The organism is Streptomyces sp. NPDC051320, from assembly GCF_040682175.1.
GTDB lineage: Bacteria > Actinomycetota > Actinomycetes > Streptomycetales > Streptomycetaceae > Streptomyces.
This window is the reverse complement of the sequence record NZ_JBFBAL010000002.1, coordinates 55,970-162,569: the sequence shown is the minus strand read 5'-3', so window position 1 is coordinate 162,569 and position 106,600 is coordinate 55,970. Positions and strand designations below refer to the sequence as shown.

The window sequence follows — 106,600 nt, the reverse complement described above, 5'->3', positions numbered from 1 at the left end:
CGCGGGTCCAGGACTGCTGGTACGACTGCGGCTCCGGGTGGAGCGCCTGCTGGTACTGCGGTGTCGGTTGGTACTGCGGTGTCGGCTGGAAAGACGGTGACTGTTCGTAGGACGGGGCCTGCTGGTAGGACGGTGTCTGCTGGTGGGGCGGCTGATCCGGTACCGGGGGAGCCACCGGGGCTTCCGGTGGCAGCGGGGCCCCGGTGGAGGAGCCCGCGCCCGGACCGGCCAGTTCGGTGATCCGGGCCGCGATCCGCCGTTTCACCGGCGGCGGCAGCATCCGCACCGCCAGCGCGCCGGCCACCAGGACCAGCGACAGGCTGTACAGCACCACCACGTAGGTCGCCGGTGCACGGCCCGCGTACAGCCCGTGCACCAGACCGGTGCACCAGGCCGGGTACGCCAGCATGTGCAGCGTCCGCCAGCGGCCGGCGATCCCGAGCGGGGTGCGGCCCGGCGTGGCGAACGCGCTGCGCAGCGCACCGGTGGCCGCAGCGGTGATCAGCAGATACGCGGCGAGCGAACCGAAACCGATCAGGCCGGCGCTGCCGCGGAAACCGAGTCCGAAGGGAACCAGGGCACCGAGCACCGCGACATGTCCGAGCGCGACCTTCACCGTGATGTGCAGCAGCAGGAAGAAGACCGACGCGACCGCGACCGTGCGGTGAACGCCCTGAGCGACCAGCCGCATCCGGGAGGAGAGCAGCAGCCGGTCGGTGGCTATCAGGCCCCAGACCACTGCGGCGGTCAGTGAGACCAGGGAGAGAACGCCTGCGATGAAATCGGTAGCGGACCGCAGGGCATTGCTTCCTGCAAACACAATGAGCGGGACGAGGAGCAGGAGAACGATTGATGCTGAGCGTTGAGCGTTGAGCGACGTGCGATGAGGGTTCATAGGGGCGACTCCGAATGGTTCGGCAATGCGATCCCGTTGCGGCATGCTAGGTCGCTCGATACCGAGCAGTACGGCGTTTGCACGGTTGCCCCAGTACAGGGCGGTACGCGGAGTAACCTCGCCCGTCGGGTATCTCCGTACAACGCGGGACGGCGCCTGCGGTACCCTGACGCCATGCGTGCCGTACGCCTTCTGCTTAGCGAGCCGCGCTGATCAGTTCCGACCGACGGAGTGTCCCGGTCGGCATCAGCGTGGCGTCCCCTCCTGTGCGAGGGGCTTTTTCGTTTGGTGCCACGGGCGCCACCAGATGGGTTCGCCGGCAGAGACGACCGATGGAGCTTTGAGGATCATGAGCGAGACGAATTCTGCGGCCGAGGTGGCTGCGGCGCACCGTTACACGGCTGCCATGGCCGCTGACATCGAGGCACGCTGGCAGGACTTCTGGGACGCCGACGGCACGTACGAGGCGCCGAATCCGAGTGGCGACCTGGCGGGCGATCCGGCGCTGGCGGCCCGGCCCAAGAAGTTCATCATGGACATGTTCCCGTACCCGTCCGGCACGGGGCTGCACGTGGGGCACCCGCTGGGTTACATCGCCACCGACGTGTACGCCCGCCATCAGCGGATGACCGGGCACAACGTGCTGCACACCCTGGGCTTCGACGCGTTCGGGCTGCCCGCCGAGCAGTTCGCCGTACAGACCGGGACACATCCGCGGGCCTCAACCGAGTCCAACATGGCGAACATGAAGTCCCAGCTGCGCAGGCTGGGCCTGGGACACGACCAGCGCCGGTCGTTCGCGACGATCGACCCCGAGTACTACAAGTGGACGCAGTGGATCTTCCTGCAGATCTTCAACTCCTGGTACGACGAGGAGGCGCAGCGGGCCCGCCCGATCGACGAACTGGTCGCCCGGTTCGAGAGCGGTGAGCGCCCGGTGCCCGGCCCGCGCTCCTGGAGCGAGCTGGACGCCACCGAGCGCGCGAACCTGCTGGGCGAGTACCGCCTGGCGTACGCCTCGGACGCGCCCGTCAACTGGTGCCCGGGGCTGGGCACCGTACTGGCGAACGAGGAGGTGACCGCGGACGGCCGTTCCGAGCGCGGCAACTTCCCGGTGTTCAAGGCCAAGCTGCGGCAGTGGAACATGCGCATCACCGCCTACGCGGACCGGCTGCTGTCCGACCTGGACGCGCTGGACTGGCCCGAGGCGATCAAGCTGCAGCAGCGCAACTGGATCGGCCGTTCGGAGGGCGCCCGCGCCGACTTCGCGGTCGGTTCCGGCGATGACCGCATCACCGTGTTCACCACCCGCCAGGACACCCTGTTCGGCGCGACGTACATGGTGCTGGCGCCCGAGCACGAGCTGATCTCGGGCGAGAAGTCGATCGTCCCGGACGCCTGGCCGGCCGGCACGCACGAGGTGTGGACCGGCGGCCACGCCACCCCGGCCGACGCGGTCGCGAAGTACCGCGCCTTCGCCGCTTCGAAGTCCGACGTGGAGCGGCAGGCCGACGCCAAGGAGAAGACCGGGGTCTTCACCGGCGCGTACGCCGTCAACCCGGTCAGCGGCGAACGGGTGCCCGTCTTCATCGCCGACTACGTACTGATGGGCTACGGCACCGGCGCGATCATGGCCGTGCCCGCGCACGACAGCCGTGACTTCGCCTTCGCGCGCGCCTTCGAACTGCCGATGCGCTGCGTCGTGGAGCCTTCCGACGGCCGCGGCACCGACCCCGCGGCCTGGGACGACGCCTTCGTCTCGCACGACGCGAAGCTGGTCAACTCGAGCAGCGACGGCATCTCCCTGGACGGCCTGGGCGTCGCCGAGGCCAAGGCGCGGATCACCGCCTGGCTGTCCGACCGGGGGATCGGCGAGGGAACGGTCAACTACCGGCTGCGCGACTGGCTGTTCAGCCGGCAGCGTTATTGGGGCGAGCCCTTCCCGATCGTCTACGACGAGGACGGCGTCGCCCACGCGCTGCCCGAGTCGATGCTGCCGCTGGAACTGCCCGAGGTCGACGACTACTCGCCGCGCACCTTCGACCCGGACGATGCCGACACCTCCCCGGAGACCCCGCTGTCCCGTAACGCGGACTGGGTCAACGTCGAGCTGGACCTGGGGCTGGGCGACGGCGTCAGGAAGTACCGGCGCGAGACCAACACCATGCCCAACTGGGCGGGTTCCTGCTGGTACGAGCTGCGCTATCTGGACCCGCACAACAGCGAGAAGCTGGTCGACCCGGCCATCGAGCAGTACTGGATGGGTCCGCGCGAAGACCGGCCGCACGGCGGCGTCGACCTGTACGTGGGCGGCGCCGAACACGCCGTACTGCACCTGCTGTACGCCCGGTTCTGGTCCAAGGTGCTGTTCGATCTGGGGCACATCTCCTCGGTCGAGCCCTTCCACAAGCTGTACAACCAGGGCATGATCCAGGCCTTCGTCTACCGCGACAGCCGGGGAATCGCCGTCCCCGCCACCGAGGTCGAGGAGCGTGACGGCGGCTACTGGTACCAGGGCGAGAAGGTCAGCCGGGTGCTGGGCAAGATGGGCAAGTCCCTGAAGAACGCGGTCACTCCGGACGAGATCTGCGCCGAGTTCGGCGCCGACACGCTGCGCCTGTACGAGATGGCGATGGGCCCGCTGGACGTCTCGCGGCCCTGGGACACCCGTGCGGTGGTCGGCCAGTACCGGCTGCTGCAGCGGCTGTGGCGCAACGTCGTCGACGAGCAGACCGGCAAGGTCACCGTCACGGACGCCGAGGCCGATGAGGACACCCTGCGCGCCCTGCACAAGGCGATCGACGGAGTCGGCCACGACATGGCCGGACTGCGTTTCAACACGGCCATCGCCAAGGTCACCGAGCTGAACAACTTCCTGACCAAGGCGGGCGGCCCGGTCCCGCGCACGGTCGCCGAGCAGCTGGTGCTGCTGATCGCGCCGCTGGCCCCGCACATCGCCGAGGAACTGTGGCGCAAGCTGGGGCACACCGCCTCGGTGGTGCACCAGGACTTCCCGGTCGCCGATCCGGCGTACGTGGTGGACGAGACCGTTACCTGCGTCGTCCAGATCAAGGGGAAGGTCAAGGCGCGCCTGGAGATCTCCCCGTCGATCGCGGACGAGGAACTGGAGAGGCTGGCGCTGGCGGACGAGGCAGTGGTCGCGGCGCTGGGGGGTGCGGGCATCCGGAAGGTGATCGTCCGGGCGCCGAAGCTGGTGAACATCGTTCCGGCGTAGCCGGGCGGAATCACGGCGGACGCGGGCGGACCGCGGCTGAACCGGGGCAGCCGCGCGAGGCATGCGGGCTTTCCCCTACGGGCAGGTTCGGGGTTCCCGTGGAACCCTGCGCCTGCCCGTTCCGTTTACGGTGGAGGGACACAGCCGACGACCGAGGGGCACCCATGGACTTCGTGATCCTGATCCTGGCGCTGCTCTTTCTGGCCTTCGTCGGGACCGGGGCCTACCTCACCGTCAAAGCGGTGGGCGCCGCCAAGCGTGGTGTGGACCGCACTATCTCGCAGGCCCGGCGCACCGTCGAGGACACCGCGCTGCGTGCGAAGAGTTACGGCCAGCCGGGCGTCCTGGGCGAGCTCGCACAGCTCCGTCTGACGCTGCGCACGTCCATGCGGGCCACCCAGGACGCGCTGCACGCGGGCGTGGACGAGGACGCGTCCCTGCAGGAGTCGCTGAGTCTTTTCGAGCGGCTCAGCGCACACGGGCTGGAGCTCGACGCGGAACTCAGGCGTCTGGAGCGGGAACCGGACCGGGCGGGATTGAGCGGTCGGCTGCCCGCCCTGCGCGAGCGCACTGAGCAGATCACGCATTCCGCCGACGCGCTCCGCTGGGCGGCGCGGGACCGGGCACGGCGGTTCGCCGACGACGACCTGGCCGCGCTGAACGAGCAGATCGGCGTGGAGGCCGGGGCTCTGCGGCACTGGACCGTGCCCGACGGCGGGCGGACCGGTGCGGCCACGCAGCCCGGTGCGGCCGCACAGACCTGGCCGGATCCAGCCGCCGACGCGAGTCCGGAGACCGGTCCTGAGGCAGTCGGCGAGCCGCAGGCGATCACCGGGCGGGACCGGGAGCAGCGGTCGGCCCGGTATCCGTGGCAGAAGGCCCCGCGTCCGAAGAGCACCAGCTGAATCGCCGTTCCTGAGTGGGGCCGCGCTCCCGGACCACGCCCCCTGCAGGTAATCTCCCGCTCATGTCCCGCATTGTCGCGATCGTCACCGATTCAACGGCCTACCTGCCCCGTCAGACGTTGGGGCGGCACGGCATCACCTCGGTGCCGCTCACCGTGGTCCTCGGTGACCGTGCCCTGGAGGACGGTACGGAGACCTCGGCCCGCGCCCTGGCACTGGCGCTGCAGAAGCGGCGTTCGGTGACCACTTCCCGGCCGAGTCCCGAGGTGTTCGCCGCTACCTACCGCGCCGCCGCCGAGGCCGGTGCCACCGGGATCGTCTCACTGCATCTTTCAGCCGAATTCTCCGGCACCTACGACGCCGCCCTCCTGGCGGCCGAGGACTCGCCCGTGCCGGTACGGGTCGTGGACACCGGCATGGTCGCGATGGCGCTCGGGTTCTGCGCGGTGTCGGCGGCGGAGACCGCAGAGGCGGGCGGCACCCTCGACGATGCGGTCGCCGCCGCCGAGAAGCGCGCCGGGAGCACCTCCGCCTACTTCTACGTGGACACCCTGGACTACCTGCGGCGCGGCGGCCGGATCGGGGCCGCCCAGGCCCTGCTCGGCTCGGCGCTGGCCGTGAAGCCGCTGCTGGAGCTGAACGGCGGGCGTATCGAACTGCTGGAGAAGGTGCGCACGGCATCGAAAGCGATCGCCCGGCTCGAGGAGATCGTCGCGGAGCGCGCCGGGACCAGCCGGGTGGACATCGCGGTGCACCACCTGGCCGCGCCCGAGCGGGCCGCCGCACTGGCCGAGCGGCTGCGGGATCGGGTGCCGGGGCTGGTCGAGCTGGACGTCAGTGAGGTGGGGGCGGTGATCGGGGCGCATACCGGGCCGGGGCTACTGGGGGCCGTGGTCTCGCCACGTTGATCCGCCCGTTCGGGTGGCCCGCTTATCCACAACGAGTGGGTTTTCCACCATAATTGACCTTGATCAGCAAGGTTTTCGTGTGGTGCCTACCGTCTCGTGGCATGACATCCCGAACTCTTGCGTCACGCTCAGCCACCAGCGGCCCCGGCCGCGCCCCGGCATCGGACGGCCGCGCCCGGCATGGCAGACACCGGGTGCGCGGGGGGCGGCCGAGTGCGTCCGTGCCGGCCTCCCGCCTCCGTGCGGAAGCCCTTTTCCCGGCTGCTTCCCCGGCCGGGGGCAGCGAGGGCGGGGCGGTGCTGGAGGCCGAGCGGGGCCCTCTTGCCGCGCGGGCGGTACCGGCGCCCCCACCGGCCGCACCGGCGGATCCACCGGCAGTACCGGCCTCTCCACCCCCGGCCGCATCGTTCGGCCCCGAGGCAGGCGCGCCCCCGCCCACGCGGGCCGGCACGGTGCTCACCGGTGCCGGGGCGGCGTTGCGGGAGCGGCTTCCGGTGTGGGTCCAGTCCCGATGCGGACTCGCTCCCAGGACGCTTGCCGCGCTGGCTGTCGTCCTGGTCGTGGCCGCGGTCCTCGCCGCCCAGCACTTCTGGACCGGCCGGCCACACTCCGTACCGGCCCCCCAACTCGTCAGCGAGGGCCGGCCGAGCGGCGCGGGTACGCGGTCGCCCGCCGTGCCGCTCGCGTCACCGGGGGCGGCCCCCTCCGCGTCGGCCACCCGGGCCGCCGCGCGCATCGTGGTCGACGTGAGCGGCAAGGTCCGGCAGCCGGGAATCCGGCAACTGCCGGCGGGATCGCGGGTCGCCGACGCACTACGTGCCGCTGGCGGCGTCAAGGACGGTGAAGACACCGCCGGGCTGAACCGGGCGCGGGTGCTCACGGACGGCGAGCAGGTCGTCGTCGGCGGGCCTCCGGCGCAGCAGGGAACCGCCGCCCAGGGCGCCGGCAACGGCGCACCCGCCGGCGGGGCCGCCGCGCCGGTCGGACCGGTGAGCCTGAACACCGCCACCGTCGACCAGCTCGACACCCTGCCGGGCGTCGGACCGGTGCTGGCCCAGCACATCATCGACTACCGCACCCAGCACGGCGGCTTTTCCTCCGTCGACGAACTCCGCGAGGTCAACGGGATCGGCGACCGACGCTTCTCCGACCTGCAGCCACTCGTGCAGCCATGACCCGCGCAGCCGTGACCCGCGCAGCCGTGACCCGCGCAGCGGCAACTCCTGGAGCCATGACTCGTGCAGCCGTGACCCGCGCGGCAGTTCATGCGGCATCGGGCCATCGGCTGGGTGCGGCCGACCCGCACCAGGAAGGACCCGCTGATCTGCGGCTGGTGTTCCCCGCGCTGGCAGCCTGGGCTGCTGCGGCCCTGACCGTGGTCGCACCGGGCGGATGGACCGTCGTCACCGTGCTGGTCCTGCTCTGCGCGGTGGTGGCGCTGCTGAGGGGCGGAGCCGTCCGGCCGGGGAGCCGGCTCCGTACGACCGCCGTGGCCGCGACCCTGCTGTGCGCAGCCGCAGGCGCCACATCGGCCGGGCTGCACGGGGCGGACACCCGGCGCGGCCCGCTGCCCGCGCTGGCCCGCCAGTCCGCCCGGGTCACCGCCGAGTTGACCGTCACATCCGACCCGCACCCGACGCGCCCACGGGTCAGGGGTGACCATGCGATGCCGGGATCGGTCGTGCTTGACGCCGAAGTGACCTGGGTGCGGGCTCCGGACGGCACGGCAGCCAGGGTCCGCACCCCTGTCCTGGTGATCGCGCACTCCGACCGATGGCAGCGACTGCTGCCCACCACCCGATTGCGGTTGACCGCCCGGCTGGAACCGCCGCTGGCCGACGGGGACCGCATTGCGGCGGTATTCAGCGTGCCGGGGAAGCAGCCGCCGCGGATCACCGGGTCGCCGACCGGCGTCCAGCGACTGGCGGGCAGGCTGCGCGGCGGTCTGCGCAAGGCCAGCGAAGGGCTTCCCCCGGACGCGCGCGCCCTGCTTCCCGGACTGGTGGTGGGTGACACCGCCCGGGTTCCGCCCGATCTGCAGGACGACTTCGAGGCCACCGATCTCACTCATCTGCTGGCGGTATCGGGCAGCAACCTCACGCTCGTCCTCGCGCTGCTCATCGGGCCGCCCGGTACCGCGCTGCGCGCGGAGCGCGGCGGCCTCGCGCCACGGCTGGGCATTCCGCTGCGTGGCACGGCTGTGCTCGGCGGCGTCCTGACCGCCGCCTTCGTGATCGTCTGCCGACCGGACCCGAGCGTGCTGCGGGCCGCCGCCTGCGGACTCGTCACCCTGTTGGCGATCGGCACGGGCCGACGCAGATCGCTCGTTCCCGCACTGGCTGCCGCGGTCCTGCTGCTGGTTCTGTATGACCCATGGCTGGCCCGCAGTTACGGCTTTCTGCTCTCCGTGCTGGCCACCGGTTCGCTGCTGACCATCGGCCCGCGCTGGAGCACCGCGCTGCAGGAGCGCGGGGTGCCGCCCCGGCTCGCGGAAGTGCTGGCGGCCGCGTCCGCCGCGCAGGCCGTCTGCGCCCCCGTCATCGTGGTGCTGGCCTCCCGGGTCGGGTTGGTGGCAGTCCCCTGCAACCTCCTCGCCGAGCTCGCGGTAGGCCCGGCGACCGTCCTCGGCTTCGCGGCCCTCGCGACGGCGCCGGTGGCCATGCCGGCCGCCGAGGTGCTCGCCCGGTGTGCCGGATGGCCGGCCGGCTGGATCGCCGCTGTGGCTCGCGGCGGGGCCTCGCTGCCCGGCGCGCAGATCGACTGGCCCGGTGGCTGGACCGGCGCACTGCTGCTCGTCGTGGTGATGGCCGCGCTGGTGCCGGTCGCCCGCCGACTGCGCCGACACCCCTGGGCCTGCGCCGCCTGCGCGCTTCTGCTGCTGCTCGCGGTCCTGCGCCCCGCCCCACTCACCCGGATCGTCACCGGCTGGCCTCCGCCGCGCTGGGAGTACGCCATGTGCGATGTCGGCCAGGGGGACGCCACGGTGCTGGCCGTGGGCACCGGCTCGGCCGTCGTCATCGACGCGGGCCCCGACCCGCGCCTCGTCGACCACTGTCTCCGCGCCCTCGGAGTCACCCGGATCCCGCTGCTGCTGCTCACCCACTTCCACGCCGACCACGTCGCGGGCCTGCCCGGTGTACTGCACGGCAGAGCGGTCGGCGCGATCGAGACGACGACCCTCCAGGACCCCCCGGAGCAGAGTGCGTTCGTCCGCCGGACCGCGGCCGCCGCCCATGTCCCGCTCACCCCGGCCGGACCCGACGAACAGCGCAGCATCGGAAGTCTGCACTGGCAGGTGCTGTGGCCACCGGGCACGCCACCGAACGCGCCACCGGGTACGCCCGCGATCTTCCCGGACGGCCCGAACGATGCCAGCGTCACCCTGCTGGTCCGTACCGCCGGACTGACCCTGCTGCTCCCCGGTGACCTCGAACCACCGGCCCAGGAGGCGCTGTTGCGCACCTACCCGACCCTCCCACCGGTGGATGTGCTCAAGGTCCCCCATCATGGATCTGCTTTACTCTTAACGACACTCTGCTGAGGGCGTCAGTAGGAGGGGCAAGCATGGCTGTGCTGACGGCAGTTGAAGCCACACTGGACCAAGAGGTCGCCAGGGCTGCGCGCGAGTACCTGCGCGTCTCCAAGGGTAGAGGGCGTACGGCGCGTAGCATCCGGGACCAGCACAGCGACAACCTGGAAACGGAGAAGGACTTCGGGCCGTGGGCTTGGGGCGAGCCATACAAGGACACGGGGTCGGCGTCGAAGTACGCCCGCAGGGCGCGCGACGACTTCGAGCAGCTGCTCGCGGACCTGCATTCCGGTGAGTTCGGCAACCCCGGCGATGTCCTGGTGCTGTGGGAGATCTCGCGTCTGTCGCGGGAAACGGGCCGCGGCGTGGAGATCGTCGACGCATGCGAGGCGCGGGGCTACCTGATCCACATCACGAGCCATGAGCGGCCTTCGTACAACCCGCGCAACTACAACGACCGACACGAACTGATCTCCGGCATCGCCGATGCGGAGAAGGAGGCCCGCCGGCTGTCGGCCCGCACGCTGCGCGGACTGAACTCTGCCGCTCGCGAGGGGCGCCCGCAGGGCCAGGTGTCCTTCGGATACGTCCGCGACTACGAGGTCATCGACAGCCGTCCCCGGCCGGTCGCGCAGTACCCGCACGAGACAGAAGCACCGCTGATCGCCGAACTGTTCGTCCGGGTCGCCGGTGTCGACGACAACCAGTTCGGCGTGCGGGAAGACGAGACGGTCCCGCTGCTGTACACCAACGGAGCCGCGGGCGGCGGCGGTTGCCTGCCTGAGCCGATGTATGCCCTCTCCAAGGAGTGGGAAGAGCGCGGCATCGTCGGCCGGGACAAAGTGATCGATGGCGAGCTGGTGCCTGGCACGCCGTTCAGCCCGCAGAACTTGCGTTCGATGCTGCTGCGGCCGGCCTACGCGGGGCTGCGCAAGCACAACGGCGCGATCGTCCCCGTGCAGTGGGAGGGCTGGACACCGCTCATCTCCCGGGCCCTGTTCGAGCGGGTGCAGCAGATCCTTGCGGACCCCGCCCGCCGCACGTACACCGGTGAGCACATCAGGCACGTGCTGTCCATGACCATGAGGTGTGGTGTCGGCCGCTGCCCGGTGGCAGTTATGTCCCGCCGCAAGAACGGCAAGAAGGCGCGGCTTGGGTACCAGTGCCACCCCAAGGGCCATGTGTGGATCGCGAAGGACGAGGTGGATCATCTCGTCATCGGTGAGCTCGACCGCTTCGACCCGGAGACCGGCGAGCGGCTACCGCCGAAGCTGGGGGTAATCCTGAGGTGGCTGGCGAACCCCGACCGTCACGCCGCGCTGCGCCACCGCCCTGATGAGCAGGGGAAGCAGAAGGCCGGTCGCGCCGAACTGGAAGAGCTCACCAGGGAATTGCGGCTGCTGAGGGACGCGCCGAAGCCGGCGACGGCGCTGGCCAGGATCGAACGCACCAAGGACATCGAGGAATACGAGACGCTCGTCAGTCAGGCAGAGGGGAGGCTGAGCAAGCTCACTACGCCGGCCCCGCTCGCCGGGCTGCTGCCGGAAGAGCCCATCACCGACGTGGTGCGCTGGTGGCAGCAGGCGGGTGTCGAGAAGCAGCGGGCCATCGCCGCGGCACTTCTGACGCCCGGCATGCTGGGTGAGGTGCGCATCATGCCCTCACCCAGCAAGGGGATCGCTGCGCCTGCGGTCCAGCGGATCGCCTGGCACCGTGATGCCCCGTCAGGAGCACCCCACGCAGACGCTGACGCCGACCAGCGGTGAGGCTGTGACGCCTAAGGAGACGGGGCCCCTGACCGGCGGCGTGCCCGATGGTCGCGGCCTGCGGGTGCGCCCCGGAGGAGCCGAACGGTCCGTCCGCACAGGAGGAGTCGAACGGCCGCCGCGGCCGTGCTGGCGGCCGCGCCCGGCCACAACCGCACTGCTGTCGGCATCGGCCACATCGGAGGCCAGCACAGTCGGCGAGGGGCTCGCGTACGGGCTGGGGGACCCGTAGGCGGACGGTGCAGCCGGAGAGGCGCCGGGGGCGGGCGTGCCGGTGTCGGGCGTACCCGTGCTGGGTGCAGAGCGGTGGAGGCCGGGCGGCGGCGAGTAGGGGGCGGTCGGCGCAGAAGCCGGCGGGTGCTGGCTGGTGTCACTGCTCCATGGCTGAAGGGTGACCAGGGCGACAGTTGCCGTGCTGAGTGTCGCTGCCGTCACGGTGGCCGCGACCTGGGCTCCGTGGTTCTTCAGACCGCCGCGGACTGCTGTGGTGAGGGCCGCCGCCGCTGCGACGGCGCCACCGATGTGGAGCCCCAGGTGCCCCTTACGCCGGACGGGCGTCAGCTCGCCCGGCGGCCCGGACGGTAGTTCGGGAATGTGGCCATTGGCGACGGCCACCTGCGCCGGTGGTACGTCTTCATCATCTCCCCTGTCTTCATCTTCTTCGGCGATCAGTTGTCTCAGAAATGTCACTCGGGCTCGCTGGGCGCGCATCTGCCTGTCGACCCATGTGATCTGCCGCCTCAGCTCGTTCAACTGACCGAGCAGGCGCCGCAAGAACAGACCCCCACAGATGGTGATGACGCCGAGCACACCCGCGACAATGACCAGAGCCATGTCGTCCCCTGTCGGTGCGCGTCGGACTTCGTACATATGGGCGCATGTACGAGACATGAATCGTGCCCCTGGAGTCCCGCTGCGTCACCGGCATATGCCGGGAACGTGACTGGACCGTTATAAACGTTCCGCAGTGCGAACTATCCGGTGCGGCGCGGGGGTTGCTGCCCAGCCCTGCGGGCGCGCCCCGCCGTGATCGCCTCGTAGTCCGCAGCCATCTCCCGCAGGACATCTGCCCGGTCCTGGGGGTCCACGTCCTCGAGCGCTGCGTCAATCATGCGGCGCACGTGCGGTGGAGACGATCGGAGGACCTCCGGAATGGCCGGCGCCTGCTCCGCCTCCTGGCGCTCCATCTCCCTGAGGATCGCGGCTGCATCCGGATAGTGCTCCTGGAGGCGGCCGGCCGTGATGGCGACGGTGCGCGCCATGGCGGCCACGGTGGACGGTTTGCCCGGCACCCGCTTGCGGTTGGCGCCGCGTCCCCGGTAGCCGGCCTCGATCTGCCGCCAGCTCGAGCCCGAGAACTTGTACGGCATGCGGGCCGCTGCGGTTTCGGGGCTGATGCCCTGCGCTTCACGGGCGAGACGGATGAGCGCGCCGTAGCCCGGAGGGCTGAGGTCCTGATCGTCCATGGTCGTTCCCCCTCGTGGTCGCTCGTACTTTCTCGCACTTTATTGAAGGGCGGCAGGTCACGCGAGGGGATGCACGACTCCTTCACAAGGAACAGGCGTTTTCAGGACTGGCCACTTGTGGTCAGTGGTACAAAGTCGTACTGTCGAGACATGAACGAAGACCCAAGAGCCTTCCGCCATCGGCGGATTGAGGGCGGCCTGAGCCAGGCAGCCCTCGCCAGGCGGCTGGGCATCGGCAGGAGCCGCATCTGCGATGTCGAGAAGGGACGCCCCGGACGCGGCCTCGCCCCCAAGCACCTCAAGGCGGCCGCCGACATCTTCGGCTGCACGGTCCACGACCTCCTGCTCCCCGAGGACGACGGGTCCGACGGCACCGGCGTAAGGAGCGTGGCCTGATGCGCGCCCTCATCGACACCGTCTGCCGCTGGGTGTGCGACTGCGGCCACCGCAACCCGCTCTGGCGTGCCCAGTGCCGCGCCTGCGGCTCGGACAGGCAGTTCGGAGCGAGCGCGTCATGAGCCGGGAGATCGTCCTGACGATCCAGCCGGGCGAGTCCATCGACGACTTCGTCAGCCGAATCGCGGACACCGCACCGGAGCCGACACCGCGCCTCATGAACCGTGTCCGCGCGCTGCTCGCCGTCGACAGCCCGGCCGTCACGCCGCTGCACACAGCACCACAGCGCACCATCCGCACCGCTGCCTGAAACGCACTGAGGGCCCGCCGGACGCACCCGACGAGCCCTCTGACCCCACCAGCCGATCACCTTGAGAGAACTGAGGTGGGACCCGATGCCTTCCAGCATCGCACAGCCCCCTGCCGGGCCCCCGGGCCCGACGGCACCACAGAGCCCGGTCCTGCACTGGACGGGTCTCGTCACCCACACCGACGCCACCGGCGACGCCGCCATCTCCTGCACCGACCAGGCCGGCCGCACCGTCGAACTCCACCTGGACGACGACCAGCGCGAAGCCCTCGGACTCAGCCTGGTCGCCCCCGGCGCGGACGGCATGATCTGCACGCCCGCCGACGGCGTTCACGTCCACCCGGCCAACCCGACGGCCGCCGAAGCCGACCGGGACGCCCTCCTCGACTTCCTGCGCGTCGTACACGAGGCGCTGGCCATTCCGTTCGCGGCCACCATCGGCGAGGGCTGGAAGCGTGCGGCGATCCTCGAGGCCCGCCTGCCGCACATCGTCGTGGAGCTGGAGAACCAGCTCGACGACGCCCGGCGCCACACCGCGTACCTGCGGAAGCGGATCGCAGCACACCCGGCGACCGGCTACATCACCGACGCGCAGGCCCGCGCGGCAGTCGCCGACGGCAAGACCTGGCACGAGGCCGTCAACCAGCCTTCAGCCGGGGGTGCGTGATGCCCGAGCCCCTGAACGATGACTACCTGCTCGAGGTGCAGGGCCGCGTCACCGACGCCCGGCCCGGCAAGTGGGACATCACGCTGGACAACGACGGAATGCCGCAGGGCTTCGGCCCATTCGCCTCCGTCGAACCGTGGGCCCTCGGTGAGGCCGTCCCGAACATGCAGTTCTGCGCACACGCACGCAAGGACATCCCCGCGCTGCTCGGAGAAGTCGCCCGGCTGCGCACCCGCATCACCGAGCTGGAGCAGCAGTCGTACGGGCCCGCGCTGCCGTGGGCCGCCCGGATGGACGCCGACGACCTCGAAGGGTTCTTCGCGGACCTCGAGCACGCGGCGGCCGGCGACGACGACCTGACCACCCTCCAGAACATCGAGAAGACCATCACGACCTGGCGGCTGATCGGCGAAGCAACGTACGCGCAGCGCACGGCGCCAGGACCTGGAGGCACCGATGCCCACTGAGCCCATGACCGCCTCCCGCCTCGCCGTGATCCACAGCGCGGTCGCCCGCGATACGCCGACCCCGCAGACCCGCGCGATTCAGGAGCTGCTTCAGGAGGTTGGCCGGCTCACCCCCGCCACCCCGACGAAGTGCCCGCTGACGAGATCAGAACTCCCGATCCTCCTCGACGTGGCGCACGGACACACGGCCCGCAGATCCGCGGAGCACCGGGGGCTCAGCCCGCACACCGTCAAGCAGCACCGACGCAACATCTACCGGCGCCTGGGCGTCGTCACCGCCGCGCAGGCCGTCGCCGTCGCCATGAAACACGGCTGGATCACCCACCAAGACATCCGACAGCCCGGAGAGGAGCAGCGATGAGCACCGAATTGCTCGGCTACAAGGGGACCGTGGTCGACACCGACGACATGCGCACCCAACAGGCCGTACTGGAAGGCATGTTCCCGCTGGGCACCCGCGTACGGCACGCCTGCGGCCGGCTCGGAACGGTCTCCATCGACGAGCCTGCACACGTCCCCGGCGCGTTCGACGGCAAGCCCACCGCCTGGGCCTTCGCCAGGATCGACGACTGCCCGTGCGCCACAGGCGGAGCCACCGCCAAGTGCTCGCCGAGAGCGTGCTTCCCCGCCATGGGCGAGGCCATGATCTGCGTGAACTGGGACAACAACCGCGGCTTCGACAAGTGGCTCGTGTGGGCGCCGCTCTCCCTGGTCCAGGCCGTCAAGGTCACCCGGCACGAGAACCGCCCCGCCAACGCGAACGGCACCGGGCGGGGGCGGCGATGAAGTACATCGTCATCTCCAACGAAGGCGACCTCACCGAGCACGACGGGCATCTGGACTTCCGTACGCTGCTCGGGCCCGAGGGCAAGGCCCGCGTGCTGCTGCATTCGGCTTACGCCGCCGCTGGCTGGGTCAACGACTGCGGGCTGCTCTTCCCGCAGCAGTACCCGCGCAACGTCATCGGGTCCTGTGTGCTCGCCGCGATGGGCGCCGACATGCAGCCGTACGCCGGGCCGATCGTCTTCACCGGCTGGGACGTGGCCAACACCGCGCTCGGTCGCCTCGAGCTCCTCGACACCTTCCGCCCCGGCCTGCCAGAGCTCATTGCCCTGTGCCACGCCAACGTGCGGCGCGCCCTGGCCGGTGAGCCGGTCGTGGACCTCACTCCGTCCTGGGCTGAGCAGACCCGCGAGATAGCCGACCACGTCCGCACCGCCGCCACGCCCGGCCTCACCATTACCACCGGGCGGACGTCATGAACGAGATCGCAGAAGCGCTCCAAGCGGCGTGGAAGGACCCTGCCAGGCGTCGGCCGATGGAGTTTGCGTCTCTCGCGGCCCGGCGGCCCATCGCCGGGTCCGAGCAGGACCAGCTGACGCCGGACGGCACCGACAACCCGCTGTGGGACGTGGTGCGCTGGATGCCCGCCACGCCCTACATCGGCGAAGAGTACGAGCTGGAACCGTTCATCGCGGCCACCGAGTTCGACATTTCCACCGCACAGCGCCTGTCCAAGCTCGGTGCTGAGCTGAGCCCGCTGTGTAAGAGGTACGCCTGGTCGATCATCAGCCCCGGCGATGTGGCCTGGATGTCGAACGTCCTGGGCGGCCGCATGGTCGTGGAGATCGGGGCGGGGAGCGGCTACTGGGCCTGGCAGCTCGAGCAGGCCGGAATCGACGTCGCCGCGTACGACCCCAACCCGGTCGGCGAGAACACGTACTGCACCAGCGGCCCCTCCACCACGGTGCTGCGCGATGACGCCTCCGCGGTCAAGCACCACCAGGACCGGGCGCTGCTCATGGTGTGGCCGCCGTTCCAAGGCGAGAGCGCCCGCCACGCACTGTCCTCGTACGAGGGCGACCTGCTGATCTACGCGGGCGAGAGCTACGGCGGGTGCACCGCCGATGACGACTTCTACGAGCTGCTCGCAGCCGAGTGGGACGAAATCGGCACCTCCCCGCAGCACGTCACCTGGTGGGGAATTCGCTGCCGCCTCTCCGCCTATCAGCGCAGGAGCAGGAGCACTTCATGAGCAGCTACGGCCGCATTGGCCACGTCGACCCCGGGCACGTCCAGACGCCCACCCCGGAGCAGCACCTGCTCGGGCAGATCGCGCGCGGTGAAGTTCTCGCCGGCCCCGATGCCGCCCGCCGGATCGCCGCCCGTCACCAGGCCGCCTACGGCAACGCCGTGTGGGGGCAAGCGCCGGCCGACGCGCCGACCGCTCCCGGCGGTCTCCACAAGACCACCCGTCCGACGTCAACGCCATCCGCGGCAGGTCTGTGCTCGCCTGCCGTAGAAGCCAAGGCAGGAGAGGGGCACTGTTCCTCCCCGTTGATCCCGCCTGCGTCGGACGGGTCCCCAACCGTCCACGTCATGACCGATGCCGAGCTGGACGCACAGATCAAGGCCATCGGCCTCGTGCAGGTCCGCGGTGGCCAGTCATGAGGGCCCCGCAGGTTGTTGGACTCGACCTCTCCATCACCGCGACCGGCATCGCCTACCGCGACGGCTCCACCGGCACTGTCGGCGGTCCCTCGGACCTGGGTGACCGGCGTCTGCTCGTCATCGAGCAGAACGTCGCGATCGCCATCGGTGGCGAAGACATCGGTCCCGGACGGCTGCCCGATCTGGTCGTGATCGAGGACCTCCCCACTCACGCCAAATCGGCCGGGATTACCGGCATGGTCCACGGCGCGGTGCGCGCCGTACTGCTGCGCCGGGACGTCTTGTACGCCGTCATCACCCCGGCCACCCTCAAGGCCTACGCGACCGGCAAGGGCAACGCCGACAAGACCGCGATGGCTATGGCCGCCTACAAGCGCACCGGCCTCGAGTTCGCCGACGACAACCAGTGCGACGCCGCATGGCTGCGCTGGGCCGGCCTGGACCGGCTCGGCTGGCCCCAATTCACCCTGCCCGCCGCACAGCGCGATCGGCTCAACAAGGCCAAGTGGCCTGCCCTGAAAGAAGCCACCTCATGACGAATCTTCGCTTCGACGCCAAAGTCTCGGCATCCGCGCTGGATGCCCTGGAATCGCACGTACGCCCCGTCTACGACCAGCCGGGAGCCCGCCGGCTGTTCATCGGCGAGTTCGCCGCGATCGAGCGCACCGAGCCCGCCCCCGGCACCGAGAAAGAGCCCTCCGTCAGGGTCCGCATCGTCGGCTTGGAGCTGCCGAACGCGGATCAGGAAGGCCTGGTCCGCGATGCACAGCGCTACCTGTTCCTCCAGCGGACGGCCCACGGCACGCTCGATGACGACGGGCAGCTCGAGCTGGACGACACCACGCTGCGCCTGACGGGCGGACAGCTTGCGTACATCGAGACCGCGCGGCTGCGAGCCGCCCTTGGCCACTGGGCTACCTACGCCCGCCGTGTCGTCCACACCTCGAACATGACGGACTCCGAGGTCCGCCACGAGCTCCAACTGGTCGCCGACGGCCTGACCGTCGCTCTCGATGGCGCACGCGACGGTGAGGAGCGATGACTGTGGAGACCGCTTCCGCGATGGCCCCCAGTGCCGATGACGCCCGCACGCTCACCGACCGCATCAAGGTGGCGGTCGAAGGAACGTGGCTGCTAATCCAGGAGGCGTACACCTCCCGGGCCTGGGCCGCTCTCGACTACGCGACGTGGGATGACTACTGCGCTGAGGAGTTCGGTACCTCCCGGCTACGCCTGCCTCGAGAGGAGCGGCAGGAAGTTGTCGCCAGCCTCCGAGAGTCGGGCCTGAGCACCAGGGCAATCGCGTCGGCCACGGGAATGAATCAGTCGACGATCGCCCGCGACCTGCGAGGTGATGCAAATGCATCACCTGCTGTCCAAGGGACTGACGGCAAGACGTACTCAGCACACCTGTTGCCGCCGGCTGTCCGCCAGGTTGCCGCGCTTCTCTTGTACCGCGCCGGATATGGGAGCGACTGGATCACGGAACGTCTCAGCAATGCCGAGATGCCCTCCAGCACGTCCTCCGTCACTTCGGCCCTGGTGGACGCAGCCGCCGCGCACCTCCAAGCGATCGGCATCACCTACTACGGAGTCGGCGAAGCAGTCGCCAAGCTGCGCGGCGAACTCGTATCGCCCCGCGAGCCCGCGCCCGAGCTGGCGCCCGAGCCGGATCTCCTGTCCGGCGACGACTGGGTCCAGCCCACCGAACCCACCCCCGAGGCGATGGCCACTCCGTCCCGCGCACCTGCCCGCAGCGAGTTCGACGGGTGGAGTGACGAAGAGCGCGCACTGCACCGGCAACTCGCGAGCGGCGAGACCGTAGTCGTGTCGATGCGCCGTCACCAGAACTTGATCGCGTGGGCAAGCACGGCCTACCTCTACGAGCGCATCGACCGGCGCAGTCCCTGGGGTAACCCCTTCGAGCTCCCGGGCGATGGCGACCGCGGCACGGTCATCGCCAACTACGAGCAGCACTACCTCCCTTACAAGCCGTCCCTCCTGGACCGGCTGCATGAGCTCAAGGGCAAAGCTCTCGGCTGCTGGTGCGCACCGGATGCCTGCCACGGCGACGTTCTGAAGGACGGAGCTGATGAGCTGTGATGACCATCGACGACTTCGTGATGCTCGGCAAGACCGTGCCCGAGCCGCAGAGCGACGGCCGCACCTTCGTCTGTTCCGCAGGTGTCAGCAGCACGCTTCGCGAACTGATCCGCGTCTACCCGCTCGGACGGTACGGAGCCCCGCGCCGCTGGTCCGTCAGCCAGGTCCCGCTCGAGCGAAACCCGAAGGACTCCCGGCGTGAGTCCTTCAAGGTCGCGGGAGACCGCAGCCCTGGCGCCCACGACCACATCAACGACGCCTTCACCACCGTGCGCCCCGAGTACCCGAAGGCCGGCCGGATCGAGCTCCTGGCGCCGTACGAGGTCGCCTCCATCAAGGAGGCCAACGCCCGCAAGATGTCGCTCGCGGTGATCCACCCCGAGCACCTGGACATCAACTTCGACCACAACCCCGAGAGCCCCGACTCGCCGCAGCTCGCCCTCTTCGACAGCGGCAAGCCGGAACCACAGGGGGCCAAGCGGTTCGCGTACATACCCCGCATCCACTTCCGGGACTCGGAGCGCGAGAACCACTTGATGCTGCGCGACTGGGGCTGCTTCGAGTTCATGCGCAAGTACGGAGATGGGCGCCGGGGCGAACTGCCGGACGCGCTGCACATGACTCCGTCCAGCTCGCTGCTCGTGGGCAACTTCAACCGCCACCGCAGCTCATGGCTGGTGATCTCCGTCCTCAACGGACTCCGCGAAGCCCCCGGCCTCTTCGGCCTCTCCGACGCCGCATGACCACTCGCCCCGGAAGGAGGTGACCACTGTGCCAAGGACGAAGTCGTACTGCGGGACGTCAGCGCTTCTTCGCCTCGATGGCCTCTTCGTAGAACTCCGGGGTCACGAGGTAGGCCCGCCGGCGCCCGCGAACGGTGAGCGCGCTGACTACGCCGTCTTCACGGAGCTGCTCGATGACTGTCGTCAGCAGGGGGCGGGCGATCGTCAGCGGCACTTCCTGCACGCCGTCGGGGGCGATCTGGGGTTCCTGGTCAGCGGCCATGGCCAGAGTGTAAGACATCCCAAATGTTAGAACTCTAGCCAATCTTTAAAGTATGGTGAATGATGTCACTACGTCGCAACTAGAAGGGAGGTGGCCACCGTGTCAACGACATTCCGATCGCAGCGAGTTCGCGTTCCCTGGCGGGTGGTCACCTCCAGCGTCTACAGCGACGCCACGGTGGCCGTGTACGCGAAGGTCGCGGCGCTCGCCGGGCGCCGCGAAGGCTGTACGGCCGGGGTCGGCTACCTCACCGGGCTGCTCGGTGTCTCGCGTCCCACCGTGGAGCGGGCATTCACGCAGCTTGGCCGGCCCGCCCCGGACGACGACGTTGTGGAGCTCACGACCATCAGGCGGACTGCGCCGGGCGGCACGGGCATAACGGCCGTGCGCAGGGTGCGGGTCGCCAGCAAGGACGAGAGCTTCGTGTGGGTGCCGTCCCGGGCGAGCGAAGCACTCAGCCCGCGCCAGCTGCGCGCGTACACCGCGGTGGCGTATGCCGTGGCGACGGGGCACCCGCTGACGCTGTCCGAGATCGGCACGGTGCTGCGGCACCGGTCGGGGAAGAAGTGCGGTCAGCCGCTCAGCGACAAGGCCGTGGACCGCATTCTGACCGGTCTGGAGAAGCTTGGCTGGATCACCGTGGACCGGCGGGCCGGATACCGCGGCCGTCACCTCTTCACCGTCCACGACCAGCCGTCGCAGATGACACTCACCCCCGACGTTGAAGAGGGATCGGGTGCGGATCTTGGTGATGGGTCCCTCGCGACTAAGGAAGACCACAGGACTGACTCACCAGAAGACGAGCAGGCCGGTGGTTTCATCCGCCGGAGGCGAACTACCGGTAGTCGTGCTGTGGAAAACCCGGACCGGGTTCCGCTTCCCGCCGCTTTCAAGCGTCCGTACGCGGGACCGCAGCTGAGCCTCGCTCCGCGGATCTGGAAGGTCCTCGAGCCGGTTCATGTGCTGCTGGCGGGCTTGTCGCCGTACGTGGTGCGCGAGCTCGCCCGGGAGATCGGCCGCCAGCTCGATCAGGGCTGCGAGCCGGAACGGCTGCGGCAGCGTCTCGAGTTCCGCTTCGCCACCACCGACACCATCCGCGACCGGGGCCGCTGGCTGCTCGGTGCCGCCGTGGTCCGCCACGGCTGCGGACTGTCTGACTGCGAATCCGGGCGGATCTGGCGCACCGGCGAGCGCTGCCAGGTGTGCGCGGACCTGCGGGCGGACCGGCGTCCGCCGCCGCGCCCGCCCGGCCCTGCCGGGCCGCCGTTCCCCGGCCCCGGCCGGTGGCACGAGTGCGCCGACTGCGGGGCCCCGTCCCGCAAGCAGCTGCCCGACGGCCTGTGCCGCGCCTGCCGACCCACGCACCCCACTTGGAGCACCCCATGAAGCACAACCCGATCCCCGAGAAGCCACCGGACCTTCCCCGGCCCGCCTCCCGCGAGCTCCTGGCGCTGGCGTCCGCCGCCCGGCCCGACTGGGGTCCTCACGAATTCCTGGACGTCCTCACGCAAGCCCGCAGCTCGGGCATGACCTGGGGCGGCGTCCTCGCCGCGGTCGGCCGGCTGATGGCCGACCCGCAGGCGGAACCCATGGACCTGCTGCCCGCCGTGCCGGAGCACTGGCGGCGCCGCCGCCCGGCACCGGCCCCCGAGACCGCACAACGAGGGGCCGCCGCCGCCCGGGCCGCCCTGCACACCACGACCAACACCGACGAATCCCACACCTGAAGGAGATGGTGGCGATGACCGCAACGACGCACATCGCTGCACGTCGCATCAACCGCAGCCAGCCGAAGCACCGCCGGGACGGACGCCTGACGGCCTTCCTGTTGAGGCATTCCCGCCGCGTCCAGGCCCGGTACTTCGAGTCGATGCGCCAGGCCCTGCCGGTCGCCGACCCGTTCCGCCACGACCTGGAGAACCGGGCGTACGAGGACCTCTTCGCGCACCTCGCTATCGACCACCCCGACCTGGTCACCCCGGCCGACGGGGGAGAGGCCGCAGCGGCCGCCGACCACCAAGTCCTGCTGCTCGCCCTGTGCGACGAATGGTTCCGCGAGGCATTCGGCCCCGAGCGCACCTGGTCACCGCAGACCATCGCCCGCTACCAGAGGCTCCAGACCATCGTCCGCGACGACCTGTGCCACGGAACGACCGGCGGTGCGCCGTGAGGACCGTCACCCACTCCAGCCAGGCGGCACTCGCCCTGCGCCACGAACTCTTCAGCCGCCTGAGCCACGCGGCCGGCCGCGAGCTGACCGAGGTCCGCGTCACCGCGCACAAGCGCAACGACGCCCGCTTCTGGTGCGTGATGGCCCTCGACTGCAACCGCCTCGAGACGCCGCTGCCCCAGGGCGCAGCCCGCACGATCACCTACCAGCTGCGCCGCGCCTTCCCGGACGCCCGGTGGGGCCGCGCTCAGGACTACGACGTCATCACCGGGGTCCTGTCCGAGCACGTCGTCACCGTGCCGGCGTGCCTCGTGGACGCGCTGTGACCCGGGCCAGGGGCCGACGCCAGGTCGACCACAGGGAGATCGCCGCGCTCGCCACACAGCTGCCCGGGACGTGGGTCCTCGCCGGCTCGTACGGCAGCAACTACGGCGCGAAGGCCGTGGCTCTGCGGGTGCGGACGGCGGACTACTCGCGCGCCTACCTCCCCGCCGGAGCGTACGAGGCCCGGACCGAACTCACCGAAGAGGGCGCCGACCTGTACGTCCGCCGCGTCCCCGCACCGCAGCCTGAGGAGGGAAGGCCGGCATGAGCATCACGAAGATCGAGTGGACTGACCGTACGTGGAATCCCGTCACCGGCTGCACCAAGGTGAGTCCTGGCTGCGACAACTGCTATGCGGAGAACATCGCCCACCGCTTCGCCGGATCGAAGGCGTTCCCCGACGGCTTCAGCGTGACGCTGCACGAGGACCGCATCGACCAGCCGTTCCGCTGGAAGAAGTCCGCCCGGGTCTTCGTCAACAGCATGAGTGATCTCTTCCACGACGACGTCCCCGACCTGTTCATCACCCGGGTCTTCGACGTCATGGAGGCAAACGCCCGGCACACCTTCCAGGTCCTCACCAAGCGGCACGCCCGGATGCGGTCCTTCGTACAGGCCCGGGAGAAAGCCCGGCAGGAGCACGCCGCCAAGTTCGACCAGTGCCCCACCGAGGCCATGCGGACCAGCCCCGCGGCCCGGGCCGCCCGCGCACGCGCAGCACGGCCCCCGGCCAACATCTGGCTCGGAGTCAGCGTGGAGAACCAGCAGTGGGCGAACATCCGCATCCCGGCGCTGCTGGAGACCCCGGCCGCCGTCCGATTCATCTCGTGCGAACCGCTCTTGGGCCCCGTCGACCTGAAGCAGGCCGTCGTCACCATGGGCAGCGAGCGAGGCCATGGCCTGACCGCCTCGTACGTACACACGGGCGGCTGCTGCCAGAAGTTCCACGGCATTGACTGGGTCATCGCCGGTGGCGAGTCCGGCCCCCGAGCGCGCCCGATGCACCCGGATTGGGCGCGCGGGCTCCGGGACCAGTGCGAGCAGGCGCGCGTGCCGTTCTTCTTCAAGCAGTACGGCGAGTACCTGTCCGCGGCCGTCACGGACGACACGGAGTTCGCCGGCGGCCGGGCGTACAACGACCCGCTGAACGGCGGCCGTAGCTCAGCGACGATCCGGGAGCTGGGACCGAGCCGCACCTTCCGCTCCGGCGTCACGCGGCCGATGCGCCCCGGGGACCGGACGCGCCGGACGTGGCTGCTGGACGCAAACACGATCGCGGTCCGCGTCGGCAAGACGGCTGCGGGCCGGCTGCTGGACGGCCGCACACACGATGCGTTCCCGCACGACAACTTCCGCGAGTCCGTCCAGGCCGGGTTCATCAAGACCTTCGACGACCACGACAAGCAGCACACCGCCCCCGACACCGCACGGAGGACCTGATGGACACGATCGCCGCCCTGGCACAGCGCCTCACCGACATGCAGGACGCGAACGTCGGTGCCTACCGGGAGCTCGAGCTCACCACCGGCGGCGCGCGCTTCGACACCGAGCAGCCCTTCGGCACCGAGGCACCGCGCAAGCTCGGCACCCTGCCCTTCGGCCGGCGCGCGGGGGGTACGGCGTGATCGCCTACCTGTTCCTCGCGCTCGCCCTGATCGGCCTGGCCTGCCTGGTCATCGCCCTGGCACCGGCAAAGGCCCCAAGCGGTTCATCGCGGACCTCACCAACGGGGGCGGCTTGCGTCGTCTGACGGTCGGCCCCGGCCAGGTGTGGCGCGCCCTGGACGCCGCCCGGCATGAGGTCGACGGCGCGAAGGGCTACATCGGCCGCCTGGAGAAGGACAACCGGGAGCTTTCGCGGGAAGCGGAGAGCGCCTGCGGTGAGCGCGACGACTTCAAGGCCGGGCTGGAGAAGGCCGCGCTGCGCATCGCTGAGCTCGAAGGGCAGCTGACCGCATTCGACCAGCTGTGCACGGAGAACACCCAGCTGCGCGCAGGCATCGCCAACGCCCGCGCCGTACGCCAGGACCCGCGGGTGCCGCCCGTGGACATCACAGAGCCGCCCGAGGCATACGGCGACTTCATCAACGACACCGCCACAGCCTGGCGCGCCGCTTCCCTCGAGTCGGGCGCCTGACCCACCCACACCCCTGCCGCCGCGGATGACACCGGCCCCGGCGGCAGGGGACCAGCAAGGAGAACCACCCATGTTGTTCAACCGCAAGAAGAGCCACCCCACCGCACCGCCCATGCCCACCGCGCCCGCCAGTGCGGCGACGGCGGTCGACTTCGGCAAAGTGCCGGTCGGCCTGGTTTCGCTCGTCAAGTCCGCGGCCGTCTCCCTGGAGAAGAAGGGACTCGCCGGGCAGCGCGCCGCGGTGTACCTGGTCGTCGACCGGTCGTACTCGATGCGCGACTACTACCGCAACGGCGCGGTGCAGGACCTCGCGAACCAGGTCCTCGCTCTGTCCGTGAACCTCGACGACGACGGCGTCGTGCCGCTGATCATGTTCGATTCGCAGCCGTATCCGATGGTCGACGTCAGCCTGGACCGCTACACGGACGTCGTGGCTGAGCAGCACCGGCTGCACGGCGGCGAACTCACCATGAGCGGCACGGAGTACACGATCGCGATGCGCGCCGTCATGGAGCACTACCTGGCCTCGGAGTGCACCACGCCGGCCCTGGTCATCTTCCAGACCGACGGGGACCCGCAGGACACCAACGACACCCGGCTGCTGCTCGCCCAGGCATCCAAGCTGCCGATCTTCTGGTCTTTCGTCGGCTTCGGCCCGTACAAGGTCTCTTTCCTTCAGGAGCTCGACAACCTGCCCGGCCGCCTGGTCGACAACGCCTCGTACTTCCACGCGGGCAAGAGGCCGGCGGCTGTGGCCGACGGCCACCTCTACGACGGCATCACCAAGGAGTTCGGCCCCTGGCTGGCCGCTGCCCGCTCGAAGAACTTGTTGCCGTGAACATCCCCGTCTGCCCCGTCTGCCAGCGGGCTTACCCCTGCATCTGTTCCAGGGCCATCACCATTCCGAAAGGCACCCACGCAATGCGCTCTGCCCGTACCCGCACCATCACCGCGGCTCTCACGGCCGCTGCCGCCCTGGTCCTGCTGTCCGGCTGTGGTGCGAAAGCCTCCGAGCCGTTCAAGGACGCGCCGCGCTCCGGCAAGGACAACGGGACGGCAGCCGACCTGGTCCGGATGCCCGACGGCTTCAGCAACGCGGCCACCAAGTGCGATCACGGCAATCGGATCTACAGCGCCTACCACGGCGACAACAAGACCGCCTCGATCGCCGTGGTCCCGGCCGACCCCACCTGCAACTGACCGACCCCGGCGCGGGGCCGCCCGCCCCGCGCCCGCCCACTTGGAGATCACCATGGCGATCAAGAGACTCACCGCAGCCGTCGCAGCAGAGGCCGGCCTGACCCGGGAGCAGGCTCAGGCCGCGGTCCGCGCCGTATTCGACACCATCGCCCGGGACCTCGCGGCCGGACGGAGCCTGACCGTCAGCAACTTCGGCACGTTTTCGGCGAAGGTCCGGCCGGCGGGCGTCGCGCAGAACATCGCCACAGGCGAGCGTATGGCGACCGTCGCGCACCATGTCCCGCGTTTCCGGGCCACCGGCCGGCTGCGGGACATGGTGCGCGACCAGGACGCCACCGCAAGCATCCGCAAGCTGCCCTCGGGCCCTTCCACGCGCACCCGGTGAACGGCGGTGACGACCTACTCGGGACAGGTGCCCGACACCCTCCTCAAGCGCAGCGACTGGATCCACCGGGCCGCATGCGTGGGCGAGGACATCGAGCTGTTCTTCGACGACACCTTCGAACCGGAGGCGAAGGCGCTCTGCGTGGCATGCCCGGTCCACGCCGAATGCCTGGGCTGGATCATGGGGCTGGAGCGGGGCGAGATCGAGTCGGGACGGGACCCGGCGGTGATCGCCGGACTGAACCCGCACGAGCGCACCGCCCTTGACCCGTCCGCGCCCGAACCGGCCGCCAAGCCCAAGCCCCGTACGGCGACCCTTCGTGAGCCGCAGCGCCGGGAGAAGCGGAAGCCGGCGGACAGAAACGAAGAGTTGACCTGCCCGTCGGCCGCCGGGTACCGCAAGCACGTACGGATGGGTGAACCCGTCGACGACGGGTGCCACGAAGCCCACTTGCAAGAGCGCCGGGAAGCGCGGTGGGAGCAGCGCGACGCAGAAGTGCGCGCGCTGTGGGATCGCAACCTCACCGACCGGGAGATCGCCAAGCGTCTCGGGCGTCAGATCCGCACCGTGCGCACGTCCCGCGAGCATCTGGGGCTGCCGCCCCACGAGCCGGCCACCAAGGGGGCCGCGGCGTGAAGGTACGTGCCGATGTGGCCCGCCTGCTGCGGGAAGGGCTCTCCGACCGGGTGATCGCTGACCGGCTTGACGTGTGCGCCCGGACGGTAGCGGCGACCCGGGCTGCGCTGCGCATGCCGAAGCACAAGAGCGGCCGCGTCCCGGCCGCCAGTGTGGAAGAGCTCTTCCGGCTCCGTACACGGCCGGTTGACGGCGGCCACCTCGAGTGGACGGGCTACCGGCACCAGGGCGTCCCGGCTCTGCGTCACGCAGGCCGCAACCTCAGCGCGTGCCGTATCGCCTTCGGGATCCGCTACGACCGTGAGCCCGAAGGCAACGTCCTGCCCGGCTGTGATTTCGCCGGGATCTGTGTGGAGCCCGGCCACATGGAGGACCGGGTCATCCGGGAGCGCAACCGGGCCATCTATAAGGCGATTTTCGGGGAGGTGGCGTGATGGCCGCCCCGCCCGCGCCCCGCCACCCGGTGCCCGACCACATCCCCGAGCACCTGCGCGAGGCATTCGCCACGACCAAGGGCAGCGGTGTACCGGCGCACTGCCCGTACCGGTCGGGGGACGCCGTACAGCTCCACGGCTACGGCGGCGAGCAGCCCGGCCCTCCACGCCAAGCAGCGCCAGAGCGGCCGGCAGCTCGATCTCTTCGCGAGCCCTTCCTGACCGGGCCCCACTTCCACCGACCACTACAAGACGAAGGAAAACCGATCATGTCCGTCCTGAGCGCCACCGGCCTCGCGCTGATCCTCTGCGCCCTCGCCGGCTCGCTGACTGGCCGCCTTGCCCGGCACAACGTATTCGGCCTGGACGCCATCGCCTGGGGCCTCTTCGGAATCCAGGACGCCCGTGAAGGCAGCTGGCCGTGGGCGCTGGTCATGGCCGGTGGCTGCGCGTACTTGGCCTGGAAGTGGTGGACCGGTGGTGGCGGCGACGGCACGAAGCGCCGCCTGCGCCAGCTCGGCAAGCTCTTCCAGCCGACCCGGCGCACCGCACCGAGCCCCGCATGAGCAACGCCCACACCTTCATCATCGCCGCGCTCGGTGGCTTCGCCGGCGCCCTCGGCCTGGTGCTCCTCCTGATCACGGCCGTCATCGCCTACGTGACCATCGGCGGCCTCCTCAACCGCCTGGAGCAGCGCCGCGTCCGCCGCGACCTGAAGGCGTGCCAGGCCATCGACGCGCTCGGCACCACCGACAAACCCGACCACCCGTAAGGCCAGATGCTCCCGCCCCCACCGCCCGGCCGACCCTGCGACAAGGAACCCCGTGAACGCTCACCTCAGCTGGTACGGCATAGCCGTCGGCTCCGTGCTCCTCCTCAAGCTCCTCATGTCCATCCCGCTGCGCCGCTCCAGACCGCCCACCGTGTTCCGGGACGGGCCGCCGCTGGCCGTGCACGCCATCATCACCGTCTACAACGAGACCCCGGCGATGCTGCGCCGCTGCCTCGAGTCGCTGTACGAGCAGACCCGGCGGCCCGGCTCGGTGACCGTCATCGATGACTGCTCCCGCACCCGGGACGCCGCCGACGTCGCCGAAGCCATGGCCGCCCGCTTCGCCCTCGCCGGGGTCCCGCTGAACGTCATCCGCTTCCCCGAGAACCGCGGCAAAAGGCACGGCCTCGCCGCCGGCTTCCAGGACCGGCCTCAAGCCGACGCATACCTGTGCGTCGACTCCGACACCGTCCTCGAGCCCACCGCGGTCGCCGAACTCCTGAAGCCGATGTCCCGGCGGCGCGTCCACTGCGTCACCGGCCTGGTCCTCGCCCACAACCGGGCCGTCAACCTCCTCACCCGGCTGATCGACATGCGGTACGTGAATTCCTTCCTCGGAGAGCGCGTCGCCTACTCCCGCCTCGGCTCCGTGCTCTGCGCCTGCGGATCCCTCGCCGTCTACCGCGGGTGGGTCGTCCGCAAGCACCTGGACGACTTCCTCACCCAGCGATTCCTCGGCAGGCCCGCCACATTCGGCGACGACCGCCGCCTCACCTACTACTGCCTCACCGAAGGCCAGTCCCTCATCCAGCCCGCCGCGATCGGCCGCACCGACGTCCCCGAACGCCTCGGTCACTACATCCGCCAGCAGATCCGCTGGGGAAAGAGCTTCATCCGCGAAGGCACCCTGCTCGCGCTGCGCTGGCGCATGGCCCACCGCATCTGCTGGTGGCTCAACCTCGCCGAACTCGCCATGTGGGCCGGCTTCACCGCCGGACTCCTCACCGCGATCACCATCACCGTCCTGAACCCCGGCGGATGGCTCTTCTTCGCCGCGTACGGAGCATGGATCTGCGCCATGGCCTGGCTGCGCTCCCTCCACTACCTGCGCGCCGCCCCCGGAGTCCCCATCGCAGACCGGCTCCTCACCTTCGCCTGCGCACCCCTCTACGCCCTCCTCAACCTCTTCCTCCTCCTGCCGCTGCGCCTCTGGTCGCTCGCGACGCTGCGCCGCAACAACTGGGGGACACGCCAGCACGTCGAACTCACCCGCGAGCAGCCCGCGGTGGCGCTCGAGGAGGACACCGTCGAAACCCCGCTGCCCGACAACGAGACCACCCAGCCCATCCCCATCCCCGGCCAGCGCAAGGCCTGGACCCCGACCCACGAAGGACAAGCGCGATGATCGAAAACACCAGCGAGAACATGGAGCTCGCGGGGCAGGCGCAGGCCGTCAAGTCCGCCCTGCTGCCCACCGACCTCGGCGACAGCACGCAGGAGGGCTTCGAGGCGCTGGGCTTCACCTTCGGCGACCCGCAACCGGACCACCCCGCGTTCCGGACAACCACCCTGCCCGATGGCTGGAAGCGCCAGGAGAGGGACGACCGGACCACGGAGTCGTGCATCGTGGACCAGCTCGGGCGCGCCCGTATCGGCATCTTCCACCCGCCTCTGCCCGGCGACCGCCGCACCTTCATGCGTATCAGAAGCCTGAGCAGCTACGTCAGCGAGTGCGCGGACCACGGCCGCGGGGTCATCACAGACGACTCCTGGGCTACCCCGGCCGCTGTCCTGGAAGCAGCTCGCGAGGGCGTCACCAGGTGGACGAGCTACGAAAGCGGGGCGCGCTTCATCGGTGCCGATCCCGCGCATGAGACGGCGCAGCGTGAGGCGTACGAGGCCCTTGTCGCCCGGCTCGAGAAAGCGGGCCAGGAATGAGCACCGACGACAACATCCGCCGCGGCCAGGACTACGCCCGCGAGACATACGGGCAACCGCCGCGTGCCTTCCTGGTGCGCCGCGACGAAGACGTCACCGGCATTTCCTCCACTGGCGTGGTCGCCGAAGGGGTCCTGTTCTCCGACGGCTGGGTGGTCACCCACTGGCTGGACCGGCCGCCGATGCACGAGCCGAAGACCGATGTCTGGCACCACCAGGGCGTCGAACCCTTCGAGAAGGTCCACGGCCATGGCGGCACCACCCGGATCGTCTGGGTCGAAGACGCCGAATACGAGGCCAGGTGGCAGCAGGTCATGACCCGGAGGACGCAGAAGCTCATAGCGGACCTCTTCGGCGTCCCGCAGTGGCCGGTCGACCCCGATGAGCCGGCGTCCGCCGTACCTGACGAGATCGTCCACGCCTGCCCGCCGGACGGCTCCGGCCTCACCCCGTGCTGCGGCCGGACCCCGTTCGAACTGCCGCTCACCGACCGCATCAGCAGCGAGGCGCCCACCACTTGCACCCGGCCCGGCCCGGACAGGGGCCTGACGACGGCGGATACTCCGGCTGAGGAGCTGGCCGCTGCCGAGTGCTCCGCGCAGTACCAGGCCGTACGGACGACGGACCCGCGGAAGTGCATCCGGGCGGGGCAGCACCGCGGCGACCACATCGATGAGCACGGCTTCCACTGGTCCGACACCGTGGCCGTGTATCCGGTCATCGATGGCGAGGTGAAGTACTCGCGCGCATCCGCCAACAGCTGCTCGAGCCCCGAGCATGCCTGCCCCACCTGCGGTGACTGCGTAAACGAGCACCCGGGTGAGGGCGGCTGCCCCGTCGAAGCACCCGAGCCCAATGAGCGGCTGCGCGAAGCCGCGCGGCGCTGGCGTCACGTCGTCGCGCCCGTCAGCTACCGGGAGCAGTCCTGATGCGCCAGCTCAGCGCGTTGCTGGCGGTCGGCCTGTGCTTCGCCTGCACCGCGTTCGGTATCACGCCGATCACCGAGTCCGCCGCGGTGCCCGGGCGCACCGAGGGCGACACGAAGGCGCCGCCGTTCGACCAGCGTGCCAACACCGAGCTCGTCATCGATCTCACCTGGACCGGCGCGAACGAGGCACACCGCGTCGGGCTGTGCGCCGGCCGGTACGCACACGACAGCCCCGCCATCGACTGGCCGTACGCGGCCCGTCTCATCAGGGAGAAGTGCCATGCCCGCTGACCACCAGGCCCCACCCCAGCAGGTGGCCGCCACCGAATACCGCACCCGGGTGCGGCACGTCGAAGCCATCCGCTACGACGGATCCGCGGAAGCCCGCGCAGCCATCCTTGACTTCATGGGCGGCAGCGAGTTCGCCAGCGTAGAGAAGACGTTCGTCCCCGCCGGGTCGGGCCTGCGCGCCCTGGTCGACGGGATCAGCGTCACCTCGCATAGCACGAAGCTGCGGCTCACCGTCGGGCAGTGGCTCATACGCCACCGCCACGCCCAAGGCACCACGTACGAGCACATGCGCCCCGGCGTGTTCGAGCGGACCTACGAGCCCGACCAGGAGCAGCTGTGATCTGCCACCGCTGCCGAAACGCAGCCGACAGCCAGCTCAGTCGTGACGAGCACTGCGACGCCACCGGCGGACCCGGCAGCCCGTGCGACTGCGGGCACCGCACCGACCGCTACCGGACACCCGCTGCTGTGCGGGAACCGACGGTCGTCATCCACGTCCATCAGGACCCGCCGCGCATCGCCGACGAGATCCGCAACTTGCGCCGCTACGGCCCTGGAAGGGGCTGACATGCCGCGCCGCATCAAGACAGCCGACATCACCAAGGTGGTCATCGACAGCGGACACGAGCTCTCCGAGTGGGTCCACGGCGACTGGGACCCCGGCTTCCGCACCGCGCAAGCCGGCCCACGCCAGGTGAACGCCTTCTACGACGGCCCCGGCGAAGCCGCCCAGCTGGCCGCGCTGACCTCCGAGCTGCGCGCATCTGGCTACCACGTCCATTCCACGCAGCAGGACCGCGGCGGCCGCCGCCGACTCGAGGTGACCCGCCCGTGAAATCACCCATCCCATACTTCGGATCCAAGCAGCGCATCGCACCGTGGATCGTCTCGCTGCTCCCCGCACACGAGCACTACGTCGAACCGTTCTGCGGTGGCCTGTCCGTCCTGCTCGCCAAGAAGGCGAGCCGCATGGAGACCGTCAACGACCTCGACCAGGAACTCATCACCTACTGGCGCGTCCTGCGCGATCGTCCCGACGACCTGCTGCGCGCCTGCATGCTCACCCCGCACTCCCGCACCGAGCTCACCCGCACGTGGGAGCCCACGGAAGACGAACTCGAGCTGGCCCGCCGCATCTGGTGCCGGCTCGCACAGGGCAGGTCCGGGACACTCCGCAACACCGGCTGGCGGTACTACATCGACCCGGCCGGGTCCGTCACGTCCATGCCCGGCTACCTCGAGGCATACCGCGACCGGCTTGCTGCAGCTGCCGAACGGCTCCACGACGTCTCCCTGGAATGCCTGCCCGCGCTGACCCTGATCGGCAAGTACGGGGCGCAGCCGGACTGTCTGCTGTACGTCGACCCGCCGTACCTCGGATCCACCCGGGGCTGGGGGCGCAATTACCGCACGGAGATGAAGAGCGAGACCGAGCACCGTGAGCTCGCCGCGTCGCTCGCCGACTGCCAGGCCGCGGTCGTCCTCTCCGGGTACGACAGCCCGCTCTACCTCGAGCTGTACGACGACTGGCACCGCTACGAGCGATCGACCATGACCGGCAACGCCACCAGCGACAAGGGGCGCGCCGAAGTCCTCTGGTCCAACCGGCCGCTCGCCGGGCAGACCGGCCTCTTCGCACTGGAGGCGAGCCGCCCGTGAAACTCATCCTGCGGCGCACGGAGCCCTGCCAGGAGATCGCAGCCGAACCGGGCACCCTCAACACGCTCATGGACTGCCTGCGGCCCCTGGCCAAGGAGCCTGAGCCTTCCTTCGGCGGAGCCATCGGCAGCCTGACCGGCATGCCCCTGGTCGCTGACCCACATCTGCTGCCCGGCGTCGTCCACATGCGGCCCGTCGACCCAGAGCGCACCCACGCCGCCTACATCGCCACCATCGCGAAGGACCACCCCGATGTCTGAACCACGCATCATCTCCAACGCCACCTACTGGCCGTACATCGTGCGTGACCCCGAGCGCCTCAAGGAAATACAGACCTGGCTGCTCGCCAACGGCATCAACCCGGACGACATCCCCGTCGACGCCACGGTGACCATCGAGTCCAAGGACCCCGAAGGCGGCCAGATCATCCGGCACACCGTCTGCCTTCTCAAGGACGGCCACAAGTACGAGGACCCGAGCACCCCGGGAAAGCTCGCCACAGAAGAGCGCACCACGCTGCTCACCGTCGCTCCGCCCACCCACTGGGGCTTCGACATCCCGCAGCAGCCGGCGCCGGAGTTCGCCCGCGGCTTCCGGCTGCACACGAAGGACGGGCACGCCCTCGATGGCGCCGAGTTCCCTTCCGGCCGCACCTACGTCATCGACGACCCCCACTACGGATTCGCCACCGTCGCAATATCCGTGGAGGACCTGCTGAAGAGCTACCACGGCGCCCGCATCGAGTGGCCCGACGACACCCAGGCCGCAGCAGAGCAGGACCAGGCCGCGCCCACCGACGACACCGCAGCGCCGGAGGCCAGCGATGCCTGAGAACACGGTCAACGTCACCCTGACCTTCGCGACGAATAGCGCTCCGGCCGTGGTCGCCGCGCGCGTCGTGGACATCGTCGTCGCGGAGGTCGCCGCGCAGCTCACCGCCGCGCGCTGGCACGGCTCCACATGCAACGAGGCACCCGATCCGGCGGCAGCCTGTGCCCACGAGTCATGGGAAGAGACCCCGTTCCAGCTCGCCGACCGGTCTTGGGCTGCTGCTCGCCGGTGCGCCGACTGCGCCCTGGATACGAAAGAAAGAGGCCGCGGCCTGATGCAGAACCTCGATTCCCTTGTCGCCGACCTGCTCGAGCGCTACACCGGCGACGACAAGACCCCAGGCGACGGCGGCCCCGGCCTCATAGCCCGGCTCGACACGCTCGGGCTGCGCACCCGCCAGCCCCGCGACGCCGGCGGACACAGCACGCCCGGATCACGGCCGCCGACTTCGCTCGAGGCCGTGTCCTGGTCGCAGCGCATCAAGACCGAGGCCGTGCAGCTCGACACGGAGCTCCGCCGGTCCTCGCACGGGCAGGCCTGGTACCGGGCGCTGCGCGCGATCCCGCCCGGCGCCGAAGCCGCGGACCGGGTGGGCGAGGTGACCAGCACGGTGAGCCGGTGGCACGGCACTGTCCTCACCGTGCTCGGGCTGCGCGGCCCCTCCGTCCACTTCCGCCACGCCCTGTGCCTGGCCTGCGGACAGCGCACCGTCTACGGGCGCGCCGACGACGACCGGCCCCGCGCCTGGTGCATCAACGACCAGTGCGACGACGGCGAGACCGGGCAGCCGGCCCGCTACGAAGGCACCCGCATGTACCTGCTCACCACGCACGTCACCCAAGGAGAAACCGCGTGACCGCGATCGTTGGACTCGCACAGGACGGCCGGGTCTACCTGGGGGGCGACTCAGCAGGTGTCGCCGGATACTCCCTCACCGTCCGCACCGACGCGAAAGTCTTCACCAACGGGCTCTACGCCATGGGCTTCACGACGTCCTTCCGCATGGGACAGCTCCTCCGCTACGCCTTCCAGCCCCCGCGCCCCAAGGGCGACCTCTCCCGCTTCATGGTCACCACGTTCGTCGACGCGCTGCGCACCTGCCTCAAGGACGGCGGCTGGGCAAAGAAAAACGCCGACCAAGAGGAGGCCGGAACCTTCCTGGTCGGCGTGCACGGGCAGCTGTTCACGATCCACGACGACTACCAGGTGGCCGAGCCGGCCGACCTGTACGCCGCGGTCGGCTGCGGCCACGAGCTCGCGACCGGGGCCCTGTTCGCCACCGCTGGCACGGACATGAAACCGCGCCGACGCATACGCGTGGCGCTCGAAGCTGCCGAGCACGCGTCAGCGGGCGTCCGCGGCCCGTTCAGCTACGTGAGGAAGTGACCACCGTGCTCGAGACACACAGCGGGGCGGTCGTCAGGAGGGGCTCAGTCGCCGGCAGGCGGGGCGCCGGCCTTCCCGGCTTCCTCTTCTTCGCGGGCTTGCCGTGCTGCAAGGACGATCTCGCGGTCCGGGCGCGCCGGCAGGGAAGCTCCGGGCTCGCGCAGGTACCAGGCGATCAGCTCGCGGATCACCGTGGCGCGTTCGGTGCCGAGGCTCTTCGCCGCGGCGTCGAAGTCGTACCACTCGTCACCGATGCGGATCTGGCGAGGCGGGGTCACGTTCGGCATGCGCGCACCGTACCGGGGTGTAGCTACCGGCTGCAATGCTCTCACCTCCCTATGTAGCTACAAAAATCATGAACCAGAGGGTTGCAGTGTAGCTACACTGGACGATAAGATGTAGCTACACAGCAAGTCAAGGGGGCGTCATGAAAGACCAGTTCGGCACCGACTCTCTGTTCCGCTCCATCGACCTGATCGAGCCCGGCGACCTGGTCGTCTACCACGGCACCCTCACGGACCTCCACGGCCTGTGGCTCGCCCTCCCGTGCGAGTGCGCCGTCTGCTTCCGTCTCGATGCGCTGGGCATCGCAGACATCCGCTTCCACCTGGTCGACCCGTGGGGCGAGCTGTCCGGCCCGATGCACGCCCGCCGCGAGTCCATCACCCGCTCGATCGCTAGCAACTGATCCACCGCCCCGGCCGACCGGCCGGGGCACCCAGGGCCCCGTAGCTCAGCGGAAGAGCAAGCGCCTTAAAAACGCGAGGTCGCCGGTTCGATCCCGGCCGGGCCCACTCCCGCACTACCCGGAAGGAACACCATGAGCACCGACGTCAACACCCAGTTCCACAACGAGCGCACCGCCCTCATGCAGGCCATGGGCACCACCCGCCGCGACGACGGCACGCACACAGCGACCGTCGGCTACGACCGGGGCGAAGTGATCGGCAAGGATGGTCTCGACACCACGCTGGGCAGCGCCGCCCTCTACACCACCACACCGGCCTGGCACGGCCTCGGCAACGTCATCCCCGGCGGCATCTCCGACGTGGACGACGTGATCGCACTCGCCGGTCTCGGCTTCGACGTGGAGCGCGTCCCCGCCCTGTACCGGTGGGGCGAGGAACTGCGCCAGCACGACGGCCGCTTCCACACGGTGCGCTCCGACACCGGCGCATCCCTCGGGGTGGTCGGGGCGAAGTACCGGCCGATCCAGAACCGTGAGGGGTTCGGGTTCCTTCAGGAGCTGGTGCGCGACTCCGGAGTGATCTGGGAGTCCGCCGGGGCGCTGCGCGGCGGCCGGAAGGTGTTCATCTCGATTCGCCTGCCGAAGAACGTCACCGTGGACGCCGACGGCATCGCTGACGAGGTGATCCCGTTCATCGCGGTGATCAACTCCCACGACGGGCACTCCCCGTTCCAGTGCGTCACGACTCCGTGGCGGCCGATCTGCGCCAACACGGAGCGGTTCGCCGTCCGTGACGCGTACACCCGCTGGGTTGTGCGGCACACCGCGTCGGCCACGCAGCGGGTCATGGAGGCCCGGCGCACCCTGAAGCTCTCGGTGAGCTACTACGACAAGTGGGCGGCCGAAGAGACCGCGCTCGCCCGGACCGACATGGCGCTGGACGACTTCCACAAGGTGATCGCCGACCTGTGGCCCGTGGACGACGACGCGAAGGACCGCACCAAGAACGTCGCCGCCAAGCGTGTCGAGCACCTGGACGCGATCTTCGCCACGGAGACCCAGCGGGTCGGGCGCACCGCCTACGCGGCAGAGCGCGCCGTCACCGACTACCTGGACCACATCGCACCCCGGCGGCCCGGCAAAACCATGACCGAGGAACTGGCCCGCGCGACGGCCCTCCTGGAGGGCACCGACGACGAAACGAAGTCCCGCGCCCACCAGCGGCTGATGCTCATCCGCCGCTGAGAGACCAGCGGCCGGGCTCGCCCCCATGGCCCGGCCGCTCCAGGGCCGCACCCCAACCCGCCCCGGGGTGCGGCCCACCCCCAGCCAACCTGCGTAGCTCAGCGGCAGAGCACGGGATTTATAGCCCCTTGGTCGCGAGTTCGAATCTCGCCGCAGGTACTCCAACCAGCGTCAACCCGAAGGAGCCCACCATGGGCTACGACATGAGGATCGAAGGCCCGCCGACCGCCGAAGAGGAGGCCAAGGTCCGGGAAGCGCAAGCAGCGTTCGACGCGTCCGTGAAGGAGCGGAACAGCCTCCCGGACAGGCGTCCCGGTGACGACGACGCGGCACAGGAGAAAGTCGACGCCGCGTACGAGGCGTTGCACGCGGCCGACATCTCGTACTTCCGCCTCAACATCTGGGGCATGTCCGACTACCTGTACTACATGCACCAGCTCGGCATGCTCGCCGTGGACTACGACATGCCCAGCTTCCCCCAGCTGCCCGACGGCATCACCTGGGACGACATGGAAGCCGCCGAAGCGCCTCCCGGCGACGGATCGAGCCTGCCCGTCAAGGCCGAAGCCGTCGCCCACCTGAAGGCGCGTGAGGCCCACGTCGCATGGCACCCCGAGCCGGCCTTCGGCATAGCCCAGCACAAGTTCGGCAGCAACGACGGCTGGCTGGTCACCCCGCAGGAGATCAAGGCCGCGCTGGAGAGCTACCGCACGCACAGCGGCGACGAAGTGAAAGTCATCGTCGGCACCGGCGAAGGCCGGCTCGAGTACTGGCTCAAGTGGATCGCCTACCTGGAGCGCGCACAGCACCGTGGCGGATTCCGCGTCTGGTGACGCACTGACTCTCACCCCTGAACCGCCCGGCGGCCGGACACGCGACCCACGCACCCGCGCATCGACTCGCTTCCCGCCGCCGGGCCCCAACCGGAGAACACCATGCAGAAACCTGACACCGTCACCATCCCCACCGCCACGGCCGCCGCCTTCACCGAATCGTGGGGAACCCTGCTCGCCAACCGGGTCGGCCCGCTCCTCACGTGCGGGGAGGTCGAAGACGTCGCCGAACTCCTGCGGGCGCTCGGTCAGGAACCCCTCGCCGGTGTGTGGATCGCCGAACACGCCACCGCCGACGACAAAGAAGACCTGCACTGGCTCGGCACGGCGCACGCCACCGAGCCGACCCCGGCGCAGCCGTGAGCGCCGAACCCGCCACCGCTGCGCCGCTGTCCATCAGCGAGCGGCGCAGCGTCGTGCGCCAGCTCTCTGACCAGCGGCTGAGTGCCCGCGCCATCGCAGCCAAGCTCGGAGTTGGGAAGGACACGGTGCGCCGCGACCTCGAGGCCCTGCGCCAGGACCCGCCGCCCCCTGCGCCGACCGGCGCACCGGTGGCGTGCGCCGACCAGGTCACCGTGGCGTACGACGACAAGCTGCGCGCCGACCTGGCCGTGCTCGCCGAGGCCGGCCTGAGCCCAGAGGGCGCAATCCGCTTCGCCGTGGGCATCGTCTCGTACTCCTACCGCGCCGCCTGGGAGCGCGGGATTTGCCCGCGCGGGGTGGCACCTCTCATCCGTACGACTACCGCCCGCCCGGGCAGCCAGAAAGAGGCGACCGCATGAACCACCGCCAGTACCCGGACGTGGACCGCGCCCTGGACCAGCTCGAGCGCGGCCGGCTGCGCAACACGCGTCCCGGCTTCCCGCTCATCGATGAGGCGATGTTCTTCGGCCAGCTGCCGCACTGGCAGAAGGCGTTCCTCGCCGCGCAAGGCATCCTCAACCGTGCGTACGGCAAGAGCGCCATCACCGCCGCCCTCACGAAAGAGGCTGTGGCGGCCGGTGAGCACGTCCACGTCGCCGGCCGCGACGGGATGCGCTGCGCCGGGGGAGACGACGACTGCACCACGCTTTCGGGCCGCCCGCTCGTGATCGCCCGCGCCGTAGAGACCTGCTCTGCTTGCCCGTCCATGTGGGACGCCTGGACGACCGGCGGCCAGTACCTCTACCTCCGCTACCGATCCGGGATCGGCACCGTCGACGCCTACGACAGCCCCGACAGCGAGCAGTGGACGGAGATCCCCACCGGCCGCGTAGCCCGCTTCGGAGAGCCCAGCATGGACGGCTGCATGAGCCTCGAAGACTTCTGCGTTCGGGCCGGCCTGGAGCTCGCGGAAGATCTGGAGGCCCGATGACCGTGCATAGATTCCTCGCCACCGCCCCAGTCGGGCCGCGTATGGACATGTGGGCGGCCACCGCGGCCTGCGCCAACTGGCTAGAGGGCCGCGAGAACGGCGACCGCGGTGAGACCTGGCTCGTGATGGTCCCCTCCGACCACGCAGAGGACTTCGTGACCGCCGGGGCCGCCGCCGGCGTCACGGTTGAAGAGATCCAGGGCGACGGCGACGAAGAAAACTACGTGCTGCGAGCCGGCGAGCCCGGGACAGGATGGCGGCCATGAACATCCTCCTGTCCGGCATCGTCGGGTCCACCGCATACGGCCTCGCCCGGGAAGGCTCCGACGTGGACCGGCTCGGCATGTTCGCCGCGCCCACCGAAGACTTCCACGGCCTGCACCGGCCGAAGGAGTCGCACGTCACCACCGCACCGGATTCCACCCTGCACGAAGCAGCGAAGTGGTGCCGCCTCGCCCTGGGTGGCAACCCGACCGTGATGGAACTCGTCTGGCTGCCCGACGACCTGTACGAGGTACGCACCCCCCTCGGTGACGAGCTGATCGGCATACGGGCGTCCCTGCTATCCGCGAAGCGGGTCCGCGACGCCTACCTCGGCTACGCCACCCAGCAGTTCAAGCGGCTCTACGACCGGGGCGACGGCTCGTTCTCCGCCGACACCCGCAAGCGCACCGAGAAGCACGCCCGGCACCTGCGCCGGCTGTGCCACCAGGGCTACGAGCTGTACGCCACCGGCAAGCTGACCATCCGCGTCGACGACCCGCAGGAGTACTTCGAGTTCGGCGAGGAAGTAGCCGCGGACGCCATGGCCGCCCTGCCGATGCTCCAGCAATACGAGACCGCATTCGACGAGACGCGCAGCGCGCTGCCCGAGCAGCCAGATGAGGCGCCGGCGGAAGCATGGCTGCGCCGTGTGCGCACCCACTACTACACGGAAGGCGGACGGTCGTGACCGTAGACCTGGTGCAGTTCCTCCGCGACCGGCTGGACGAGGACGCGCGGATGGCGCGCCCCGCCACTCCAGGCCCGTGGACGTACAACCTGGGGAAGCAGTGGCATGCCCCAGAGGACCTGGCGGCGCGTGCAAACGGCGAGGAGTTCGTCAGAGCTGGCTCGCTGGACAACCCGATCTGCGTTGCGGCCACCGGCCCGGCCGACGACCCGCAGAGCATCGCCGACGCCATCCACATCGCCCGCCAAGACCCGGCCCGCGCACTGCGCGAGGTCGAAGGGAAGCGGCGGATCATCGATGAGACGTGGGGCGGCCCGGATCACGACGACATGTGGCGATTTCACATTCAACTCCTTGCCCTCACGTACGCCGACCACCCGGACTACCGGCAGGAGTGGCGGCCGTGATCTACCTGCTCTGCGCCGGCCTCTCCCTCGTGGCATGGCCGCTCCTGCTGCTCGCCGTCATGCTCGGCTGCGCCTGGAACCGAGACGCGTCAACCCGCAGCGCGCCGTGGCCCTCATGAGGAAGGCCGACCGATAACCGGGCCCCAGGACCCTCGCTGGGAGTGGGTCCACATCCCCGAGGTCGGCAACGAAAACCTGTGGATCAAGGGACGCTGCAACCACCTCACACCCATCCCCGTCCGCTCCCAGCCGACCGGCGAGCTTGTGGCGTACCTCTGCCCCGACTGTGACGCCCAACTTCCCTTGGAGTATCAGGCATGAGCGATTCAACTGCCCTCGGTGACCGAATGAAGCGGCACGAGGCTGCCTACCGGGTATTGCTTCCCCGGCGCACCTACGGCCTGATCCGGCTCGACATACGGGCCGCCCACTCCTACCTGCGCGGCGCCACCAGGCCTTACGACCTCGAGTTCATGGCCGACATGGACGCCGTGGCCGAAGCGCTCTGCCAGGAGATCACCGGCACAGCGTTCGCCTACACCCAGTCCGACGAGATCAGCCTGCTCGTCACCGACTTCGCCACCGAGCAGACAGAGCCCTGGTTCGAGGGCGTCGTCGCCAAGCAACTGACGATCGCGGCCTCGCTCGCCACCGCGGTACTCAACGAACGCCGGCCCGGGCGCCGTGCCCTGTTCGACGCCCGCCTGTTCACGCTGTCCGACCCGGTGGAAGTGGCGAACTACTTCCTGTGGCGCCAGCGCGACGCCGTACGCAACAGCATCAGCATGGCCGCGCAAGCCCAGTTCTCCCACCGGCGGCTGCACGGCGTATCCAGCAAGGGCATGCAGGAACTCCTCTGGACCGAAACGCGCATCAACTGGAACGACTACCCGGGCGGATGCAAACGCGGCCGCACCGCCGTACGCCACACCGGGGAACGCGAGACCACCTACACCGACAAGCGCACCCAGGAGCAGCAGACCGTCCTCGCCATACGCTCCTGGTGGCAGTCCAACGCTGCGCCCCACTTCACCACCAGGCCGGACCAGTGGCTCGCCCGGGCCATCCCCGTACTGCCGCGCCTCGCTTCCAGCGACTGACGGTCGCGTAATCACACTTTCATCACAACTGCTCCACTCAGTCCTCATGGCGAGCACAATCAATCAGCCCCATGCCCAACTTGGTCATGTCCGGCCGTCGTTGACCGCCCGCCACACCATTGCGAGGACCCTCATGAAGCACATCCCGCGCGCGGCGGCTCTGGCCGTCGCCGGCGCCCTCGTACCGCTTGTCGTCGGCTGCGCCAGTCACCAGCAGGGCAGAGCCGAACGTGCCGATCACCGGCCCACCGCCACAACGAGCAAGAGCGCAAGCAGCCCAGATTGCGGCCCGGAGTCCAATCTCTCGCAGAGCGACTGGATGGACCAATGTGCTGACAGCACCCCGACGGCCGACGACCAGCCCCAGACGGAACTCGCCATCGGTGACGCCTTCGCCTTCAACGACGGCGTCAAGGTCACTGTCAGCTCCTTGCGCGAGATCACCTCGTACGGCGAATGGGACGACAAGCCAGGCGCCGGCCAGACGGCCTTCCGCGTCACGTGGACCATCTCCAACGGCACCGACAAGCCTCTGGATCTCGATCAATGGGGCGAGAGCGAAGAGGGGGCCACCAGCGGCGGTCAAGTCGACATTCTCTCGGTCGAGAAGGGTTCGCGCCCGATGGCCGGCCGGATAGCACCGGGAAAAGCCGGGACCTTCACTGACGAGGGCGCCATCAACGACAGAGACGGCAAGGAGATCGTCGTCACGGTGACTCGCATGGACGACGACGCCGACATGTTGGCCGAAGACCCACACTGGACAGGAACGATCAAGTGAACAGACCTACCGCAACGCGGGGCCGACACCATTTCGTTGCCGTCACCGCCCTGCTCCTGGCGGCTGCCGCCGCCGGCTGCGCCAGCGGCGACACGACTGAGGCCAAGCCGAAGGCCTCTGCCAGTCCGACCGCGTCCCCGTCACAGACCTACGACGTCTACGACTGCAAGGCCCTCATGGAGCGCGGCTACGCAGCGGGCAAGGTCCGGGACGTGTCCCATGACCCCGAGTGCAAGGCACTCACGCGTGACGAGTATGTGGCGGCCGTGGGCGACGTAGTAGCCGGACACAAGGACGACATCATGGCCGATGCCGCGAAAACCCTCGTCTGGGATGAGGCATGGGATTCCGAGACCGCGGCACGGCAGAAGCTGGTCTGCGACCGGCTGAACGCTGACGGCGCCGAAGTCGTGGGCCAGGAGATGAAGGACGCCGCGGGCAACGACTCGTCAGGCGACGAAGTCAAGATGGCGCAGTACTTCCTGGACGAGAAATGCTGACGCCCGCCGCGATCACTGGTCACCTTCGCCTAGCGCGGGAGCGCGCCCAGTTGACGCAGCATGCTGAGGTCGTCACGTATGGCCCAGCGTTCCGCGATGCGCCCGTCAACCAGGCGGTAGGCGAAGGCCACGTCCCTGGCGTAGTCGCCGCTCGGTGCCGGGAAGCCCAGGAAGTCGCCGCCGGCCCAGTGGCCCGCCCGTACGCCGAACTGCACCACCAGGTCGTTCTCCGCGACAATGAAGGACTCACGAAAATGGTCGTCGTGAAAGGTTCGCGCCATCGTGGTCAGGAACTCCCTGGTCCCGGCGAGCCCAGCCGGGCGTCCCGGGGCCAGCGCGTGATTGACCATGTCCGGCGTGCACAGATCGTCCAATTGGCTGACGTCGCGGTTGCGGACAAGATCCTCGAAGCGTGCCACGACCCGCTTGTTGATCTCGATGTTCATGAGTCCACCTCTGCCGTTGGCCCCCAGTCGGTCTTGAGAGCCCCGCTCGCCTAACACGCTGCGAGCGTGCCCAAGCAACAAGCTCTCATCGACGCTCGGCTCGTGCCAGGCGGGGGCTGGTGCGGCGTACATCGACGGCTTGAGCTGAGGACATGTTCCGGACGTGGCCATTCAGCGCGCCCATCCGATGTCGAGCACCTGGATCCCGTCCCGGTGCGCCACGTAGGAGATCCAGGAGTACCGGCCGAACGCTTCGCTCAGCTCTTCGCCGCCGGCGGCCGGCCACCGAGCTGGATCTGCTCGGACGGCCGCGATCAGCGCGAGGGATTCCCGCCGCGCGGCCACCGTGGGCAGTTCCTCGAAGACCTGCGCCGCCAGCCAGTCCAGCTCCATGCCCTGCTGCATCATGCCCCCCGTGATCGAGTGAGAGCAGCAGGGTAGGGCCGAACACGGCTTGGCCGCTCGCCCTGTGGATAACCCCTCGCTACGCCCTCACCCGCGTCACGGTGACCGTGACGTGCCGGGTCGTCCCGGCCAGCACTTCCACCGTCACCCCGGCCATGCACGTCGTGTACGCCTCACCGTCGGCTGTGCGCGCCCGCCGCCCAGGCCCCAGATCCGGGAGCAGCCGGCCCAGGTGGGTGCGCAGCGGTACGGTCAGCGCCCGGGAACGCATGATCCGCCCGTCCGGGAGGCGCACCACCACGTGCGTGGGCCGTGCCGGGACGCCCATGTAGCCAACGACCGCAGCGTCCACCGTGTCCGCATGTCTTAGCTTTCGCCATTCACGCCTGCCGCTCGGATACTTGCTGGTCAGCCGCTTGATGACCAGACCTTCGATGCCCTGTTCCCGGAGCACTTCGAACCAGATCCGTGCCTGCTCCGGGTCGGTCGTCATCGAGGTCGGCTGGAGCGGCGGACCGAGCGGCGCCAGCACCTCGAGCAGCAGCGCGCGCCGCTCCGAGTACGGGAGCCGGCGGACGTCGACGCCCTGGTGCTGGAGGATGTCGAACGCCGCGTACGAGGCCGGGAGCTCCCGAGCGAGGACGTACCCGCGCGCTGGCCCACTCGCCGCGCGCTGCTGCACCGCACCGAAGTCGAGCTGGCCGCCACGGTAGATGACGATCTCACCGTCCAGGATCACGCCCGACTGCAGCTGCATCCCCGCCTTCGCCAGGTCGATCCACGCTGACGTGATCACCCTGCCGGTCTTGGAGCGCAGCACCACATGGTCCGCGGTCCGCTCGAGTGTCGCCCTATGGCCGTCCCATTTCGGCTCGTACGCGAGGCCGGGCTCGGTCGGTAGCTTGTCGACGGCCAGTGCCAAGGCCACGTCGATCGACGGTTCCATGCGCGGCTCACGCGGCCTCGTAGCGATGGGCACGCCCGCCACGCCACTTCACCCAGGCGTCGTCATCGAGCATGTCCTCGGCATCCGGAAGTCCCGCCCGGCGCAGGAACTCGATCACGTCGCGGTCGCTGTGCGCCAGCCCGACGATCTGCCCGCGCACAGTGACCCGCCGACCGCCAGAGCCCGCAGGCGGGTGCACGACTACCGGTGCGCCGTCCATTCCTCCAGGATGCGCCTATTGCCTGGTCACAGCAGCCCGAGCGCGGTATCCGGACGGCACCGCTCGCACGGCACGACGCCTTCCTCCGTGATCGCCCTCATCGCCTGCTCACGGCTGACCGGCCGGATCCGCACGTGATCGACCCGGAGCCCCCAGCACACCTCCGAGTAGGCCCCGAGCATGGTGTGCACCGTGGCCGGCCCCGACCCCACCCCGCGCTGCACAATCCATTCCGGCGGTGGCTGGGCTTCCCGCTCCTGCCGCGCCTGCGCCTCGCTCAGCCGCCGCTCAGCGTCCGAGATCCACCGCTGGGTGCGCTCAAGGTCACCGAGCTGCACCCGCTCGAGGAAACGCAGCGCGGCCAAGCGCGCGGCGGCAGATTGAACAGTATCGGACACATGTTCGAGTCTAATCAGCGGGCCGCGCCCGCGCCGCACAAGGCGGTCTCACCGCCCGACTGCGCCCCGGCCCTCGATCGTGGCTGCGATGTCAGTGCCGGCTCATACGGTGAGACTCCGAGCTGCTGGCGCTACTCGGACCACAGCCCCGCCCGAGTTCTCCCGGACGGGGCTGCTCCGTGCGCGGATACCACCCCGCGCAGCTGCGTGACCCTCCAAGGCACTACGCCAGCACCGCCACCGTACGAGTGCAGCGCTGCTGCAACGCTTCAGAATCACGGAGTCCGACGAATTCGCGCCGCCGATCACCCCACCATCACTGCACCCAACGCCGACCGGACGCACGCCCATTGTCAGACCCTCGTGCGATGCTGCGCTTCATCTCTTACCGAAGGGAGGTGAGTTGGATGTCGAAGAAGCAGCAGGCGGCTGTCGTCATGGTCATGGCCCTCGTTGGGCAGGCGTACCTCAGCAAGGTCGCCAAGCAGCAGGGCGCCGCGCTCGGTCTGTCCGTCGTGGCGATCAGCCTCGTGGGCTACGCCGTGAGCAACGCCCTCGCGTAGCCGAGTCACCAGGGCCCCGCCCTCCCCGACCCCATCAGGGAGGCCGGGGCCCTGGTCTCGCGCATCGGGAACGTACCCGCTACGCCTCACATCACTACCAGAACCCACAAGGAGCGAAATGAGCCTGGAAGACCACACCAAGAGCAACAACAAATACGAGTCGCAGAAGGCCGCAGCGAAAGCGATCCTTGACGCGGTCACCGCGCAGGTCGACGTCGTCACCGCAGCGGGAGGCGGCCCTGACATGATCGGCCCCCGCCTCAAGAGACTCGCCGAGGTCTACGCCCTCGTTGTCCACGGGAAGCCTGACGCCTGACAGATCCAGCCTGACGCCCCGCCGTCCACCCGGACGACGGGGCGTCATCGCGCTCAGTCTTCGTCGTCGTACAGCTCAGAGAAGGAGCGCCGGGCAACGCCGCCGGCGTAGGCCACCAGGTGGGCCGTCTCCTGCGGTGTCAACGGACGCGGGTCGCGCAACCCTTCGGCGAATCCGGCGGCCATCTGCCGGCCGAGGTGTTCCAGCGCGGCCCGGTCCCGGCCGGCGACCGTCGGGCCCATGCCCAGTAGACGGCGGATCAGACGATGCATGCGGCCAGCATGGCACGCCCAACCGGACGGGCACACTGGATACGTGATGACCTATGGCCAGGACCTCCGCACCGTGCTGCTCTTCGGCCGGCGCTACTGGTGGGACCGCCTGCCAGACGGACACCTCACCCTGCGGCGCGCCGCCTGGAGGGCGTCATGAGCATCCGCCTAGTCGACGGCCGGCCCATGCAGTGCAAGCACATCCCCGACGACGTGTTCCTCGAGGCTGTCCGCCGCACGCCCGGCACGGGCGGCTCCAACAACTGGCGCATGCGCTGGGAGGTACAGGCCGCCCTCGAGGCGCAGCTCGGTCACATCCCAGAGCGCCTCTTCCTAGCCAAGGCCCGCCAACTGCACGACGCGCGGAAACTGGGTGGCTGCATGTGTGGCTGCCGGGGTGACTACCACCTGACCGAGGAATGCCACGACGGATACTGCTGCCGCCCCATGCCCAGCAAGGCGTCGACATGACCGCGCCCACAGGCCGGGACGGCCGGCTCCTGGTCACCACCGACATGGCCGCCTACTCGCTCGGCATGAAGCCCGCATCCTTCCGCGGGTGGGCCGTGCGCCACCAGGTGCGCCCCGCAGGCCGCCGGCCGAACCCCAACGGCGGCCAGGCCGCCGCTCTGTGGGACCTGGCCGACATCGCTCAAGCCCTTGACCAGAAGAAGACCGCAGCTTGACGCCCGACTGATCCGCAGCGCATGATCAGTCAGAGTGCACGTACTACCTCCTGAGCCCGGCCACAGCGCCGGGCTTCGGCATGTGCGGAGGTGGACACCATGGCCACCACCCCGGACATCGCACGGCGCACAGCACTCGGACGCAGCGGCACGCAGTGGCTCGCCGTCCAGGCCGCGGTGTTCGCCGAAGAGACGCACTGCTGGATCTGCCGGGCCTGGGTGAACCCTGACCTACCCGGCAGCACCCACCCCATGGCGCGCACCGTCGACCACGTCAACCCGCTGTGGCTCGGAGGCGAGCCGCTGGAGCGGGCCAACTGCCGGCTTGCGCACCGCCGCTGCAACACCATCCGGGGCAATCAGATGCGGGCGAAGGCCCGGCCCCGTCCCTGCTACACCGTGCCGGCCAGCGCCCTGTGACCACCACCCGCCGGCCTGCCACTGCTAGGTGCCTGGCCTCCGACCATGGTCATCGATCACCAGCTCTCGATCTTCATTGATCATCAAGCCAATGATCATGATGGTGCGACGTGATCAAGCATCGTCGCAGGTCAGAATGTGATCAACGGCCAAGGGCGATGATCGAGACCTAAGCGATCAAGCATAACCGCAGGTCAGGGCCATGATCGGCGCTCGGCCCTACCGTTTTGGATCTTTTGGTTCAGCCGGCTTTTGACCCCGCCCCCACCGAAAACTCCTCCCCCCCGTTCATTTTTGAGGGGGAGGCCAGCCTTCTTGGAGGCTCTTCTTGAGTGAGGATTTCCCGGTCGGTCTCGGGGAGCGGGGCCAGCGGATGTGGCGTGAATCCCTGGGCTCCTGGTCGCTCACTCCTGCGCATCTGGTGCTGCTGGAGGAGGCCTGTCGTACTGCGGACCGACTCGATCTGCTTAACGCCATCATCCTGCGGAGTTCAGCTGAAGTCAACAGCGGTGCGGCCGAATTCGCCGTAATTGCTGGGCAGTTGGCCGAAGTCCGGCAGCAATCGTCGACGCTCAAGACGCTTCTCGCTGAGATCCGGCAGGGTCAGAGCGGCGCAGCCCCGGCTCCGAGTGTGGAGGGCAAGGGTGTCGCGGACCTCACGGCGCGGATCAAGAAGCGGCGCGGCCAAGCCCCGGGTTGAACTCATCCCGCCGTACGCGTACACCCTCGGCCCCGAGGCACGCGAGCTTGCAGAGCGGGCAGGCCTGGTCCTCGATCCGTGGCAGTGCGACGCGATCGACCTGATGCTCGCTGTCCGCGAGGACGGCAAGTGGGCGTGCTACGAGTGCGCTGAGATCGTTGCCCGGCAGAACGGCAAGGGCGCGATCCTCGAGGCGCGAGTCCTCGCGGGGTTCCTGCTGCTGGGCGAAGAGCTCATCATGTGGTCCGCCCACGAGTACAAGACCAGCATCGAGGCGTTCCGTCGGTTCAGGAATCTGCTGAGCAGGCTCGGTAAGCAGGTCGGCAACAACGAGAATCTGCTCGAAGTCGACGGCATCCGCATCAAGATCAGCAACACCAACGGCGAAGAGGGCTTCGAGCGCCTCGACACGAACGCGCGCATCAAGTTCATCGCCCGGTCGAAGAGCTCGGGCCGCGGGTTCTCCGGGGACCTGGTCATCATCGACGAGAGTTTCGCGTACAGCCTCCTGCAACAGGACGCGCTGATGCCGGCGATGGCGGCCCGGCCGAACGCTCAGATCATCTACACCAGCTCGCCGCCCCTGGACGGCGTGTCCGGCGAGGTGATGTTCAAGCTGAAGAAGCGAGCCGACGCAGGAGGGGACGACTCGCTGGGCTGGCGCGACTGGGGCGTCGACGGGGACCTGGACCACCTCGACAAGATCGACCTGGACGACCGGCGGCTGTGGGCGGCATCCAATCCGGCACTCGGCATGCGGCTCACCGAAGAGACCATCCTTCGGGAACGCCGGTCGATGGGCGACAAGGGGTTCGCACGGGAGCGGCTGTGTATCTGGCCGCAGGTGTCCCAGGGCAGTGTCGTCGTCGACGCTGCGGCGTGGGCGCGGCTCGCTGATCCGGACTCGAGGCGCACGGGCGGCATGGCGATCGGCGTGGACCTGTCCCCGCTGCGGGACTACGCCGCGATTTGCGTGTACGGGATGCGTGATGACGGCCTGGGGCATGTGCAGCTGGCGGACTACCAGCCGGGCTCGAAGTGGCTCATCCCACGCCTGGTCGAACTGCGGGACACGCTGGGGCCCGTAGCGGTCGCCATGGGGCGCGGCACGCATGCGTTCCTCACTACCGAGCTCGATAAGGCTGGCTTCGTCAAGCCGGAGGATGCCGATGCGCCTGAGCTCGGAGACCTGGCTGTGACGAACGCCGTCGACATGGCGGCGGGGGCGGGGCAGATCCTCGAGGCCGTGCGCGATCAGACGTTCCGGTACGTGCCGAACCGGCACCTGGACGTCGCGGTCGCCGGCGCGAAGACCCGTTCCACCGGCGACACGATCGCCTGGACCGTGAAGGGCGCCGACATCGACATCAGTCCGCTGGTGGCCATGACGCTCGCCCGGTGGTCCTACGAGACCCGCTCCCACCTCCTGGCGGAAGCGCAGTACGACGTCCTCAGCTCGATTTTCTAGGAGGACGCCCCGTATGGACCTTCCCAAGGATCTGGTGGTCAAGAAATTCGGCTACATCGTGCCGGTGAGCGCTCAGCAGCTCCTGGACGCAGGGCTCCCGCTGCTCCCCGGCATGGAGCCTCCCGCTGAGCCTGTCCGGCGGCCGTGGCAGGTGCGGGCGCGCTTCGCCTGGTCGCAGTTCGTGTGGAACACCCGACGGCGTGTCGGGTTCTGGATCGCCGACTACACCCCCGATGACGAGGATTGGTAGGCGGACGTGGAATTCTGGCGGCGTTTGACCCGGCGCAAGCCTGCACGGCCTCCGCAGCAGGGTGACGGCGGACCAGTCCTGGTGGGCGACACCTGGATGGATGCCCGGGGACACCGGCCGGCGCCGGGAGCTTGGACACGGGCCGCGGTGACGTGGCGCGCCCGGATCGGCAGTGCGACGGGGGCGCTGCGCCGGGCCGGGGGGTGGCTGGCCGGTGTCGAGTCCCGGTCGGTGGAGAAGCGGGCGATCACGTCGGTGCCGTGGGGGCGTGGCGAGGATGCGTCGCCGCTGGGTGGGGCGGTCAGTTCCGAGCGGGCGATGCGGCTGTCCGCGATGTGGGGTGCGGCGCGGGTCCTGTCGACGAACCTCGCGTCTGTGCCGATCCTCCAGTACCGGACGATGAGCAGCCGTCAGCAGCAGCTGCCGCTCTCTCCGCTGTTCCAGAATCCTTCGTCGCAGGGGACGTTGCACGACTGGGTGCAGCGCGCCGTGATGAGCATGGTGCAGCACGGCAACGCGGTCGGGTTCATCACGGCCCGGGACTACTACGAGTACCCGACGCAGATCGAGTGGCTGCCGCGTGACTGGGTGAACGTCATCGACTCGATGCCGTACGGGCGGGGCTCCTTCGTCAACCCGATCTGGTACGTGCTGGGCCGGGAGGTCGACCCCCAGGACATCGTGCATATCCCGTGGATCGCGGTGCCGGGCAGGGTGTGGGGGCTGTCCCCGATGGGGGCGTTCGCGAAGGCTGTGAGTACGGGCCTGGCGGCGCAGGACTACACGGATACCTGGTTCAACTCCGGGGGAATGCCGCCGGGGACGTTCAAGAACACCACGCAGACGGTCAACCAGGAGGAAGCCGCGATCGTCAAGGCGCGGGTGGTCGACGCCATCCGGAGCCGGCAGCCGATCGTGTACGGCAAGGACTGGGAATACAGCGGCATGTCGCTCCCGGCCGGGGAGATTTCCTTCGTCGAAACGATGCGGCTGTCCGCGACGCAGATCGCCACCGTGTACGGGGTTCCGCCCGAGCTGATCGGCGGCGAGACGGGCGGCTCCATGAGCTACAGCAGCCCGCAGCAGCGCGAGATCGAGCTGATCCAGCTCAGCCTGCTGCCCTGGCTGTCGAAGTTCGAAGAGCACCTGTCGAAGCTCCTGCCGCGGGGCCAGTGCGTGAAATTCGACGCGGACCAGCTGATCCGCCTCGACCCTCTCACCCGGTGGGAGATGTACGAGAAGGCCCGGCTGATCGGCGGCATGAACATCGACGAGATCCGCGGCAAAGAGAACTTGCAGCCGCTGCCCGACGGCCAGGGCGCCGACTACACGCCGCTGCCCATCCAGGCCGGCGTCAACGTGTCCGTTCCGCCGGTCCGCAGCGACGACGGCGACTCGGACCGGCTGCGGCTCATCCATAAGCGCACCAGCTGAGCACGCCCTTACAGGGCGCCCCATCACCTATCCCCGACCACAGAAACGCCGGAATTCGGCGGACTCATCACGCCCCGGGAGGCACCGTGGACATCGAGCGCCGATACACATCCGGCGACACTGGCAAGGCTGAACTGCGCGCCGACGGCGACACTCAGCGCATCGGCGGGTACGCGGCGGTCTTCAACCGCAACAGCCGCAACCTCGGTGGGTTCATCGAGGTTGTCGACCCGATCGCCTTCAACCAGTCCCGCGGGGACGGCTGGCCGGACGTCGTCGCCCGCTACAACCACGACGACATGGCGCTGCTCGGCACCACCGCGGCGGGAACGCTGCGGATGGGCCTGGACGGGTACGGCCTCGTCTACGAGGTCGATCCGCCCTCGAGCATGGCGCACATCACCGAGCTGGTGCAGCGCGGCGACATCCGCAAGTCGTCCTTCGCGTTCCGCACCGTGTCCGACGACTGGGGCACCACCGACCAGGGATACCCGCTGCGCCGGCTGACCGGTGTGCAGCTGGTCGACGTCGCACCGGTGAACCGGCCCGCCTACAACGACACCTCCGCCGGCCTGCGCTCGCTCGCTACGAAGTTCGAAGCGGATCTCGAAGAGGTCCGGTCGATGGCCGAAACCGATGAACTCCGCCGCTTCTTCGTCCGCACGGACGGTAAGGCAGCGAAGAAGCCTGCGAAGAAGGGCATGTTCGGACCCGCCGCCGCGGCGGCGCTCCTTGCCCGCAGGCAGGACCCGTACGCCTGAGCCGTACGCGCAGCACAAAGTCCCCCGCCGACGCGGGGGCGGCACGCCGTCCTTGGACCGCGTAGCCGCGCCGTCACGGCGCCGACTTGGGATTCCCCGGTCGGTGGCCGCGCTGGGTGCGGTGAAGCACACAACGGGCCGGGTGTGACACGAGGCAGTGATCAGCGGACCGCCGGTTGCGTGAAGGCGCCGGCCACCGACACCCGCAGGGGTGTGGGACCGCGAGGGCTCCCGTTCGAGATCGATTCGAATGGACGGGAATTCCCATGTCTGAAATGGTCAACCGGCTGCGCGAGCGGCGGAACACGGTCTGGGAGCAGGCCAAGGGCATCGCCGACCGTGCTGCGGAGGAGAACCGCAACTTTTCCGCTGAGGAGCAGGGCCAGTGGGACGCCCTGAACGAGGAAATCAACCAGCTCGACACGCGCATCAAGTCGGCGCTGGACACCGAGCAGCGCGCGAAGGACACCGACGACGCGTTCAACCGCCTGCACGGCAAGGGCGGCAGCGGCGGCAAGGCACCGCAGGGCGGTCAGGGCGGCCAGGGTGGCACGGTCGCGCAGCGCGGCGGCCAACTCGCTCCGCAGGACCAGTCGGAACTGCGTGAGTGGATGCGCGGCGAGGGCCCGCGGTTCTACGACGTGCGCCCGGACGGCCCGGTCCACTGGGGCGGCCTCCAGCAGCGTGCTCTGAGCATCGCGACGGCCACCGCCGGTGGCGACACGGTGCCCACCTCGTTCTACGACCGGCTGGTGCAGCACCTGATCCAGAACTCCGCGATCATGCAGTCGGGTGCGACGGTCCTCAACACGGCCTCCGGGGAGACCATCCAGGTCCCGAAGACCACCGCCCACTCCTCGGCATCGATCGTCACCGAGGGTGGCACGATCGGCGAGTCGGACCCGGCGTTCGGGCAGGTCCCGCTCGGTGCCTACAAGTACGGCGCTCTCATCCAGGTCTCGCGTGAGCTCCTGGACGACACCGGCGTCGACCTCGAGGGCTACCTGGCCATGCAGGCCGGGCGGGCGCTGGGCAACGCGTTCGGTGCGCACGCCATCTCTGGCAGCGGCACCGGCCAGCCCCGAGGCGTCGTCACCGACGCCACGGTCGGCGTCACCGGTGGCACGGGTATCGGCGGTGCGTTCTCCTCGGACGACATCATCGACCTGTTCTTCTCGGTGATCGCCCCTTACCGGCGCTCCCCGGCGTCGGTGTGGATGATGGCGGATTCCTCGATCGCCGCGGTCCGCAAGCTGAAGGACACGACTGGCCAGTACATCTGGCAGCCGGGCCTTCAGGCCGGCGTCCCGGACACGATCCTGGGCAAGCCGGTGCTGACCGAGCCGAACGTCGCCGCGGTGGCGACCGCCGGGAAGTCGGTCGTCTTCGGCGACATGTCGCAGTACTTCGTCCGCATGGTCGGCGGGGTGCGCTTCGAGCGTTCCGACGACTACGCCTTCAACTCGGACATGGTCACCTTCCGGGCGCTGCTGCGCGCGGACGGGGCCCTGGTCGACCTGACCGGCGCCGTCAAGACGTTCGCCGGCGCGGCGAGCTGATCCTCCAGTGCGGGCGTTCCCCAACGGGCGCCCGCACTGGTGCATCTGTTGAACCCCATCCTTCTGTTCCGCTGATCCGCCTCGGCAGAAAGGGCACCCCATGCCTCAGCCCACCGTCCTCAACGCGGCGACCGGCCAGTGGGTGCACGCCGCGGCCATCACCGACCCGTCCGCCGGCGCCTCGATCGACATCCAAGGCCGCGCAGCGATGGTCGCGATCCTCGCTGCGCTGCGCAGCGCAGCCGTGATCGGCGGCGCGACGCACCTGAATGCGAGCTACGGGTGGAACGCCACGATGCGCAAGATCGTGCTCGGGCCGGCCATCACCGCTCCGTCCGGCGGCACCACCACCGATGGGCCGGCGCGTACGGCGATCGGCTCCGTCCTCACGGTGCTGCGCAACACCGGAATCGTCGCCGGCGGAACCCGCGGCCCGGCCTTCGTCTTGGACGCCCCGGAGCACCAGCTCGCCGCGGGCGCCGCTATCACCGCTCTCGCCGTCGACGGCAGCGCGGACGATGAGCTGCGCACCGCTCTGAACAGCGCGCTCGTAGCCATGCGCAGCGCCGAACTGATCGCGTAGGAGACGCAGATGAAGGTCCGTATGAAGGTCGACGTCTCGGGGTCCCATGACGGGAAGCCCTGGCCGCGCCACGGCGAGGTCACTGACGTCTCGGACAGTGAGGGCGCGGACCTGTGCCGGGCCGGTCTCGCTGAGCCTGTCACCGAGACGGATCCCAAGGCCGAGACGGCTACCGGCCCCGAGCAGTCGGAGACGGCCGCGGTCTCCGAGAAGGACACGGAGAAAGCCGTCGTGGAAGAGCCGCAGAAGGTCGGCCTGACCACGCAGACCGCTCCCGCCGCGGCCAAGAAGACGGCTCCGGCGAAGACGGCCGCGAAGAAGACCGCACCGCCGGCAGCGAAGTAACGCCCGCTGATGGCGATCATCACGCTGGCGCAGGCCAAGGCCCAGCTCGGCATCGACCCCGATGACACGAGCGACGATGACGAGCTCCAGCTCTACCTCGAGGCCGCGACCATCGCAGTGGAGAAGGCACGCGGCCAGGTCATCGACGTCCGCCCGGTCATCGATGACCTCGACCTGACCGGGGCGGCCACCTTCGTGCTGCGCAGCTCCCCGGCGATCGAGCTGACATCTGTCGAAGCGGTGGACGGCAGCCAGACGTGGGACATCACGGCCCTGCACCTCTACGGGCAGAGCGGGCGCGTCTCGGTGCTGTCCGGGCCACCGGTCACAGGCCTGGTGTCCGTGTCCTACACCGCCGGCATGCAGCCCATCCCCGACAACTACGTGCTCGCCGCACTGATCATCGTGCAGCACCTGTGGGAGACGCAGCGCGGATCCATGGGCGTCCAGCTCGGTGGCGAGGCTGAGGCGTACACGCCGGGCCGCGGCTTCGCGATTCCCCGCCGGGCGATCGAGCTGCTTGGTCTGAGTCTGCCGGGGGTGGCTTGATGGAGTGGGCATCGAAGGTTCCCGACGCGATGGATGCTCTGGTCGTCGCTTTCCGGACGTCGTCGGGCCTCGAGGGCGTGACCGTGTGGGACGGGCCGACCGTCTCCAAGGCCACGCCGCAGGAGATGCTCAGCGTCGGCTTCACCGGCGTGGACGGTGAGACGGACGCCGAGTCGTCGTCCGCGGCGGCCGGCATGACTACCCGCCGCGACATGGAGACGTTCACCGTGCGCTGCGCGGCCGCCGTGCTGCGCGGGTCGACGGACGTGGCCGCGGTGCGGCGGCGCGCCTACGAGCTGCTCGCCGCGGCGGGGGAGGCCATCGCCCGGGACGAGACGCTGGGGGGTGTGGTGCTGCGGGCGATGGTCGGCTCGCACACCCTCACCCAGGACCAGACGTCCAACGGGGCGCAGGCCGTCGTGGCGTTCGGTGTCGACTGTGAGGCGTTCACCGGCCGTTGATGGCCCGAATGTGGGCGGCGATGACCTGCCACACGCAGACGACGAACATCACGGCGTACGCGACGTCGAACCAGCCCGGTTCGTCGGAACCCCACACCAGCACCGAGATCCCCTTCACCCCGACGCCGAAGATGAGGAATGCCAGCCACGCGTCGCGGATAGACACCGGCTTGTCCGTCTCGGCTTCGGCCGGCGGTTCGGCCAACTCCAGCTCTCGAGCCTCGCGCCGACTCACGACGGACGCCATAGCTCGCGCCAGCTCCTGCCTCAGAGCCCTCTTCGCAAGGTCGTCTTCCCCCCTGAGCTCTGGGCGATCCCGCTTTCGCTGTTCTGCGGCGTCCATGAGTGTCATTGCGCCCCCTTCGCCCGGATGGTCCCAGCTTCCGGCGTAGCCGTCAACACGCCCACGTCAACGCCTATTTGGGAGAGATATGGCTGCCCTCGCTACCACTGTGGTCCCACATCTGGGGCTGGACATCCCTTCAGCTCTTGTCACTCCGAGCGTCGGGGGCGATGACTGCGCGACCGGGCCGGGTGTGGTCCTGGTCGTGCAGAACACGGACGCCGCCGCTCAGACCGTGCAGCTCGCCACACCGCAGGTCGTGGACGGGGACCTGGCCGTGCCGGACCGGACGATCACGGTCGCTGCGACCACCGGCCTGATGGCCATCCCTCTTGTGGACCTGTACCGGGACCCGGCCACCGGCCGGGCCGCGCTGACCTATCCGGGTGGCATCACCGGCTTGAAGGTCGCCGTGATCCGGGTGGCGACGTCATGAGCACTGTGCGCCTGCGCCATCCCGACATCGAGGGCCGCGTCATCGACGTCGATGCCCGCTCGGTGCCCCACTACCGGTCGTCCGGCTGGACGTACGTCAACCCGGCGGACGACCCCAACGCGCCGGCAGAGGCCGAACCGGAGACCACCGCGGCACCGGCCGCACAGAAGCGCCGCAGCGCGGCCACCAAGGAAAGTGAGTGACCGATGTCCGCAACTCCGATCACAGCGGCCGTCCGGTACTACCGGCGCGGCGTCTCGAAGGTGCAGTGGGTCCCCACGATCGGGGACAAGTCGGCGCCCACGCGTGCCGAGCTGGATGCCGGGACCGAGCTGTCCCCGGAGACGGGCGCCGTCAACGGCTGGCAGATCACGTCCAACACCCAGGACGCGCCAGCGCTGGGGACGACGTTCAACGCGAAGGTTTTCTCCACGACCGAGGTCGGCGACTCCAGCCTGACGATCTACGTGTCCAAGACGGGCACCGACGTGCGCACCCTGCTCATCCGCGGCACCACCGGATTCATCGTGTGGATGGATGAAGGCGACGTCGCGGGCAGCCTCATGGACGTCTTCCCGGTGCAGGTGATGTCGCAGGCCAAGACGCGTGACATCGACGCCCTGGGCCAGGTAGAGGTCCAGTTCTCCATCCCGTCGGAGCCGGCCGAGAACGTCGTCATCCCCGCCTGACATGACCGTCGGACTGCGCGGCGGCAGCGACCTGCGCCGCATCTCCAAAGAGCTCCGGGCCATGGACGACAAAGAGATCAAGAAGAGGTTCAGCAAGGAGCTCCGGAAGGCCGCGCAACCGCTGGTGCCGGTCGTGCGCGCCTCGATCCGCGCCATCCCCTCCAAGCAGACATAAAGCGCGAAGAGTCTGCGCGGAGGTATGTCGAGGGCCACCCGTCTCGAGGTCAAGAAGTCGGGCAAAAACGCCGGCGTGGCGATCCGGGTGGACGGCCGGAAAATGCCGGACCGGCAGGGGTCGCTGCCCGCCTACATGGAGGGCACCAAGCCCCGCTGGCGGCACCCGGTATTCGGCAATCAGGAGGTATGGGTGCAGCAGCCACCGCACCCCTACTTCTACCGCGTCATGCGCGCGCAGGGGCCCAAATCCCGCAAGGCCGTCAACAAAGTCATCGACGGCATCACCAAAGACATCAAGTAGGAGAACCATGGCCCTGTCTCGCGACGGCATCCTCGGTGCTGACGACATGATGATCGAGCCGGTGCCGTGCCCCGAATGGGGCGACACCGTCCTCATTCGCGGCCTGACCGGTGAGGAACGGGACGACTGGGAAGAGAGCGTCCAGCAGATCCGGCAGTTGCCCGACGGCAGCCGGGAAATGCACTTCGACCGGCGCAACGCCCGGGCGCGTTTCCTCGTGCTGTGCATCGTTGACGAGACCGGGCAGCGGATCTTCAAGGACTCCGACGCCCCGGCGCTCGGGAAGAAGAACGGGAAAGTGCTGGACCGGCTCTACGACGTGGGAGCCGCGCTGTCCGGAATCACGGAGGAGGCACAGGAGGAGATTGAGGGAAACTCCGACGCCGCCCCGAGCGGCGATTCCTCTTCCATCTCACCCGAGAGCTCGGATTCGCTGCCCCTCGAGAGCTCCTTGCCCGCATCACTTCCCGAGAGCTGAGCGAGTGGCAGGCCTTCTACACCCTGGAGGCCGAAGAGCGGGAGCGAGCTGAGCAAGAAGCCGCCCGGAAGTCCGGGCAATGAACACCCCAAGTAGCAATGGCCTGAGCGGCCCCTGATCGCGTACGCGCGGGACGGGGGCACGCATGGCGTCGACCAAGACCGGCATCTTCTACAGCCTGGTCGCCAAGGACGGCGCGTCGAAGGCGTTCAACAGTGCCGGGAAGTCCGCGAACGGCCTCGGCAAGATCATGGGCGGTCTCGCGAAGACCGCGAAACTCGCCGGCGAAGGGATCCTCGCCGTGGGGGCCGCGGTCGCGGTGTCCGCGAAGAAGGCCGCTGAATTCCAGACGACGATGACGCGGATCGGTACCCAGGCGGGCGGGTCGGCGGCGGACGTCACCAAGCTGTCCAAGGCCGTTCTCCAGCTCGCCCCGTCCACTCAGCAGGGCCCGCAGCAGCTCGCCGAATCCCTGTACCACCTCAAGTCCGTCGGCATGGACAACGCCTCAGCGATGAAGGCGCTGAAAGAGTCCTCGGACCTGGCGGCGGTCGGCGGGGCGAACCTCGAGGAGACCACCAACGCGCTGGCGGGCGCGTGGCGTACGGGCATCAAGGGCGCCACCGACTTCCACGGCGCGGTCAGCCTGGTCAACGCCATCATCGGCGCGGGCAACATGTCGATGGAGCAGTTCAACGCCGCGATCGGCACCGGCATCCTCCCGTCGGCGAAGACCTTCGGGTTGTCCATGGCGCAGGTCGGTGCAGCGCTCGCACTGATGACGGACGAAGGCATCGACTCGGCTTCGGCCGCGACCCGGCTGCGCATGTCGTTCTCGCTGCTCGGTGCGCCCTCCAAGGCCGCGGAGAAGCAGCTGGGGAAAATCGGGCTGACAGGCCTGCAGCTCGCCGATGCGATGCGCGGCAAGAACGGCATCATCGGCGCGATCCAGCTCCTGAAGGACCACCTCGATGCGTCGGGACTCAGCGCGTCGCAGCAGTCGCAGATCCTCTCTAGGGCGTTCGGCGGCGGTAAGTCGTCGTCCGGCATCCTCCTGATGATCAACAACTTGGACGTCCTGAAGAAGAAGCAGGACCAGGTCAACCGGTCGACGGGCAAGTTCGCCGACGCGGTCAAAACGCAGCGGAAGACCGCAGAAGCGCAGCTGAAAATACTTGAGTCGAACTTCCAGACGTTCGCGATCAAGCTCGGCACCAAGGTGCTGCCGCCGATCACCAGCGTGATGTCGTTCATCAACACCAAGGCGCTGCCGGACATCGGGAAATTCACGAGCGCCCTGGGCAGCATGATCCCGGTCGACCAGATCAAGAGTGACGCCGACAAGGCCGTCAAGATCGTGACCGGCTTCCTGGACAAACTCGGTGTCCCGAAGGGCCTGGCGAAGGCCAAGAAATCCATCATGGATGCCCTGGGCCTCAGCAAGCCGAAGGCGAAGCCGAAGCCCAAGCCGTATGTGTCGCAGCCGACCCTGTCACCTCACTACGGCTCGGCGAGGACAGCTCCGACCAACCTGCCTGTTGGGGCGCCACTCGCGAGCATCTACAGCCCGCACCTCGGGTCCGGGATGGTCGGGGCGCCTGCGTCCGGCCCCCTGGCGAGCATCTACAGCCCGCACCTGGGGTCCGGGATGGTCGGAGCCGCTGCGCCGGCGAAGAAGGCCGCCAAAAAGCAGGGCGACGCGATCAGCAAGGTACTCACCGACGCGCTGCTCTCTGTCGACTGGAAAGCCGTCGGCAAGAAAATGGGGGCCGGGCTCGGGACCGCTTTCGGTGTCGTCGTCAGCGAGCTCAGCACGGTCATCGGCAAGACCGACTTCGTTGATATCGGCAAGACCCTCGGAAAGGTCGCGCTGCCGACCGCGATCGGCTTCATCAACACCCTGTTCGACCCCCTTTTCACCGCATCGTTCTGGAAAAAACATTGGCTCGACACGATCATCGCGGCGATCAGTGTTGTCCCCGTGGGCAAGCTCGGCAGCGCCGGCGCGAAGCTTCTTTCGAAGGTGCCATGGGGCAAGCTCGGTGAGGTCGTCACGAAGGGGCTCGGGAAGGTCCCCTGGGGGAAGATCTTCTCAGTCGGTGACCGGATCGACTGGAAAAAGATCTTTACGCTGGGCGACGCCGGTACAGCTATCGGCCGGTGGGTCACCTCCCTGACGGACACGATCGGCATGTGGATCTCCCGGGAATTCCCGCGTCTGTCCGGCTGGGTGGGCAGGGAGCTCCAGTTGTTGCCGACCCGCCTGGGTGTCTATGCCATCGACTTCGGCCGTTGGGCGCAGAAGACGATGAACGGGCTCGGCAAGTCGCTGCTGGACCTCATCCCCGGCACCGGCAATAAGTGGTTCCGGGCCTTCGTGAAGTTCCTCGCCCGATTCTCCTTCTACCAGATCGGGATCAACCTCGCGACGTCGCTGTATCACGGCATCACGGCGGGCCTGGCGGACGTCGGGAAGTGGACGAAGGCGCACATCGTCGACAAGGTCGTGAACTGGGTCAAGGCGCACTTCGGGATCCACTCGCCGTCAACGGTGTTCATCTCCATTGGCGGGCAGCTCATCTCCGGGCTGAAGGCCGGCATCGTGGCTGGAGCGGTGAAGATCGGCGGCTGGATTCACGCCCACGTCATCAGCCCGGTCCTGTCGCCGTTCGGCAGTGCGGGGTCCTGGCTGTACGGCAAGGGCCGCTCCACGGTGTCGGGTCTGAAGAATGGCATCGTCTCGGGCGCTGCGAAGATCGGCAGCTGGGTGCACTCTCACCTGATCAGCCCGATAACCGGGGCGTTCAGCACAGCCGGTTCGCTGCTCCACGGCAAGGGCGGCAGCCTGGTCTCCGGCCTGAAGAACGGCATGCTGGACGCCCTCAAGGGCATCTCCAAGTGGCTGAAGTCGAGTCTGGTCGATCCCATCGTCAGCGCGGTGACGAAGCACTTCGGGATCCAGTCGCCGTCGAAGGTATTCAGGACGATCGGTGGTCACCTCGTGGCTGGCCTGGTCAAGGGCCTGGCTACGCACGACGGTGCGTCCATCGTGAAGCGCATCTTCGGGTCCATGCCGAAGGCCCTGGCCGCTCTCGTGAAGTCCGGCCTCATCCACATCGAGAACCTGCCCGGCAAAGCGCTGAAGGCGCTCGGTGGGCTCGGTGGTGACCTGCTCGGCATGCTCGGGCTCGGTGGTGGCGGCAGCAGTGGCGGCAACGCCCACAACAAGAGTCTCGGGAAGATCCTGGCCGGTGGCTACGGCTGGTCCGGCCCGCAGTTCGCCGCGCTCAACAACCTCTGGATGGGCGAGTCCGGGTGGAACGCCGGCGCGCTCAACAAGTCCTCCGGTGCGTACGGCATCCCGCAGGCTCTGCCCGCAGGGAAGATGGCGTCCGCCGGCGCGGACTGGCGCACCAACCCGGCGACTCAGATCAAGTGGGGCCTGTCGTACATCAAGGAGCGGTACGGCTCCCCGATCGCCGCGTACTCGGCTTGGCGCTCCCGTTCCCCGCACTGGTACGACCGGGGCGGCTATCTGCCGCAGGGGACGTCGCTGGTGCACAACGGCACCGGCCGCCAGGAGCCGATGGCCGTCTTCACGGCCGACCAGTGGGCGACCCTGCACGCGCTGGCCCGGTCCGGTGGGGACGGCGGCGCCACGTACAACAACACCTACCACCTGTACCAGCGGGACATGACGGTGCGGGACCTCGAGCTGCTCCAGCGCCGCCAGGAAACGCGCTCGCGGCTGAGGAGGGCGCGGTAAATGCCCATCATCACCAGCACGGCCCCAGTCGCGCCTCCGGTCTTCATTCCCGAAGTCGGCTACGCGACCATCACCTACTGGGACCCCGTTGGCACGCCATGGCCGATGACGGACCATTCCGCTGCGCGCGGCTACTACGTCCTGGCCGACGGCGTGTCCGGGCTTGGTGCGGCTCCCTACGAGCTCACTACAGACCCCTACCCGCGCGGGGGCGCGAAGTTGAGGCACGCGCAGCCGCAGCCCCGCAACATCGTGTGGCCTCTCCATATCGGCGGGAAAGACCACAACGAGTTCGTCAGCCGGTGGCGGGCGCTCGCCAAGGCGTTCACCCGCACCCTGCGCGATGGCCCGGGCACACTCGACATCGCCCTCCCGGACGGCTCGCGCCGGCAGATCAACGTGCTGTACCAGGAAGGCTTCGACGGGCTTGGTACCTTCGGGTCCGGCATCACCTGGGACAACGCGGTGATCACGCTGTTCTGCGAAGACCCCTACTGGGTGGACCCGGTAGCGCAGGCCGTACACCGCGAATACGGGGTCGGCGAGGACTTCCTCCAGCCGTACCCGTCGGTGTCCAGCGGGCAGGTTCTCGGAGCCACGACGGTCACTAACCCCGGCGACATCATCGTGTGGCCGACGTGGGTCATCAGCGGGCCCGCTTCCCTGGTGACCTTCACCCGCACCGATACCGGTGAGGCGTTCGTCCTGGACCCGAACGCGACGCCGATCGGACACGGTGCGCTTCTGGCGGGCGAACAGGTGACGGTGACGACGGACCCTCCGACGGTGCGCTACCAGGACGGCTCGAACTGGGTCGGGGCCCTGGACTGGCCTGACGCGGTGCTGTGGGGGCTGGCGCCGGGCGACAACGCGGTGACCTTCCAGCTGGACGGCTCAGGTCCCGGATCGGCTGTGGACCTTTCCTACAACCCCCGCTACGAGACCCCCTGATGGCCGTCACGATCCTCATTACCGACCGGAACCTGAATGTCCTCGGGGACCCCATCGATGGGTGGACGGACCTGTCGTGCGATGTGAACTACAAGCAGCCCGCCAGCGGCTCGATCACACTTCCCGCCTGGCCGCGGTACATGGCGCTGCTCCAGCCCGGCAACCGGCTGGTCGTCATCCGAGACGGCGGCATCTGGTGCGCCGGACCCATGGAGACCCCGCAGGACTTCGTCTGGGACCTGACCGGTAACGCCGACCCGGGCACCGTGACGGTGTCCTTCACCGACGACCTGGCCCTGGTCGCCGGGTACCTCACCTATCCGACGCCGACTGCGGCGTTCGGGTCCCAGACGACGACGACGGACGTGGTGCGGAAGATCGCTGCGACGAATGCGGAGACCATCATCCGTGCGCTGGTGAACGAGAACTGCGGGCCCGGCGCGCTGGCGGCGCGGCAGATCCCACACCTGGTCCTCGATTCCGTAGCGGGCGTCGGCTCGGTCACGTCGATCAGCACTCGGTTCGAGGCACTGCTGGACGTGTGCCGGACCGTGGCGGCCACGGACGGGCTCGGTTTCCGTACCCGCCAGGACGGCAACCAGATCAAGTTCGGGGTGTACGCGCCCGCGGACCGCACCGCGACGGCCCGCTTCTCCCAGGGGCTCGGCAATCTACGCTCGGTGTCCTTCACGCTGGCCGCGCCGCTCGCCACATCCGAGCTCGTGCAGGGCGGCAACGACCCGGCCGAACAGGTCCCCACCGGCGACCCGGCGAACAAGCGGGTGTACGTCGAAGTCGCTTCCGGTGCAGCCGCTGACTGGTACCGGGTAGAGAAGCTGGTCGATGAGACCGGCACGGCGGACGACAGCGGCGGTGAGCTCACCCAGGCCGGGACGCTCGCCCTCGGGGACGACAACCCGCAGGCCACCTTGGCGACGGTCACCGTCGACACCGACGACCTGAAAGCCGGCCGGGACTTCGGCCTCGGGGACAAAGTGACTGTGCAGCTGCCCACCGGACTTGAGGTCGCGGACATTGTGCAGACGATCCGGCTCGAGGCCACCGCCAACGAGGGCGAGCTCGTCACCACGATCGTCGGATCATCCGACCAGACCACAACGCTGGCCACCGTGCGCGCCGTGCGCAACCTGGCCCGGCGCCTTGGACGCTTGGAAGTGAGGTAGACATGGCGCAGGACTCCTGGCCGTCGCCGAATCACAACACGCGCAACGTCACCGACGGCGAATACGAGAAGATCGCGGCGCGGTTCTCCGACGACGGAGTTTGGGGGGACCCGACGGACGCCGCGGTCGTCTCCGCTGGCACCGGCTTGCAGGTGTCGGTCCGCTCCGGGGTGTACGCCAGCCTGCGGGGCCACGCCTGGTACTCGGGGACCGTCGCCTTCACCCTGCCTGTCGCCTCGAACGTATCGGGGCTGGTGCGGGTGGACTGGGTGGTGCTGCGTCTGGACCGCTCCACGTGGGATGTGACCGCCGAGGTGCGGGAGGGCACACCAGGCGCCGGCACGCCTGCTCTGGCCCGGGATACCGGCGACACCGGGCTGTACGAGATCCCGCTGGGATTCGTGCACGTGAATTCCGGGGCGAGCTCGGTGACGGTCACCCCCTTCGCGCAGTACATCGGCTCCCGGATTCGGCCCTGCACGTCCACGACCCGCCCGGTCGCTCTGCGCGGTGAGATGGCCTACGAGACGGACACCGGCCACTGGATCGGCTGGAACGGGTCCAAGTGGATCATTCTCTACCAGGACACCGGGGAGCTCAGCCTGGGGGCAGGCTTCGACACGTGGACGAACTCGGGCGATGCCGTCGGCCAGCGGGTCGGCGACGTGGTCTCCCTGCGCATCAGCAAGCAGCGCGTCGGCTCGACGTTCAACGCGACCGACGCCGATGGCTCCAAGTTGGCCACTGTGCCCGCGGTATTGCTGAACACGGTCCGAAACCAGTACTTCCCCTGCCAGTTCAGCAACGGCAAGTCCGGGCGGGTCGAGGTACTGACCAACGGCGAGATGTGGGTGCGGATGCTCTCCGGCGACGTCGGCGTAGGGCAAACCCTCTCGCTCACCATGACGTACCTCGTATAGGAGCTCTCACATGGCACGGCATCGGTTCGGTGGGATCGCCGACTACGTCATCGCAGCCGGTACGGACAACGTCGCGACGCTCGAGCCGTCGGTGACCGTTACGGCCTGGAACGCGGCGATCGGCGGCACCCAGTACACCGACCTCACCGACACGGACGGGACGACTCCCATCACGAACGGCGAGCTGACCTCGGACACCGGCGGAGCGGTCCCCGAGTTCTACGGCCCCGACGGCGTGCGCTCCATGTACCTGGACGCCAACGCAGGGTCCGGGCCCCGGCGGCGCACTATCGCCACCGACATCGGCGAGGACCTGACGAACCTGGAAAGCACGTCCCTGAACGCTTCCGAATTCACCGCGGCAGGTGACCTCATGGCGGGCACCGGATCGGGCACGGTGGAGATCACCAAGGTCGGCGCGCCTGGGCAGGTGCTGCTCGCCGACCCGGTCAGTCTGTCCGGCCTGAGCTGGGGCAACGCGTGGCGGCGGCGGAATCTCCCGGACCGGCTGCTGGCCGAGGCCCTGTCGGCGGAGACGCCGACGATCACCCCGGCGCACAGCCTGACCTCGACCATTCCGTCCGCGCAGGCGCTGCTTCCGCCCGACACCGGCCCGTTCCGCTACCTGGGAGCCGGCGATTTCGAGTTCGGTCCCGCGTACCCGAACACCATGTTGTACGCGCCGACATCGCGGTACCCGAACACCTACGACTCCGGGCAGACGAACTGGGCCCTCGAGTTCTCCACCGACGCCAGCGTCTTCGAGATCTTCTTCAAGTGGGTCAACACAGCGACCATGTACCGACTCACCGTCGACGGCCGGAAGTACACCGACCTGCCGGTGGCCACGGGCGCCAGCGGATCGGGAGAGCTGTGGGTCCTGAAATTCGACTTCGGCACCTCGAAAATCCGCCGCATCCGCTTCGACCTCACCACGTTCCCCTGGGGTGGTCTGTTCCTGCCGCCGGGTGCGAGCGCCTGGGTGCCTCCGGCGCGCGGTGGGCGTCTCGCGGTTTTCGGGGACTCCCTTGACGACGGGTCGGGCAACAACACTGGTTTCGGGATCGGTACCTGGGTCTACCGTGCCGGCCGCCTGCTCGGGTGCACGGACGTGTGGGACCAGGGCCGGGGCGGCACCGGCTACATCACACCCGGCGCTTTCGTGAAGCTCGGGGACAGGGTCGCCTCCGACATCACGCCGTACGACTTCGACAAGATCATTGTGTGGGCGGGGTACAACGACAACGGTGGCGTGCAGAGCGACATCGCCGCCGCGGCGGACTCCCTGTACGCGTCGCTGAAAACGGCCGCCCTGCCCGGCGCGGACATCTACGTCATCGGCTGCTGGTCCCCGACCGCCAGCCCGGCCACGTCCATCGCGAACACCGACGCCACGCTCAAGGCCAGCGCGCTCGCCGCGCACCTGCCGTTCATCTCGCCCCTGTCTGGCACCGTCTACGACCGGTCGGGGACCGCGGTCGCCACACCAGGCCCGTGGATCACCGCGGCGAACGCCGCTGCGTTCATCGGAGCTGACGGCGTGCACCCCACGGACGCCGGCCACACCTACGTAAGCCACCGCATCGTCGATGCGCTGATGGAACTCATGCCCGCCTGACCCAGGCACCCTCCCAACAGCCCCCCGGCGGGGCCCGTTCGCATGCCCGGAGGCATCGATGACAGCTGTGACCGACATGCTCGCCACTACCCCGTTCGTCGCCGCGCACCGCGGCTCCGGCGGCGAGTTCCCCGAGCACACGCTGGCCGCCTACGAGTCTGTCCTGGCGGCAGGCGCGACCGCGATCGAGGTGTCCGTGAACGTGACGGCGGACGGTGTGCTCGTCTGCATGCACGACACGACCCTGGACCGGACCACGGACCACACCGGCCCGGTGTCCGACTGGTCGTACGCCGCGCTGCGCGAGCAGGTCCGCGTCACCGCGCAGGGCACCCTCGGGGCTGGCTGGTCGGACCAGCCCATCCCCACGCTGCGGGAGGTCCTGGACCTCCTGTACGGGAAGTGCGTCGTCTTCCTCGAGGCCAAGTCCAACGAGGCCGTACAGCCGGTGATCGACCTGCTGGCCGACCACTACCCGGCCGCCGCAGACTCGATCATCTGGAAGGGCTACTACACCAACGGCACGTTCGCCGGGATGCGCGCCCTCGGCTACACCGTGTGGGGGTACGTCGACCCGGGTACCACCGATGCGCAGCTGGACACCTACGACGCGAACATCGACATCTGGGGCGTCCCCTTCGCGATGACCGACGCGCGGATTGCGGACGTCGTCGCCCGAACCAAGCCGGTCATGTGCTGGGAGGTTCACCGGCACGCCGACGTCGCCCGGCTCACCGGCCTCGGAGTCCAGGGCCTCATGGAAGCCGAGTGGATCTACCTCAACAACGAGCCCGAGCTCGCCAGCGCGGCCGACGCGTTCGGTGCACGAGTCTCAATCCCCGGCACCCTCGGGGCGCAGGGCTACAGCGACGCCTACGCCCTCCAGTACGACGCGAGCGGCTACGCCCACCTGGACACGCTGTCCGGCTGGTCCGTCCTCATGGGCGGCAACCGGGCCCCCGACCTGGACACCCACACCATCGGCTTCACGATGAAGTGGGACACGCTGCCCGCCGCGACCCTGCACTCGGACGTCGCGTTCTGCAAGGCGTCCGACGACAGCTTCCAGTTCTCCGGGCCGAACAACGCGTCCGGCGGGTACCACATGGTGCTGCGCGGCAACGGCGACATGCAGCTCTACAAGCACGCCGCCGGCGTGGTCTCCGGTACCCAGCTCGGCTCGGTGGCCACCGAGGCGCCGGTCGCCAGCACGGACATGACGTTCGAGATCGAAGTCAGTCCGACGCAGGTCATCCTGCGCCGCACGGACGTCGGCCCGTACACGCTCACCGTGGCCAACACGGACTTCCGCGGCCAGTACTGGCACCTGTCGAACGGGTCCGTCACCAGCCTCGCCACCCAGCCGAAGTGGAAGGGCGACGGCATCACCGTCAGCTGAGGAGTTCCGTCATGCCCAATCCCACCGAGGGCCGCATCGTCCTCTACCGGCTGTCCGAGCAGGACACCCGGCAGATCATCCAGCACCGCGCCCACAACGGCCTGTCGGGCAACACGGTCCGGGAGGGCGACGTCTGCCCGGCCGTCATCGTCCGCATCTGGGACGGCGAACCGTACGCCGCCCCGAACCTCAAGGTCCTCCTGGACGGCCAGGACAACCACTGGGCTCCGTCCCGTCACGAGGGCGACGGCCCGGGCACCTGGTCGTGGCCGGTGCGCGCCTGATGTCCATGAGCCGCGACGCGCCGCCCACCGACTGGCCCGGCCTGGAGATGACCGAGGTCACCCGGCTGACGGATGACATCTACTACGGGTGGGTCGGCGGCCACACCAATCCCGTCTTCTGGCACTGGTGCGCCCCAGCCGTACCCGAGTTGACCGCGACCGGCAGTCGGTGGATCGCAGTGAACTCGGAAGCCCACACCCTCGTCTCCCGCGAGCCGCTGCACCTCGAGCCGTCACTGCTGTGGTCCTGCTGTGGCCTGCACGGCTTCGTCCGCGGCGGCGTCTGGACATCCGCATGACGCGTGAAGGAGAGACCCGGGTGCAGCTCAGTCCGCTCGAGCTCGGCAAGACGGCGTACGCCGCGTACGGGGAGACCACCGATTTCAAGAACTTCCGCGGCGAGCCCATGCCCGCATGGGACGACCTCGGTTCTGCGATCCAGACGGCGTGGGTGATGGCCGCAGGCGCCGTCTACCGCGCGATCGTCACCCGACCCCGCATGGAAGGGAGCTGATGATGCTCGAGGGCGAGGACCTATCTTCGTACCAGTCCACGACACGCAGGACAGCAGGGCTCGCGTTCACGTTCGTCAAGGCGACCGAGGGCACGAACTACGTAAGCGACGACCCGACCGGCGCGCACATGATCGCGCAGGCCGCGCACGCCCGCGCCGGCGGCCACGTTGTGGGCTTCTACCACTTCCTGCGACCCGGCTCGATGACCGCGCAAGCCGCGTACTTCGTGGCCAAGGCCGCCTCGATCGAGGGCGACATCCTCGCCGCGGACTGGGAGGACGGCGGCGTCAGCTGCGCGCAGAAGGACCAGTTCATCCGTGAGGTGAAGCGGTTGCGCCCCACGCACCGGGTGGTCCTGTACTGCAACACGAGCTTCTGGAAGTCGCGGGACACCACCTCATACGCGGGTGACGGGCTGTGGATCGCCGACCCGAACCACCCGGCGGGCGAACCCGGCATCAAGGCGGACTGGCTGTTCCAGCAGTACAGCTCAGCCAAGGGCGTCGACCACAACGTCGCCAACCCGGCCCATTTCAAAACCAGCTCAGACCTCCGGGCCTGGGCAGGCGGCTCCGCTGCTCAGAACCAGGAGGACGACGACATGCAGATGAACGACGTGGTGGATCTCAACGAGTGGATCCCGCGGCACTGGCCGAAGGACAACGGGGTCAAGGACGCGAAGATCGCGGTCCACACCGCCCTTGGCTCCACCTACGGCCACGCCCGTGCGGCACACGACAGTGCGGACTCTGCGCTCGCCCTGCTCAAGACGATGAGCGTGAAGATCGACACGCAGGCGGCCGCTATCACCGAGCTGGCCAAGGCGATCGGCACGGTCAACACCGCCATCGACATCGACGACCTCACCGCCCGGGTGACGGACGCCATCGATGCGGCGGCCCGCACGGCAATCGAAGACATCGACGTACACCTGTCCGTCGACCAGACCTGACCCACGAAAGGGAGCTGACCATGAAGAATCTCTTCACCAGCTTCATGCGCACCGGCGTGCCGATCGCGGCAGGCCTGGTACTCACCATGGCTGCGAAGGCCGGCTTCGGCATCGACTCCTCCATGGTGACGATGCTGGTCACGTCGGGGCTCACCGCCGGCTACTACGCGGTGTTCCGGCTCGCTGAGCACGGCGCTGGCCGGATCGGCTGGCCGTGGATGCGCAAGGCGGCCGGTGTGCTGCTCGGGTGGGCCAAGCCCCCGGAGTACCCGGCGGCGTCATGAGCAGCCCGGTGGCGCCGGACCCGGACCCGACGACGAACGTCGCGGTCCAGATCGCTTCGCTACGAGGGGAAGTCAGGACGGGCCTGGAGTCAATCAAGGGGTCGCTCGCGCTGCTGGTCGACCGGACCAACCGCACCGACGCCGACGTGAAGCAGCTGCGCACGGACACGGAATCTGAACTCAAGGCGCTGAAGGCTGAGATCGAGGAACTGAAGAAGGCTCGCTGGCCGCTCGCGCAGCTAGGGGCCCTGGTCGCCATCGGTGGTCTGATCGCCGCCGTGGCCGTGCTCTTCGTGAACTGACCGCGCCGACAACGCAGCCCCCACCGCCTTCGGGCGGTGGGGGCTGCTTCGTCATGTCCGGACGTGCGAAAGGGCCCAACGAAGCAAGTTCGCAAGGCCCTTCGCCGGTACCGGCCCGGGTGAGGGGGGTACCGTTCCTAGTGGACGCTAGGAATGGAGAACAGTATGCCCTCACATTTCGCTGAGCACACGGGCGCACGCATCGCGCACGCCCGCAAGGTGCGCCGGCTGACGCAGCGCGAACTCTCGGAGCTCGCGAACATCTCCTACAGCACGGTGACAAAGATCGAGCAGGGCGTCATGCCCGCCAGCCCCTCGGTGATCGGTTCGGTGGCCCGGGCCCTGTCCGTTCCAGTGACGGAGCTGACCGGGCAGCCCTACCTCGAGGAGCTGCGCCAGGATCAGCTCGATGGGCTGATCAACCCGATCCGCGAAGCCCTGAACGTCTACGACCTTGGGCCCGACCCCGACGTGGCGCCCCGCTCGCTCGAGGACCTGGAGGCGGACGCTGAGAACCTGTGCGCCCTTGTGCGCGCCACGAACATCAAGCAGGTGGCGGCAGCCCTCCCCAGCCTGATCCACGAGGCGACCACGGCCGCGCACACGTCGGGCAGTGACCGGGCGTGGCGGGTGCTGGCGAGTACCTACCGCAGTGCGTACGACGTGACGACGAAGCTCGGGTACGCGGACCTGTGCACGGTGGCGCTGGACCGTATGGAGTGGGCTGCGCAGCGCGGGTCGGATCCGGTGCTCAGCGGTCTGCGCCAGTACATGCGTGCGCTGGCGTATCTGCGGGCGAGCGACTACCGGACCGGTAAGCGGCTCATCTCGCTGGGCATGGCGACGCTGGAGCAGGCGGAGCCGGGGCGGGTGCTGGATGCGGCGACCGGTCAGATGCATCTCGGTGCTGCGGTCCTCGCCGGGCGGGACCAGGACCGTGACACGGCGGAGGCGCACCTCGCTGAAGCGGGACGTCTTGCGGAGATCACCGGTCCTGCGGAGAAGATTCACTGGCTCAGTTTCGGGCCGACGAACGTGCGAGTGCACCGGGTGAGTGTCCTCGCTGAGCTGGACCTGTACCAGGAGGCGGTGGAAGAGGCAGCCAAGGTCACTCTGCCGGACACCTGGGCCCGATCGCGGGCGGCCCACCACTATGGGGAGGTCGCGCGGGCGCAGGTGTGGACGGGGAAGACCGAGCCGGCGTTCAAGAGCCTCCAGAAGGCTCGGAAGCTGGCCCCGCAGCAGACGCGGTATCACCCCACTGTCAGGGAGACGTATGCGGCTCTCGATGCCGCGCGCCGCCGCATGCCGGACACCTTCAGCAACTACGGCTCCTGGCTTGGCGTATGACGTAGCGTCAAGCTTTGGCCGGGACTATCAGCAAGCGCTGATAGTTTCGGCCTTTTTTTGATGGACGCTCAGAGTGTCAGCAGACCCCCGCGACCGCGTGAACGGCCCGGGGGCGTGGCCAACGCTTACGAGGAGCGTCGACATGCATGAATCTACAGTCCAACCGGACCACCCGGCGAGAGACCCCCGGCCGCTGGACATCCTGACGATGCGCGCCACTGCGGCCGAAGCGCTCGCCGATGACGCGGACATCCCCACGCTGGACCACCTCCAGACGCTCACCTGGATGCTGCGCGGACACCTCGCGCTTCTCATCCCGGAGGTGGCCGTACTCGCGTGCGAACGCCCCCAGGACGACGTATGGCGGGCCGCAGCGCAGGCCGGCCTCGGGGAGGCCCGGCGCCGCCTGGAGGTAACCCAGGGAGGCCAGCTGCCGGTCGTGCTGCGCCACGCGCAGCACCTGGCCCGCTCGGTGAACGCGCTGTGCACGCACCTGGAGAACCTGGCGGTGTGTGATGCCTGAAGCCGTAGCGGCGTGGCGGCCCCCGCAGGGGCCCGGTGTCGAGTTGGTGGCCGGCGGGCGTTCCTGGGATGCCGTCCGCATCCCGTACAGCTTCGGCGTCAGCGTGGTTGAGCGCCTCGGTGAGTACTGCGGCGGTGTGATCCAGGACGGTTACGCCCACACCCTGTACTGGCTCATCAAGCCCGGCGCTGCGGACAACTGGGAGCCCATCCCGGGGTCCTCCGTGACGATCCTTGGGGCCACCTCGTACGTGGCCGTGCCGCCGGTGCGCCGCACCGAGGGCCCGGGCCTGTGGTGGAAGGTCCCGCTCCTGGCCGTGCGCTACCTCACTGATGCGGACCTGCTGTGGGCCGCGCTCGAGGAAGAGCTGGACTCCAGGCTCGGTCCGCGGACCTTGCTGGCGTGCGAGCCCTGCATTCGCGCTCGGATCTTCGAGACGGACCACGACGGCTGCACGGGCACGACGGCCATGGAGATGCACGGCAGACAGATGGTCCCGGCCGCTAGCCCGCATCCCTGCCCCTGCGACCACCAGCCGCTCCGGAGCGCAGGTGCGTGAGCCGAACGGCTGCCTGGCCGCACTGGCGGCGCCCTCCTGCTTCGGCTTCCTGCTCTTCATCGCCTGCCTGCTCCTGGCATGCGGCGTGCACGACCTGGCCATATAGCCGATCGCACCACACCCACGGCGACCGAATCGGGTTAAGGGTCGCGCCCATGAACGCCCGTCACGGTCGGGGTCCGCAAGCCCCGGCCGTGACGGGTCCGACATCGCCAGCCCCGCTGCTTCTGTGGCTGCGCATCGACCCGAAAGGCACCCTGTGGACGCTTTACTCCCGTCCTTCATCGACCGGCTGCTCGACCAAGAGCGAGACCCGGGCGACGTCCCCGAGGTCCCCGTGTCTGAAGCCTCCGGCTGGCACACACCGTTGGCTACCCGGCTTCTGAGGCTGATGGCCCATGACATGCACGGCGTCTTCTACAGCGCATTCCGGGCTCACGGCTACACCCATCTCCCGCTTCCCGCTCGCGACGGCCGCGGGTACTACCTGCGCCTGGCTTACGGGGCCGCATTGACGGCGTGGCCGATAGCCGAAACCTCCGTCGTGCTCACGATCACGGGCGCCGTCGATCTGGAGATGTATCAGCGGCGCGAGGACATGCAGGCCGGCCGTCCGCAGTACGCGCGCAGCTTCGGTCCCGAGCAAGTGTTCGCAGCCCACCCGGGCACGCTGTGCGCGTTGCGGAGCAGCGCGGGCGGTATGCAGGTGCTCGCGGTCAGGCAGCGCGAAGCCGTGCCGACCGGAACGCTGACCTTCCACGAGCACGCAGCTGTTGCTCAACGTGCGCGCCGGGTTCTGGAAGGCGTCGTTGTCGCTGGTGCGGGCGGTGCGCGGTGAGCTGGCTGGACAGCATTCCTTCTCTGGACACACCTGATCTCCGCGAAGTGCAGAGGATCAGCCGCGACGTCCTGGACCATCTTGCCGAGGACCGGAAACTACTCACTCAACTCGTAGACGAGATTCCCGACGACGCTGAGCGTCTGGCGAATAGCCGCGTCACGCTGCTACTCAACCGGCTCTCGCTTTACCGGGCGCCCGGTCGCGGCTTCGAGGTCCGCCTGAACATGAACCCGCGTCCCGACAACCAGCGCTTCCCGCACGACCATTGCTATGCCTTTGCGACGCGCATCCTCGCTGGCGGCTATGTGCACGTCGTTCGGCGCCGCACCGACGGCTGGGAGGGACAGTTCAGCGGTGATGACGTGGAACCGGGCATCGTGACCGTTGAGCGACCCGGCAGCGCCTACACCCTGGGGCACCTGATGGTGCACCAGGCCGTGATGGAGCCGGAGACCGTGACGCTGTTCCTCCGCGGTCCTCGCCGCAAAAGCGTGTCGAACGCCGCGGTGGAAATGCTGCCGTCGCGAGAGTTCTGGCCGGCGCCGGCCGGGCCAGGCCACAAGGCCGTTGAATCCCGGCCCGCGACCTTGGACGAGTACCGCTTGATGCGCAACTACCTCTCTCAGCGCGGCCTCATCGACTGATCTCGCCCCGTTTTCCTGTGGCTGCGCACGCCCGACCTCCGCGACGCGAGAGGCTACGGCGATACAGCCGCACAACACGAGGAGCACCTCATGACGGGCGTCCTAACGACCGATCACCCCGCCTGGATCGAGACCGGGACCGGAGAACGGGCACGAGCCGTACGCACGGTGTCCGGTGTCTGGGTCCTGGCCTGGGATCGCGATGGCCTGCACATGAGCTGTGTACGGGACACGGAGGACGTGAAGCCCGCATTCGTCACCACCGATCCCGCGTGCCTCCCCGGCACCGTTCCCGCCGCGCTCAAAGCCGGCCTCGATGACCTTGGGTGCACGCAGCGCCTGGCCAATCCGTGGCTGTGGGATGCCATCACTACCGCCATCCTCCGGCAGGTCGTACGAGCCGGCCAGGCCCGCAAGTTGTATCGGGCGTGGTGCAAGGCCTACGGCACCACCATCGACACTCCGCACGGTGAACTGTCCCTCGCACCCACCGCCGGGCAGGTCCTGGCGCTTGGCGAGGCGCAGTTCGCGACTGTGGGCGCCAAGTTCCACCGCAGCGTCTTGCAGGCCGCCGCCACCCACTACGAGCGGCACTCCCTGCAATGGCAGCGGATGGAAGCCGGCGACCTGGTCGCCGCGCTGACCAGCGTTCCCCGGATTGGCCCGTGGACCGCGTCCGCCGCGGCCGCCGACTACACGGGCGACTTCAGCATCTACCCGCACGACGACCTAGCCGTGCGTACCTGGGCCGCGCAGATCGCGCCCGGTCATGACTGGCCAGACAAGAAGGACAAGGCGTTCGGCCCGATGTGGACCGGCATGGCCGGACCCGACAGCACCGCCCTGCACACCCTGACCCTTTCCACCCTCACATGGGGCTCCCACGCCCCATAACCAGGAGGAACAATGCCGCAGTTACCGCTGATCACGGGCGCAGACCCGGCCCGCACGCTCGATGCCCTCTTTGTGAACGCACCGCTGCGCGACTACGACCAACGGCCGCGCACCAACGACTACACGCTCCCGGTGCTCGGCATGGCCTACATCGCCACGTACGCGCAGCAGGCCGGCCACAACGTAGGCGTGCTCGATGCCGAGGCGCACGGGCTCGGAATCACGGAGACAGCCAAGATCGTCAACGAAGCCGCACCGCGGTGGGCGGCCATGAATCTCCTCGCCCCCACCTACGAGATGTCCGCCCGCATCGCGGCCAAGCTCGATCCGGATATCGCCCTGATGGTTGGCGGCCACCACGCCAAGGCGATGCCGGACCGGATCCTCGCCGACCCGCGCATGGCCAACCTGCGGGCCCTCGTCCTGGGCGAAGGCGAGCTGCGCGTCGCCGCCCTTCTGGAGGACGAGCGGCGCCGCCGGGAACTGCCCGGAGTGGTCTGGCGTGATCGTCTCCTCGGCACCCGAGCAACCGGTATCCCGACAGACCCCAGACTGAACGCCCGGATGCTCGGTCCGGACATCAACTCCCTGCCGTACGTCAACCGGGCGTTTCTGCCGCAGGACCCGTACCAGGCCGCGCCCACGGAGACGGACCGGCGCCTCGCCGTGAGCCGCGGGACCGTCCTCCTTGAGGGGGCGGCCCGCACCGGTCACATGGAGGCGAACATCGTCGGCAGCCGCGGCTGCCCGTACAACTGCACCTTCTGTGGGGCCGCCGTGAGCGCCAACCCCGATGTCAAGATCCGTGTGCGGGATCCCGAGAACATCATCGGGGAACTCGACACGCTCCACGACGAGTACGGCGTCACCGCCTTCCGGTTCGTCGATGACCTGTTCCTCGGTGTCGGCCGTGTCATCGAAGAGCAGATGGCGGCCTTCACCAGCCACAAGATCGGCGAGCGGTACGTGTGGGACGCCACCGGCCGCATCAACGTCCTCGATCGGGTCTCCGACAGCGAGCTGGACCGACTCGTCACGAACGGTCTGCGGGAGGTCGCCCTCGGCATCGAGTCCGGCAGCGACCGCATTCTGCACGCCATGGACAAGCGCATCGATGCTGAGATGACCGAGCGCGTCGCCCGCCGCCTGGTCGCCCACGGCATCGGAGTGAAGGGCTATTTCATCCTCGGGTTTCCCGGCGAGAGCCACGACGACATCCAGGCGACGGTCCGCCACATTCACAACCTCTGGAACATCGCCGACAACAACCCCGGCGACATCCGAGCCAGCGTTTTCGAGTTCCGCCCCTACCCCGGAACGCCTGTGTGGCAGACCCTCACCGAGGCCGGCCACGACCCCGACACGCTCCTCGCGTACGGCGACGTCGACCTGACCGAGGACGGGGCCGACGAGTCCATGCGTCAACGCGATGAGTTCAACTTCTCCGTCGGCGTCCAGTTCGGTGACGTCCCCCTCACCAAGGTCCGCTCCACCCTGGCCACGCTCACCCGCGAGCAGCACGAGCGCAACCAGGCGACCCAGGGGGCCGCAGCATGACGGAACAACGTGGCCTGTTCATCACCCTCGACGGCCCCAGCGGTGTCGGAAAGTCGACCACCATCGAGGCCCTGCACCGTGAGATGACCGGGCGGGGCATAGCTGTCCGCCAGACCGTGGAGCCTTCCACCAGCAAGCTCGGCACCTTTACCCGTGAGAACGCCAACGACATCCACGGGCACGCCCTGGCCTGCCTGGTTATGGCCGACCGGTACGCGCACGTTGAGGACGAGATCAGGCCCTCGCTCGATGCCGGCCACACCGTCATCTGTGACCGATACGTGGCATCGACGCTGGTCCTTCAGCAGCTCGATGGCGTCCCGCTGAAGTTCCTGCTCGCCCTGAACGCGGACATCCTGCTGCCCGACCTGGCAGTGATTCTGACCGCTTCTCCCGGTCTCATCGCCAACCGGATCGCTGAGCGTGGAGTTCGGCACCGCTTCCACCTGGACCCCGCCATGCCGGGCCGGGAAGTCGACCTCTACTCCAAGACGGCTCAGGCCCTCACTGCCAGGGGCATGAAGGTGCTGGTCCTCGACACCAGCGACGCCCGCCCAGCGGAGGCCGCGGCCAGCATCGCCGACGCGCTCCCGGAACTCTCGGTACCGTCGGTTCTCTCACCGACCCCAACAACCCCCCAGGGAAAATGACTCCGGAACTCGCGCAACCCGTCATTGACACCCACGTCATCCTCCGTAGCGGCGACAAGCTGCTCTTCTCGCAGCGCGGCGGCCCCTACGGCTACGGTCGCTGGCACATGCCGTCAGGCAAGCTCGACTGGGGCGAGTCCCTGAGCGCTGGGGCTGCACGTGAGCTGCTGGAAGAGACCGGCGTCGCGGTTGATCCGGCGCACCTGCGGATGGTGCAGGTCGTCCACCACCGGCAGAGCGACACCGTAGACAGGATCGGGTTCTTCTTCGAGGCCACCGAATGGAGCGGGGAACCCGTAAATCGGGAGCCGGCGAAGTGCCTCGGCCTTGAATGGTTCAGCGTCCACGAGCTGCCCGAGGACATCATCGAGTATCCGAAGGAAGGGCTGCGCGGCTACCTGAACGACAAGGACCAACTCACAGAGCACGGCTGGAAGTAGCACCGAAGCCGCACGTCTCGATGTCGGCCCCGGCGTGCAGCAATGCCCCGCCACCTCGAACCGCCCCGCCCGTCTGCCAACCCCCCGGCAGGCGGGCAGGGCTTCCTACCGGGTGAGGTCGGACAACGGGATCTCGAGCGCATGGGCGATCAGGAGCAGGGCGCTGTAGGGCACTTCGGTGTCGGCCCGCTCGTAGCGCTGGAGCGTCCGTCGATCGATGCCGGACCTCTCCGCGAACTGCTCCTGGGTGAGGCCGGCTTCGTCCCGGAGGTCTCGGATTCGATCACCTAGCTCCCGCCGTCGATCATGGACCCATTGGGGGAGTTCTTCTCTAGGCACTCGACAACGCTGGGATGTGCGTGATCACATTGTCAGCGTCAGATCTGTCGCTTTTTCTTCGAATCTGAGCGCACGCGAGCCTATGTCCGCAGAGCGCTCACACGATCGCCCGCCCCGGCGGAGGCCCGCAAGCCTCCGCCGGGGCGGGTTTTTGCTGTTCAGGACCGCGTCAGGTCATTAAAGGAGTAAGGCATTACCATGGCTCGGCCTACCAGGACCCCGCGCTGCTGCGTGCGGTGCGCCCCCGGCTGGCTCTCATCTCGTGCGGTCAGGACAACCCGTACGGCCACCCGGCGCCCCGTACGGTCTCGGCGTTGCAGGCCGGTGGGGCGGAGGTTCTGCGGACCGACACCGACGGGTCCATCGCGGTGACAGGCAGCGGACCCGCCCTGCGGGCGATACCCGCCGGGCGCTGACCCGGCTCGCGTCGCCCGCCGCCGGTTCGTGCCGCCGGTTCGTGCCGCCGGGCGACGGCGTAAGCCGGGTCAGTCGAGGTCGAGCCAACGGCCGTCGCGCATCAACTCCCGGCCGGCGAGCTCGTTCACCTCGCGCCAGGCCTGTACGACCTGCGGAGTGACTCGCAGATATACGTACGGCTTCTCGGCGCGCGGGTCCCAGTCCAGCTTCGCGGCGAAGGCATCGGCCACCGGGGTGAGGGTGTCGGCCGTGACGGGCTCGGCGGTGCCCTCGATCAGTACCACGTCCCTGGTGTGTCCGAGGGTGACCCGGACCCGGCCCGAGGGGGTCAGGTTGCGAGCGGTCGGGTTGGTGCTCCGCGTGCAGATCACCAGGTCGCCCTCGTACTGGACGAACGACAGCGGCACCAGGCAGGGTTCACCGTCCGCGGATGCGGTGGCGAACCAGGCGTCGGCATCGTTCTCCAGCCGGTCGAGGGCATCCTGGCGTCGCTGCTGCCGGCTCCGCGCCGGCTCCCGGGTCGTCATGACCGATCACGTTAGGTGTCGGCGCACTCCAGCGGATCGGGCTGCGGTCCTAGGCCGCGCGACCCATGGCGCGCACCCTCGGCCTGGACGAGACTTTCCCCATGGACGTACCGCAGTCGCCGCAGACCACGCCCCGGTGGGTCGATCAGTACCTCAGCCGTATCGGCGCCGTACGCCCGGTGGCGCCGGACGCCGCGGCGCTCAGCGACCTGCACGTGCGCCACCAGTTCACCGTGCCCTTCGAGAACCTCTCGGTCCACCTGGCCGAGGACATCGTGCTGGCCGACAAGCCGCTCGTCGACAAGATCGTGGGCGCCCGGCGCGGCGGTTTCTGTTACGAACTGAACGGTGCCTTCGCGGCGCTGCTGCGGGCGCTCGGGTTCACGGTGACCCTGCTCCAGGGCCGGGTGCACAGTGCGGACGGCGGTCTCGGCATCCCGTACGACCATCTCGCGCTGCGCGTCGGGACGTCGGACGGTACCGGACCCTGGCTCGCCGACGTCGGCTTCGGTGACCACGGCCACCGTCCCCTGCTCCTCGACGCCAGGGACGAACAGCAGGACCCCGCAGGCACGTTCCGGATCGCGGACGCGCCCGACGGCGATGTCGACGTGATGCGGGACGGCAAGCCGCAGTACCGCCTGGACCCGCGGCCACGGGTACTGGCCGACTTCGAGGCCGGAGCCTGGTACCACCGCACATCACCGGCCTCCCACTTCACCCGTTCCCTGATCTGTTCACGCCTCAGCGCCGGGGGCCGGATCACCCTCAGCGGCAGCCGACTCGTCACCACCACCTCCAGCGGTGAGCGGCAGGTGACCGAGCTGGGCAGCGACGCCGACATCCTTGCCGCCTACCGCGATCACTTCGGGATGGTGTTCGACCGGCTTCCGGCGCGGCGCGCCGTTACCGCGCAGTAGCCCCAAGAGGACTCAACTCGTGACAGCCGACGCCCAACCCCCACGACCTGCTGCGTTTGCCTCGAACGTTGCAACGGTGATCGAATGCCTACTCGTCAGCGGGTCGCCGCCCCGACAATGACGTCCTGCTGTGCGTGCGACCGAGTGTCAGCACGACGCGCGGGGGTTTCCGGAAGTGTTCAGCCGTTGGCTTGGAAAACGTTCCGCCGGCCCGGCCCGCGGTGGCAGCCCGCTCAGCGGGCTCTCTGTGCCCGCCCACGCCGGAGTGTTCAGCTGCCGGGTGATCGACCCCGTCAGCGAACCCGTCAAGCAGGCGGAGTTCGCCCTCTCGGACCCCATGGGCCGCAGGGTCGTCGGCGGCGAGACCGATCCCTACGGAACCATTTTCGCCACCGTGCCCGCCGGCGAGTACCGACTGGCCGTCACGTGTGAGGGCTTCACGCCCTTCCGCGGAAACGCCACAGTGACCGAGGGCGGTCACGCCGGTCTGGGTGATGTCACTCTGCAGATCGCTCAGCCCCCCTCGCTCCCGGAGCCCGGCGAGTGGGAGATCGAGCCGATGCACTCACAAATCAGCTTCACCGCCCGCCACATCGGGCTCGCGCGGATCCACGGCCGGTTCAACACCTTCGCCGGCGCGGTCCGGATCGCGGACCAGATGGAGAACTCCGCCATGCACGTCGTCATCGACGCCGCGTCGATCGACACCAACGTGCGGATGCGCGACGACCACCTGCGTTCCCAGGACTTCCTCGACGTGGCGCACTTCCCGACGCTCGAGTTCTACAGCGACCGCTTCGTTCACCGCGGCGGCAGCCGCTGGGGCGTGACCGGTGCGCTCACCCTGCACGGCGTCAGCCGCACGGTCACACTCGACACCAGCTATCTGGGTATCGGTAACGGCATGGAGGGCGAAATCCGCGCGGCCTGCCGAGCCACCACCGAACTGCACCGTGAGGACTTCACGGTCAGTTGGCAGACCATGCTGGCGCGCGGTATCGCCGTGGTCGGCAACAGCATCACCGTCGATCTCGACGTGCAGATCGTGCAGCAGGCCGCTCAGTAGTCAGCAGTCAGCGTTTCACGGCGCCTCCAGCCACCCCTCGTACTCCGCGGCCAGGGCGTCCAGCTCCGCCGGGTCCAGCCGCCGCTCCGGGTCCTCCACGACGACCAGCCACTGGGCGTCCTCGGCGTCGTCCTCACCGGCCAGCGCGTCGCGTACGAGCTGGGGCTCGTCGCCGACGCCGAAGCGGTCGGCGAGTTCCACCGTCACTTCGTCCGCCGTGTCGCGGTCGGGCAGCACCAGTACATGTCTCACGTCGCTCACCGGTCCATTCTCGGGCACCCGTTCCCGTGCGCCTCGGGGAGTGTCGGCGTCCGTGTCAGTGCCCCGTGCGATGCTGGACCGCGATGGCCACCAGAAGGAATTCCACCGACGATCCGCTCGCCCCCCTCACCCTCGCTGTCGGGCAGGAGGATCTGCTGCTCGACCGCGCGGTGCAGCAGGTGGTCAAGGCCGCCCGCGCCGCCGACTCCGACACGGATGTCCGCGATCTCACACCGGACCAAGTGCAGCCCGGCACCCTGGCCGAGCTGACCAGCCCCTCGCTCTTCTCGGAGCGCAAGGTCGTCATCGTGCGGAACGCCCAGGACCTCACCGCCGACACGGTCAAGGACGTCAAGGACTACCTGGGCGCCCCCGCCGAGGAGATCACCCTGGTGCTTCTCCATGCCGGCGGAGCCAAGGGCAAGGCGCTGCTGGATGCGGCGCGCAAGGCCGGTGCACGGGAGATCGCCTGTCCCAAGACGACCAAGGCCGCCGAGCGGCTGTCCTTCGTCCGTTCCGAGTTCCGTGCCCTGGGCCGTTCGGCCACACCCGAGGCGTGCCAGGCACTGGTCGACTCCATCGGCAGCGATCTGCGGGAGCTCGCCAGTGCGGCCTCCCAGCTCGTCGCCGACGTCGAGGGCACCATCGACGAGGCGGTCGTCGGCCGTTACTACACGGGCCGGGCCGAGGCCTCCAGCTTCACGGTGGCGGACCGCGCCGTGGAGGGGCGGGCCGCGGAGGCGCTGGAGGCGCTGCGCTGGTCGCTTTCGACCGGGGTCGCCCCGGTCCTGATCACCAGCGCGCTGGCCCAGGGCGTGCGGGCGATCGGCAAGCTGTCGTCGGCGCGTGGTGGCAGACCCGCGGATCTGGCGCGCGAGCTCGGGATGCCGCCGTGGAAGATCGACCGGGTGCGGCAGCAGATGCGGGGGTGGACGCCGGACGGCGTGGCCACCGCACTGCGAGCGGTCGCGGACGCCGATGCCGGCGTCAAGGGCGGCGGCGACGATCCGGAGTACGCCCTGGAGAAGGCCGTCGTGACGGTCGCCGGAGCGGCGCGCATGCGGCGCTGAGGAGCCGGGGCACGCCGAAAACCCCGCCTCCGTCCTGGGGAAGGACGGGCGACGGGGCCCGGGCTCAAGCATTCGTGCGCCGCACCCGCGTGGCGAACGCAGGCCGTGTGCGGCGCGGGGTCGTCGTCCCGGAGCGGTAGAGGGGCCGCTGGGTCCGGTGCGACGGGTGGGGCTCAGTGAACCCCGTCAGTCAGGGTCGTTCAGGCCGAGAGGCCGGCAACGCGCTTGGCGATGGCGGACTTCTTGTTGGCAGCGGCGTTCTTGTGGATGACGCCCTTGCTGACAGCCTTGTCGAGCTTCTGCGAGGCTTCGCGAGCGGCCACGGTGGCCTTCTCGACGTCGCCCGCAACAGCGGCCTCACGGGCCTTGCGGATCGCGGTCTTGAGCGACGACTTGACGGCCTTGTTGCGCAGGCGCGCCTTCTCGTTGGTCTTGTTCCGCTTGATCTGGGACTTGATGTTCGCCACGAAAGAGCCTTTTCAGGTTCGATTGAATTTCGATGAGTGCCTCGCACCGACCCGTACGGACTCGCGAGGAGCTCGCACGGAGAGGGTAGGAGGCACAGCTGACCACGGTACCAGTCGTCCACCCACCGGCCCAAAACGGTCCGACCCTCCCACTCGTGGGACCATGGTCCCTACGTATCGATCCGCCATCGCCCGAGACGAGACGCCCGCCGTCTCAAGAATCAGGACCCTGCGTGCCCGCGACTCCTACCAACGTGCCCGAGCCGAGTCGTACCGACCCGGCGCTGATCCGCAATTTCTGCATCATCGCGCACATCGACCACGGCAAGTCGACGCTTGCCGACCGGATGCTCCAGCTGACCGGTGTCGTCGACCAGCGGCAGATGCGCGCTCAGTACCTCGACCGGATGGACATCGAGCGCGAGCGCGGCATCACCATCAAGTCCCAGGCGGTCCGGCTGCCCTGGGCGCCCTCCGCGGGGGAGGACATCGGCCGTACCCATGTCCTCAACATGATCGACACCCCGGGCCACGTGGACTTCACCTATGAGGTGTCCCGTTCGCTCGCGGCCTGTGAGGGAACCGTCCTGCTGGTCGACGCGGCCCAGGGCATCGAGGCGCAGACCCTCGCCAACCTCTATCTGGCGATGGAGAACGACCTCACCATCGTTCCGGTGCTCAACAAGATCGACCTGCCGGCCGCGCAGCCGGAGAAGTTCTCCGAGGAACTGGCGAACCTCATCGGCTGCCAGCCGGAGGACGTACTCAAGGTCTCCGCCAAAACCGGTGTCGGAGTGGACGCGCTGCTCGACCGGGTGGTCAGGGACGTCCCCGCCCCGGTCGGTCAGGCGGACGCACCCGCCCGCGCGATGATCTTCGACTCGGTGTACGACTCCTACCGTGGCGTCGTCACCTATGTCCGGGTCATCGACGGCCAGCTCAACAAGCGTGAGCGCATCCGCATGATGTCCACGAACGCCACCCACGAGCTGCTGGAGATCGGCGTCTCCTCCCCGGAGATGACCCCGGCCGACGGCATTGGCGTGGGCGAGGTCGGCTACATCATCACCGGCGTCAAGGACGTCAGGCAGTCCAAGGTGGGTGACACCATCACCTCCCTGCACCAGGGAGCGACCGAGGCGCTCGGCGGCTACAAGGACCCCAAGCCGATGGTCTTCTCGGGGCTCTACCCGCTGGACGGCTCGGACTACCCGGACCTGCGCGAGGCGCTCGAGAAGCTGCAGCTCAACGACGCCGCGCTGGTGTACGAGCCGGAGACGTCGGCGGCCCTGGGCTTCGGCTTCCGGGTCGGCTTCCTCGGGCTGCTGCACCTCGACGTGGTCCGGGAGCGGCTCGAGCGCGAGTTCAATCTGGAGCTCATCGCCACCGCCCCCAACGTGGTCTACCGGGTGGAGATGGAGGACGGCACCGAGCACCTCGTCACCAACCCGAGCGAGTTCCCCGAAGGCAAGATCGACAAGGTGCACGAGCCGGTGGTCCGGGCCACGGTCCTCGCGCCCAGCGAGTTCATCGGCGCGATCATGGAGCTCTGCCAGAACCGCCGGGGCAGCCTGCTCGGCATGGACTACCTCTCCGAGGACCGGGTGGAGATCCGCTACACCCTGCCGCTCGCCGAGATCGTCTTCGACTTCTTCGACCAGCTGAAGTCCAAGACCCGCGGTTACGCCTCGCTGGACTACGAGCCGACCGGCGAGCAGAGCGCCCAGCTCGTCAAGGTCGACATCCTGCTGCACGGTGACAAGGTCGACGCGTTCTCCGCCGTCACCCACCGGGACAAGGCCTACGCGTACGGGGTGCGGCTGGTCGCCAAACTCCAGAAGCTCATCCCGCGGCAGAACTTCGAGGTGCCCATCCAGGCCGCCATCGGTGCCCGGGTCATCGCCAGGGAGACCGTCCGCGCCATCCGCAAGGACGTCCTCGCCAAGTGTTACGGCGGTGACATCTCCCGTAAGCGGAAGCTGCTGGAGAAGCAGAAAGAGGGCAAGAAGCGGATGAAGATGGTGGGCAATGTGGAGGTTCCGCAGGAGGCCTTCATCGCGGTGCTGTCCACCGACGAGTCCGGCGGCGACGGCAAGTCCAAGAAGTAGCCCGGACGGGCGAGTGACATAGGCCGAAGATCGGCCGAGAACCAGACAGAGTGCAGGCCGGGGAGGTGTTCCGCGGCCTGACCGACGGGCCTCCGCGCTTCGGCGTGGGGGCCCGTTCGTTATGAAGCGCACGCTTACCCCCTCTTACGTGGCGGACACCGGCGCTCTACTCTGAGTCTTAGTTACTCGCCAGTTCAATTACCAGCCACCAGCCAGTCGCGCAATGCTGCCCGCAGGCCCGGAGGACGACGTCGTGAGCGACACACAGACCTTGATCGATAGCCGGCCGCCCTCCGTGGCGACCCTTTTCACCCAGCGGGTCGCGGAGACACCCGACGCCGAGGCATACCGCTTCCCGGTGCCCGCCGCCTCCGGCGACGGACCCGACGAGTGGAAGTCGCTGACCTGGGGCCGAGCGGCCGAGCGGGTGTACGCGATCGCCGCCGGCCTGATCGATCTCGGCGTACAGCCCGAGGAGCGCGTGGCGCTGGCATCGTCCACCCGGATCGAGTGGATCCTCACCGACCTGGGTGTGATGTGCGCCGGCGCGGCCACCACCACGATCTACCCCTCGACGAACGCCGAGGAGTCCTCCTACATCCTCGCCGACTCCGACAGCCGGGTCCTGATCGCCGAGGACGCCGCACAACTGGCCAAGGCCCGCGAGCGCCGGGCCGATCTGCCGAACCTCAGCCACGTCGTGGTGATCGACACCACCGGGGTGGAGCCGGACGAGAGCGGCTGGGTGCTCTCCCTCGCCGACCTGGAGGCACGCGGCGCGGCGTACCTGGCGGACAACCCGGAAGCGGTGCAGAAGCGGATCGCGGCCATCGCGCCCGACCAGCTCGCCACGCTGATCTACACCTCGGGCACCACCGGCAGGCCCAAGGGCGTCCGGTTGCCGCACGACAACTGGTCGTACATGGCCAAGGCCACCGTGGCGACCGGGCTGATCACCAAGGACGACGTCCAGTACCTGTGGCTGCCGCTGGCGCACGTCTTCGGCAAGGTGCTGACCTCAGGGCAGATCGAGGTCGGCCATGTCACCGCGGTGGACGGCCGGGTCGACAAGATCATCGAGAACCTGCCGGTGGTGCAGCCGACCTACATGGCAGCGGTGCCGCGGATCTTCGAGAAGGTCTACAACGGGGTCGCCGCCAAGGCCCGGGCGGGCGGCGGAGCCAAGTACAAGATCTTCCAGTGGGCCGCCCAGGTGGCCCGTGAGTACGCCAGGACCACTCAGGACAGCTTCCGCCGTACCGGTACCGCGTCGGCGCCCTTCGGCCTGGAGACGAAGCACAGAATCGCCGACGCGCTGGTCTACGCCAAGATCCGCGAGGCGTTCGGCGGACGGCTGCGCGCCTGCGTCTCCGGCTCGGCCGCGCTGGCTCCGGACATCGGATTCTTCTTCGCCGGCGTGGGCATCCACATCCTGGAGGGGTACGGCCTGACGGAGTCCAGCGCCGCATCCTTCGTCAACCCGGGCGAGGCCTACCGCACGGGCACGGTCGGCAAGCCGCTGCCCGGTACCGAGGTGCGCATCGCCGGTGACGGCGAGGTCATGCTGCGCGGTCCCGGCATCATGTCCGGCTACCACGGGCTCCCGGAGAAGACCGCCGAGGTGCTGGAGTCCGATGGCTGGTTCCACACGGGGGACATCGGCGAACTCTCGGCCGACGGCTACCTGCGGATCACCGACCGCAAGAAGGACCTGATCAAGACATCGGGCGGTAAGTACATCTCACCGGCCGAGGTCGAGGGACAGTTCAAGGCGGTGTGTCCCTTCGTCTCCAACATCCTGGTGCACGGCGCGGACCGGAATTTCTGCACGGCGCTGATCGCACTCGACGAGCCGACCATCCTGGGCTGGGCCGAGGAGAACGGACTGGGCGGCAGGACGTACGCCGACGTGGTGGCCTCCCAGGAGGTCGAGTCGCTGATCGACGGTTATGTACAGCGGCTCAACGAGGGGCTGCAGCGCTGGCAGACGGTGAAGAAGTTCCGGCTGCTGCCCCGCGACCTGGACATCGAGCACGGCGAGCTGACGCCCAGCCTGAAGCTGAAGCGGCCGGTCGTCGAGCGTGAGTACCGGACGCTGATCGAGGACATGTACGCCGGCTCACGGGAGGCGTAGCACCGCGGGTGGGCGGGGGCGTTCCGGCCCCGCCCACCCGGGCCGCCTCGGGCGCCGGAGTGACCGTTCGTCCGGGTGTGACAATGGGGTACATGCCTTCCGCACTGCCCGATGGTGAACCCATGCCCGACGACGGGGCGCTGCCCGGTCATGCCCTGGAGGGCGCGGGGGAGCGGCCCCTCGGCTTCTATCTGCACGTGCCCTACTGCGCGAGCCGCTGCGGCTACTGCGACTTCAACACCTACACCGCGACGGAGCTGCGCGGCTCCGGCGGCGTACTGGCCTCCCGGGACAACTACGCCTCGACCCTGATCGACGAGGTCGGGCTGGCCCGCAAGGTCCTCGGGGACGACCCGCGACCGGTCAGCACGGTGTTCGTCGGCGGCGGCACCCCGACCCTGCTCGACGCGGCCGACCTGGTACGGATGCTCGCGGCGGTCCGGGACGAGTTCGGCCTCGCCGACGATGCCGAGATCACCACCGAGGCCAACCCGGAGTCGGTCGACCGCGCGTATCTGGAGACCCTGCGGGACGGCGGCTTCAACCGGGTCTCCTTCGGGATGCAGAGTGCCCGGCAGCACGTACTGAAAATCCTCGACCGCACGCACACCCCCGGCCGGCCCGAGGCGTGCGTCGCGGAGGCGCGGGCAGCGGGCTTCGACCACGTCAACCTTGACCTGATCTACGGCACCCCGGGGGAGTCCGACGACGACTGGCGGGCCTCGCTGGCCGCAGCGGTCGGCGCCGGCCCCGACCACATCTCCGCCTACGCGCTGATCGTCGAGGAGGGCACCCAGCTCGCCCGGCGGATCCGCCGGGGCGAGGTGCCGATGACCGACGACGACGTCCACGCCGACCGTTACCTGATCGCGGACTCGGTGCTGGCCGATGCGGGCTACTCCTGGTACGAGGTCTCCAACTGGGCCCGGACTCCGGCAGGCCGCTGCCTCCACAACGAGCTCTACTGGCGGGGCGCCGACTGGTGGGGCGCCGGCCCCGGCGCGCACAGCCATGTCGGCGGCGTCCGCTGGTGGAACGTCAAGCACCCCGGCGCGTACGCGGCAGCCCTGGCCGCCGGGAAGTCCCCCGGCGCGGGCCGCGAGATCCTGCCCACCGAGGACCGCCGGGTGGAGCGGATCCTGCTGGAGCTGCGGCTCATCGACGGCTGTCCGCTGTCGATCCTCGCCCCGGCCGGCCTGGCGGCGGCGCGGCGGGCGCGGGCGGACGGGCTGCTGTCGGAGGGGCCCTTCGATGAGGGACGGGCGGTGCTCACCCTGCGGGGCCGGCTGCTGGCGGACGCGGTGGTGCGGGACCTGGTGGACTGACCGCTCACCGCTTCCCGGGGCTCCCGCTCCTCAATCGCCGGAGGGGCTGATCATGGCGCCGGGCTCGTAACGAAATCGATCAGCTCCTCCACTCGCCCCAGCAGCTCCGGCTCCAGATCCCGGTACGACCGCACCCGGGACAGGATGTGCTGCCAAGCCGCACCCGTGTTCTCCGGCCACCCCAACGCCCGGCACACCCCCGTCTTCCAGTCCTGCCCCCGTGGCACCGACGGCCACCCCGCGATGCCCACGGCCGACGGCTTCACGGCTTCCCACACGTCGATGTAGGGATGGCCCACGATCAGCGCGTGGTCGCTGGATACGGCCGCAGCGATACGGGACTCCTTGGAACCGGGCACCAGGTGGTCGACCAGCACGCCGAGCCGGGCGTCCGCAGCAGGTCCGAACTCGGCGACGATCGACGGGAGGTCGTCGATGCCGCCCAGATACTCCACGACCACCCCCTCGACCCGCAGGTCGTCGCCCCACACCCGTTCCACCAGTTCCGCGTCGTGCCGCCCCTCGACGTAGATCCGTCCGGCCCGGGCCACCCGGGCGCGTGCGCCGGGGACGGCGAGGGAGCCGGACGCCGTACGTGCGGGGCCCCGGGGGGCTGCCGTGGGGCGGACCAGGGTGACTGGGCGGCCCTCCAGCAGGAAGCCGCGCGGCGTCATCGGGAAGACCCGGTGCTTGCCGAAGCGGTCCTCGAGGGTGACGGTGGGCCCCTCGGCGGTCTTCTCGCACCGGATCACCGCACCGCAGAACCCGGTGGTGACCTCCTCGACGACCAGATCGGGTTCGGCCGCGACCTCCGGGGCGGGCGTCTGCTTCTTCTTCCACGGCGGCGTCAAGTCGGGGCTGTAGCTGCGCATTCGCCAGACGCTACGACAACCGGGAGCGGGCTGCCAGCATGTCGCGCTGGGCCCGGACGAAGGCGGCGTCCACCACGGCCCCGTGCCCGGGTACGTACAGCGCGTCGTCGCCGGCCAGCGCGAGCAGCCGGTCCAGGGCCGCGGGCCACTGCGGGAGCATCGCGTCCGGGCCGGCCTGCGGCTCGCCGGACTCCTCGACCAGATCGCCGCAGAAGACGACGTCGGGGCTGCCGGGGACCAGCAGGACCAGATCGTGGCCGGTGTGACCGGGGCCGATGTTCGCCAGCACGATCTGCCGCCCGCCCAGATCCAGCGACAGCTCACCGGAGACCAGGTGGTGCGGCCCGACCAGCCGGGCCACCGCGTCGTCGGCCTCGGCGGGCGGGATGCCGTGGCGTACCGCGTCCTCGCGGAGGGCGGCCGCACCGCGGGAGTCCCGGGCGAGCAGGTGGTCGGTGCCCACCGCTCCGTAGACCCGGGCGCCGGGGAAGGCGGCGGTGCCCAGTACATGGTCGAAGTGCGGGTGACTCAGCGCGATATGCGTCACTCTCCGGCCGAGAAGTTCCTCCACTCCGGCACGGATCCCGGCGCCCTCACGGGGCGACGAGCCGGTGTCGTACAGCAGCACCGCTTCCCGCCCCGCGACCAGCCCGACGGTCGCGTCCCAGCCGGGCAGACGGCGCCGGCCGACATCCGCGGCGAGGTGTTCCCAGCCGGAGCCTTCCCAAGTGACGTCCATACCGCGACGCTATCGGGAATGGCCGGCACCGGCGCGATAGCGTGACAGGCCGTGCTTGCCAGGGGTGAACCTCACCGCCGTACACTGGGTAGCCGCTGGCACTCGAACGCACAGAGTGCCAGGCAGGTTCCGACGATCGAACAACTGGAGGTGTGCGCGGATGCTCAGTGATCGCAGACTCGAAGTGTTGCGCGCCATCGTCCAGGACTATGTGGGCACCGAGGAGCCGGTGGGTTCCAAGGCGCTCACCGAGCGGCACCGGCTCGGTGTCTCACCGGCCACCGTCCGCAACGACATGGCGGCCCTGGAGGACGAGGGATTCATCGCCCAGCCGCACACCAGCGCGGGGCGTATCCCGACCGACAAGGGCTACCGGCTGTTCGTCGACAGGCTGGCGGGCGTCAAGCCCCTGTCGTTGCCCGAGCGGCGCGCCATCCAGAACTTCATGGACGGTGCGGTCGACCTCGACGACGTGGTGGGCCGCACGGTGCGGCTGCTCGCACAGCTGACCCGGCAGGTCGCCGTGGTGCAGTATCCGTCGCTGACCCGTTCCACGGTCCGGCACGTGGAGCTGCTCTCGCTGGCCCCCGCCCGGCTGATGCTGGTGCTGATCACGGACACCGGCCGCGTCGAGCAACGCATGATCGACTGTCCCGCACCGTTCGGTGAGACATCCCTGGCGGATCTGCGCGCCCGGCTCAACAGCCGGGTCGTGGGGCGCCGTTTCGCGGATGTGCCGCAGTTGGTGCAGGATCTTCCCGACTCCTTCGACCAGGAGGACAGAGGGACCGTCGCGACGGTCCTCTCGACCCTGCTGGAAACGCTGGTGGAGGAGACCGAGGAGCGGCTGATGATTGGCGGCACCTCCAATCTGACCCGCTTCGGACATGACTTCCCGCTGACCATCAGGCCGGTGCTGGAAGCCCTGGAGGAGCAGGTCGTGCTCCTCAAACTGCTCGGGGAGGACTCGGGCATGACCGTAAGCATCGGGCATGAGAACGCCCACGAGGGGCTGACGTCCACATCGGTCGTCGCCGTCGGCTACGGTTCGGGCGACGAGGCAGTCGCCAAACTCGGCGTGGTCGGACCGACCCGCATGGACTACCCCGGAACGATGGGAGCGGTACGCGCAGTGGCACGTTACGTCGGACAGATCCTGGCGGAGTCGTAAGTGGCCACGGACTACTACGCCGTACTCGGCGTGCGCCGCGACGCTTCCCAGGACGAGATCAAGAAGGCATTCCGGCGGCTGGCGCGTGAGCTCCACCCGGACGTGAACCCTGATCCCAAGACGCAGGAACGCTTCAAGGAGATCAACGCCGCCTACGAGGTGTTGTCCGACCCGCAGAAGAAGCAGGTCTACGACCTCGGCGGCGACCCGCTCTCGCAGGCGGGCGGCGGCGGAGCCGGTGGCTTCGGCGCGGGCGGCTTCGGCAACTTCTCGGACATCATGGACGCCTTCTTCGGTACGGCGTCGCAGCGTGGGCCGAGGTCGCGCACCCGGCGCGGCCAGGACGCGATGATCCGCCTGGAGATCGACCTCAACGAGTCGGCCTTCGGTACGACCAAGGACATCCAGGTCGACACCGCCGTGGTCTGCACGACCTGCAGCGGCGAGGGCGCGGCCCCCGGCACATCGGCGCAGACCTGCGACATGTGCCGCGGCCGCGGCGAGGTCTCGCAGGTCACCCGGTCGTTCCTGGGCCAGGTCATGACCTCGCGGCCCTGCCCGCAGTGCCAGGGCTTCGGCACGGTCGTGCCGACCCCGTGCCCGGAGTGCGCGGGCGACGGACGCATCCGCTCCCGCCGCACGCTCACGGTCAAGATCCCGGCCGGCGTCGACAACGGCACCCGCATCCAGCTCGCGGGCGAGGGCGAGGTCGGCCCCGGCGGCGGTCCCGCCGGCGACCTGTACGTCGAGATCCACGAGCTGCCGCACGCGGTCTTCCAGCGGCGTGGGGACGATCTGCACTGCACGGTGACCGTCCCCATGACGGCGGCCGCGCTCGGCACCAAGGTGCCGCTCGAGACGCTGGACGCCCTGGAGGAGGTCGACATCCGGCCCGGCACCCAGTCCGGCCAGTCGATCCCCATGCACCAGCGCGGCATCACGCATCTGCGTGGTGGCGGTCGCGGCGACCTGATCGTGCACGTCGAGGTGCTGACTCCGGCGAAGCTCGACCCCGAACAGGAGCGCCTGCTCCGCGAGTTCGCCAAACTCCGCGGCGAGGAACGGCCCACGGGCCAGTTCCAGCCGGGGCAGCAGGGGTTGTTCTCGCGGTTGAAGGATGCGTTCAACGGTCGGTAGGTGTGGCCGGTTGGGTGGCTGGGGGTCCGGGGGTCGTCCCCCGGGGGGTGCAGTCAGCCGGGGCAGCAGGGGTTGTTCTCGCGGTTGAAGGATGCGTTCAACGGTCGGTAGGTGTGGCCGGTTGGGCGGCTGGGGGTCCGGGGGTCGTCCCCCGGGGGGTGCAGCCAGCCGGGGCAGCAGGGGTTGTTCTCGCGGTTGAAGGATGCGTTCAACGGTCGGTATGTGTGGCCGGTTGGGCGGCTGGGGGTCCGGGGGTCGTCCCCCGGGTGAGCGGGGCCAACGGGCGGTAAGCCGTCTCACAGCCGAACGATGATGTCGATTCGGTGTGATGCGGAGGACGTGGCACGATGCGGTCATGTCCTCCGCATTCGCCGGTCTCTGCCGATATCCGATCGTGCAGGCCCCCATGGCCGGCGGCGCTTGCGGCCCGCCGCTCGCCGCCGCCGTCTCCGAGGCGGGCGGTCTGGGCTTCCTCGCCGGCGGGTACAAGACCGCGGACGGTATGTACGAGGAGATCAAGCAGCTGCGGGGGCAGACCGGTCTGCCCTTCGGCGTGAACCTCTTCATGCCACAGCCGGAGAACAGCGACCCCTCCGCCGTCGAGGTCTACAGCCATCAGCTCGCCGGTGAGACGACGTGGTACCAGACGCCGCTCGGCGACGCGCAGGGCAGCTCCGACGACGGGTACGAGGCCAAGCTGGCCGTCCTGCTGGACGACCCGGTGCCGGTTGTCTCCTTCACCTTCGGCTGTCCTCCCCGCGACGTCCTCGATTCCTTCGACCGGGTCGACACCTTCACGATCGTGACCGTCACCACGCCGGACGAGGCCCAGACCGCCCAGTGGTGCGGCGCGGACGCGGTGTGTGTCCAGGGCGTCGAGGCCGGCGGACATCAGAGCACCCACCGTGACGACCCGCAGACCGACGGGACCGGCATCGGAGTGCTTTCGCTGATCACCCAGGTGCGGGAGACCGTGCAACTGCCGGTCATCGCCGCCGGTGGGCTGATGCGCGGCTCCCAGATCGCCGCCGTACTCGCGGCGGGCGCGGACGCGGCGCAGCTCGGCACCGCCTTCCTCGCCTGCCCCGAGTCGGGGGCGAACGTCCTGCACAAGCAGGCGCTGACCAATCCGCTGTTCGTCCGCACGGAGCTCACCCGGGCGTTCTCCGGTCGCCCCGCGCGTGGCCTCGTCAACCGTTTCGTGCGCGAGCACGGGCCGTACGCACCCGCCGCCTACCCCCAGGTGCACTACCTCACCGCCGGGCTGCGCAGGGCGGCGGCCGCGGTGGGCGACGCCCAGGGCATGGCGCTGTGGGCGGGCCAGGGCCACCGGCTCGCCCGCGAACTGCCGGCCGGTCAGCTGGTCGAGGTGCTGGTCGCGGAACTCGAGGCGGCGCGCGCCGCCCTGGCGTCGGGCAACTGGTCATGACCGCCCCCGTCTTCGTCGTCGGCGACCTCCGCCGCATCGAGCCGGGCCCGGACGGCACCTTCGTACTCGACGGGCCGGAGGGCCGGCACGCGGTGTCCGTGAAGCGGTTGCGGACGGGCGAGACGGTCGTACTGACCGACGGCGGCGGCCGCTGGGCGGACTGCGTGGTCCGCGCCGCCGAGGGCAAGGACCGGCTGGTCGTCGAGGTGGGCGCCCGGCAGGAGGAACCGCCGCCGGCCCCCCGCATCACGGTCGTCCAGGCCCTGCCGAAGGGCGACCGCGGTGAGATCGCCGTGGAGACGATGACCGAGACCGGCGTCGACGCGATCGTGCCCTGGCAGGCGTCCCGCTGCATCACCCAGTGGCGCGGGGAACGTGGCGCCAAGTCCCTGGCCAAGTGGCGCAGTACGGCCCGCGAATCCGGCAAGCAGTCCCGCCGGACCCGTTTTCCGGAGGTCGCGGACGCGATGAGCACCAAACAGGTTGCGGCACTTCTGGCCGAAGCGGATCTCGGGGCGGTCCTGCACGAGGACCGGGCCTACGGGAGCGGAGCACTGGCGAGTGCCGCGCTGCCGTCGGACGGGGAGATCGTGCTGGTCGTCGGGCCCGAAGGCGGTGTGTCGCCGGAGGAGTTGGCGGCGTTCGCCGACGCCGGTGCGGGGGCGTACCGGCTGGGGCGGAGCGTTTTGCGGACGTCGACGGCGGGGACGGTGGCGGCGGGCCTGCTGCTGGCCCGGACGGGGCGGTGGGGGTAGCGGGCGGTGCCTGCGGCTCCGGGGTTCCGCCCCAGGCCCCGCTCCTCCCGCCGGAGGGGTCTTGAACGTACCGGCGTCAGCCGGCTGGTGCAGCCCGCGCAGGCGCCCGCACCGGTTCGCCCACGCGAGTGACATGGCCGCAAAGGCACCTACCGGCCCCCCACCCCGGGTGGGACCCTGCCCTGCATGGGGGCAAGACGAGCAACGCGCAGAAGGATCCTCGCGGCAACCATCACCGCCGCCATCACCCTCGCCGGCGTCGCGGCCTGCGACCCCGTCGACGGTATGGACACCGCATCGGTCGCCTACACCACCGACCGCACCGGCACCAGCGCGCTGGAGCACCACGGCGTACGCGTCGACTGGCTGACCTGTACCGCGGATCTGGGCAGCACCAAGAAACCCTCGCCCACCGCGGACGTGCGCAGCGTGGCGAAGGTCGACTGCCAGGGCAGGACCAAGGACCGCAAGGACATCACCATCAAGGGCAAGGTGACCAAGGCGGTCGACGGCCGCTGCGTGCGGGGCGACCTCACCGGCACGGTGGGCGGCGAACTCGCTTTCCGCGCAACCCTGTTGGGTAACTGCGACGCCGCTCCGTCGAGCAGCGACGCCACCCCGTCGGGCAACGGCGGTGCCGGCGGGGCCAGGCCGACAGCGACCGTCACCGTCACCGTCACGGTGACCCGGTACCCGGGCAAGTGACCCACCGGACGTTGCCCGGCCGGCCCGCACACCGTCAGTACGCACAACTCCGGCCCGGCGCACCGGATCACGGCCTAGGGTGATCCATGTGACGCAGCCTGCCTATCTCCGGTTTCCGCATGTCCAGGGCGATTCCATCGCCTTCACCGCAGAGGACGACGTCTGGTTGGCCCCGCTCGACGGCGGACGTGCCTGGCGTGTCAGCGCCGACAACCGGCCCGTCGACCATCCACGGATATCCCCCGACGGCGAACGGGTCGCCTGGACGTCCACCCGGGACGGCGCCCCCGAGGTGCATCTCGCGCCCACCGACGGCGGCCCCTCGCAACGCCTGACCTACTGGGGCGATGCCCGGACGTCCGTACGCGGCTGGACCCCCGGTGGTGAGGTGCTGGCCATCAGCACCTACGGCCAGGCCTCGCTGCGCCGCAGCTGGGCGCGGGCCATCCCGGTCGACGGCGGTCCGGCGCGAACCCTGCCGTACGGTCCGGTCGGCTCCCTCGCGTACGGGCCGGACGAGCGGGTGCTGCTGCTCTCGGCCACCATGGGCCGCGAGGCGGCCAAGTGGAAGCGGTACCGGGGCGGCACGGCGGGCAAACTGTGGACGGGGGAGACCGGCGGCGACTTCGAACGGCTCCACGAGGACCTCGACGGGAACATCGAGTGCCCGATGTGGGTGGCGGGCCGGGCCGCGTTCCTCTCCGACCACGAGGGCGTCGGTGCGCTGTACTCCTCGCTCCCCGACGGCTCGGGCCTCCGCCGCCATACGGCAGTTGACGGTTTCTACGCCCGGCAGGCCGCCACCGACGGGACGCGGGTGGTCTACGCGTCGGCGGGTGAACTGTGGATCGTCGACGACCTCGAAGGGGCCGCACCGCGCCGGCTGGACGTCAGGCTCGGCGGCCAGCGTGCCGACCTCCAGCCGCACGTCGTGAGCGGCGGGCACCACCTCCACACGGCCTCCCCGGACCGTACCGGCCGGGGCAGCGCCGTCGAATCACGGGGCGCCGTCCACTGGGTCACCCACCGGGAGGGACCGGCCAGGGCGCTCGCCACCGAACCGGGGGTACGGGCCAGGCTGCCCCGCACCTTCCGGGCCGACGGCGCCGAGCACGTCGTCTGGGTCACCGACGCGGAGGGCGAGGACGCGCTGGAGTGCGCACCGGCCACCGGCGCCGCGCCGGGCGCCGCGCCGCGCCGCCTCGGTCAGGGACGTCTCGGCCGGGTGCTGAGCCTGGCGGCCGCCCCCGACGGCAGCCGGTTCGCGGTCGCCGCGCACGACGGACGGGTGCTGATCGTCGAACGGGACACCGGCGATGTGCACGAGGTCGACCGCAGCGAGCACGGCGATGCGTCGGGGCTGGTCTTCTCGCCCGACTCGGCATGGCTCGCCTGGTCGCACCCGGGCCCGGACCCGCTGCGCCAGCTGAAGCTCGCGCACCTCGCGGATCTCTCGGTGGCCGAGGCGACGCCACTGCGCTTCCGGGACTTCCAGCCCGTCTTCACCACCGACGGCAAACACCTGGCCTTCCTCTCCGAGCGGGCCTTCGACCCGATCTACGACGCGCACGTCTTCGACCTGGCGTTCATCGGCGCCTGTCGCCCGCATCTGCTGACCCTCGCCGCCACCACCCCCTCCCCGTTCGGGCCGCAGCGCCACGGCCGCCCGACCGAGAAGGACAAGGACGCCGACGAGCACGACCCCAGCGCGCTGCCGGTCACCCGGATCGATCTGGAGGGGATCGCCGACCGGATCGTGCCGCTGCCGGTGGAGGCCGCCAGCTACTCCACCCTGCGCGCGGCCAAGGACGGGCTGCTCTGGCTGCGTCACCCGCTGCACGGTGTCCTCGGCACGACCCGAGCCACGCCCGCCGCGCCGTGGCCGCGTACCGTCCTGGAGCGGTACGACCTGGAGAAGCTCCGCAACGAGGAACTCGCCTCGGACGTCGACCACTTCGAGGTGAGCGGTGACGGCAAGCGGCTGGTGCTGCACATGGACGGCAAGCTGCGCGTCGTGCCGATCGACAGCAGGGTCTCCGGGCCCGACCCGGACGCGGACTCGGACAGTGACATCACCGTCGACCTCTCCCGGATCCGCCGCACCCTCGACCCGGCTGCCGAGTGGCGGCAGATGTACGACGAGACCGGCCGCATCATGCGGGACAACTTCTGGCGGGCGGACTTCGGCGGCGTCGACTGGGCCGGGGTGCTCGACCGTTACCGTCCGGTCCTCGCCCGGGTCGCCACCCACGACGACCTGGTCGACCTGTTGTGGGAGGTCCAGGGCGAGCTGGGCACCTCGCACGCGTACGTGACTCCGCCGGGCGGTTGGCGCGACGACGCGACCCGGCAGGGGCTGCTGGGGGCCGACATCTCCCGTGGGGACGACGGCCGTTGGCGTGTCGACCGGATCCTGCCCGCCGAGACCTCGGATCCGGCGGCGCGCGCCCCGCTCAGTGCACCGGGGGTCGCGATGCGTGCCGGTGACGCGATCCTGGCCGTCGACGGCCACCCGGTGGACCCGCGCACCGGGCCGGGCCCGCTGCTCACCGGTGCGGCGGACAAGCCGGTCGAACTCACCGTCGCGCCGGCCGACGGCGGTGAGCCGCGCCATGTCGTGGTGGTACCCACCGGCGACGAGGAACCGCTCCGCTACCACGCCTGGGTGGCGGACCGCCGGGCGTACGTTCACGAGCACTCCGGTGGCCGCCTCGGTTACCTGCACGTCCCCGACATGGTCGGCGCCGGCTGGGCCCAGCTGCACCGGGACCTGCGGGTGGAGGTCGCCAGGGACGGCCTGGTGGTCGACGTCCGGGAGAACCGCGGCGGCCACACCTCGCAATTGGTCGTGGAGAAGCTCGCCCGCCGGATCGTGGGCTGGGACCTGCCGCGCGGTATGCGTCCCTACAGTTACCCCGGTGACGCGCCGCGGGGGCCGGTGGTCGCCGTGGCCAACGAGTTCTCCGGCTCGGACGGGGACATCGTCAACGCCGCGATCAAGGCGCTGGGCATCGGTCCGGTGGTCGGTACGCGGACCTGGGGCGGCGTCATCGGCATCGACAGCCGGTACCGCCTGGTCGACGGGACGCTGGTGACCCAGCCCAAGTACGCCTTCTGGCTGGAGGGGTACGGCTGGGGCGTCGAGAACCACGGCGTCGACCCCGATGTCGAGGTGGTGCAGGCGCCGCAGGACCATGTGGCGGGGCGTGATCCGCAACTGGACGAGGCGATCCGCATCGCGTTGGCCACGCTCGCGGAGACCCCGGCCAAGACACCGCCGGACCTGCCGCGGAGCTGACCCCCCCTCGGGGGCTCCGCCCCCGGGCCCCCGGTCCTCAAACGCCGGACGGGCTGGATTTTGCTCGGTGAGTGCGATCGTGCGTGCTCAAGCAGCCACGACCGCCGACCGCGCCAGCCGCGCCGACCCCTGCCGGTCGGGTCGGTCACTTGCAGCCGGGCCGGCGTTTGAGGCCGTCTTTGAGCGGGGCGATGTCCAGTCGGCTCGGCCACTTCCAGCCGGGCCGGCGCTTGAGGCCGTCTTTGAGCTCAGCCATGTCCAGCCAGGTCGGCCACTTCCAGCCGGGCCGGCGCTTGAGGCCATCTTTGAGCTCAGCCATTCCAAGCCCGGCCGGCGCTTGAGGCCATCTCCAGCCCGGCCGGCGTTTGAGGCCACCCCCCGCCCGGCAGCAGGTCGCACCGTCACGTCCCCGCTAGCATGGGCCGCGTACAGATCATCACCGACCGAGGAGACTCCGCATGGCGGGAGAGCCGCAGCCCGACTGCCTGTTCTGCAAGATCGTCTCGGGGGACATCCCGGCAACCGTCGTCCACGAGACCGAGACCACGGTTGCCTTCCGTGACATAAACCCGCAGGCTCCGACACACGTCCTGGTGATCCCCAAGGCGCACTACCCGGACGCGCAGACGCTCGCCGTCGCGGAGCCGCAGATCGCCGCGGACGTGCTGAACGAAGCGGGCCGGGTCGCCGCCCAGGACACCATCGACGGGACGGGCTACCGCATCGTCTTCAACACGGGCTCGGGCGCCGGTCAGACCGTGTTCCACGCGCACGCCCACGTGCTGGGCGGCCGTGGCCTCAACTGGCCCCCCGGATAGTTCCGTTGTCCGTACGCGAACTCGTGGTGCTGGGTACCGCCAGCCAGGTCCCGACCCGGCTCAGGAACCACAACGGCTACCTGCTGCGCTGGGACGGCGAGGGCATCCTCTTCGACCCGGGCGAGGGCACCCAGCGCCAGATGCTGCACGCCGGGGTCGCCGCGCACGACATCGACCGGATCTGCGTCACGCACTTCCACGGCGACCACTCGCTGGGCCTGGCCGGAGTGATCCAGCGAATCAACCTGGACCGGGTCCCGCACCCGGTCACCGCGCACTACCCGGCGAGCGGGCAGCAGTTCTTCGACCGGCTGCGGTACTCCACCGCGTACCGGGAAACCGTCCGGATGGTGCAGGCACCGGCCACCGGCGAAAGCATCGTGCTGGCCGAGACACCGGCGTACGTACTGGAGGCGCACCGGCTGCGGCACCCCGTCGAGTCGTACGGCTACCGGCTGACCGAACCCGACGGGCGCCGGATGCTGCCCGCGAAGCTTGCCGAGCATTCCATCGCCGGGCCGGAGATCGGCCGGCTGCAACGGGAGGGCGAGGTCGGCGGGGTGACGCTCGACCAGGTCAGTGAGGTGCGGCGCGGGCAGCGGTTCGCGTTCGTCATGGACACCGGGCTGTGCGACGGTGTGTACCGCCTCGCCGAAGGCTGCGATGTGCTGGTCATCGAGTCGACCTTCCTCGATGAGGACGAGCGGCTGGCCGCCGAATACGGCCACCTGACCGCCGGCCAGGCGGCCCGGGTGGCGCGGGACGCGGGCGTACGGCACCTCGTACTGACGCACTTCTCGCAGCGTTATGCCGACCCCGAGGACTTCGCCCGGCAGGCGCGCACCGCCGGATTCGACGGTGAACTGACCATTGCCGCCGACCTGATGCGGGTCCCCGTGCCCACCCGGCACGTCCCGGCACCACCTGGCACTCCGAACCCATCGAACTGAGCGAGATCCCATGCCCCACCTCCCGACGGACCACCTGACCACGGACCACCTCCCGACGCATCACCTGCCGAAGGCCGAGCTGCACCTGCACATCGAAGGCACCCTGGAACCGGAGCTGGCGTTCGCGCTCGCCGCGCGCAACGGTGTCGAGCTGCCGTTCTCGGACACCGAGTCGTTGCGCAAGGCGTACCTCTTCAAGGACCTGCAGTCGTTCCTCGATCTGTACTACGGGCTGATGACGGTGCTGCGCACGCCCGAGGACTTCGAAGAGCTCACCGAGGCGTATCTCGTCCGGGCCGCCGCCCAGGGCGTACGCCATGCGGAGATCTTCTTCGACCCGCAGGCGCACTCCGCGCGCGGAGTCGAGATCGCGACGGTGGTCGAGGGGATCTCCCGGGCTCTCGAGCGGAGCATGGAGCGGCATGGTGTCTCCACCCGGCTGATCATGTGTTTTCTGCGCGACCGTTCGGCCGACTCGGCGCTGCGCACCCTGGAGGCCGCCCGGCCGCATCTGGACCGGATCACGGCGGTCGGCCTCGATTCGGCCGAGGTCGGGCACCCGCCGTCGAAGTTCCGCGAGGTGTACGAGGCGGCTGGCGCGCTGGGGCTGCGCAAGGTCGCCCATGCGGGGGAGGAGGGCCCGCCGGCGTACGTGTGGGAGGCCCTGGACATTCTGGGCGTGGAGCGGGTCGACCACGGACTGCGGTCCGTCGAGGACTCGGAGCTGGTGGCGCGGCTGGTGCGTGACCGGGTGCCGCTGACGCTCTGTCCGCTGTCGAACGTGCGACTGCGGGCGGTGGACACCCTGGAGGAGTTTCCGCTGCGTCAGATGATGGACGCCGGGCTGCTGTGCACCGTCAACTCCGACGACCCGGCGTACTTCGGCGGCTACGCCGGAGACACCTTCCACGCCGTGCACGAGGCGCTGCGGATCGGGCATGAGGAGTTGCGGACGCTGGCCCGCAACTCGTTCCTGGCCGCCTTCCTGGACGACGACGAGGAGCTCAGGGCGCGTTACCTGGCCGAGGTGGCGGCGTACGACTTCGGCGCGGACCTCGACCTGGGCTGACGCAGCGGGGCACGCTGTCCCGGCGGACGGCCGGGGCGGCGGCTCAGAGCCAGTCCGGCGCGCCCGGCAGGGCCGGGGTGGTGGCCTCGATCTTCAGGCGTACCTCGCGCATCGTCGCCACGATCTGCCGCTGGTGCTCGTCGGTGAGCCGGCTCACCGGCACCGAGCAGCTGATGGCGTCCACGGCCGGTGCGTCGTAGCGCAGCGCGAAGCCGAACCCGACGATGCCGGAGACGCCCTCCTCGCGGTCGATCGAGTAGCCGCGCTCGCGCACACCCAGCAGGTCCGCGGCGAGCGCCGTCCGGTCGGGGAGGGTGTTCGGGGTGAAGCGCTCCAGCTCGCCCTCCGGAAGCGCGCTGTCGTCGCGCTCGGCGAGCAGTGCCTTCCCCAGTGCGCCGACGTGCGCGGGCAGCCGGCGGCCGACGCGGCTGATGGTGCGCAGGTATTCGTGTGACTCGCGGGTGGCGAGATAGACGACGTCACCGCGGTCGAACCGGCCCATGTGGATGGTCTCGCCGAGCGCGGTGGAGGCCTCGTCCAGATAGGGCTTGGCCGCGCGCACCCGGGGATCGGTGTCCAGGTAGCTGGTTCCGGTGAGCAGGGCGCGGATGCCGATGCCGTACAGCGATCCGGTCGCGTCGGTGCGCACCCAGCCGCGGTCGATGAGGGTCTGCAGCAGGGCGTACATGGAACTGCGCGGTACGCCCAGCTCCTCGGCGAGCTCGCGCAGCCGGGCCGGCCGGTCGCCGCGTGCGGCCAGTACTTCGAGCAGCTCGACGGTGCGCCCCGCCGACTTCACCTCGCGTACGCCTCCGGTCTCTGGCATGCGCGAATTCTATGGCGCCCTTGCAGGCCCTCTTGACGCTCCCCGTTCACGTATCTACTGTCTGTCTCCATGCGTAGACATCATCTACATGCGGAGACAACGGAGGCGGCGGCGATGGAGACTGCGGACCGGCTCAGGGAAGGCATGGCGCGGGGGGTGCTCTCCTTCCCGCTGACCAGCTTCACCACCGCGGGGGAACTCGACATCGAGGGCTACCGGGCCTATCTCGAGACCCAGCTGGCGGCGGCGCCCGGCGCGGTTTTCCCGGCCTGCGGAACCGGGGAGTTCTTCTCGCTCGACGAGGACGAGTACCGCCAGGTCGTCACCACCACGGTCGAAGTGGCCGCAGGCCGGATCCCGGTGGTCGCCGGTATCGGGTACGGCTGGGCGCAGGCCGCCCGGTTCGCCCGGATCGCCGAGGAGGCGGGCGCCGACGCGGCGCTCGTCATGCCGCACTACCTGGTCGCCGCACCGCAGGACGGCCTGGTCGCCCAGCTGGCGCAGATCGCCGCCCGCACCCGGCTGCCGCTCATCGCCTACCAGCGCGGCCAGGTCACCTTCACCGCCGACTCGCTGCGCCGTGTCGCCGCGATCCCCGGCGTCATCGGGCTCAAGGACGGGCACAGCGACCTCGACCGGCTCCAGCGGCTGACCCTCGCCGCGCCGGAGGGCTTCCTGTTCTTCAACGGCGCCTCCACCGCCGAGGTCCAGGCCCGCGCCTACGCCACCGTCGGCGTCCCCGCCTATTCGTCCGCCGTGCACGCCTTCGCCCCGGAGATCGCCGGCGCCTTCTTCACGGCGCTCGGCAAGGGCGACCACGCCCGCACGGACGAGCTGCTGCGCGGTTTCTACGTGCCACTGGTCGAACTCCGCGACCGGGTCCCCGGCTACGCGGTGTCCCTGGTCAAGGCCGCCGCCCGGCTGCGCGGCCGCCGGGTCGGCCCGGTCCGCGCACCGCTGACCGACCCGGGCCCCGGCGACCTCGCGACGCTCGACGCACTGCTCGCCACCGGACTCGACCTCGTAGGAGCCACCCGATGACCCGGCCCACGCCCCGAAGCCTGAAGATCGCCGAAGTGCGGCTCACCCCGGTGCTGATCGCGGACCCGCCGCTGCTCAACGTGCAGGGAGTGCACCAGCCCTACACCCCGCGCCTCGTCGTCGAGATCATCACGGCGGACGGTGTCACCGGCATGGGCGAGACCTACGGCGACACCAAGTACCTGGAGATCGCCCGTCCGTACGCCGAGCTGATGGCCGGCCGTTCGATAGCCGACCTGAACGGTCTGGTCCCGCTGGCTGCGCAGGTGGGTGTGGACGCCGCGCGGATCGAGAACACGGTCGACGTCGGCGGTCTGCGCGGCGTCCAGACCGCGGACAAACTGCGCCTGTCGATCATCTCGGCCTTCGAGGTCGCCTGCCTCGACGCGCTCGGAAAGGTCCGCGGCCTGCCGGTGCACGCGCTGCTCGGGGGCAAGGTCAGGGACTCCGTCGAGTACAGCGCGTATCTCTTCTACCGCTGGGCCGAGCACCCGGACGGTGCCGGCGAGTCCGACACCTGGGGCGAGGCGGTCGACCCGGCGGGCATCGTCGCCCAGGCGCGGCGCTTCGTCGACGACTACGGATTCACCTCCTTCAAGCTCAAGGGCGGCGTCTTCCCGCCCGCCGAGGAGACCGCCGCGATCAAGGCCCTGGCCGAGGCGTTCCCCGGCCATCCGCTGCGCCTCGACCCCAACGGCGGCTGGACCCCGGAGACCTCGCTCAAGGTCGCCGCCGAGCTGGCGGACGTACTCGAATACCTGGAGGACCCGACGTCGGGCACGCCGAACATGGCCGAGGTCGCCGCAGGTACGGAGGTGCCTCTCGCGACGAACATGTGCGTCACGACGATCCCGGAGATCCGGGAGGCCTTCCTGAAGGACGCCGTCCAGGTCGTCCTCTCCGACCACCACTACTGGGGCGGCCTGCGCGCCACCCGCGAACTGGCCGCCATCTGCCGCGCCTTCGGGGTCGGCCTCTCCATGCACTCCAACACCCACCTGGGCATCAGCCTCGCCGCGATGACCCATGTCGCCGCCACCGTCCCGAACCTGGACTACGCCTGCGACAGCCACTACCCGTGGCAGACCGACGACGTGATCACCACCCGCCATGTCTTCAGCGACGGCCGCCTCCCGGTCTCCGAGGCCCCCGGCCTCGGAGTCGAACTCGACCGCGACGCCCTCGCCCGCCTGCACCGGCGCTGGCTCGACGACGACGGCGCGATGCGCGACCGCGACGACGCCACCGCGATGCGCAAGGCGAAGGGCTACGAGGACTGGACGTCCCCGGCGCTGCCCCGCTGGTAACGGCGTACGGGCGGGGGCCGGGCCACGACAAGGCCGGGGCGTGCCCCGCGGAAGCCTGACGCTCGGACGCGGCCACCGTACGGATGTCGCACCGGGACAGCGTGTCCGCGCTCCTGTCGGGCGGTGGTGCAGACTGTTGTGATCCGCACCGTTGGCCTGTCCGCGACCCGTTGGAGCATACGGTGGCCGTACCTGCCGAGCCCGCCCTCGATCCGCTGAAGGAGACCCGCCGACCCGACGATCCGCCCTGTGACGTCTATCTGACCGGCACGGTCTTCCTCGACATCATCTTCACCGGCCTCGACTCCGCGCCCGTTCGCGGCACCGAGTCCTGGGCGCGTGGCATGGGCTCGAGCCCCGGCGGAGTGGCCAATATGGCCACCGCACTGGCCAGGCTGGGGCTGCACACCTCGCTCGCCGCGGCCTTCGGTGACGACCACTACGGCGAGTACTGCTGGGACGCACTGGAACAGGGCGAGGGCATCGATCTGTCGAAGTCGCACAGGGTTCCCGGCTGGCACTCGCCGGTCACCGTCTCCATGGCGTACGAGGGGGAGCGGACCATGGTCTCGCACGGCCATGAGGCCCCGCTCCCGGAGGACGTGACGGACCCCGCACCGGGCTGCCCGCCACGCGCGCGTGCCGCCGTCGCTTCGCTGGGTCCGGGCCGCCGCGAGGAGTGGGTCGCGCATGCCGCCCGCCGCGGCACCCGGGTCTTCGCCGACGTGGGGTGGGACGACACGGAGCGCTGGGACCTCGCCGCGCTGCCCGACCTGGACCACTGCGAGGCGTTCCTGCCCAACGCCGAGGAGGCGATGCGCTACACCCGTACCGACTGCCCGCGCGCGGCCGCCAGGGCGCTGGCCGAGAAGGTGCCGCTCGCGGTGGTCACGCTCGGCGCGGAGGGGGCGTACGCGGTGGACGGTGCCACCGGCGAGACGGCCTCGGTGCCCGCGATCGCCGTCCAAGCGCTCGATCCGACCGGCGCGGGTGATGTCTTCGTCGCCGGATTCATCACCGGGACCCTGGCGGACTGGCCGCTTGCCGACCGGCTGGCCTTCGCCGGGCTGACCGCCGCGCTCTCCGTCCAGGAGTTCGGCGGTTCGCTGTCGGCCCCCGGCTGGGCGGAGGTCGCCGCCTGGTGGCAGCAGGTCAACGCGTACGAGGAGCAGGACCCCGGGGCACTGCGGAGATACGCCTTCCTGGAGGAGTTGCTGCCGTCCACGTCGCGGGCGTGGCCGCTGCGCAGGGCCGTACCGACGATCGGTTTCGGCCGCTCCGGATGACCGGAGGCGTGCGGTCCCGACCGGCCCGCGCGCGACAGGGACGTAAAAGCCCTACGGGCTTGTCGGTGCGGAGTCGTACGCTGGTACTCCAGAGGTTGTCGAGCAGCGAGAACCCTGCAACGGGAGGTATGCGCAGGCCCGAGGGCCGGCCCATGACTCAGACACCCACACAGCCGCAGGCGCGTGCCCAGATCAGGATCCCGGCCGCACACCCCATGGTGATGCTCCTCGGATCGGGCGACTCGCTGCTGCGCGTGATCGAAACGGCTTTCCCGGCGGCCGACATCCATGTCCGGGGCAATGAGATCAGCGCAACCGGACCGGCGGCCGATGTCGCTCTGGTCCAGCGCCTGTTCGACGAGATGATGCTGGTGCTCCGCACCGGGCAGCCGATGACGGAGGACGCAGTGGAACGCTCGATCGCCATGCTCCGGGCGAGCGAGACCGGCGACGGGGAGCCCGGTGGCGAGACCCCGGCCGAGGTGCTCACCCAGAACATTCTCTCCAGCCGCGGGCGCACGATCCGCCCCAAGACCCTCAACCAGAAGCGATATGTCGATGCCATCGACAAGAACACCATCGTGTTCGGCATCGGCCCCGCAGGTACCGGCAAGACCTATCTCGCGATGGCCAAGGCGGTCCAGGCCCTGCAGTCCAAGCAGGTCAGCCGG

At 69.4% G+C, this 106,600-nt stretch carries 139 protein-coding genes, 2 tRNA genes and 4 pseudogenes (2 of these 145 cut by a window edge); 126 read left to right on the top strand and 19 right to left on the bottom strand.

Annotated features, from left to right (window positions below; all coding sequences use genetic code 11):
• A protein-coding gene (locus AB0M87_RS04875) for a hypothetical protein (RefSeq protein ID WP_365850197.1) crosses the window boundary here: on the bottom strand, positions 1-820 show its 5' portion. The gene continues 329 nt to the left of window position 1, outside the view; the window shows 820 of its 1,149 coding nt (coding positions 1-820); it begins with the start codon at positions 818-820; its stop codon lies beyond the left edge, outside the window.
• Positions 821-1,244: 424 nt separating this feature from the next.
• Here AB0M87_RS04875 and leuS point away from each other — a divergent pair, with 424 nt between their 5' ends.
• The 6 genes from leuS (at position 1,245) to AB0M87_RS04845 (ending at position 11,238) form a co-directional block, all read left to right on the top strand.
• A complete protein-coding gene (gene leuS, locus AB0M87_RS04870; protein WP_365850195.1) occupies positions 1,245-4,130 on the top strand; it encodes a leucine--tRNA ligase in 2,886 nt (961 codons plus the stop codon).
• A gap of 164 nt (positions 4,131-4,294) precedes the next feature.
• Positions 4,295-5,035: a hypothetical protein gene (locus AB0M87_RS04865; RefSeq protein ID WP_365850193.1), complete on the top strand. Its 741-nt coding sequence runs from the start codon at positions 4,295-4,297 to the stop codon at positions 5,033-5,035.
• Between the two features lie 62 nt (positions 5,036-5,097).
• On the top strand, positions 5,098-5,943 hold the full coding sequence (locus tag AB0M87_RS04860) for a DegV family protein (RefSeq protein ID WP_365850191.1): 846 nt from the start codon (positions 5,098-5,100) through the stop codon (positions 5,941-5,943).
• A 101-nt stretch (positions 5,944-6,044) separates the two neighbouring features.
• Entirely contained in the window at positions 6,045-7,118 is a 1,074-nt protein-coding gene (locus AB0M87_RS04855) for a ComEA family DNA-binding protein (RefSeq protein ID WP_365850190.1), read from the top strand.
• Between the two features lie 56 nt (positions 7,119-7,174).
• On the top strand, positions 7,175-9,484 hold the full coding sequence (locus tag AB0M87_RS04850; protein WP_365850188.1) for a ComEC/Rec2 family competence protein: 2,310 nt from the start codon (positions 7,175-7,177) through the stop codon (positions 9,482-9,484).
• A gap of 23 nt (positions 9,485-9,507) precedes the next feature.
• On the top strand, positions 9,508-11,238 hold the full coding sequence (locus tag AB0M87_RS04845; protein ID WP_365850187.1) for a recombinase family protein: 1,731 nt from the start codon (positions 9,508-9,510) through the stop codon (positions 11,236-11,238).
• Between the two features lie 974 nt (positions 11,239-12,212).
• On the opposite strand, the gene AB0M87_RS04840 is transcribed toward AB0M87_RS04845, so the two are convergent.
• Positions 12,213-12,704, bottom strand: coding sequence for a hypothetical protein (locus tag AB0M87_RS04840; protein WP_365850186.1), 492 nt, complete (start codon positions 12,702-12,704; stop codon positions 12,213-12,215).
• 150 nt (positions 12,705-12,854) lie between these two features.
• On the opposite strand from AB0M87_RS04840, the gene AB0M87_RS04835 reads away from it, so the two are divergent.
• The 14 genes from AB0M87_RS04835 to AB0M87_RS04770 all read left to right on the top strand — a co-directional run bounded on the left by AB0M87_RS04835 (position 12,855) and on the right by AB0M87_RS04770 (position 19,841).
• Positions 12,855-13,100, top strand: a complete 246-nt coding sequence (locus AB0M87_RS04835; protein ID WP_365850184.1) for a helix-turn-helix transcriptional regulator — start codon at positions 12,855-12,857, stop codon at positions 13,098-13,100.
• The gene (locus tag AB0M87_RS04830; protein ID WP_365850182.1) at positions 13,100-13,222 is read left to right on the top strand and encodes a hypothetical protein; all 123 of its coding nucleotides are present in this window, start codon (positions 13,100-13,102) and stop codon (positions 13,220-13,222) included. Before AB0M87_RS04835 ends, AB0M87_RS04830 begins: the two co-directional genes overlap by 1 nt.
• A complete protein-coding gene (locus AB0M87_RS04825; protein ID WP_365850180.1) occupies positions 13,219-13,410 on the top strand; it encodes a hypothetical protein in 192 nt (63 codons plus the stop codon). Before AB0M87_RS04830 ends, AB0M87_RS04825 begins: the two co-directional genes overlap by 4 nt.
• Before the next feature lie 85 nt (positions 13,411-13,495).
• A complete protein-coding gene (locus tag AB0M87_RS04820; RefSeq protein ID WP_365850178.1) occupies positions 13,496-14,077 on the top strand; it encodes a hypothetical protein in 582 nt (193 codons plus the stop codon).
• Positions 14,077-14,544 carry a hypothetical protein gene (locus AB0M87_RS04815; protein WP_365850177.1) on the top strand — a complete coding sequence of 156 codons (468 nt, stop codon included), beginning with the start codon at positions 14,077-14,079 and terminating at the stop codon, positions 14,542-14,544. Before AB0M87_RS04820 ends, AB0M87_RS04815 begins: the two co-directional genes overlap by 1 nt.
• Positions 14,534-14,905 (top strand): helix-turn-helix transcriptional regulator, encoded by a 372-nt coding sequence (locus AB0M87_RS04810; protein ID WP_365850176.1) that lies wholly within the window; start codon positions 14,534-14,536, stop codon positions 14,903-14,905. The genes AB0M87_RS04815 and AB0M87_RS04810 overlap by 11 nt, the downstream gene beginning before the upstream one ends.
• A complete protein-coding gene (locus AB0M87_RS04805; protein WP_365850174.1) occupies positions 14,902-15,330 on the top strand; it encodes a hypothetical protein in 429 nt (142 codons plus the stop codon). Before AB0M87_RS04810 ends, AB0M87_RS04805 begins: the two co-directional genes overlap by 4 nt.
• Complete coding sequence (locus tag AB0M87_RS04800; protein WP_365850173.1) at positions 15,327-15,806, top strand: hypothetical protein; 480 nt, start codon at positions 15,327-15,329, stop codon at positions 15,804-15,806. Before AB0M87_RS04805 ends, AB0M87_RS04800 begins: the two co-directional genes overlap by 4 nt.
• Positions 15,807-15,862: 56 nt before the next feature.
• The gene (locus tag AB0M87_RS04795; RefSeq protein ID WP_365850172.1) at positions 15,863-16,579 is read left to right on the top strand and encodes a hypothetical protein; all 717 of its coding nucleotides are present in this window, start codon (positions 15,863-15,865) and stop codon (positions 16,577-16,579) included.
• On the top strand, positions 16,576-16,995 hold the full coding sequence (locus AB0M87_RS04790; RefSeq protein WP_365850171.1) for a hypothetical protein: 420 nt from the start codon (positions 16,576-16,578) through the stop codon (positions 16,993-16,995). The genes AB0M87_RS04795 and AB0M87_RS04790 overlap by 4 nt, the downstream gene beginning before the upstream one ends.
• Positions 16,992-17,531, top strand: a complete 540-nt coding sequence (locus tag AB0M87_RS04785; RefSeq protein ID WP_365850169.1) for a Holliday junction endonuclease — start codon at positions 16,992-16,994, stop codon at positions 17,529-17,531. The genes AB0M87_RS04790 and AB0M87_RS04785 overlap by 4 nt, the downstream gene beginning before the upstream one ends.
• Positions 17,528-18,037 carry a hypothetical protein gene (locus AB0M87_RS04780; protein ID WP_365850167.1) on the top strand — a complete coding sequence of 170 codons (510 nt, stop codon included), beginning with the start codon at positions 17,528-17,530 and terminating at the stop codon, positions 18,035-18,037. Before AB0M87_RS04785 ends, AB0M87_RS04780 begins: the two co-directional genes overlap by 4 nt.
• Positions 18,034-19,098 carry a DUF4326 domain-containing protein gene (locus AB0M87_RS04775; RefSeq protein ID WP_365850165.1) on the top strand — a complete coding sequence of 355 codons (1,065 nt, stop codon included), beginning with the start codon at positions 18,034-18,036 and terminating at the stop codon, positions 19,096-19,098. Before AB0M87_RS04780 ends, AB0M87_RS04775 begins: the two co-directional genes overlap by 4 nt.
• Positions 19,098-19,841, top strand: a complete 744-nt coding sequence (locus AB0M87_RS04770) for a hypothetical protein (RefSeq protein WP_365850163.1) — start codon at positions 19,098-19,100, stop codon at positions 19,839-19,841. Before AB0M87_RS04775 ends, AB0M87_RS04770 begins: the two co-directional genes overlap by 1 nt.
• Positions 19,842-19,899: 58 nt before the next feature.
• On the opposite strand, the gene AB0M87_RS04765 is transcribed toward AB0M87_RS04770, so the two are convergent.
• The gene (locus tag AB0M87_RS04765; protein WP_365850160.1) at positions 19,900-20,103 is read right to left on the bottom strand and encodes a hypothetical protein; all 204 of its coding nucleotides are present in this window, start codon (positions 20,101-20,103) and stop codon (positions 19,900-19,902) included.
• A 99-nt stretch (positions 20,104-20,202) separates the two neighbouring features.
• On the opposite strand from AB0M87_RS04765, the gene AB0M87_RS04760 reads away from it, so the two are divergent.
• The 28 genes and pseudogenes from AB0M87_RS04760 (at position 20,203) to AB0M87_RS04625 (ending at position 35,193) form a co-directional block, all read left to right on the top strand.
• Positions 20,203-21,489: a hypothetical protein gene (locus tag AB0M87_RS04760; RefSeq protein ID WP_365850158.1), complete on the top strand. Its 1,287-nt coding sequence runs from the start codon at positions 20,203-20,205 to the stop codon at positions 21,487-21,489.
• Entirely contained in the window at positions 21,486-21,830 is a 345-nt protein-coding gene (locus AB0M87_RS04755; RefSeq protein WP_365850157.1) for a hypothetical protein, read from the top strand. Before AB0M87_RS04760 ends, AB0M87_RS04755 begins: the two co-directional genes overlap by 4 nt.
• A gap of 14 nt (positions 21,831-21,844) precedes the next feature.
• A complete protein-coding gene (locus tag AB0M87_RS04750; protein WP_365850156.1) occupies positions 21,845-22,273 on the top strand; it encodes a hypothetical protein in 429 nt (142 codons plus the stop codon).
• The gene (locus tag AB0M87_RS04745) at positions 22,270-22,599 is read left to right on the top strand and encodes a hypothetical protein (protein ID WP_365850155.1); all 330 of its coding nucleotides are present in this window, start codon (positions 22,270-22,272) and stop codon (positions 22,597-22,599) included. The genes AB0M87_RS04750 and AB0M87_RS04745 overlap by 4 nt, the downstream gene beginning before the upstream one ends.
• Positions 22,596-22,865 (top strand): hypothetical protein, encoded by a 270-nt coding sequence (locus tag AB0M87_RS04740; RefSeq protein WP_365850154.1) that lies wholly within the window; start codon positions 22,596-22,598, stop codon positions 22,863-22,865. Before AB0M87_RS04745 ends, AB0M87_RS04740 begins: the two co-directional genes overlap by 4 nt.
• Positions 22,862-24,037, top strand: coding sequence for a phage Gp37/Gp68 family protein (locus AB0M87_RS04735; protein WP_365850153.1), 1,176 nt, complete (start codon positions 22,862-22,864; stop codon positions 24,035-24,037). Before AB0M87_RS04740 ends, AB0M87_RS04735 begins: the two co-directional genes overlap by 4 nt.
• Complete coding sequence (locus AB0M87_RS04730; RefSeq protein WP_365850152.1) at positions 24,037-24,222, top strand: hypothetical protein; 186 nt, start codon at positions 24,037-24,039, stop codon at positions 24,220-24,222. The genes AB0M87_RS04735 and AB0M87_RS04730 overlap by 1 nt, the downstream gene beginning before the upstream one ends.
• Positions 24,219-24,347, top strand: a complete 129-nt coding sequence (locus AB0M87_RS04725; protein ID WP_365850151.1) for a hypothetical protein — start codon at positions 24,219-24,221, stop codon at positions 24,345-24,347. Before AB0M87_RS04730 ends, AB0M87_RS04725 begins: the two co-directional genes overlap by 4 nt.
• On the top strand, positions 24,335-24,733 hold the full coding sequence (locus AB0M87_RS04720) for a hypothetical protein (RefSeq protein ID WP_365850150.1): 399 nt from the start codon (positions 24,335-24,337) through the stop codon (positions 24,731-24,733). The genes AB0M87_RS04725 and AB0M87_RS04720 overlap by 13 nt, the downstream gene beginning before the upstream one ends.
• Positions 24,734-24,803: 70 nt before the next feature.
• Positions 24,804-25,571 (top strand): VWA domain-containing protein, encoded by a 768-nt coding sequence (locus AB0M87_RS04715; protein WP_365850149.1) that lies wholly within the window; start codon positions 24,804-24,806, stop codon positions 25,569-25,571.
• 83 nt (positions 25,572-25,654) lie between these two features.
• Complete coding sequence (locus AB0M87_RS04710) at positions 25,655-25,933, top strand: hypothetical protein (protein ID WP_365850148.1); 279 nt, start codon at positions 25,655-25,657, stop codon at positions 25,931-25,933.
• A gap of 40 nt (positions 25,934-25,973) precedes the next feature.
• Positions 25,974-26,318 (top strand): HU family DNA-binding protein, encoded by a 345-nt coding sequence (locus AB0M87_RS04705; protein ID WP_365850147.1) that lies wholly within the window; start codon positions 25,974-25,976, stop codon positions 26,316-26,318.
• 27 nt (positions 26,319-26,345) lie between these two features.
• Positions 26,346-26,582: pseudogene (locus AB0M87_RS04700) on the top strand (WhiB family transcriptional regulator); the annotation flags it as partial.
• Between the two features lie 368 nt (positions 26,583-26,950).
• Positions 26,951-27,388: a helix-turn-helix domain-containing protein gene (locus AB0M87_RS04695; protein WP_365850146.1), complete on the top strand. Its 438-nt coding sequence runs from the start codon at positions 26,951-26,953 to the stop codon at positions 27,386-27,388.
• A gap of 269 nt (positions 27,389-27,657) precedes the next feature.
• Positions 27,658-27,954, top strand: a complete 297-nt coding sequence (locus tag AB0M87_RS04690; protein ID WP_365850144.1) for a hypothetical protein — start codon at positions 27,658-27,660, stop codon at positions 27,952-27,954.
• Positions 27,951-28,160 carry a hypothetical protein gene (locus AB0M87_RS04685; RefSeq protein WP_365850142.1) on the top strand — a complete coding sequence of 70 codons (210 nt, stop codon included), beginning with the start codon at positions 27,951-27,953 and terminating at the stop codon, positions 28,158-28,160. Before AB0M87_RS04690 ends, AB0M87_RS04685 begins: the two co-directional genes overlap by 4 nt.
• A 52-nt stretch (positions 28,161-28,212) precedes the next feature.
• Positions 28,213-29,565 carry a glycosyltransferase gene (locus AB0M87_RS04680; RefSeq protein WP_365850141.1) on the top strand — a complete coding sequence of 451 codons (1,353 nt, stop codon included), beginning with the start codon at positions 28,213-28,215 and terminating at the stop codon, positions 29,563-29,565.
• Positions 29,562-30,098, top strand: coding sequence for a hypothetical protein (locus AB0M87_RS04675; protein ID WP_365850139.1), 537 nt, complete (start codon positions 29,562-29,564; stop codon positions 30,096-30,098). Before AB0M87_RS04680 ends, AB0M87_RS04675 begins: the two co-directional genes overlap by 4 nt.
• Positions 30,095-31,027, top strand: a complete 933-nt coding sequence (locus AB0M87_RS04670; protein ID WP_365850138.1) for a hypothetical protein — start codon at positions 30,095-30,097, stop codon at positions 31,025-31,027. The genes AB0M87_RS04675 and AB0M87_RS04670 overlap by 4 nt, the downstream gene beginning before the upstream one ends.
• On the top strand, positions 31,027-31,317 hold the full coding sequence (locus AB0M87_RS04665) for a hypothetical protein (protein ID WP_365850137.1): 291 nt from the start codon (positions 31,027-31,029) through the stop codon (positions 31,315-31,317). The genes AB0M87_RS04670 and AB0M87_RS04665 overlap by 1 nt, the downstream gene beginning before the upstream one ends.
• Positions 31,307-31,657 carry a hypothetical protein gene (locus tag AB0M87_RS04660; protein ID WP_365850136.1) on the top strand — a complete coding sequence of 117 codons (351 nt, stop codon included), beginning with the start codon at positions 31,307-31,309 and terminating at the stop codon, positions 31,655-31,657. The genes AB0M87_RS04665 and AB0M87_RS04660 overlap by 11 nt, the downstream gene beginning before the upstream one ends.
• Positions 31,654-31,884: a hypothetical protein gene (locus AB0M87_RS04655; protein ID WP_365850135.1), complete on the top strand. Its 231-nt coding sequence runs from the start codon at positions 31,654-31,656 to the stop codon at positions 31,882-31,884. The genes AB0M87_RS04660 and AB0M87_RS04655 overlap by 4 nt, the downstream gene beginning before the upstream one ends.
• A 1-nt stretch (position 31,885) precedes the next feature.
• A complete protein-coding gene (locus AB0M87_RS04650; protein ID WP_365850134.1) occupies positions 31,886-32,152 on the top strand; it encodes a hypothetical protein in 267 nt (88 codons plus the stop codon).
• A complete protein-coding gene (locus tag AB0M87_RS04645) occupies positions 32,149-32,976 on the top strand; it encodes a DNA adenine methylase (protein WP_365850133.1) in 828 nt (275 codons plus the stop codon). Before AB0M87_RS04650 ends, AB0M87_RS04645 begins: the two co-directional genes overlap by 4 nt.
• The gene (locus AB0M87_RS04640; RefSeq protein WP_365850131.1) at positions 32,973-33,236 is read left to right on the top strand and encodes a hypothetical protein; all 264 of its coding nucleotides are present in this window, start codon (positions 32,973-32,975) and stop codon (positions 33,234-33,236) included. Before AB0M87_RS04645 ends, AB0M87_RS04640 begins: the two co-directional genes overlap by 4 nt.
• On the top strand, positions 33,229-33,807 hold the full coding sequence (locus tag AB0M87_RS04635) for a hypothetical protein (RefSeq protein WP_365850129.1): 579 nt from the start codon (positions 33,229-33,231) through the stop codon (positions 33,805-33,807). Before AB0M87_RS04640 ends, AB0M87_RS04635 begins: the two co-directional genes overlap by 8 nt.
• Complete coding sequence (locus AB0M87_RS04630; RefSeq protein WP_365850128.1) at positions 33,800-34,663, top strand: hypothetical protein; 864 nt, start codon at positions 33,800-33,802, stop codon at positions 34,661-34,663. Before AB0M87_RS04635 ends, AB0M87_RS04630 begins: the two co-directional genes overlap by 8 nt.
• Entirely contained in the window at positions 34,660-35,193 is a 534-nt protein-coding gene (locus AB0M87_RS04625) for a hypothetical protein (protein ID WP_365850127.1), read from the top strand. The genes AB0M87_RS04630 and AB0M87_RS04625 overlap by 4 nt, the downstream gene beginning before the upstream one ends.
• Positions 35,194-35,237: 44 nt before the next feature.
• Here AB0M87_RS04625 and AB0M87_RS04620 read toward each other — a convergent pair whose 3' ends face one another.
• The gene (locus AB0M87_RS04620; protein WP_365850125.1) at positions 35,238-35,480 is read right to left on the bottom strand and encodes a hypothetical protein; all 243 of its coding nucleotides are present in this window, start codon (positions 35,478-35,480) and stop codon (positions 35,238-35,240) included.
• Positions 35,481-35,620: 140 nt separating this feature from the next.
• Between AB0M87_RS04620 and AB0M87_RS04615 the strand changes: the two genes are divergently transcribed.
• From AB0M87_RS04615 to AB0M87_RS04545, 15 genes are all read left to right on the top strand, one after another.
• Complete coding sequence (locus AB0M87_RS04615; protein WP_365850123.1) at positions 35,621-35,881, top strand: hypothetical protein; 261 nt, start codon at positions 35,621-35,623, stop codon at positions 35,879-35,881.
• Between the two features lie 33 nt (positions 35,882-35,914).
• Positions 35,915-35,987: transfer RNA gene (locus AB0M87_RS04610), tRNA-Leu, on the top strand.
• A 26-nt stretch (positions 35,988-36,013) separates the two neighbouring features.
• Entirely contained in the window at positions 36,014-37,126 is a 1,113-nt protein-coding gene (locus AB0M87_RS04605) for a DUF932 domain-containing protein (protein WP_365850122.1), read from the top strand.
• Between the two features lie 87 nt (positions 37,127-37,213).
• Positions 37,214-37,285: transfer RNA gene (locus tag AB0M87_RS04600), tRNA-Ile, on the top strand.
• A 32-nt stretch (positions 37,286-37,317) separates the two neighbouring features.
• On the top strand, positions 37,318-37,959 hold the full coding sequence (locus AB0M87_RS04595; RefSeq protein ID WP_365850121.1) for a hypothetical protein: 642 nt from the start codon (positions 37,318-37,320) through the stop codon (positions 37,957-37,959).
• Positions 37,960-38,061: 102 nt separating this feature from the next.
• Positions 38,062-38,322, top strand: coding sequence for a hypothetical protein (locus tag AB0M87_RS04590; protein WP_365850119.1), 261 nt, complete (start codon positions 38,062-38,064; stop codon positions 38,320-38,322).
• Positions 38,319-38,741 carry an HTH domain-containing protein gene (locus tag AB0M87_RS04585; RefSeq protein WP_365850118.1) on the top strand — a complete coding sequence of 141 codons (423 nt, stop codon included), beginning with the start codon at positions 38,319-38,321 and terminating at the stop codon, positions 38,739-38,741. The genes AB0M87_RS04590 and AB0M87_RS04585 overlap by 4 nt, the downstream gene beginning before the upstream one ends.
• Positions 38,738-39,313 (top strand): hypothetical protein, encoded by a 576-nt coding sequence (locus AB0M87_RS04580; RefSeq protein ID WP_365850116.1) that lies wholly within the window; start codon positions 38,738-38,740, stop codon positions 39,311-39,313. The genes AB0M87_RS04585 and AB0M87_RS04580 overlap by 4 nt, the downstream gene beginning before the upstream one ends.
• Complete coding sequence (locus tag AB0M87_RS04575) at positions 39,310-39,579, top strand: hypothetical protein (RefSeq protein ID WP_365850115.1); 270 nt, start codon at positions 39,310-39,312, stop codon at positions 39,577-39,579. Before AB0M87_RS04580 ends, AB0M87_RS04575 begins: the two co-directional genes overlap by 4 nt.
• Entirely contained in the window at positions 39,567-40,265 is a 699-nt protein-coding gene (locus tag AB0M87_RS04570) for a nucleotidyltransferase domain-containing protein (protein ID WP_365850114.1), read from the top strand. The genes AB0M87_RS04575 and AB0M87_RS04570 overlap by 13 nt, the downstream gene beginning before the upstream one ends.
• Positions 40,262-40,672, top strand: coding sequence for a DUF6221 family protein (locus AB0M87_RS04565; RefSeq protein WP_365850112.1), 411 nt, complete (start codon positions 40,262-40,264; stop codon positions 40,670-40,672). The genes AB0M87_RS04570 and AB0M87_RS04565 overlap by 4 nt, the downstream gene beginning before the upstream one ends.
• The gene (locus AB0M87_RS04560) at positions 40,669-40,791 is read left to right on the top strand and encodes a hypothetical protein (RefSeq protein ID WP_365850111.1); all 123 of its coding nucleotides are present in this window, start codon (positions 40,669-40,671) and stop codon (positions 40,789-40,791) included. The genes AB0M87_RS04565 and AB0M87_RS04560 overlap by 4 nt, the downstream gene beginning before the upstream one ends.
• Positions 40,792-40,989: 198 nt before the next feature.
• The gene (locus AB0M87_RS04555; protein WP_365850109.1) at positions 40,990-41,772 is read left to right on the top strand and encodes a tRNA(His) guanylyltransferase Thg1 family protein; all 783 of its coding nucleotides are present in this window, start codon (positions 40,990-40,992) and stop codon (positions 41,770-41,772) included.
• Positions 41,773-41,905: 133 nt separating this feature from the next.
• Entirely contained in the window at positions 41,906-42,553 is a 648-nt protein-coding gene (locus tag AB0M87_RS04550) for a hypothetical protein (protein WP_365850107.1), read from the top strand.
• Positions 42,550-43,053: a hypothetical protein gene (locus tag AB0M87_RS04545; RefSeq protein WP_365850105.1), complete on the top strand. Its 504-nt coding sequence runs from the start codon at positions 42,550-42,552 to the stop codon at positions 43,051-43,053. Before AB0M87_RS04550 ends, AB0M87_RS04545 begins: the two co-directional genes overlap by 4 nt.
• Positions 43,054-43,082: 29 nt before the next feature.
• Here the strand turns inward: AB0M87_RS04545 and AB0M87_RS04540 are convergent, their stop codons facing one another.
• The 5 genes from AB0M87_RS04540 to AB0M87_RS04520 all read right to left on the bottom strand — a co-directional run bounded on the left by AB0M87_RS04540 (position 43,083) and on the right by AB0M87_RS04520 (position 45,468).
• Positions 43,083-43,499 (bottom strand): ester cyclase, encoded by a 417-nt coding sequence (locus tag AB0M87_RS04540; protein ID WP_365850103.1) that lies wholly within the window; start codon positions 43,497-43,499, stop codon positions 43,083-43,085.
• A 171-nt stretch (positions 43,500-43,670) separates the two neighbouring features.
• Positions 43,671-43,907, bottom strand: a complete 237-nt coding sequence (locus AB0M87_RS04535; RefSeq protein WP_365850102.1) for a hypothetical protein — start codon at positions 43,905-43,907, stop codon at positions 43,671-43,673.
• 76 nt (positions 43,908-43,983) lie between these two features.
• Entirely contained in the window at positions 43,984-44,850 is an 867-nt protein-coding gene (locus AB0M87_RS04530) for an ATP-dependent DNA ligase (protein ID WP_365850100.1), read from the bottom strand.
• A 7-nt stretch (positions 44,851-44,857) separates the two neighbouring features.
• On the bottom strand, positions 44,858-45,070 hold the full coding sequence (locus AB0M87_RS04525) for a hypothetical protein (protein WP_365850098.1): 213 nt from the start codon (positions 45,068-45,070) through the stop codon (positions 44,858-44,860).
• 26 nt (positions 45,071-45,096) lie between these two features.
• Complete coding sequence (locus tag AB0M87_RS04520; protein ID WP_365850097.1) at positions 45,097-45,468, bottom strand: DUF6233 domain-containing protein; 372 nt, start codon at positions 45,466-45,468, stop codon at positions 45,097-45,099.
• Positions 45,469-45,875: 407 nt separating this feature from the next.
• Here AB0M87_RS04520 and AB0M87_RS04515 point away from each other — a divergent pair, with 407 nt between their 5' ends.
• Positions 45,876-46,031 (top strand): hypothetical protein, encoded by a 156-nt coding sequence (locus tag AB0M87_RS04515; RefSeq protein ID WP_365850096.1) that lies wholly within the window; start codon positions 45,876-45,878, stop codon positions 46,029-46,031.
• A gap of 118 nt (positions 46,032-46,149) precedes the next feature.
• Positions 46,150-46,347, top strand: a complete 198-nt coding sequence (locus AB0M87_RS04510) for a hypothetical protein (RefSeq protein ID WP_365850094.1) — start codon at positions 46,150-46,152, stop codon at positions 46,345-46,347.
• 53 nt (positions 46,348-46,400) lie between these two features.
• Here AB0M87_RS04510 and AB0M87_RS04505 read toward each other — a convergent pair whose 3' ends face one another.
• The gene (locus AB0M87_RS04505) at positions 46,401-46,619 is read right to left on the bottom strand and encodes a hypothetical protein (RefSeq protein ID WP_365850092.1); all 219 of its coding nucleotides are present in this window, start codon (positions 46,617-46,619) and stop codon (positions 46,401-46,403) included.
• Positions 46,620-46,775: 156 nt separating this feature from the next.
• Here AB0M87_RS04505 and AB0M87_RS04500 point away from each other — a divergent pair, with 156 nt between their 5' ends.
• The 13 genes from AB0M87_RS04500 to AB0M87_RS04440 all read left to right on the top strand — a co-directional run bounded on the left by AB0M87_RS04500 (position 46,776) and on the right by AB0M87_RS04440 (position 55,835).
• Positions 46,776-47,090 (top strand): hypothetical protein, encoded by a 315-nt coding sequence (locus tag AB0M87_RS04500; protein WP_365850091.1) that lies wholly within the window; start codon positions 46,776-46,778, stop codon positions 47,088-47,090.
• On the top strand, positions 47,087-47,305 hold the full coding sequence (locus tag AB0M87_RS04495) for a hypothetical protein (protein ID WP_365850090.1): 219 nt from the start codon (positions 47,087-47,089) through the stop codon (positions 47,303-47,305). Before AB0M87_RS04500 ends, AB0M87_RS04495 begins: the two co-directional genes overlap by 4 nt.
• Positions 47,306-47,404: 99 nt before the next feature.
• A complete protein-coding gene (locus AB0M87_RS04490) occupies positions 47,405-47,725 on the top strand; it encodes an HNH endonuclease signature motif containing protein (RefSeq protein ID WP_365850088.1) in 321 nt (106 codons plus the stop codon).
• Between the two features lie 328 nt (positions 47,726-48,053).
• On the top strand, positions 48,054-48,425 hold the full coding sequence (locus AB0M87_RS04485) for a hypothetical protein (RefSeq protein WP_365850087.1): 372 nt from the start codon (positions 48,054-48,056) through the stop codon (positions 48,423-48,425).
• Positions 48,370-49,893 carry a hypothetical protein gene (locus AB0M87_RS04480; RefSeq protein ID WP_365850085.1) on the top strand — a complete coding sequence of 508 codons (1,524 nt, stop codon included), beginning with the start codon at positions 48,370-48,372 and terminating at the stop codon, positions 49,891-49,893. The genes AB0M87_RS04485 and AB0M87_RS04480 overlap by 56 nt, the downstream gene beginning before the upstream one ends.
• 13 nt (positions 49,894-49,906) lie before the next feature.
• Complete coding sequence (locus tag AB0M87_RS04475; protein ID WP_365850083.1) at positions 49,907-50,143, top strand: hypothetical protein; 237 nt, start codon at positions 49,907-49,909, stop codon at positions 50,141-50,143.
• 147 nt (positions 50,144-50,290) lie between these two features.
• Positions 50,291-51,577: a phage portal protein gene (locus AB0M87_RS04470; protein ID WP_365850081.1), complete on the top strand. Its 1,287-nt coding sequence runs from the start codon at positions 50,291-50,293 to the stop codon at positions 51,575-51,577.
• Positions 51,578-51,663: 86 nt separating this feature from the next.
• Complete coding sequence (locus tag AB0M87_RS04465) at positions 51,664-52,338, top strand: HK97 family phage prohead protease (RefSeq protein WP_365850080.1); 675 nt, start codon at positions 51,664-51,666, stop codon at positions 52,336-52,338.
• 266 nt (positions 52,339-52,604) lie between these two features.
• Entirely contained in the window at positions 52,605-53,897 is a 1,293-nt protein-coding gene (locus tag AB0M87_RS04460) for a phage major capsid protein (protein WP_365850079.1), read from the top strand.
• Between the two features lie 100 nt (positions 53,898-53,997).
• Positions 53,998-54,480, top strand: a complete 483-nt coding sequence (locus tag AB0M87_RS04455; protein ID WP_365850077.1) for a hypothetical protein — start codon at positions 53,998-54,000, stop codon at positions 54,478-54,480.
• A 9-nt stretch (positions 54,481-54,489) separates the two neighbouring features.
• Complete coding sequence (locus AB0M87_RS04450) at positions 54,490-54,825, top strand: hypothetical protein (RefSeq protein ID WP_365850075.1); 336 nt, start codon at positions 54,490-54,492, stop codon at positions 54,823-54,825.
• A gap of 9 nt (positions 54,826-54,834) precedes the next feature.
• Complete coding sequence (locus tag AB0M87_RS04445; RefSeq protein WP_365850072.1) at positions 54,835-55,374, top strand: phage head-tail connector protein; 540 nt, start codon at positions 54,835-54,837, stop codon at positions 55,372-55,374.
• Positions 55,374-55,835 (top strand): hypothetical protein, encoded by a 462-nt coding sequence (locus tag AB0M87_RS04440; protein WP_365850070.1) that lies wholly within the window; start codon positions 55,374-55,376, stop codon positions 55,833-55,835. Before AB0M87_RS04445 ends, AB0M87_RS04440 begins: the two co-directional genes overlap by 1 nt.
• Here the strand turns inward: AB0M87_RS04440 and AB0M87_RS04435 are convergent.
• A complete protein-coding gene (locus AB0M87_RS04435; RefSeq protein ID WP_365850068.1) occupies positions 55,822-56,187 on the bottom strand; it encodes a hypothetical protein in 366 nt (121 codons plus the stop codon). The two genes, AB0M87_RS04440 and AB0M87_RS04435, sit on opposite strands and share 14 nt — an antisense overlap.
• Before the next feature lie 79 nt (positions 56,188-56,266).
• Here AB0M87_RS04435 and AB0M87_RS04430 point away from each other — a divergent pair, with 79 nt between their 5' ends.
• The 28 genes and pseudogenes from AB0M87_RS04430 (at position 56,267) to AB0M87_RS04295 (ending at position 77,892) form a co-directional block, all read left to right on the top strand.
• Positions 56,267-56,614 (top strand): hypothetical protein, encoded by a 348-nt coding sequence (locus AB0M87_RS04430; RefSeq protein WP_365850066.1) that lies wholly within the window; start codon positions 56,267-56,269, stop codon positions 56,612-56,614.
• Positions 56,611-56,817 carry a hypothetical protein gene (locus tag AB0M87_RS04425; protein WP_365850064.1) on the top strand — a complete coding sequence of 69 codons (207 nt, stop codon included), beginning with the start codon at positions 56,611-56,613 and terminating at the stop codon, positions 56,815-56,817. Before AB0M87_RS04430 ends, AB0M87_RS04425 begins: the two co-directional genes overlap by 4 nt.
• A 3-nt stretch (positions 56,818-56,820) precedes the next feature.
• A complete protein-coding gene (locus AB0M87_RS04420) occupies positions 56,821-57,303 on the top strand; it encodes a hypothetical protein (protein WP_365850063.1) in 483 nt (160 codons plus the stop codon).
• A gap of 1 nt (position 57,304) precedes the next feature.
• Positions 57,305-57,478, top strand: a complete 174-nt coding sequence (locus AB0M87_RS04415) for a hypothetical protein (protein ID WP_365850061.1) — start codon at positions 57,305-57,307, stop codon at positions 57,476-57,478.
• Positions 57,479-57,502: 24 nt separating this feature from the next.
• The gene (locus AB0M87_RS04410; protein WP_365850060.1) at positions 57,503-57,781 is read left to right on the top strand and encodes a hypothetical protein; all 279 of its coding nucleotides are present in this window, start codon (positions 57,503-57,505) and stop codon (positions 57,779-57,781) included.
• Positions 57,782-57,788: 7 nt separating this feature from the next.
• Positions 57,789-58,259 (top strand): phage tail assembly chaperone, encoded by a 471-nt coding sequence (locus tag AB0M87_RS04405; protein WP_365850059.1) that lies wholly within the window; start codon positions 57,789-57,791, stop codon positions 58,257-58,259.
• 145 nt (positions 58,260-58,404) lie between these two features.
• Positions 58,405-59,508 (top strand): annotated as a pseudogene (locus AB0M87_RS04400) (phage tail tape measure protein); the annotation flags it as partial.
• Positions 59,509-61,533: 2,025 nt separating this feature from the next.
• Positions 61,534-61,779: pseudogene (locus AB0M87_RS04395) on the top strand (transglycosylase SLT domain-containing protein); the annotation flags it as partial.
• A gap of 246 nt (positions 61,780-62,025) precedes the next feature.
• Entirely contained in the window at positions 62,026-62,976 is a 951-nt protein-coding gene (locus AB0M87_RS04390) for a phage tail protein (protein WP_365850057.1), read from the top strand.
• Positions 62,976-64,160 carry a siphovirus ReqiPepy6 Gp37-like family protein gene (locus AB0M87_RS04385; protein WP_365850056.1) on the top strand — a complete coding sequence of 395 codons (1,185 nt, stop codon included), beginning with the start codon at positions 62,976-62,978 and terminating at the stop codon, positions 64,158-64,160. Before AB0M87_RS04390 ends, AB0M87_RS04385 begins: the two co-directional genes overlap by 1 nt.
• Positions 64,161-64,162: 2 nt before the next feature.
• Positions 64,163-65,080, top strand: coding sequence for a hypothetical protein (locus tag AB0M87_RS04380; protein ID WP_365850054.1), 918 nt, complete (start codon positions 64,163-64,165; stop codon positions 65,078-65,080).
• 10 nt (positions 65,081-65,090) lie between these two features.
• Positions 65,091-66,698 (top strand): SGNH/GDSL hydrolase family protein, encoded by a 1,608-nt coding sequence (locus tag AB0M87_RS04375; RefSeq protein WP_365850053.1) that lies wholly within the window; start codon positions 65,091-65,093, stop codon positions 66,696-66,698.
• 58 nt (positions 66,699-66,756) lie between these two features.
• Entirely contained in the window at positions 66,757-68,097 is a 1,341-nt protein-coding gene (locus AB0M87_RS04370; RefSeq protein ID WP_365850052.1) for a glycerophosphodiester phosphodiesterase family protein, read from the top strand.
• Positions 68,098-68,108: 11 nt separating this feature from the next.
• Positions 68,109-68,381, top strand: coding sequence for a hypothetical protein (locus tag AB0M87_RS04365; protein WP_365850051.1), 273 nt, complete (start codon positions 68,109-68,111; stop codon positions 68,379-68,381).
• Between the two features lie 5 nt (positions 68,382-68,386).
• A complete protein-coding gene (locus AB0M87_RS04360; protein ID WP_365850050.1) occupies positions 68,387-68,680 on the top strand; it encodes a hypothetical protein in 294 nt (97 codons plus the stop codon).
• On the top strand, positions 68,677-68,895 hold the full coding sequence (locus tag AB0M87_RS04355; protein ID WP_365850049.1) for a hypothetical protein: 219 nt from the start codon (positions 68,677-68,679) through the stop codon (positions 68,893-68,895). Before AB0M87_RS04360 ends, AB0M87_RS04355 begins: the two co-directional genes overlap by 4 nt.
• Positions 68,895-69,848, top strand: a complete 954-nt coding sequence (locus tag AB0M87_RS04350; protein ID WP_365850048.1) for a GH25 family lysozyme — start codon at positions 68,895-68,897, stop codon at positions 69,846-69,848. Before AB0M87_RS04355 ends, AB0M87_RS04350 begins: the two co-directional genes overlap by 1 nt.
• Before the next feature lie 20 nt (positions 69,849-69,868).
• Positions 69,869-70,132 (top strand): hypothetical protein, encoded by a 264-nt coding sequence (locus AB0M87_RS04345; RefSeq protein WP_365850046.1) that lies wholly within the window; start codon positions 69,869-69,871, stop codon positions 70,130-70,132.
• Positions 70,129-70,434 carry a hypothetical protein gene (locus tag AB0M87_RS04340; RefSeq protein WP_365850045.1) on the top strand — a complete coding sequence of 102 codons (306 nt, stop codon included), beginning with the start codon at positions 70,129-70,131 and terminating at the stop codon, positions 70,432-70,434. The genes AB0M87_RS04345 and AB0M87_RS04340 overlap by 4 nt, the downstream gene beginning before the upstream one ends.
• A 165-nt stretch (positions 70,435-70,599) precedes the next feature.
• Positions 70,600-71,784 (top strand): helix-turn-helix domain-containing protein, encoded by a 1,185-nt coding sequence (locus AB0M87_RS04335; protein ID WP_365850043.1) that lies wholly within the window; start codon positions 70,600-70,602, stop codon positions 71,782-71,784.
• 142 nt (positions 71,785-71,926) lie between these two features.
• Positions 71,927-72,307, top strand: coding sequence for a DUF6415 family natural product biosynthesis protein (locus tag AB0M87_RS04330; RefSeq protein WP_365850041.1), 381 nt, complete (start codon positions 71,927-71,929; stop codon positions 72,305-72,307).
• Positions 72,300-72,866 carry a hypothetical protein gene (locus AB0M87_RS04325; RefSeq protein WP_365850039.1) on the top strand — a complete coding sequence of 189 codons (567 nt, stop codon included), beginning with the start codon at positions 72,300-72,302 and terminating at the stop codon, positions 72,864-72,866. The genes AB0M87_RS04330 and AB0M87_RS04325 overlap by 8 nt, the downstream gene beginning before the upstream one ends.
• Positions 72,867-73,203: 337 nt before the next feature.
• A complete protein-coding gene (locus AB0M87_RS04320) occupies positions 73,204-73,704 on the top strand; it encodes a hypothetical protein (RefSeq protein WP_365850038.1) in 501 nt (166 codons plus the stop codon).
• The gene (locus tag AB0M87_RS04315; RefSeq protein ID WP_365850036.1) at positions 73,701-74,351 is read left to right on the top strand and encodes a hypothetical protein; all 651 of its coding nucleotides are present in this window, start codon (positions 73,701-73,703) and stop codon (positions 74,349-74,351) included. Before AB0M87_RS04320 ends, AB0M87_RS04315 begins: the two co-directional genes overlap by 4 nt.
• A 90-nt stretch (positions 74,352-74,441) precedes the next feature.
• Entirely contained in the window at positions 74,442-75,245 is an 804-nt protein-coding gene (locus tag AB0M87_RS04310) for a hypothetical protein (RefSeq protein WP_365850035.1), read from the top strand.
• A 12-nt stretch (positions 75,246-75,257) separates the two neighbouring features.
• Positions 75,258-76,802 (top strand): radical SAM protein, encoded by a 1,545-nt coding sequence (locus tag AB0M87_RS04305; RefSeq protein ID WP_365850033.1) that lies wholly within the window; start codon positions 75,258-75,260, stop codon positions 76,800-76,802.
• Positions 76,799-77,452, top strand: coding sequence for a dTMP kinase (gene tmk, locus AB0M87_RS04300; protein ID WP_365850031.1), 654 nt, complete (start codon positions 76,799-76,801; stop codon positions 77,450-77,452). Before AB0M87_RS04305 ends, tmk begins: the two co-directional genes overlap by 4 nt.
• Positions 77,449-77,892 (top strand): NUDIX domain-containing protein, encoded by a 444-nt coding sequence (locus tag AB0M87_RS04295; protein WP_365850029.1) that lies wholly within the window; start codon positions 77,449-77,451, stop codon positions 77,890-77,892. Before tmk ends, AB0M87_RS04295 begins: the two co-directional genes overlap by 4 nt.
• Before the next feature lie 105 nt (positions 77,893-77,997).
• Here AB0M87_RS04295 and AB0M87_RS04290 read toward each other — a convergent pair whose 3' ends face one another.
• Positions 77,998-78,231, bottom strand: coding sequence for a helix-turn-helix transcriptional regulator (locus tag AB0M87_RS04290; RefSeq protein ID WP_365850028.1), 234 nt, complete (start codon positions 78,229-78,231; stop codon positions 77,998-78,000).
• Between the two features lie 185 nt (positions 78,232-78,416).
• Here AB0M87_RS04290 and AB0M87_RS04285 point away from each other — a divergent pair.
• Positions 78,417-78,647 (top strand): annotated as a pseudogene (locus AB0M87_RS04285) (hypothetical protein); the annotation flags it as partial.
• A gap of 69 nt (positions 78,648-78,716) precedes the next feature.
• Here the strand turns inward: AB0M87_RS04285 and AB0M87_RS04280 are convergent.
• Positions 78,717-79,175 (bottom strand): pyridoxamine 5'-phosphate oxidase family protein, encoded by a 459-nt coding sequence (locus AB0M87_RS04280; RefSeq protein WP_365850026.1) that lies wholly within the window; start codon positions 79,173-79,175, stop codon positions 78,717-78,719.
• A gap of 101 nt (positions 79,176-79,276) precedes the next feature.
• On the opposite strand from AB0M87_RS04280, the gene AB0M87_RS04275 reads away from it, so the two are divergent.
• Both AB0M87_RS04275 and AB0M87_RS04270 read left to right on the top strand, forming a co-directional pair.
• The gene (locus AB0M87_RS04275; protein ID WP_365850944.1) at positions 79,277-80,095 is read left to right on the top strand and encodes an arylamine N-acetyltransferase; all 819 of its coding nucleotides are present in this window, start codon (positions 79,277-79,279) and stop codon (positions 80,093-80,095) included.
• A gap of 175 nt (positions 80,096-80,270) precedes the next feature.
• Positions 80,271-81,161 (top strand): YceI family protein, encoded by an 891-nt coding sequence (locus tag AB0M87_RS04270; RefSeq protein ID WP_365850024.1) that lies wholly within the window; start codon positions 80,271-80,273, stop codon positions 81,159-81,161.
• 15 nt (positions 81,162-81,176) lie between these two features.
• Here AB0M87_RS04270 and AB0M87_RS04265 read toward each other — a convergent pair whose 3' ends face one another.
• The gene (locus tag AB0M87_RS04265; protein WP_365850023.1) at positions 81,177-81,422 is read right to left on the bottom strand and encodes a hypothetical protein; all 246 of its coding nucleotides are present in this window, start codon (positions 81,420-81,422) and stop codon (positions 81,177-81,179) included.
• An 83-nt stretch (positions 81,423-81,505) separates the two neighbouring features.
• On the opposite strand from AB0M87_RS04265, the gene holA reads away from it, so the two are divergent.
• Positions 81,506-82,492, top strand: coding sequence for a DNA polymerase III subunit delta (gene holA / locus AB0M87_RS04260; RefSeq protein ID WP_365850021.1), 987 nt, complete (start codon positions 81,506-81,508; stop codon positions 82,490-82,492).
• 200 nt (positions 82,493-82,692) lie between these two features.
• Here holA and rpsT read toward each other — a convergent pair whose 3' ends face one another.
• Complete coding sequence (gene rpsT, locus AB0M87_RS04255; protein WP_365850020.1) at positions 82,693-82,959, bottom strand: 30S ribosomal protein S20; 267 nt, start codon at positions 82,957-82,959, stop codon at positions 82,693-82,695.
• Between the two features lie 233 nt (positions 82,960-83,192).
• On the opposite strand from rpsT, the gene lepA reads away from it, so the two are divergent.
• From lepA to hemW, 3 genes are all read left to right on the top strand, one after another.
• A complete protein-coding gene (lepA, locus tag AB0M87_RS04250; RefSeq protein ID WP_365850018.1) occupies positions 83,193-85,067 on the top strand; it encodes a translation elongation factor 4 in 1,875 nt (624 codons plus the stop codon).
• A 253-nt stretch (positions 85,068-85,320) separates the two neighbouring features.
• A complete protein-coding gene (locus AB0M87_RS04245) occupies positions 85,321-87,201 on the top strand; it encodes an AMP-dependent synthetase/ligase (protein WP_365850017.1) in 1,881 nt (626 codons plus the stop codon).
• A gap of 83 nt (positions 87,202-87,284) precedes the next feature.
• Positions 87,285-88,526, top strand: coding sequence for a radical SAM family heme chaperone HemW (gene hemW, locus AB0M87_RS04240; protein ID WP_365850016.1), 1,242 nt, complete (start codon positions 87,285-87,287; stop codon positions 88,524-88,526).
• 50 nt (positions 88,527-88,576) lie between these two features.
• On the opposite strand, the gene AB0M87_RS04235 is transcribed toward hemW, so the two are convergent.
• Both AB0M87_RS04235 and AB0M87_RS04230 read right to left on the bottom strand, forming a co-directional pair.
• Entirely contained in the window at positions 88,577-89,398 is an 822-nt protein-coding gene (locus AB0M87_RS04235) for a DUF3097 domain-containing protein (RefSeq protein WP_365850015.1), read from the bottom strand.
• 10 nt (positions 89,399-89,408) lie between these two features.
• A complete protein-coding gene (locus AB0M87_RS04230) occupies positions 89,409-90,137 on the bottom strand; it encodes an MBL fold metallo-hydrolase (protein WP_365850012.1) in 729 nt (242 codons plus the stop codon).
• A 160-nt stretch (positions 90,138-90,297) separates the two neighbouring features.
• On the opposite strand from AB0M87_RS04230, the gene hrcA reads away from it, so the two are divergent.
• The 6 genes from hrcA (at position 90,298) to AB0M87_RS04200 (ending at position 98,632) form a co-directional block, all read left to right on the top strand.
• Positions 90,298-91,308, top strand: coding sequence for a heat-inducible transcriptional repressor HrcA (gene hrcA, locus AB0M87_RS04225; protein WP_365850010.1), 1,011 nt, complete (start codon positions 90,298-90,300; stop codon positions 91,306-91,308).
• The gene (dnaJ, locus tag AB0M87_RS04220) at positions 91,309-92,445 is read left to right on the top strand and encodes a molecular chaperone DnaJ (protein WP_365850008.1); all 1,137 of its coding nucleotides are present in this window, start codon (positions 91,309-91,311) and stop codon (positions 92,443-92,445) included.
• A 355-nt stretch (positions 92,446-92,800) separates the two neighbouring features.
• Positions 92,801-93,874, top strand: a complete 1,074-nt coding sequence (locus tag AB0M87_RS04215; RefSeq protein WP_365850005.1) for a nitronate monooxygenase — start codon at positions 92,801-92,803, stop codon at positions 93,872-93,874.
• Complete coding sequence (locus tag AB0M87_RS04210; RefSeq protein WP_365850003.1) at positions 93,871-94,629, top strand: 16S rRNA (uracil(1498)-N(3))-methyltransferase; 759 nt, start codon at positions 93,871-93,873, stop codon at positions 94,627-94,629. The genes AB0M87_RS04215 and AB0M87_RS04210 overlap by 4 nt, the downstream gene beginning before the upstream one ends.
• A 186-nt stretch (positions 94,630-94,815) precedes the next feature.
• A complete protein-coding gene (locus AB0M87_RS04205; protein ID WP_365850002.1) occupies positions 94,816-95,334 on the top strand; it encodes a hypothetical protein in 519 nt (172 codons plus the stop codon).
• An 88-nt stretch (positions 95,335-95,422) separates the two neighbouring features.
• Positions 95,423-98,632, top strand: coding sequence for a S41 family peptidase (locus tag AB0M87_RS04200; protein ID WP_365850001.1), 3,210 nt, complete (start codon positions 95,423-95,425; stop codon positions 98,630-98,632).
• Positions 98,633-98,777: 145 nt separating this feature from the next.
• On the opposite strand, the gene AB0M87_RS04195 is transcribed toward AB0M87_RS04200, so the two are convergent.
• Complete coding sequence (locus tag AB0M87_RS04195; protein WP_365850000.1) at positions 98,778-98,951, bottom strand: hypothetical protein; 174 nt, start codon at positions 98,949-98,951, stop codon at positions 98,778-98,780.
• Between the two features lie 139 nt (positions 98,952-99,090).
• Here AB0M87_RS04195 and AB0M87_RS04190 point away from each other — a divergent pair, with 139 nt between their 5' ends.
• Genes AB0M87_RS04190 through AB0M87_RS04180 form a run of 3 tightly spaced genes read left to right on the top strand, consistent with a single transcriptional unit; the run spans position 99,091 to position 101,469 of the window.
• Positions 99,091-99,450: a histidine triad nucleotide-binding protein gene (locus AB0M87_RS04190; protein WP_365849998.1), complete on the top strand. Its 360-nt coding sequence runs from the start codon at positions 99,091-99,093 to the stop codon at positions 99,448-99,450.
• Between the two features lie 5 nt (positions 99,451-99,455).
• On the top strand, positions 99,456-100,400 hold the full coding sequence (locus AB0M87_RS04185; protein WP_365849996.1) for a ribonuclease Z: 945 nt from the start codon (positions 99,456-99,458) through the stop codon (positions 100,398-100,400).
• A 10-nt stretch (positions 100,401-100,410) separates the two neighbouring features.
• A complete protein-coding gene (locus AB0M87_RS04180) occupies positions 100,411-101,469 on the top strand; it encodes an adenosine deaminase (RefSeq protein ID WP_365849995.1) in 1,059 nt (352 codons plus the stop codon).
• A gap of 43 nt (positions 101,470-101,512) precedes the next feature.
• On the opposite strand, the gene AB0M87_RS04175 is transcribed toward AB0M87_RS04180, so the two are convergent.
• Positions 101,513-102,295, bottom strand: a complete 783-nt coding sequence (locus AB0M87_RS04175) for an IclR family transcriptional regulator (protein ID WP_365849993.1) — start codon at positions 102,293-102,295, stop codon at positions 101,513-101,515.
• 114 nt (positions 102,296-102,409) lie between these two features.
• Between AB0M87_RS04175 and AB0M87_RS04170 the strand changes: the two genes are divergently transcribed.
• The 4 genes from AB0M87_RS04170 to AB0M87_RS04155 form a co-directional block, all read left to right on the top strand.
• A complete protein-coding gene (locus AB0M87_RS04170) occupies positions 102,410-103,336 on the top strand; it encodes a 5-dehydro-4-deoxyglucarate dehydratase (RefSeq protein WP_365849992.1) in 927 nt (308 codons plus the stop codon).
• Positions 103,333-104,643, top strand: coding sequence for a glucarate dehydratase family protein (locus AB0M87_RS04165; protein ID WP_365849990.1), 1,311 nt, complete (start codon positions 103,333-103,335; stop codon positions 104,641-104,643). The genes AB0M87_RS04170 and AB0M87_RS04165 overlap by 4 nt, the downstream gene beginning before the upstream one ends.
• 182 nt (positions 104,644-104,825) lie before the next feature.
• Positions 104,826-105,929 (top strand): PfkB family carbohydrate kinase, encoded by a 1,104-nt coding sequence (locus AB0M87_RS04160; RefSeq protein ID WP_365849988.1) that lies wholly within the window; start codon positions 104,826-104,828, stop codon positions 105,927-105,929.
• 152 nt (positions 105,930-106,081) lie between these two features.
• Positions 106,082-106,600, top strand: partial view of a PhoH family protein gene (locus AB0M87_RS04155; protein ID WP_365849987.1) — the 5' portion only. The gene runs 489 nt beyond the window's last position; the window shows 519 of its 1,008 coding nt (coding positions 1-519); the start codon lies at positions 106,082-106,084; its stop codon lies beyond the right edge, outside the window.

Excerpts from the sequence above, each read along its gene's own strand:
- leuS (WP_365850195.1), top strand. The coding sequence starts at position 1,245 with ATGAGCGAGACGAATTCTGCGGCCGAGGTGGCTGCGGCGCACCGTTAC.
- AB0M87_RS04865 (WP_365850193.1), top strand. The coding sequence starts at position 4,295 with ATGGACTTCGTGATCCTGATCCTGGCGCTGCTCTTTCTGGCCTTCGTC.
- AB0M87_RS04860 (WP_365850191.1), top strand. The coding sequence starts at position 5,098 with ATGTCCCGCATTGTCGCGATCGTCACCGATTCAACGGCCTACCTGCCC.
- AB0M87_RS04855 (WP_365850190.1), top strand. The coding sequence starts at position 6,045 with ATGACATCCCGAACTCTTGCGTCACGCTCAGCCACCAGCGGCCCCGGC.
- AB0M87_RS04850 (WP_365850188.1), top strand. The coding sequence starts at position 7,175 with ATGACTCGTGCAGCCGTGACCCGCGCGGCAGTTCATGCGGCATCGGGC.
- AB0M87_RS04845 (WP_365850187.1), top strand. The coding sequence starts at position 9,508 with ATGGCTGTGCTGACGGCAGTTGAAGCCACACTGGACCAAGAGGTCGCC.
- AB0M87_RS04840 (WP_365850186.1), bottom strand. The coding sequence starts at position 12,704 with ATGGACGATCAGGACCTCAGCCCTCCGGGCTACGGCGCGCTCATCCGT.
- AB0M87_RS04835 (WP_365850184.1), top strand. The coding sequence starts at position 12,855 with ATGAACGAAGACCCAAGAGCCTTCCGCCATCGGCGGATTGAGGGCGGC.
- AB0M87_RS04830 (WP_365850182.1), top strand. The coding sequence starts at position 13,100 with ATGCGCGCCCTCATCGACACCGTCTGCCGCTGGGTGTGCGACTGCGGC.
- AB0M87_RS04825 (WP_365850180.1), top strand. The coding sequence starts at position 13,219 with ATGAGCCGGGAGATCGTCCTGACGATCCAGCCGGGCGAGTCCATCGAC.
- AB0M87_RS04820 (WP_365850178.1), top strand. The coding sequence starts at position 13,496 with ATGCCTTCCAGCATCGCACAGCCCCCTGCCGGGCCCCCGGGCCCGACG.
- AB0M87_RS04815 (WP_365850177.1), top strand. The coding sequence starts at position 14,077 with ATGCCCGAGCCCCTGAACGATGACTACCTGCTCGAGGTGCAGGGCCGC.
- AB0M87_RS04810 (WP_365850176.1), top strand. The coding sequence starts at position 14,534 with ATGCCCACTGAGCCCATGACCGCCTCCCGCCTCGCCGTGATCCACAGC.
- AB0M87_RS04805 (WP_365850174.1), top strand. The coding sequence starts at position 14,902 with ATGAGCACCGAATTGCTCGGCTACAAGGGGACCGTGGTCGACACCGAC.
- AB0M87_RS04800 (WP_365850173.1), top strand. The coding sequence starts at position 15,327 with ATGAAGTACATCGTCATCTCCAACGAAGGCGACCTCACCGAGCACGAC.
- AB0M87_RS04795 (WP_365850172.1), top strand. The coding sequence starts at position 15,863 with ATGGAGTTTGCGTCTCTCGCGGCCCGGCGGCCCATCGCCGGGTCCGAG.
- AB0M87_RS04790 (WP_365850171.1), top strand. The coding sequence starts at position 16,576 with ATGAGCAGCTACGGCCGCATTGGCCACGTCGACCCCGGGCACGTCCAG.
- AB0M87_RS04785 (WP_365850169.1), top strand. The coding sequence starts at position 16,992 with ATGAGGGCCCCGCAGGTTGTTGGACTCGACCTCTCCATCACCGCGACC.
- AB0M87_RS04780 (WP_365850167.1), top strand. The coding sequence starts at position 17,528 with ATGACGAATCTTCGCTTCGACGCCAAAGTCTCGGCATCCGCGCTGGAT.
- AB0M87_RS04775 (WP_365850165.1), top strand. The coding sequence starts at position 18,034 with ATGACTGTGGAGACCGCTTCCGCGATGGCCCCCAGTGCCGATGACGCC.
- AB0M87_RS04770 (WP_365850163.1), top strand. The coding sequence starts at position 19,098 with ATGACCATCGACGACTTCGTGATGCTCGGCAAGACCGTGCCCGAGCCG.
- AB0M87_RS04765 (WP_365850160.1), bottom strand. The coding sequence starts at position 20,103 with ATGGCCGCTGACCAGGAACCCCAGATCGCCCCCGACGGCGTGCAGGAA.
- AB0M87_RS04755 (WP_365850157.1), top strand. The coding sequence starts at position 21,486 with ATGAAGCACAACCCGATCCCCGAGAAGCCACCGGACCTTCCCCGGCCC.
- AB0M87_RS04750 (WP_365850156.1), top strand. The coding sequence starts at position 21,845 with ATGACCGCAACGACGCACATCGCTGCACGTCGCATCAACCGCAGCCAG.
- AB0M87_RS04735 (WP_365850153.1), top strand. The coding sequence starts at position 22,862 with ATGAGCATCACGAAGATCGAGTGGACTGACCGTACGTGGAATCCCGTC.
- AB0M87_RS04730 (WP_365850152.1), top strand. The coding sequence starts at position 24,037 with ATGGACACGATCGCCGCCCTGGCACAGCGCCTCACCGACATGCAGGAC.
- AB0M87_RS04715 (WP_365850149.1), top strand. The coding sequence starts at position 24,804 with ATGTTGTTCAACCGCAAGAAGAGCCACCCCACCGCACCGCCCATGCCC.
- AB0M87_RS04710 (WP_365850148.1), top strand. The coding sequence starts at position 25,655 with ATGCGCTCTGCCCGTACCCGCACCATCACCGCGGCTCTCACGGCCGCT.
- AB0M87_RS04690 (WP_365850144.1), top strand. The coding sequence starts at position 27,658 with ATGTCCGTCCTGAGCGCCACCGGCCTCGCGCTGATCCTCTGCGCCCTC.
- AB0M87_RS04685 (WP_365850142.1), top strand. The coding sequence starts at position 27,951 with ATGAGCAACGCCCACACCTTCATCATCGCCGCGCTCGGTGGCTTCGCC.
- AB0M87_RS04675 (WP_365850139.1), top strand. The coding sequence starts at position 29,562 with ATGATCGAAAACACCAGCGAGAACATGGAGCTCGCGGGGCAGGCGCAG.
- AB0M87_RS04670 (WP_365850138.1), top strand. The coding sequence starts at position 30,095 with ATGAGCACCGACGACAACATCCGCCGCGGCCAGGACTACGCCCGCGAG.
- AB0M87_RS04665 (WP_365850137.1), top strand. The coding sequence starts at position 31,027 with ATGCGCCAGCTCAGCGCGTTGCTGGCGGTCGGCCTGTGCTTCGCCTGC.
- AB0M87_RS04660 (WP_365850136.1), top strand. The coding sequence starts at position 31,307 with ATGCCCGCTGACCACCAGGCCCCACCCCAGCAGGTGGCCGCCACCGAA.
- AB0M87_RS04650 (WP_365850134.1), top strand. The coding sequence starts at position 31,886 with ATGCCGCGCCGCATCAAGACAGCCGACATCACCAAGGTGGTCATCGAC.
- AB0M87_RS04635 (WP_365850129.1), top strand. The coding sequence starts at position 33,229 with ATGTCTGAACCACGCATCATCTCCAACGCCACCTACTGGCCGTACATC.
- AB0M87_RS04630 (WP_365850128.1), top strand. The coding sequence starts at position 33,800 with ATGCCTGAGAACACGGTCAACGTCACCCTGACCTTCGCGACGAATAGC.
- AB0M87_RS04620 (WP_365850125.1), bottom strand. The coding sequence starts at position 35,480 with ATGCCGAACGTGACCCCGCCTCGCCAGATCCGCATCGGTGACGAGTGG.
- AB0M87_RS04615 (WP_365850123.1), top strand. The coding sequence starts at position 35,621 with ATGAAAGACCAGTTCGGCACCGACTCTCTGTTCCGCTCCATCGACCTG.
- AB0M87_RS04605 (WP_365850122.1), top strand. The coding sequence starts at position 36,014 with ATGAGCACCGACGTCAACACCCAGTTCCACAACGAGCGCACCGCCCTC.
- AB0M87_RS04595 (WP_365850121.1), top strand. The coding sequence starts at position 37,318 with ATGGGCTACGACATGAGGATCGAAGGCCCGCCGACCGCCGAAGAGGAG.
- AB0M87_RS04590 (WP_365850119.1), top strand. The coding sequence starts at position 38,062 with ATGCAGAAACCTGACACCGTCACCATCCCCACCGCCACGGCCGCCGCC.
- AB0M87_RS04580 (WP_365850116.1), top strand. The coding sequence starts at position 38,738 with ATGAACCACCGCCAGTACCCGGACGTGGACCGCGCCCTGGACCAGCTC.
- AB0M87_RS04575 (WP_365850115.1), top strand. The coding sequence starts at position 39,310 with ATGACCGTGCATAGATTCCTCGCCACCGCCCCAGTCGGGCCGCGTATG.
- AB0M87_RS04570 (WP_365850114.1), top strand. The coding sequence starts at position 39,567 with ATGGCGGCCATGAACATCCTCCTGTCCGGCATCGTCGGGTCCACCGCA.
- AB0M87_RS04555 (WP_365850109.1), top strand. The coding sequence starts at position 40,990 with ATGAGCGATTCAACTGCCCTCGGTGACCGAATGAAGCGGCACGAGGCT.
- AB0M87_RS04550 (WP_365850107.1), top strand. The coding sequence starts at position 41,906 with ATGAAGCACATCCCGCGCGCGGCGGCTCTGGCCGTCGCCGGCGCCCTC.
- AB0M87_RS04540 (WP_365850103.1), bottom strand. The coding sequence starts at position 43,499 with ATGAACATCGAGATCAACAAGCGGGTCGTGGCACGCTTCGAGGATCTT.
- AB0M87_RS04535 (WP_365850102.1), bottom strand. The coding sequence starts at position 43,907 with ATGATGCAGCAGGGCATGGAGCTGGACTGGCTGGCGGCGCAGGTCTTC.
- AB0M87_RS04530 (WP_365850100.1), bottom strand. The coding sequence starts at position 44,850 with ATGGAACCGTCGATCGACGTGGCCTTGGCACTGGCCGTCGACAAGCTA.
- AB0M87_RS04525 (WP_365850098.1), bottom strand. The coding sequence starts at position 45,070 with ATGGACGGCGCACCGGTAGTCGTGCACCCGCCTGCGGGCTCTGGCGGT.
- AB0M87_RS04515 (WP_365850096.1), top strand. The coding sequence starts at position 45,876 with ATGTCGAAGAAGCAGCAGGCGGCTGTCGTCATGGTCATGGCCCTCGTT.
- AB0M87_RS04510 (WP_365850094.1), top strand. The coding sequence starts at position 46,150 with ATGAGCCTGGAAGACCACACCAAGAGCAACAACAAATACGAGTCGCAG.
- AB0M87_RS04505 (WP_365850092.1), bottom strand. The coding sequence starts at position 46,619 with ATGCATCGTCTGATCCGCCGTCTACTGGGCATGGGCCCGACGGTCGCC.
- AB0M87_RS04500 (WP_365850091.1), top strand. The coding sequence starts at position 46,776 with ATGAGCATCCGCCTAGTCGACGGCCGGCCCATGCAGTGCAAGCACATC.
- AB0M87_RS04495 (WP_365850090.1), top strand. The coding sequence starts at position 47,087 with ATGACCGCGCCCACAGGCCGGGACGGCCGGCTCCTGGTCACCACCGAC.
- AB0M87_RS04490 (WP_365850088.1), top strand. The coding sequence starts at position 47,405 with ATGGCCACCACCCCGGACATCGCACGGCGCACAGCACTCGGACGCAGC.
- AB0M87_RS04475 (WP_365850083.1), top strand. The coding sequence starts at position 49,907 with ATGGACCTTCCCAAGGATCTGGTGGTCAAGAAATTCGGCTACATCGTG.
- AB0M87_RS04460 (WP_365850079.1), top strand. The coding sequence starts at position 52,605 with ATGTCTGAAATGGTCAACCGGCTGCGCGAGCGGCGGAACACGGTCTGG.
- AB0M87_RS04455 (WP_365850077.1), top strand. The coding sequence starts at position 53,998 with ATGCCTCAGCCCACCGTCCTCAACGCGGCGACCGGCCAGTGGGTGCAC.
- AB0M87_RS04450 (WP_365850075.1), top strand. The coding sequence starts at position 54,490 with ATGAAGGTCCGTATGAAGGTCGACGTCTCGGGGTCCCATGACGGGAAG.
- AB0M87_RS04445 (WP_365850072.1), top strand. The coding sequence starts at position 54,835 with ATGGCGATCATCACGCTGGCGCAGGCCAAGGCCCAGCTCGGCATCGAC.
- AB0M87_RS04440 (WP_365850070.1), top strand. The coding sequence starts at position 55,374 with ATGGAGTGGGCATCGAAGGTTCCCGACGCGATGGATGCTCTGGTCGTC.
- AB0M87_RS04435 (WP_365850068.1), bottom strand. The coding sequence starts at position 56,187 with ATGACACTCATGGACGCCGCAGAACAGCGAAAGCGGGATCGCCCAGAG.
- AB0M87_RS04430 (WP_365850066.1), top strand. The coding sequence starts at position 56,267 with ATGGCTGCCCTCGCTACCACTGTGGTCCCACATCTGGGGCTGGACATC.
- AB0M87_RS04425 (WP_365850064.1), top strand. The coding sequence starts at position 56,611 with ATGAGCACTGTGCGCCTGCGCCATCCCGACATCGAGGGCCGCGTCATC.
- AB0M87_RS04420 (WP_365850063.1), top strand. The coding sequence starts at position 56,821 with ATGTCCGCAACTCCGATCACAGCGGCCGTCCGGTACTACCGGCGCGGC.
- AB0M87_RS04415 (WP_365850061.1), top strand. The coding sequence starts at position 57,305 with ATGACCGTCGGACTGCGCGGCGGCAGCGACCTGCGCCGCATCTCCAAA.
- AB0M87_RS04410 (WP_365850060.1), top strand. The coding sequence starts at position 57,503 with ATGTCGAGGGCCACCCGTCTCGAGGTCAAGAAGTCGGGCAAAAACGCC.
- AB0M87_RS04405 (WP_365850059.1), top strand. The coding sequence starts at position 57,789 with ATGGCCCTGTCTCGCGACGGCATCCTCGGTGCTGACGACATGATGATC.
- AB0M87_RS04390 (WP_365850057.1), top strand. The coding sequence starts at position 62,026 with ATGCCCATCATCACCAGCACGGCCCCAGTCGCGCCTCCGGTCTTCATT.
- AB0M87_RS04385 (WP_365850056.1), top strand. The coding sequence starts at position 62,976 with ATGGCCGTCACGATCCTCATTACCGACCGGAACCTGAATGTCCTCGGG.
- AB0M87_RS04380 (WP_365850054.1), top strand. The coding sequence starts at position 64,163 with ATGGCGCAGGACTCCTGGCCGTCGCCGAATCACAACACGCGCAACGTC.
- AB0M87_RS04375 (WP_365850053.1), top strand. The coding sequence starts at position 65,091 with ATGGCACGGCATCGGTTCGGTGGGATCGCCGACTACGTCATCGCAGCC.
- AB0M87_RS04370 (WP_365850052.1), top strand. The coding sequence starts at position 66,757 with ATGACAGCTGTGACCGACATGCTCGCCACTACCCCGTTCGTCGCCGCG.
- AB0M87_RS04365 (WP_365850051.1), top strand. The coding sequence starts at position 68,109 with ATGCCCAATCCCACCGAGGGCCGCATCGTCCTCTACCGGCTGTCCGAG.
- AB0M87_RS04360 (WP_365850050.1), top strand. The coding sequence starts at position 68,387 with ATGAGCCGCGACGCGCCGCCCACCGACTGGCCCGGCCTGGAGATGACC.
- AB0M87_RS04355 (WP_365850049.1), top strand. The coding sequence starts at position 68,677 with ATGACGCGTGAAGGAGAGACCCGGGTGCAGCTCAGTCCGCTCGAGCTC.
- AB0M87_RS04350 (WP_365850048.1), top strand. The coding sequence starts at position 68,895 with ATGATGCTCGAGGGCGAGGACCTATCTTCGTACCAGTCCACGACACGC.
- AB0M87_RS04345 (WP_365850046.1), top strand. The coding sequence starts at position 69,869 with ATGAAGAATCTCTTCACCAGCTTCATGCGCACCGGCGTGCCGATCGCG.
- AB0M87_RS04340 (WP_365850045.1), top strand. The coding sequence starts at position 70,129 with ATGAGCAGCCCGGTGGCGCCGGACCCGGACCCGACGACGAACGTCGCG.
- AB0M87_RS04335 (WP_365850043.1), top strand. The coding sequence starts at position 70,600 with ATGCCCTCACATTTCGCTGAGCACACGGGCGCACGCATCGCGCACGCC.
- AB0M87_RS04330 (WP_365850041.1), top strand. The coding sequence starts at position 71,927 with ATGCATGAATCTACAGTCCAACCGGACCACCCGGCGAGAGACCCCCGG.
- AB0M87_RS04325 (WP_365850039.1), top strand. The coding sequence starts at position 72,300 with ATGCCTGAAGCCGTAGCGGCGTGGCGGCCCCCGCAGGGGCCCGGTGTC.
- AB0M87_RS04310 (WP_365850035.1), top strand. The coding sequence starts at position 74,442 with ATGACGGGCGTCCTAACGACCGATCACCCCGCCTGGATCGAGACCGGG.
- AB0M87_RS04305 (WP_365850033.1), top strand. The coding sequence starts at position 75,258 with ATGCCGCAGTTACCGCTGATCACGGGCGCAGACCCGGCCCGCACGCTC.
- tmk (WP_365850031.1), top strand. The coding sequence starts at position 76,799 with ATGACGGAACAACGTGGCCTGTTCATCACCCTCGACGGCCCCAGCGGT.
- AB0M87_RS04295 (WP_365850029.1), top strand. The coding sequence starts at position 77,449 with ATGACTCCGGAACTCGCGCAACCCGTCATTGACACCCACGTCATCCTC.
- AB0M87_RS04280 (WP_365850026.1), bottom strand. The coding sequence starts at position 79,175 with ATGACGACCCGGGAGCCGGCGCGGAGCCGGCAGCAGCGACGCCAGGAT.
- AB0M87_RS04275 (WP_365850944.1), top strand. The coding sequence starts at position 79,277 with ATGGACGTACCGCAGTCGCCGCAGACCACGCCCCGGTGGGTCGATCAG.
- holA (WP_365850021.1), top strand. The coding sequence starts at position 81,506 with ATGGCCACCAGAAGGAATTCCACCGACGATCCGCTCGCCCCCCTCACC.
- hemW (WP_365850016.1), top strand. The coding sequence starts at position 87,285 with ATGGGGTACATGCCTTCCGCACTGCCCGATGGTGAACCCATGCCCGAC.
- AB0M87_RS04235 (WP_365850015.1), bottom strand. The coding sequence starts at position 89,398 with ATGCGCAGCTACAGCCCCGACTTGACGCCGCCGTGGAAGAAGAAGCAG.
- AB0M87_RS04230 (WP_365850012.1), bottom strand. The coding sequence starts at position 90,137 with ATGGACGTCACTTGGGAAGGCTCCGGCTGGGAACACCTCGCCGCGGAT.
- hrcA (WP_365850010.1), top strand. The coding sequence starts at position 90,298 with ATGCTCAGTGATCGCAGACTCGAAGTGTTGCGCGCCATCGTCCAGGAC.
- AB0M87_RS04215 (WP_365850005.1), top strand. The coding sequence starts at position 92,801 with ATGTCCTCCGCATTCGCCGGTCTCTGCCGATATCCGATCGTGCAGGCC.
- AB0M87_RS04210 (WP_365850003.1), top strand. The coding sequence starts at position 93,871 with ATGACCGCCCCCGTCTTCGTCGTCGGCGACCTCCGCCGCATCGAGCCG.
- AB0M87_RS04205 (WP_365850002.1), top strand. The coding sequence starts at position 94,816 with ATGGGGGCAAGACGAGCAACGCGCAGAAGGATCCTCGCGGCAACCATC.
- AB0M87_RS04195 (WP_365850000.1), bottom strand. The coding sequence starts at position 98,951 with ATGGCTGAGCTCAAAGATGGCCTCAAGCGCCGGCCCGGCTGGAAGTGG.
- AB0M87_RS04190 (WP_365849998.1), top strand. The coding sequence starts at position 99,091 with ATGGCGGGAGAGCCGCAGCCCGACTGCCTGTTCTGCAAGATCGTCTCG.
- AB0M87_RS04180 (WP_365849995.1), top strand. The coding sequence starts at position 100,411 with ATGCCCCACCTCCCGACGGACCACCTGACCACGGACCACCTCCCGACG.
- AB0M87_RS04175 (WP_365849993.1), bottom strand. The coding sequence starts at position 102,295 with ATGCCAGAGACCGGAGGCGTACGCGAGGTGAAGTCGGCGGGGCGCACC.
- AB0M87_RS04170 (WP_365849992.1), top strand. The coding sequence starts at position 102,410 with ATGGAGACTGCGGACCGGCTCAGGGAAGGCATGGCGCGGGGGGTGCTC.
- AB0M87_RS04165 (WP_365849990.1), top strand. The coding sequence starts at position 103,333 with ATGACCCGGCCCACGCCCCGAAGCCTGAAGATCGCCGAAGTGCGGCTC.